Origin of the sequence: Bradyrhizobium sp. ORS 111 (assembly GCF_045571485.1) — a bacterium.
Taxonomy (GTDB): Bacteria; Pseudomonadota; Alphaproteobacteria; order Rhizobiales; family Xanthobacteraceae; genus Bradyrhizobium.
On the sequence record NZ_CP120701.1, the window covers coordinates 57491 to 170833 of the forward strand.

Genomic DNA, 113343 nt, shown 5'->3' on the forward strand with positions numbered 1-113343 from the left:
TCGCCCGCGTCGATATGGTCGTGCGGCTGCGCAAGAAGCGCTGATCTCAATCAACGCCAATCATGCGCGGGCTTGCCGCCTCCGCTAAAGCTTCGGCGAGCCAAGCAACTAAGCCTCGGCGAAGCCCGTTGGCGTAGCCGGGACCCGCGCATCCATCGTTCCGATCAATGCTCTCTTTTGATGGATCGCCGGGTCGAGCCCGGCGATGACGAGCGGATGTTCTCGTCAGTCCACCTTTTCGTCGGCATAGACGCCCCACAGGCGCTGCTGCTCGATCCAGCCGTCGAACCCGTTGCCGGTGATCCGGCACCAGTTGTTGGCGCACTTCTTGACCTGCGCGACGACGCCGACCTGCAGCCGCGCCGCGACCGCGCTCGTGGTATCGGGGCGATCGTAGAGCGAGGCGAGATCGTCCTTCTTCTTCATCGTGACGACAGCGGTGCGGCGCCCTGACAGCAGGGAGTGATAGACCCAGCCTTCGGCGCCTTCGGAATCGCGCACTCTGCGCCAATTCTCGAACTCGGCGGTGATTTCGACCGGCAGCCCGGCCCGCGTGTAGACCCAGGCGACGTCGTTGTCCTTGGTCGGCCCCGCACGGACGTTTACGTGGTCGGATTTCAGGCTGACATAGCGTGGGATCGGCAGTCCGCTGGTGGTAGGGCTCATGTCCTTGGCCGTATGTCCCGGCATGATCGACGCGCCAAGCATGCTCCCGACCAGCGCCGCCAACGAACCGAAACGCCAGAACATCAACTCGTCTCCTGTCGAGATGACCAACTCGCATTCGGCGAGCAGCAAACCAAACCCACGCCTGAAGCTCAGGCCCCGTGCCGGCGCTGCGCACACCTTGCGCCCCGCGCTTCCGAGGGGTTCTTGTCTTGTCCCGGCCTTCTGCTAGAGAGGACGGAACGGCCGAAGAACCAGAACGCCCGAATTTGCGCCGGCAACTGCCGGGTAAGTATCGGGGAACCCTTGGAAACGCGAAGGAAACGCCGGGACAGCGCGGCTATCAGCAGTGTCGAACAACCGGGTTAATGAGGTCTGAACGGCGCGAATTTTGGCGCGCCGCGGCCCCTCATGAGAGCAGGACATGTCGGTAAAGAAGAAGCCTCTCGTCGTCGTCACCCGCAAGCTCCCGGACTCGATCGAGACCCGGATGCGCGAATTGTTCGATGCCAGATTGAATCTGAACGACACGCCGATGACGGCGGAGCAGATCGCCGAGGCGATGCGCACCGCCGACGTGCTGGTGCCGACGGTGACGGACCTGATCCGCGAGGACGTGATCAATCAGCCCGACTGCAAGCTGAAGATGATCGCCAATTTCGGCAACGGCGTCGATAACATCGACGTTGCAGCGGCCCATGCGCGCGGCATCACCGTGACCAACACGCCGAAGGTGCTGACCGAGGATACCGCCGACATGACGATGGCGCTGATCCTCGCGGTGCCGCGGCGCATGATCGAGGGCGCCTCGATCCTGACCGAAGGCAGGCAGCACTGGGCGGGCTGGTCGCCGACCTGGATGCTCGGCAACCGCATCGGCGGCAAGCGGCTCGGCATCATCGGCATGGGCCGCATCGGCCAGGCGGTGGCGCGCCGCGCCCGCGCCTTCGGGCTGCAGATCCATTACCACAACCGCCGCCCGGTGGCCCCCGTCATCGCCGATGAGCTCGGCGCGACCTACTGGGAAAGCCTCGACCAGATGCTGGCGCGGATGGACATCATCTCGGTGAACTGCCCGCATACGCCGGCCACCTACCATCTGCTCTCGGCCCGACGGCTCAAGCTGATCCGCAAGGAGGCCTATATCGTCAATACCGCGCGCGGCGAGGTGATCGACGAGGACACGCTGATCAAGCTGATCGAAGCCGGTGAGGTCCGCGGCGCCGGCCTCGACGTCTATGAGCACGAGCCCGCGGTGAACCCGAAGCTGGTGCGGCTGGCCAAGGCCGGCAAGGTGACGCTGCTGCCGCATATGGGCTCGGCCACCATCGAAGGCCGCGTCGAGATGGGCGAGAAGGTCATCATCAATATCCGGACCTTCCTCGACAATCACAAGCCGCCGGATCGCGTGCTACCGAGCATGCTGTAGGAATTCGTAGCGGGATAGCGCTTCGCTCCATCCAGGCTACGCGGCTCAAACCTCCCCGTGAAAAAGGGAGGCCGCTTTGCTCGCCAGAGCAAAGCGGGTGGGGATCTGCTCTCTCCGCATACAGCATCGCCTGCGGCGGACCCCCATCCCGACCTTCCCCCTTTCAGGGGGAAGGGGAAGATAGATCCGTAGCTCCGATTGCGCTTCGCTTTATCGGGGCTACGGGGCGATGCCGTCGCAGAGGCTCGCTGCCAAATTATCGAAAACAACCCCATGCAAAGGAGCCGGGCGGCATGGAGCGCAGCGACGTCCGGGGTACGTGGCTCGACCTCCCCTTGAAAAGGGGAGGTCGCTTTGCTCGCCAGAGCAAAGCGGGCGGGGATCTGCTCTCTCCGCACGCAGCATCGCCCGCGGCTGACCCCCATCCCGACCTTCCCCCTTTCAGGGGGAAGGGGAAGATCAGAAGCCCGGATGGAGCGAAGTGAAATCCGAGCTACGGCACCGTAAGATCCATATTCGCTGTCGTCCCTGCGAAGGCCTGCGAAGGCAGGGACCCATAACCACCGAAGATAACGGTTGGAATGAGCTGGAGCTCCAGCCTTCGTCATTGCGAGGGCTGTGGTTATGGGTCCCGGCTCGAGGCCGGGACGACGATGTGAAGACAGCCTGCCCTATTTTTTCTGCCGAGCGTGCTTGCGCCAGTCGGCGACGAACGACACGAAGGCAGCGAGTGCCGGCGGCGGCTGGCGGCGGCTTGGATAGTACAGGAATGGCCCGGGGAACGGCGGGCACCAATCGTCGAGCACGCTGACCAGCGCACCGGATTTGACGCCGTAGTGGACATAGCCCTCGAACGTCGCCCAGTAGCCGACGCCATCATGGACTGCGCGCAACGCGAGGCCGAGATAGGTCGCGATCAGCTTGGCCGGCGGCGACACCTTGACCACGCGGCCGTTCTTCTCGAACTCCCAATCGAACATCGCGCCGCTGCCGAAGCGGGTGCGGATGCAGGCGTGCTTCAGCAGATCTTTCGGATGCATCGGCCGGCCGTGCTTTGCGACATAGCCGCTCGAAGCCACCACCGCGTAGCGCTGCGGCGCGCCCAGTGGAATCGCGACCATGTCCTGCGCAAGGTGCTCACCGTAGCGCACGCCAGCATCGAAGCCCTGCGCGACGATATCGACGAAGGCGCTGTCGGCGACGATGTCGAGATCGACCTGCGGATATTTGGCGAGAAACGGCGCGGCCATCGGCGCCAGCACCAGATCGACCGCCGGCGGTGGCGCGTTGATCCGCAAGCGGCCGGACGGCTCGGCCCGCAGCCCCCGCACCTGGTCGAGCGCATCGCCGACCACAGCCATCGCCGGCCCGACCCGCGCAAGCAACAGCTCGCCGGCTTCGGTGAGCGCGACGCTGCGGGTGGTGCGATTCATCAGGCGAACGCCGATCCGCTCCTCCATGTCGCGCAGCCGCTGGCTCAGGCTCGAGACCGAGACGCGTTGCTCAAGCGCGGCACGGCGGAAGTTGCGCGTGCGCGCCACCGCCACGAAGGCGTCGAGGTCGCGGAGGTCGAAATCGTCCATTGTTCGATATAGTGAACAAGCTATTCGGCATTGTCCAGCTTATCGGCGGAAGGTAGCGGGCGCATATCGGCCGCACCACTTCATGGCGGACCGTCGTCCGCGACCTTCGAGGAGCACCATCATGGATACGCGCCAACTCGGTTCCACCGGCCCTGCCGTCTCGCTGATCGGCCTCGGCTGCATGGGCACGTCTGATTTCTATGGCCCCGCCGACCGCAGCGAGAGCATCGCCACCATTCACGCCGCGCTCGATGCCGGCGTCACGCTGCTCGATACCGGCGACTTCTATGGCATGGGTCACAACGAGATGCTGATCGCCGAGGCGCTGAGGGGCAGGAACCGCGACAATGTGCAGATCAGCGTCAAGTTCGGCGCGCTGCGCGATCCGAATAACGGCTTCCTCGGCTATGACAGCCGGCCCGCCGCGGTGAAGACCTTCGTCGCCTATTCGCTGCGGCGGCTCGCCGTCGACCACATCGACATCTACCGTCCGGCACGGCTCGATCCCGCCGTGCCGATCGAGGAGACGATCGGCGCCATGGCCGACATGATCAAGGCCGGCTGGATCCGGCATATCGGCCTCTCCGAGGTCGGCGCGGAGACCATCCGCCGCGCCCACAAGGTGCATCCGATCGCCGACCTGCAGATCGAGTATTCGCTGATCTCGCGCGGCATCGAGAGCGACATCCTGAAGACCTGCCGCGAGCTCGACATCGGCATCACCGCCTATGGCGTGCTGGCGCGCGGATTGATCAGCGGGCACTGGTCGAAGGACCGGGCGGAGGCCAAGGATTTTCGTCTGCACAGCCCGCGCTTCCAGGCCGGCAATATCGATGCCAATCTGGCGCTCGCCGATCGCCTGCGCGCGATCGCCGCCGAGATCGGCGCATCACCGGCGCAGGTTGCGATCGCCTGGGTCGCAGCGCAAGGCAAGGACATTGTGCCACTGGTCGGTGCGCGGCGGCGCGACCGACTGACCGAAACGCTCGGCGCGCTCGACGTGAAATTGACGGAGGCGCATCTCGCTGCGCTGGCCAAGGCGTTTCCGCCCGGCGCGGCGGCCGGAGGGCGCTATCCGGAAGAGCACCTCCGCCACATGGACAGCGAACGCCCGGCGAAGGCGTCCTAGAGCAAGATGAGTTTGGATCGAATCGGTTCGACGATGCGCTTCCTTCACCTCTCCCCGTCGGGGAGAGGTCGATTTGCGAAGCAAATCGGGTGAGGGGCCGCAGGGCTACCGAGGGACTGTAACCCCTCACCCAGCGCTACGCGCCGACCTCTCCCAAGGGAGAGGTGAACCTCCGCTGCCGATCCAGTTCAGCCTGATCTCATCACGTCTGAATCTTACCGATGCCCGCTCAAATCGGTGATGCTGGGCGCATCACCATTGAGCGGGTTCTGCGGATCGCGGGTGTAGCGCAGGGTTTCGAACCGCATGGCGCGCGCATCCACCATCAAGAGACGTCCGACCAGGCTTTCGCCGAAGCCGACGATCTCGCGGATCGCCTCCAGCGCCATCATCGAACCGAGGATGCCGGCGAGTGCGCCCATCACGCCGGCTTCGGCGCAGGCCGGCACGGTGCCCGGCGGCGGCGGCTCCGGAAACAGGCAGCGATAGGTCGGATTGAATTCGCCGTCCGCATTCTTCTCGTGCGCGCGGATCGTGGTCAACGAGGCATCGAACTGCCCGAGCGCCGCGGTGATCAGCGGCTTGCGCGCGAGAAAGCAGGCATCGGAGACCAGATAGCGGGTCTCGAAATTGTCGGAGCCGTCGAGCACGAGATCGTAATCCGCAAGCAGCGTCATCGCATTCTTGGCGTCGAGGCGCGCGGCATGCGCCTCGAACCTGACGTGCGGATTGAGCGCGTGGATCTGGGCGGCCGCGCTGTCGACCTTGCGCTTGCCGACGTCAGGTGTCGCATGGATGATCTGGCGCTGCAGGTTGGAGAGCGACACGATGTCGTCATCGATCACGCCGAGCCTGCCGACGCCCGCCGCTGCCAGATACATCAACGCCGGTGCCCCGAGACCGCCCGCGCCGATCACCAGCACGGCGGCTTGCTTCAGCGCGTTCTGGCCGGGCCCACCGACCTCGCGCAACACGATATGGCGGGCATAGCGTTCGAGTTCTTCGGCGCTCAGCATCGTTCGAACAAATCCCTCGTCATCGCGACCCTCATGGTGAGGAGGCGCACAGCGCCGTCTCGACCCATGAGGCCCGGTCCGTAGCCTCATCCTTCGAGACGCGGCTAGCGCCGCTCCTCAGGATAAGGGGTTGACGCCCTGAACCGGGCGCGGCTGTTGCCGACCAAGCAGATGTGCTTAATTGCCTAGACGTCAATGGTATCAGTCATCCCTTGCGGATTTGTCATGAGATCGGTGCTTTCGGCAACATTGATGGCCGTGGCCATGAGCACAGCGCATGCCCAAATGACGCCGCCATCGACGCCCGGCACCAAGCCCAAATCCATGACGACCGTGCCGATCCGCCCCCCGCTGCAAAAGCCGGAGGATACCGCGAATGCGATGGCGCAGGCCGAGCGGCTGGCGCTGCAATCGGACCTCGCCTGGGTCGGCCAATATAACGGCGCCATCACCGGCGACGTCAGCGAGCGCATGGTCAACGCGATCAAGGAATTCCAGAAGGGCCGCGGCGGCAAGCCGACCGGCGTGCTGAATCCGCAGGAGCGTAGCGTGCTCGCCGACACCGCGCGGCGGCGCCGGGAGAATGTCGGCTGGAAGATCGTCACCGAGCCGGCCACCGGGGCACGGCTCGGCATTCCCACAAAGCTGGTGCCGCAACTCACGAACGATGCCTCGGGCGCCAAATGGTCGTCGCCGACCGGCACCATCCAGGTGCTGCTGACGCGGCGCAAGGAAGCGAGCCCGACCACGGCAAAGCTCGCCGAGCGGGAAAAGAAGGAGCCGGCCGGCCGCACCATCGACTACACGGTGGTGAAGCCGGACTTCTTCGTGCTGTCGGGCATGCAGGGGCTGAAGAAGTTCTATCTGCGCGGCACGTTTAGGAGCGACGAGGTTCGCATCCTCACCATCCTTTACGACCAGGCGACCGAAAATACCGTCGAGCCGGCAGTGATCGCGATGTCGAGCGCGTTCAACGCATTCCCCGCCGGCGTGCAGATCGGACCACCGCCGCGCAAGACCGTGGAATACAGCACCGGCATCGTGGTCAGCGACGACGGCGCGATCGTCGCCGACCGCGTGGCAACAGATGAGTGCATCGCGCTGACGATCCCGGGTCATGGCAGAGCCGATCGCATCGCCGAGGACAAGGAGCACGATCTGGCGCTGCTGCGCATCTATGGCGCGCGCGCCTTGAAGCCGCTCAATGTCGCTGGCAACGCGACCAAGACGGCGCTCGAGGTCACCGGCATCGCCGATCCGCAAAACCAGGGCGGCGGCACGGAGGTTACCAGCGTGAAGGCATCCATAGCGCAGCTCGGCGGCGGGGACGATGCGGCGCTGTCACCGGCGCCGGCTGCCGGCTTCTCCGGCGCCGCTGCGCTCGATGACGACGGCAGATTTGCCGGCATCGCGTTGCTGAAGCCAGTGCAGGTTGCCGGCGCCGCGAACGCGACACCTCCGACGCAGGCCGCATTGGTGCCGGCAGATACAGTGCGCGGCTTCCTGAAGGCGCATGACGTGGCGGCGTCAGGCGGTTCGACGGATGCCAGGGCCGCCGTCGTCCGCGTAATCTGCGTCAGGAAATGACTCAAGCTGTCATCGTCCGCCACCGGATAGCGCGAATGCGCGCCCGATGACAGGCTCCGGCGGACGATCCAGCATTCCAGAGACGGTTGCGATAGAGCCGAGAAACCGCGGCGTACTGGATCGCCCGGTCGAGCCGGGCGACGACAGTTGTGGAGGAGATGCAGCTTTGCGTTCGTCACGAGGCGGTCTCCGCTCACACCGCCGTCGTCCCTGCGAAAGCAGGGACCCATAACCACGAATATCGCTTGTGATGCGAGGTCGGAACGACGAGTCCCTGTCACAACACAAGCTGCGGAGTATGGGTCCTGGCTTTCGCCAGGACGACGGTGGGGACGGTTCTCGGTTGCCCGAGCCGCCGTCGTCCGCGTAATCTGCGTCAGGAAATGACTCAAGCCGTCATCGTCCGCCACCTGATAGCGCGAATGCGCACCTGATGACAGGCTCCGGCGGACGATCCAGCATTCCAGAGACAGTCGCGATAGAGCCGAGAAACCGCGGCGTACTGGATCGCCCGGTCGAGCCGGGCGACGACAGTTGTGGAGGAGGAGGCAGCTTTGCGTTCGTCACGAGGCGGTCTCCGCGCACACCGCCGTCGTCCCTGCGAAAGCACTAGGGCATCTACACATCTTTGGGGCGCGACAGATTGACTCGGGACGGCATGATGTGCGGTCGCCGCAGCGACTTGTATGATTCTCTGTCTGGCGTTTTGATTCGAAGGAGCGCCAGAGATGCAGCAGGAACCGGATTTGTCCCTTGGCAAGTTTGGAGACGTTCGCCTTGATAAAAGGGGGCGGCGCTTCTCCGGGCTGTGCTTTGCACGCGCAACGTCTGTTTGCGCCAGATGGCGCAGGGCGACTGGGCTGCGAACATGGCGTTCTGGCGGTTTGTGAACAATCCACGGGTCACGACCGACAAGCTGGTTGAAGGCTGGAGCCTGCAGACGTCAGCCGCGGTCAGCGGGCGACATGTGCTGGCAATCCAAGATACCAGCGAGATCAAGTTCCACACCCGTCCGGGACATCGGCGCGGCTTGGGCAAGGTCGGCAAAGGCAACGCGCGTGGCGTGCTGCTGCATGCCATGATGGCAGTCGATGCCGACAGCGGGGTCTGTCTCGGGCTCACTGGCGGCAAGGTGTGGACGCGCAAGCGCACGGCGAAGATCGCTCACGAGAAGCGAGCCTTGGCCGACAAGGAGTCGGCGCGCTGGGTGACGACCGCTGAGCAAGGCCGCGATGTTCTGGCCGCAGCTGGTATGATCACCGTCGTCAACGACCGCGAGGGAGATTTCTTCGCCCACTGGGCGCTGACGCCCGCTGACAATGTCCACCTTCTGTCGCGCGCCATGCACGACCATGCGCTGGTCGATGGCGGCACGCTTTATCAGGCAGTCGGGCGGGCCGGCTTCTGCGGCAAGGCGGTGATCGATCTGCCGCAGCGGATGGATCGCAGCGCTCGCCAGGCCCACCTCTCCATGTGCTTTGGAACCGTTGTGCTCAAACGGCCGCAGCGCCCCGGCGTGAAAGACTTGGCGGAGGGCGTCAAAGTCAGCTTCGTCGAAGTCGTCGAGTTGCACCCCCCGAAGGGCGCCCAGCCCATTCATTGGTTGCTCCTGACCACCCATCCGGTCGCCACCGCCGCCGATGCCTGGCGGATCGTCTCCTGGTACAAGCAGCGCTGGATCATCGAGCAGCTCTTCCGCTCGCTGAAGAGCCAGGGTCTGCGCATCGAGGATAGTCAGCTCGACAGCGCTGAAGGCCTGATCAAACTGGTGGCGATCGCCACCAGAGTGGCATGTCTCGTCATCCAGCTTGTCCAAGCCCGCAATGGCGGTGAAGAATTGCCGGCCGAATTTGTGTTCACGCCGGACGAGATCGACGCGCTCAAGGCCATCAATAAAACCCTGAAAGGCCGCACCGAGCTCCAGAAGAACCACCATCGCCCCAACACTGTCGCCTGGGCGGCGTGGATCATCGCAAAGCTCGGCGGATGGACCGGCTACGCCTCGCATCGCCCACCTGGACCAATCACCTTCCACATCGGGATGGCTCGCTTCCAAATCCTCGTATACGGCACCGCAAACGTGTAGATGCCATAGTGCGAAAGCAGGGACCCATAACCACGAATATCGCTTGTTATGCGATGGACGACGAGCCTCTGTCACAACACAAGCTGCGGAGTATGGGTCCTGGCTTTCGCCAGGACGACGGTGGGGACGGTTCACGGATGCCAGGGCCGCCGTCGTCCGCGTGATCTGCGTCAGGAAATGACTCAAGCCGTCATCGTCCGCCACCTGATAGCGCGAATGCACGCCCGATGACAGGCTCCGGCGGACGATCCAGCATTCCAGAGACAGTTGCGATAGAGCCGAGAAACCGCGGCGTCCTGGATCGCCCGGCCCGAGCCTGGCGACGACAGTTGTGGAGGAGGATGCAGCTTTGCGTTCGTCACGAGGCGGTCTCCGCACACACCGCCGTCGTCCCTGCGAAAGCAAGGACCCATAACCACGAATATCGCTTGTGATGCGATGTCGGAACGACGAGTCCCTGTCACAACACAAGCTGCGGAGTATGGGTCCTGGCTTTCGCCAGGACGACAGTGGGGTGGTTCTCGCTTCAACCTGTCAAACAGCGTAGTCGGTGTCACCGCAGCGCGAACCGCACGCCGGCGCGGGCGAGCCCGCCGGCAATGCCAATCGGCGTGCCGTCGGCGCGCCAGCAGGCAGCGCCCGACATCGTGCCGTCGCGGTGGAACTGGATCGCATTCATGCCGCCGGCGACCGTCGATACCACCTGCACCTTGCGACCTTTGGCTGCGAGAGCTGTGCGGACGGTCTCCGGCACTGCCTGCTCGACCTCGAGCGCGTTGCCTTCGGTCCAGACCCGCGGCGCTTCGACCGCCTCCTGCAGGCTCATGCCGTGATCGATCAGGTTGATCAGTGCCTGCATCGCGCTCGGGAAGATGCGTTTTCCCCCGGGCAGCCCGAGCGCGTAAGCGAGCTTGCCGTCGCGCAGCGCCATCATCGGCGACATCGAGGTGGTGACGCGCTTGCCCGCCGCCAGCGACAGCGCATGTCCCGGCCGCGGATCGAACAGGTTCATGTAGTTGTTCGGCACGGTGCCGAGGCCTGGAATCAGGATCTTGGCGCCGAACAGATTGTTGATGGTCTGCGTGGTCGCAACCACATTGCCCATCGCGTCCGCAGCGGTCATGTGCGTGGTATGCGCGCTTTCGAGCTGCGAAACGCCGGCGCCCCAGGCCTGCGCGGACGCGGAATTAATCGCGCGGCGGCGCTCCTCGGCATAGGCCTTCGAGGTCAGCCGCTCCACCGGCACGTTGACATAGGCGGGATCGCCGCTTGCTGCTTCGCGATCGGCAAAGGCGATCTTCAGCGCCTCGGCAAGATAGTGGATGGTCTCGGCCGTGCCGAAGCCGAGCCGGGCGATGTCGTAGCCTTCGAGGATGTTGAGCATCTGCGTGATGTGCACACCGGAGGCGGCGGGCGGCGGCGGACCCAGAATTTCCCAACCGCGGTAATCGCAGCGGATCGGCGCGCGCTCGACCGTCTTGTAGCTCGCAAGGTCCTCGCGCGCGATGAAGCCGCCGTTTTTCGTCATGTAGTCGACCAGGATGTCGCCGAGCGGCCCTTGATACAGCGCGTTGTCGCCATGGTCGGCGATGTATCTAAGCGTCTCGGCATATTCCGCCTGCACCACGCGCTCACCTGGCTTGAGCGGCTCGCCATTCGGCAGATAGATCGCCGAGATCGGCTTGTCCTTCAGCATCTCCTCGGCGCCGTCGCTGATGCATTCGTGCAAGTAAGGCGTCGCCGCATAGCCGCGCGCGGCATGCTTGATCGCTGGCTGCATCACGTCGGTGAGGCTCATGGTGCCGAAGCGGCGCAGCGTTTCGCACCAGGCCTTCAGCGAGCCCGGCACGGCGACCGCTTTCGGCCCGTTGAGATTCTCGTTGCCGACGGTGTCGAACACGTCATGCGCCGAACCGGGCTTCGAGGTGTAGGTGTCCGGCCGCACCGCCTTCGGCACCGTGCTCTGCCCGTCGATGAAGCGGTGGCTGCCATCGGCGAGGCGAATATGCGCCATACCACCGCCGATGATGCCGACCATCATCGGCTCGACCACGGTGAGTGTGAACAGGGTCGCGATCGCGGCATCGATGGCGTTGCCGCCGGCGGCGAGCATCTCGGCGCCCGCGGCCGACGCCAGCGGATGGTTGCTGACCACCATGCCGCGGCTGCTGGTCGCCGGCAGCTTCTGGCACTCGAAACTCGTTGCCGCGCGATCGCGCCAGTTGCCGCTCATGATCCTGTTCCCTTGTTGTGCTTCCGATGTGCCTCGGAATGATGATCTTGGACCCAAGTCTATTTCTGACACTTCGGGCACCAGAACGTCGAACGGCCGTTCTGGGTGAAGCGCCTGACGATGCCGTCGCAGCCCGATGTGCGGCATGTCTCGCCTTCGCGGTCGTAGACCTGGAACGAGTGCTGGAAGTAGCCGAGATCACCGTTGGTGAGCCGATGGTCGCTGATCGACGAGCCGCCGGCCTTGATCGCCTGGTTGAGCACCTGATGGATCGCATCGACCAGCCGCCTCGCATGGTCGGTGGGCTCGCCCCCGGCAACGCCCTTGCGTTGTCCGGCCTTGGTTGCGAGCGTCGCGGCCAGGCGCCGCGGCGACAGATGCGCACGAAACAGCGCCTCGCAGACATAGATGTTGCCGAGTCCCGCCACCACGCGCTGGTCGAGCAGCGCCGCCTTCAGGCTGGTCTTCTTGTTGTGACAGGATCGCGCCAGCATCGCCGCGTCGAATTCATTGCCGAGCGGCTCGGGTCCCAGCCCCTTCAGCAGCGGCTCGTCCTCGATCGCGTTGCGGGCGATGATCTTCATGTAGCCGAAGCGGCGCGGATCGTTGAAGACGACAGCCGCACCCGACGACATGTGGAACACGACGTGATCATGCGCACGATCCTCGCTGCGAGGATGGTGGAATTGTCCCGGCGTAGCCGCGCCCGTCCCCTTCAGCACCCGGAACGAGCCCGACATGCCCAAATGCATCAGCAGCACATCGCCGGAGGTCAGGTCCGCCATGAGGTATTTGGCGCGGCGGCCGAGCCCGGTCACGGTCTGGCCTTCGAGCCGGGCAATGAAGTCCTTTTGAAAGGGAAACCGCAGATCCTTGCGACGGGCTTCGGCCTTGAGGATTTTTGCCCCTTCCATGGCCGGTTGCAGGCCGCGGCGGACGGTCTCGACTTCGGGTAATTCCGGCATAGCAGGCATTCACCTTTTGGAAGTGACGTGATAGCGCCATTGCGGCCGCCGCGCTATGGTTTGGCTGGAGCGTTTTCGAGCGAAGCCTATCCCACACGTGATGCGGGATGGCACCGGTTCGCGTGAAGAAAACGCGACCAAAACGGGTAAGAGTTGTGAGTTGATGGATCGGCCGGATCAAACCACCCATTTCGGCTTCAGGGACGTCCCCCTGAGCGACAAGCAGACGCTGGTGAACGACGTGTTTCACAGCGTCGCGCAGCGCTACGACTTGATGAACGATCTGATGTCGGCAGGCCTGCACCGGGTCTGGAAGGACATCATGATCACGACGCTCAATCCGCCGAAGGGCGATGCGCCGTTTGCGCTGCTCGACGTCGCCGGCGGCACCGGCGATATCGCATTCCGCGCCGCCAAGGAGGGCGGAGCGGGCTTCCACGCGACCGTCTGCGACATCAATGGCGAGATGCTGGCGGTGGGCCGCGAGCGCGCCGCCAAGCAGCATCTCGACGATCGTGTGTCGTTCGTCGAGGGCAACGCCGAAACGCTGGCCTTCGCCGACCGATCGTTCGACGCCTACACGATCGCGTTCGGTATCCGCAACGTGCCGCGGATCGACCTCGCGCTGCGCGAAGCCTATCGCGTGCTGCGGCCCGGCAGCCGCTTCCTGTGCCTGGAATTCTCCACCGTCGACGTGCCGGGCCTCGACCGGCTTTACGACCTGTTCTCCTTCAAGGTGATCCCGCCGCTCGGCCGCGCCGTCACCGGCGATGCCGAATCCTATCAATATCTCGTCGAGTCGATCCGCAAATTCCCCCGGCCCGGTGCGTTCGCCGAGATGATCGGCGCCGCCGGCTTCTCGCGCGTGAAGTGGCAGAGCCTCTCCGGCGGCATCGTGGCGTTGCATTCGGGCTGGCGTTTGTGATCTCTGCACTGTCCCACATCGCGCGCCTCGCCCGCGCCGGTTTCGTGTTTGCGCGCGAGGGCGTGTTCGGCGTCGTCGATCCGTCGCTGGTGCCGCCGCCCGGACAACTCGCGCTGAAGCTGGCGCGGCTGATCGAACGCCGCTCCGCCAAGTCCGGTCCTCGGCTGTCGCGCGCGCTGACCCGGCTCGGGCCCGCCTATCTCAAGCTCGGACAATTCCTCGCCACCCGGCCCGACGTGGTCGGTGTCGTGATGGCGCGCGACCTCGAAAGCCTGCAAGACCGGCTGCCGCCGTTCTCGCAGGAAGCAGCCGAGGCCGTGATCACGCAATCGCTGGAGCGGCCGCTGTCGCAGGTCTTCGTCCGCCTGGGACCTGCGGTTGCCGCCGCCTCGATCGCCCAGGTGCATCGCGGCGAGGTCGAGCGAAACGGCGTCCGGCGCCAGGTCGCGGTCAAGGTGCTGCGGCCGAACGTCGCCGCACGCTTCCACCGTGACTTGAGCGATTTCTTCTTCGTCGCGCGCAATGCCGAGGCGCATTCCGCCGAAGCGCGGCGGCTGCGGCTGATCGAGGTCATCAACACGATGTCGCGCTCGGTCGCGATGGAGATGGACCTGCGGCTGGAAGCGGCCGCGCTGTCCGAGATGGCGGAGAACACCAACGACGATCCGGATTTCCGCGTGCCGGCAGTCGACTGGGACCGCACCACCCACAACGTTCTGACGATGGAGTGGATCGACGGCATCGCGCTGAACGATCACGCGCGGCTCGCGCAGGCCAACGTCGATCTGCCCGATCTCGGCCGCAAGGTGATCCAGAGCTTCCTGCGCCACGCGCTGCGCGACGGCTTCTTCCATGCCGACATGCATCCCGGCAATCTGTTCCTCGACGAGACCGGCCGCCTGGTTGCGGTGGATTTCGGCATCATGGGACGGCTCGGGCTGAAGGAGCGGCGCTTCCTTGCCGAGATCCTGCTCGGCTTCATCACCCGCGACTACCGCCGCGTCGCCGAGGTGCATTTCGAGGCGGGCTACGTGCCGGGACACCACTCGGTGGAGAATTTCGCGCAGGCGATTCGCGCGATCGGCGAGCCGATCCACAACCGGACCGCCGAGGAAATCTCGATGGCGAAGCTATTGACCCTGCTGCTCGAGGTCACCGGCCTGTTCGACATGCAGACGCGGCCCGAACTGATCCTGTTGCAGAAGACCATGGTGGTGGTCGAGGGCGTGGCGCGCGGCTTCGACCCCAAGCTCGACATCTGGAAGATCGCCGATCCCGTGGTGCGCGAATGGATCACGCAGAATCTCGGCCCGCTCGGCCGCATCCAGGGCGCGATGTCCGGCGCGGGCGAGCTCGGCCGCGTCATCGCCAATCTGCCTTCCATCGCCACCCGTGCCATGACGGTGCTCGAGCAGTTGGAGACCATGACACGCGAAGGCCACATGCTGTCGTCGGATACCATCGACGAAATGGCCCGCGCCGAGGCCCGCAAAGCGCGGCTGCAGACCGTCGGGCTTTGGGTCATTGCCCTCGCCCTGATCGGAATCCTTTTCAGCATCCGAGGGCTGTGATTGCAATGCATTCATCGTGTGATATCATTGATATCACATTTGGAGGCATGCCATGGCGAGCCTGACCATCCGCAAGCTCGACGACACGCTGAAGGCCTATCTGCGGCTACGGTCCGCCAAGAACGGACGGTCGGTCGAGGAGGAGGTCCGGGTGATTCTCCGGGAGCTCGCGGACGGCCGTGCGGAGGCCGCTGAAGCGGCTCTCGTTGGCCCCATCAAAGACCCTGCTCCTGCCCCACGCGCCACCGGCGCGGCTGGCGAGGCCCGCGTGACCCTGATCATCGGCGGCGGGATCGCGGCCTACAAGGCGCTAGACCTGATCCGGCGGCTCAAGGAGCGGCGCATCCAGGTCCGCTGCGTGCTGACCAAGGCGGCCCAGCAATTCGTCACCCAGCTCGCGGCCAGCGCGCTGTCGCACGAGCAGGTCTACACCGATCTGTTCGATGCCGAGAGCGAGTTCGACGCCGGCCACATCCGGCTGGCGCGGGAGTGCGATCTGATCGTGGTGGCGCCGGCAACCGCAGACCTGATGGCCAAGATGGCGCATGGCCATGCCGACGACCTCGCCAGCGCCATCCTGCTCGCGGCCAACCGGCCGATCCTGCTCGCGCCGGCGATGAACCCGCTGATGTGGAACAATCCGGCCACCCGCCGCAACGTGCTGCAGCTCCGCCGCGACGGCATTCACACCGTCGGCCCCAACGCCGGCGAGATGGCGGAAGCCGGCGAAGCCGGCGTCGGGCGGATGGCCGAGCCGACCGAGATCGCCGCCGCAGCCGACCACATGCTGCGGCCGCCGCAGCCGCGTCCACTGACCGGCAAGCGCGTGCTGATCACCGCGGGCCCGACCCATGAGGCGATCGATCCGGTCCGCTACATCGCCAACCGCTCCTCCGGCAAACAGGGCTTTGCCATCGCCGCCGCCGCACGGGCGGCCGGCGCCGAGGTGGTGCTGGTGTCCGGCCCGGTCGAGTTGCCCGATCCGGCGGGCGTATCCGTGATGCGCGTGGAATCCGCGCGCGACATGCTGCACCGGGTCGAGGCGGCGCTGCCGGTCGACGTTGCGATCTTTGCTGCGGCGGTCGCCGACTGGCGCGTCGCCAATGAGGGCGCGCAGAAACTGAAGAAGACCGCGGCCGGCATGCCGCCGCTGCAGCTTGTCGAGAACCCCGACATCCTCGCCACGATCTCGAAGCTGAAGGACAAGCGGCCGCCGCTGGTGATCGGCTTCGCCGCCGAAACCGAGCACCTGATCGAGAATGCCAAGGCGAAGTTCGCGCGCAAGGGCTGTGACTGGATCGTCGCCAACGACGTCTCGCCCGCGACCGGCGTGATGGGCGGCGACCGCAATACCGTTCATCTGCTGGCGCGCGAGGGCAAGGAGGTGACCGTCGACTCCTGGCCTGTCATGACCAAGGAAGAGGTCGCGGCCGCCCTGGTGTCGCGCATCGCAAGAACCGTAGGAGCAACGTCGTGAGCGCCGTCATCAAGGTTGAGGTCCACCAGCTTCCGCACGGCGCCGATATGTTGCTGCCGATCTATCAGACGGCTGACGCGGCCGGGCTCGATCTGCTGGCGGCGGTGCCGCGGTCGGCGCCCCTCATCCTGCTGCCCGGACGATACGAGATGATCCCGACCGGGCTGACCATTGCACTGCCCCCGGGTTTCGAGGCTCAGGTGCGGCCGCGCTCGGGGCTTGCCGCCAAGTACGGCATCACGGTGCTGAACTCGCCCGGCACGATCGACGCCGACTATCGCGGCGAGATCAACGTGCTGCTGATCAATCACGGCGAGAAGGCGTTTTCGATCCGGCGCGGCGAACGCATCGCGCAGATGGTGATCGCGCCCGTCACCCGGGCGGAACTGGTTCCAGTCGACGTGCTGCCTGCAACCGCGCGCGGCAGCGGCGGATTCGGCTCGACCGGGCGCTAACATCCGCGCGAATACCGAGCCATTTCGCCTAAAACTCGTCCTGCCGGCGCATTTTTTCACAGCGGATTTTGCGTTCACGGTCTGGACTCTTACTCGCCGAGTCCGGTTGGGACTATTCTGCCTTGATTCGAGCACGACGGGGGGTCTTCGTCGGGCTTTCTGGTCCTGCTTGGGCATGATCCTCGCGCGAACGCCACGCGTTCGTTGCGACGGAAGACCGGTCGGCTTTTCCGGCTCATGCCTGGGAGTTGTGCGTTCTGGGGCAACATATGTCGGGCGTAGTCGCGGCGATGCGTCGAACCCTGCTGTCATGCACCTCACTGGCGCGCGACGGCATGATTGGACTCGCCGCTACTGCATTGTTGCCGGCGCGCTCGGCCTTCGCCTCCGAATCATACCTGGTCCAGGCGATGTCGGATCATTTCGGCCTCAATCACCAGGAGGTCGCGGTTCTCGCGACGTCGTTTGCGCTGGTCGGCTTTTCCGTGGTTGCCGCGATCCTGCTGATGCGCACCCGGTTGCGCGCGACCAGGAGTGAAGAGCAACTGCGCTCGGAGATCGCGGACCTGCAGTCACAGTCGGACCGGCTGCGCGCGCTCCTGTTCACCGAGCCGCAGGTGCTGATTTCCTGGGCCGCCGGCGACAACCGCCCGCAGATCAGCGGCGACATCTCGCTGGTGATGTCGCAGGAGGGATCGCCGCAGCGCATCCTCGCCTTCGGGACCTGGCTGCCGCCCGAGCCCGCGCTGCAGATGGATCGCGCCGTCGACGCGCTGCGCGACAAGGGCGAGCCGTTCCTGCTCAACCTCTCGACATCGGCCGGGCGCGGCATCGAGGCGATGGGTCGCGCGATCGGCGGGCAGGCCATCGTGCGGATCCGCGAGCTCGGCGGCCTGCGCCGCGAGCTCGCCGAATCGAACCTGCGCTTCAAGGCGCTGCAGGAGGAGACCGAGCTGCTGCGCGAGTTCGCCGCGGCCGCGCCCTGGCCGATCTGGGCCAAGAGCCTCGAGGGCAATCTGCGCTACGCCAACGCGGCCTATGTCCGCGCCACCGAGGGCAACAGCGTCGCCGATGCGCTGCAACGCAATCTCGAGCTGCTCGAGAGCGAACAGCGCAGCGAACTGGCGCGCGCCCTGAACGACAATGCGAACTACGCCGCGCGGCTGCCGATCGTGGTCAGCGGCGAGCGGCGGATCTACGACGTGCAGGCGCTCAAGCTCGGCAGCGGCAGCGCGGGCATCGCAATCGACGCCAGCGAGGCCGCGGCGCTGCGCGCGGCGCTGACGCGGATGGTCGAAGCGCACCGGCGCACCCTCGACCAATTGTCCTCGGGTGTCGCCGTGTTCGACGCCAACCGGCGGCTCACCTTCTACAACGAATCCTACCGGCGGCTGTGGAGCCTCGATCAGGCCTTCCTCGACAGCAATCCCGACGACTCCAGCATCCTCGACCGGCTCCGCGCCGACCGCAAGCTGCCCGAGCAGCCCGACTTCCGCGCCTGGAAGGCCAAGCTGCACGAGGCCTATCGCGCGGTCGAATCCGAGACCTACACCTGGTTCCTGCCCGACGGGCGCGCGGTCAGCGTCGTCACCACGCCGAACCTCGAGGGCGGCGTCACCTATCTGTTCGACAATGTCACCGAGAGCCTCGACCTCGCACGCCGCTATGACGGCCTGACGCGGGTGCAGCGTGAAACGCTCGACAACCTCGCCGAGGCGGTGGCGGTGTTCGGCAGCAACGGCCGCGCGCAACTGTTCAATCCGGCGTTTGCCAGGATGTGGAAGCTGTCGGCCGATGCGCTGAACGGCGAGCCGCATATCGAGGCGGTCGAAGCGCTCTGCAAGCCGCTCTATGACGATCCGCGGACCTGGCGCACTTTGCGCGAATCGATCACCGCGATCGAGAACCGGGCACAGGTGGCGCTCAAGCTCGAGCGCAAGGACGGCAGCGTGCTGGACTGCATGACGATCCCGCTGCCCGACGGCGCGACGCTGCTCACCTTCCAGGACATCACCGACACCGAGAATGTCGAGCGCGCGCTGCGCGAGCGCAACGAGGCGTTGGAAGCGGCCGACCAGATGAAGGTGGATTTCGTCCACCACGTGTCCTACGAGCTGCGCGCGCCGCTCACCACCATCATCGGCTTCGCGCATTTCCTCAGCGATCCCTCGACCGGACCGCTGACGCCGAAGCAGGCCGAATATCTCGACTACGTCACCAAATCGACCAACGCGCTGCTGGCGCTAACCAACAACATCCTCGATCTCGCCACCATCGACGCCGGTGCGATGAAGCTCGAGCTCGGCCCCATCAATATCGCCCGGGCGATCGAGGCGGCCGCCGAGGGCATCCAGGACAGGCTTGCGACCGACCGGATCGCGCTCAGGGTCGATATCGCGCCCAATATCGGCGGCTTCATCGGCGACGAGCGGCGCGTGGTGCAGGTGCTCTATAACCTGCTCGCCAATGCCGTCGGCTTCTCGCCGCACGATGCCACCGTCACGATCAGCGCGCGGCGGAACGAGCACAGCGTGGTATTCGCGGTGACCGACGCCGGCCCGGGCATTCCGCCGGAGATGAAGGACAAGGTGTTCAACTGGTTCGAGAGCCATTCCCACGGCTCGCGGCATCGCGGCGCCGGGCTCGGCCTGTCGCTGGTGCGCTCCTTCGTCGAGCTGCATGGCGGCCGGGTGCGCGTCGATTCCACCGTCGGCAAGGGCACGACCGTGACCTGCGACTTCCCCGTCGACCAGACCGCACATCGCAACGCCGCTGAATGATCGCGATCTCCACATTCCCGGTCGCGCTCGCGAACGAAGCCGCGACGGCCGAGCTGATGGCCGATCTCGCGCTGCTGATCGGCGCCGGCGACGTGATCACGCTGTCGGGCGACCTCGGCGCCGGCAAGACTGCCGCCGCCCGCGCGCTGATCCGCTATCTCGCCGCCGACGACACGCTGGAAGTGCCGAGCCCGACGTTCACGCTGGCGCAGAGCTACGAGCTGCCCTCGTTCCCGCTGGTCCATGCCGATCTCTATCGCATCAACGATGCGAGCGAACTCGAGGAGATCGGGCTGTCGCCGCTGCCCGACGACATCATGGCGCTGATCGAGTGGCCGGAGCGCGCGCCGGATGCGCTGCCCGGCGACCGCATCGACATCGCGTTCAGCCATCGCCCGGCGCTGGGATCGACCGCCCGCGCGGCCGAGATCACCGGCCATGGCAAGGGCGCAGCCAAGGTCACACGGCTCAAGCTGCTGCGCCAGTTCCTCGACGGGGCAGGCTATCTCGGCGCCAAGCGCGAGCGCATGCCTGGCGACGCCTCGACCCGCTCCTACGCGCGGCTACGCACTGAGCAGGGCTGCGTCATCCTGATGAACTCGCCGCGGCGTCCCGATGGCCCGCCGATCTATAACGGCAAATCCTACAGCGCGGCCGTGCATCTCGCCGAAGATGTCAGGCCATTCGTCGCGATCGGAAACGGCCTGCGCAAACAGGGCTTTTCCGCGCCGGCGATCCGGCATAGCGATCTCGAGTCCGGATTTCTCATCACCGAGGATTTCGGCAACGCCGGCGTGGTCGAGGGCGATCCACCGCGGCCGATCGTCGAGCGATACGAAGCTGCAACCGACGTGCTGGCGGCGCTACATCGCGAGGTGCTGCCGACGAGGCTGCCGCTGACAGCCGACACGAGCTACGACATGCCGGTGTTCGATGTCGACGCCTGGCTGATCGAAATCGGGCTGATGCTCGAATGGTACATGCCCGCCCGCGGCGTCAAGCCAAGCGATGCGCTGCGCGCCGAATTCGTCGAGATGTGGCGCGCGCTGCTGGAGAAGCCTGCCGCGGCGCCGAAGACCTGGGTGATTCGCGACTTCCATTCGCCGAATATCATCTGGCTCGCTGAACGCACCGGAATCCTGCGGGTCGGCATTATCGACTTTCAGGATGCGCTGCTTGGCCCCGCCGCCTATGACGTGGTGTCGCTGCTGCAGGATGCACGGATCGAAGTGCCCGAGCAGCTCGAGCTTTCACTTCTCACCCGCTACATCAAGGCGCGACGGGTGACCGACGAGAGCTTCGATCCTGCCGATTTCGCCACGCTCTATGCGATCATGTCGGCGCAGCGGAACACACGCCTGCTCGGCACCTTCGCCCGGCTCAACGGGCGTGACGGCAAGCCGCATTATTTGAAGCACCAGCCGCGGATCTGGACCTACCTCAACCGGTCGCTGGCTCATCCGTCGCTCGCGCCGCTCCGCGACTGGTACGCGGCCAATGTCCCTCCTCCGGTACCGTAGGTTTACCCGTTGTTAGCCGTCGGCCGCCTAAGGTTGCCCTGGCTGTGCGTTGTGTTTGGAGCGGCCGCATCGGGAGCAGGACCACACGATGGCGACGGAACGACGCAGGGGCGATCGTGTCACATTCGAGCGCGGCATTGCGGCGTTCATGATGGGCATCGACGGCACCTGGCGGCGCGACTGCGTCATGGAGGACGTGTCCGAGACGGGAGCCAAGCTCACCGTCGAGGGCTCGATCGAGGGCCTGCACCTGAAGGAATTCTTTCTGCTGCTGTCGTCCACAGGATTGGCCTATCGCCGCTGCGAGCTGGCATGGGTCAACGGCGACCAGATCGGCGTCAATTTTCTGAAGCAAGGCGACAAAAAGAAAAAAATAACCAAGCGCGGCACGCAGGCTGCCGACGCTTAGAGCATGATCCGGAAAAGTGGAGAGCGGTTTTCCGACAAGATCATGCTCAAACAAGGGTTCCAGTCGCCATCGACGTCTTATGGCCGTCATGTCCGATGACTATGGCGTTTGATCGATGTGCCTGCCGAATCGCCATGATATGATCGGCGCAGAGAGATGATGACCGAGAACGTCCGGAAGATGTCCGTCACCCCCCATAGAGCCATGGTGCTCGCCGCCGGCCTCGGCGTGCGCATGCGCCCGCTCACCAACACGAAGCCGAAGCCGCTGGTGAGCGTGGCCGGCCAGCCGCTGCTCGACCATGTGCTCGACAAGCTTGCCGCCGCCGGCGTCGTTGAGGCCGTCGTCAACGTGCACTACCTGCCCGACCAGATCATCGATCACGTCAAGACGCGCAGCCGCCCGCGCGTGATCATCTCCGACGAGCGCGACCAGGTGCTCGGCACCGGCGGCGCGGTCGTCAAGGCGTTGCCGCAGCTCGGCGATGCGCCGTTCTTCCATGTCAACTCCGACACGATGTGGATCGATGGCGTGCGCTCCAACCTGGCGCGGCTGGCGGAAACCTTCGACCCGGCGCGGATGGATATCCTGCTCCTGATGGCGCCGACTGCCTCGAGCATCGGCTATGGCGGCCGCGGTGACTATGCGATGCTGCCTGACGGCGCGCTGCGCAAGCGGCGCGAGAACCAGGTGGTGCCGTTCGTCTATGCGGGCGCGGCAATCATGTCGCCGACGCTGTTTGCCGATGCGCCCGCCGGCGAGTTCTCGCTGACCAAGATGTTCGACCGCGCCAACGAACGGGAGCGGCTGTTCGGCCTGCGCCTCGACGGCGTCTGGATGCATGTCGGAACTCCCGATGCGATCCAGGCCGCGGAAGAGGCGTACCTGGAAAGCGTCGCGTAGAACACTAGCTTGATCCGAAACAGCGGCGGAGGCCACCTCTCCCTTGGGAGAGGTCGATTTGCGCAGCAAATCGGGTGAGGGGTTACGGTCTATCGAGAGCGCAAGGGCCCTCACCCGGATTGCATCTGACGATGCAATCCGACCTCTCCCCGACGGGGAGAGGTCAACCGAAGCCGCGGCCGTTATCATCGATGGCGAGAACGGCGAAGCTCGCCAGCCAGTGTTCGCCCATATAGTCGCCGGCGATATGCGGCAGCCCGACGTCGAGGTGGCGGCGTGCGGCATCCTGCAGGATCGGGCGGCGGGCATCCGCTTCGGGCAGTGCTTCGGCGAGCGCACGCCAGCACCATGCGCGGCTGAGATTGAGCCCGTCGAGATGGGCGATCTTGCCGTCGGTGCGGTCCGTGACGGTCGCTGGCCGGAACAATGTCGCAGGCTCGTGCTGCGCAAGGCGTGGCAGGAAGCGGTCGAACCAGGACAGGAATGCGTCCGGCGCCAACAGGCGGCGCATGCATTCCGCTTCGATCAGCGCGGAAGACTGGAAATCGTCGCCGCTCGGCTCGCCCCAGGCGGGACAGTCTTCATCGAGGCCGTACCAGCGCAGTGCAGTCTCACGCAGCAGGAAGCTCAACGCGTCGTCGTCTGTCGCGGTCGCGTAGTCCGCGGCCATGCGGAGGCCAAACGCGGTGTTGAAATGCGTGCCGACCCGCACCGGATAGGTGGCGAGCGGCAGGAAATCGCGAAAGCGTTGCGCAAAGATCTCGGCAAGAGGGGCAATTCGTTGGCGCCATCGGCGCTCGTCGAGCGCCGAGAGCTCAGCCGCGAGCTTCAACAGCCAGCCCCAGCCATAGGGCCGCTTGAAGCCGCGCGCCGTGGGAGCGGCGAGATAGGCGCATTCCGCCGCGACCTTCTCCGCAACGAACTGCTCATCGAACAGGGCGCGAATATCATCCGCGGCTTCTGACTTCGGATGCCGGCGTAGCAGCCGTGCCAGCATCCAGTAGCTGTGCACGCAGGAGTGCCAGTCGTAGCTGCCGTAGAACACCGGATGCAGCGCGCGCGGCGTGCGCGCGTCCTCCGGCCCCGCCAGCACATGATCCGGCTTGTTCGGATATTCACGCCTGACATGGCCGAGCGCGATACGGGCAAAGCGGACAGCGAGCTCTTCGGTGAGGATTGGGGCACCCATGAAGCATTCTCCTTTCGCCTGCGCCAACCAATGACCTCGATCAGGCACGGTGTCATGTAGATAGGACACTGCGTCGCTGCGAAGGTCGCGGAGCAACCGTGCGCCCCGTAGATCATTGTTGAAATAGATTATCTATGCATGCATTATTGTTTTCATGAATTTGCCGGCCGTCGATCTCAACCTGCTGATCGTCTTCGAAGCACTGATGGACGAGCGCCGCCTCACCCGTGCGGCGGAGGCGGTTGCGGCTCGCTATATTGGCGCCTGATTCCGAATCAGGCAGCCCATGCGCGTCTTCAGCGTTCCCATCTCCGCACCGTTCCTGCGCACCGTCATCTCGGCCCTGGTCGAGGGACGGCTGGTCGCGGGATTCGAGGCACGGAACGATCCGGCGAAGCTCGCCAACGCCACGCTGTACCTGCCGACGCGGCGCGCCGGACGGCTGGCGCGCGAGGTGTTTCTCGACGTGCTCGACGCCGACGCCGCGGTGCTGCCGCGCATCGTCGCGCTCGGCGACATCGATGAAGACGAGCTCGCGTTTGCGGACCAGTCGGACGACGTCGGCGGCGCCGCACCACTGGACATTCCACCAAAGCTCGGCGAGCTCGAACGCCGCCTGACGCTGGCCCATCTGGTCGCGGCCTGGGCGAAGACGCCGGTGTCCTCGCCGCTGGTGGTCGGCGGTCCGGCCTCGACCTTGCAGCTCGCCGGCGACCTCGCGCGATTGATGGACGACATGGTGACGCGCGGCGTCGACTGGCGCGAGCTCGACCGGCTGGTGCCGGACCAGCTCGACAAATACTGGCAGCACTCGCTCGAGTTCCTGCGCATCGCGCGCGACGCCTGGCCGAACTACCTGAAGGAGATTGGACGGATCGAGCCGGCGGCACGCCGCGACCTGTTGATCGAGGCGGAAGCGGCACGGCTCACCGCGCATCACGCAGGCCCGGTGATCGCGGCCGGTTCCACCGGCTCGATGCCGGCGACCGCAAAATTCCTGCACGCGGTGGCGAAGCTCCCGAACGGCGCCGTGGTGCTGCCCGGACTCGACACCGATCTCGACGAGGAGTCCTGGGACACGATCGGCGGCGAGCGCAACGACGAGGGCAGGTTCACCACGCCGCCGTCCTCGAACCATCCGCAATTCGCGATGCACGCGCTACTCGACCGCTTCGGCATCAAGCGCCGCGACGTGGAGAACCTTGCCGAAGCGGCGCCGCAGGGACGCGAGGTGCTGGTGTCGGAGACGATGCGCCCGTCGACCGCGACCGCGCAATGGCACGACCGGCTGGAACGGCCCGAGATCGCCGCGCGCGTCACCGCCGGGATGGCCAACCTCACCCTGGTCGAGGCGCCGAATCCGGAGATGGAGGCGCTGGCGATCGCGGTGGCGATGCGCGAGGCGCGGCATCTCGGCAAGTCGGCCGCGCTGGTGACGCCGGACCGGGCGCTGGCGCGCCGCGTGATGGCGTCGCTGACGCGCTGGAATCTGGAATTCGACGACTCCGGCGGCGATGCGCTGATGGAGACCTCGCCCGGCGTGTTCGCCCGCCTCAGTGCAGAAGCGGCGGCAAACGGGCTGGAGCCGCCGACGCTGCTCGCGCTGCTCAAGCATCCGCTGTTCCGGCTCGGCGGCGCACAGGGCGCGCTGAAGCGCGCGGTCGAAGTATTGGAACTCGCCGTATTGCGCGGCACGCGACCGCAAGCCGGCTCCGGAGGCTTGGCGCGCGATTTCGAGCGCTTCCGCACCGAGCTGACAAAACTCCGGAGCGGCGAGACCTCATCGCTGCACGTTGCGGAGCAGCGCGCACGGCTGCGCGATCACGATCTCAACCAGGCGCAGGGCCTGATTGCGAAACTCCAGGCCGCACTGGCGCCGCTCGAGGGCATGGCATCGTCGAGGCCCTACGATTTCGCCGAACTGGCGTCGCGGCATCGCGATGTGCTGATGGCGCTGTCTTGCGACCAGCACGGCGTCGCGGTCGTGTTCGAGGATCGCGCCGGGGGCGTGCTGGCATCGGCATTCGACGACCTGCTCGCCAAGCAGCAGCCGAGCGGCCTGGTGACGCCCCTTGCCGACTATCCGGAGGTGTTCCAGACCGCGTTCGCCGACCGCATGGTGCGGCGACCGGAATCCGCGCGTGCCCAGCTCAACATCTTTGGCCAGCTCGAGGCGCGCTTGACCGAATCCGATCGCGTCATCCTCGGCGGGCTGGTCGAGGGCGTCTGGCCGCCGGCGCCGCGGATCGATCCCTGGCTGAGCCGGCCGATGCGGCACCAGCTCGGGCTCGATTTGCCGGAACGACGCATCGGATTGTCGGCGCATGACTTTGCGCAACTGCTCGGCCACGACGAGGTGATCCTCACCCATGCCGCCAAGGTCGGCGGCGCGCCGGCGGTGGCCTCGCGCTTTTTGCATCGCCTGGAAGCGGTTGCCGGCGAAGCGCGCTGGAAAACAGCGAAAGCGGCCGGCGAAACTTACGTGCAATATGCCGCCGAGCTCGACCGTCCCGACAAGGTCGAGCCGATCGCCCAGCCGGAGCCGCGGCCGCCGCGCGAGGCCCGGCCGCTGAAAATGTCCGTCACCGCGATCGAGGACTGGCTGCGCGATCCCTACACCATCTATGCGCGCTACATTTTGAGGCTCGATCCGCTCGATCCGGTCGACATGCCATTGTCCGCGGCCGACCGCGGTTCGGCAATCCACGAGGCGCTCGGCGAATTCACGCAAACCTATGCCGACGCGCTGCCGGCCGACACGACGCGCACCCTGCGCGAGATCGGGGCTAAGTATTTCGCGCCACTGATGGAGCGGCCCGAGGCCCGCGCGCTATGGTGGCCGCGCTTCCAGCGCATCGCCGCATGGTTTGCCGAATGGGAGCAGGCCCGGCGTGCCCATATCGACGCGATCAAGGCCGAGATCCGCGGCGAGATCGGCATCCCCCTCGACGACGAGCGGACGTTCATTCTCTCCGCTCGGGCCGATCGCATCGAGCGGCGAAACGACGGCAGCTTTGCGATCCTCGACTACAAGACCGGCCAGCCGCCGACCGGGAAACAAGTACGCATGGGCCTGTCGCCGCAGCTCACTTTGGAAGCCGCGATCCTGCGCGAAGGCGGCTTTGCCGACATCCCCGCCGGCTGCTCGGTCGGCGAGCTCGCCTATATCAGGCTGAGCGGCAACAATCCGCCGGGCGAGCAGCGTTCGCTGGAATTGAAGATCAAGCCCAGCGACACGCCGCAGCCACCCGATGAGGCCGCCGACAGCGCGCGAAACACGCTGGAGGCGCTGATCCGCGCCTTCGACGACGAGCAGCAGGCCTACACTTCGCTGAATCTCTCGATGTGGGCGAACCGCTACGGCGCCTATGACGACCTCGCACGGATCAAGGAATGGTCCGCCGCCGGCGGCCTGGGGATCGAGGAATGGTGAAGGCACCCCGCCCCATCCCGTCAGCGGTGCGCGACGCGCAGGCGCGCGCGTCCGATCCGAAGGCGTCGACCTTCGTGTCGGCGAATGCCGGCTCGGGCAAGACCCACGTCCTGGTGCAGCGGGTGATCCGCCTGCTGCTGTCAGGCGTGCCGCCGGAAAAGATTCTCTGCATCACCTTCACCAAGGCCGCCGCCGCCAACATGGCCGAGCGGGTGTTCACGACGCTCGGCCACTGGGTCACGCTGGACGACACCGCGCTCGATGCCGCGATCCGCGAGGCCGGCATCGCCTATCCGAATGCCAAGCTCCGGCATGATGCACGGAAGCTGTTCGCCTGCGCGCTGGAGACGCCCGGCGGATTGAAGGTGCAGACCATCCACGCGCTGTGCACCCGGCTGCTGCAACAGTTTCCGTTCGAGGCCAACGTGCCGGCGCGCTTTGCCGTGCTCGACGACCGCGACCAGAACGAGATGATGGAACGCGCCAATCTCGCGGTGTTCCTGGACGCCTCACGCAATCCCGATAGCGCAATCGGCCGCGCGCTAATGACGGCGATGGCGAGCGCCGCCGACGTCACCTTCAAGGATGTGGTCCGCGAGGCCTGCCTCAGCCGCGACCATTTCATGGCCTGGATCGACACCGCCGGCAGCGCCGCGGCAGCCGCCGCGCAGATGGCAGCCGCGCTGGGCGTGTCGCCCGACGACCGCATCGAGGATATCGAGCGCGAGATTGTCGACGGCCCCTATCTCAGGCGCACCGGGTGGGAAGAGATCGCGGCCGCCCTCGACACCGGCAGCAAGTCCGACCAGGACCAGGCGGCACGGCTGCGCGACGCGCTGGTGTTCACCGGCGCGGCCCAGGTTGACGCCTATCTTGCCGTGTTCCTGACCGATGCCGATCGCACGCCGCGCAAATCGGTGGTGACGAAGAAGTTCTGCGACAACAATCCCGCGATCGGCCGGCTGTTCGAGGCCGAGGTCCGCCGCGTGCTGCCGCTGGTCGAACGGCGCCGCGCGGTAATCGCGCGCGACCGCACCGAGGCGCTGATCCATATCGCGACCGCGGCAGCGGCACACTACCGCCGCGAAAAGCTGGAACGCGGCCTGCTCGACTATGACGATCTGATCGACAAGACGCTGGAGATGCTCGAGCGCGTCTCCTCGGGCTGGGTGCACTACAAGCTCGACCGCGGCGTCGATCACGTGCTGATCGACGAGGCACAGGACACCAGCCCGCGGCAATGGGACATCGTCGCCCACATCATCTCGGAGTTCACCTCGGGCGCCGGCGCCCGCGACAGCCTGGTGCGCACCGTGTTCGCGGTCGGCGACGAGAAGCAGTCGATCTTCTCGTTCCAGGGCGCGGCACCGCGCGAGTTCGACCTGCGCCGGCGCGAGCTGAAGCGACGGTTCGAGGATGCCGGGCTGAAGTTCGATCCGGTGTCGTTCACCTATTCGTTCCGCTCGGGGCCGACGATCCTGCACTCCGTCGATCATGTGTTTCGCGAGCAGGAGATCTATCGCAGCATCCACGCCGTCGAGAACGGCTATCCGATCCACAACGCGATGGCCGACGCCGGCCCGAGCCTGATCGAGCTGTGGGATCTCGCGCAAGCCGACGAGCGGCAGGACATCGAAGGCTGGCGCGCGCCGTTCGACGGCGTATCGGTGACCAGCCCCGAGGTGAAGCTCGCGCGGCGAATCCAGGCCGAGATCAAACGCCTCGTCGCCGGCGGCACCATGACCGGCAGCGCCGGCGCGCGCCGTCCGTTGCGCTACGGCGATATACTGATCCTGGTGCGCCGCCGCGGCAACGCCTTCGATGCGGTGATTCAGGCGCTGAAGCACGCCGGCATCCCGGTTGCCGGCGCCGACCGGCTGAAGCTGACCGAGCACATCGCAATCATCGACCTGATGAACCTCGCCGACGCGCTGCTGCTGCCGCAGGACGATCTTGCGCTCGCGGTGGCGCTGAAGAGCCCGCTGTTCGGTCTTAGCGACGACGATCTGTTCAAGCTGGCGTGGCAGCGGCGCGGCTCGCTGCGTGAGGCGCTTGCCGCGCAAGCCCCGACTGAAGGGCGTTTCGCCGACGTGCTGAAGCGTCTCGAGCAATGCGAACACCGCTTCACCCAGGAAACGCCGTTCGCCTTTTACGCCTGGCTGCTCGGCGGCGACGGCGGCCGCGCGCGCATCCTGCGCCGGCTCGGGCACGAGGCCAATGATGCGCTCGACGAATTTCTCGAGCTTGCGCTGAGCTATGAGCGCAAGGCGCCGGCCTCGCTGCAGGGCTTCGTGGCGTGGCTGCGCGCGGCCGACACCGAGGTGAAGCGCGACATGGAGATTTCGCGCGACGAGGTGCGCGTCATGACCGTACACGGCGCCAAGGGCCTGGAATCCTCGGTCGTCTTCCTCGTGGACACCACGACGTCGCCGTCCGACACACAGCGCCTGCGGCTGATCCATTTGCCGCAGGGCAACGCCGCACCGCATGCGCCCGGCGTCGTGGTGTGGGCGGGCAAGAAGGCGGAAGATCCGCCCGGGGTCGCCGACGCGCGCAAGGCGATGCTCGGCGACACCGAGGACGAATATCGCCGCCTGCTCTATGTGGCGATGACGCGCGCCGCGGACCGTCTGGTCGTCGGCGGCTGCATGCCCGGCAACATGAACACGGTGCGGAAGTCCTCCTGGTACGACCTGATCACCAAGGGGCTGGCCAATTCCGGGCTCAAGCTCGAGGAGATCGAGACGCCGGCCGGCAAGATCAAGCGCTATTCGCGGCCGGAGGACGGCGCGGAGGCCACCGGGGCGGCGGCCTCGGTCGCGGCAGCGTCGATCGTGCTGCCGCCATGGCTGCGCGCCCCCGCCGCGCCTGAAGCGTCTGCCGCCGGCCTGCTGCGCCCCTCCGATCCCGCCGAGGGCGACGGCCACCATGTGCGGTCCGGCGAATCGGTCATCGCGCGGGCCCGTGCCCTGGTGCGCGGCACGCTGGTGCATCGCCTGCTGCAATCACTGCCGGATGTCGCCATTGAACGGCGCCGCGACGCCGCGCTGGCCTATCTCGCGCGCAATGCCGACGGCTGGAGCGAGGAGGAGCGCACCGCACTGGCCGGCCAGGTGCTTGCCCTGATCGCGGACCCGCTCTTCGCCGCGGTGTTCGGCCCCGGCAGCCGCGCCGAGGTCTCGATCGTCGGGCGGCTGGGCCGGCCGGGTCAACCGAAGGCACTGGTCTCGGGTCAGATCGACCGGCTGGTGGTGACCCCCAAGGAAGTTCTGATCGTCGATTTCAAGACCAACCATACCCCGCCCAAGACCGCCGCCGAGGCGCCAAGGGGCTATGTCAGGCAGCTCGCGCTGTACCGTGCGGTGCTCGCCAAGCTTTATCCCCAGCTCCCCGTCCGCGCCGCCCTGCTCTGGACCGAAGCGCCTGAAATCATGGAACTTTCTGCCTCCGCGCTTGACGCCGGGCTGGCATAAGGTCAGGTCGGCGTGACCAAGCTTGACCCGGCAAGGGGGCGTTCATAGGTTTCACTCATGCTCCCCGGGCGCGATTCTCGATCGCGCCTTTTGTCTCAACCGAACGAGGTACTCCCATGGCCGTTGGCAAGGTTTCTGACGCCGATTTCGACGCCGAAGTGCTCAAGGCGACCGGGCCGGTGGTCGTCGACTTCTGGGCCGAGTGGTGCGGCCCCTGCCGCATGATCGCGCCCGCCCTTGACGAGATTTCCGGCGCGATGGGCGACAAGGTCAAGATCGTGAAGCTCAACGTCGACGAGAGCCCGAAGACCGCGTCGAAGTATGGCGTGATGTCGATCCCGACCCTGATGATCTTCAAGGGCGGCGAGATGGCCTCGCGTCAGGTCGGCGCCGCGCCGAAGGCGAAATTGCAGCAGTGGATTTCCGCTGCGGTCTGATCCGCATCGAACGATAGATAATTTCGAGCACGGCCGGCGGATTCGCCGGCCGTTTGCGTTGTCAGGACGTGTGTCGCGCTTGAAGGTGCCAACGCTTGCCGTCAGCCCGTCCGAAGCTCGCTTCCAGGCCCACGCAGTCTGTCGCGATGGAAGCGCGGTCGGTCGACGCGATCCCGCGCGGCGAACAGTGGCAATACGAACCGAAATGGGATGGCTTCCGATGCCTGCTGAGGCGCGAGGGCAATCGGGTCGACCTGCGCTCGAAATCCGGCGAGAATCTCGGCCGCTATTTTCCGGAGCTGGCTGCCGCGGCGCTGCGCATCAAGGCAAGGTCGTTTCTGCTCGACGGCGAAATCGTGGTGCCGCATGGCCGGGCCTTTTCATTCGACGACCTTCTGCAACGCATCCACCCTGCCGCCAGCCGGGTGAAGCGGCTCGCGCAGGAAACGCCCGCTTTGTTTCTGGTGTTCGATCTGCTGGCCTCGCCGACTGACAAGGAGCTTTCCGCGCGGCCATTGAGCCAGCGGCGCGCCAGGCTCGAGGAATTCGCGCAAGCGCAGCTAACAGCCGATTCCAGCTTCAGGCTCTCGCCGGCGACGACGAGCTACGCCGCCGCACAGAAGTGGCTGGCGCGGTCGGGCGGCGGCTTCGACGGCGTGATCGCCAAGCGCCTGGACCTGCCCTATCAGGCCGGCAATCGCGAGGGCATGCAGAAGATCAAGAAATTCCGAAGCGCCGACTGTGTGGTCGGCGGCTTTCGCTACGCGACGAACAGGATCGGCGGGCGCAAGGTTGTCGGCTCGCTGCTTCTCGGCCTCTACGACGATGACGGCTTGTTGCACCATGTCGGCTTCACCTCCGCGATCAAGCAGCAGGAGAAGCCGGCCCTGACGGACAGGCTGGAGCGCCTGATCGCCGGGCCGGGCTTTACGGGCAATGCACCGGGCGGACCGAGCCGGTGGTCGACCGAGCGATCGACGCAATGGTGCCCGCTGAAGCCCAAGCTTGTGATCGAGGTCTGTTACGATCATTTCAGTGGCGATCGGTTTCGGCACGGCACTTCGATCCTGCGTTGGCGCCCGGACAAGGCGCCGAGGCAATGCACGTTCGAGCAACTGAAGCAGAAGACCGCCGATCCGATGAAACTGTTGCGGGCGTAAAGCGCGATCAGGTTTGCGTTGAATCGTCCCCGACTTCTGCATTGCAGCGATTCACCCTGCTCCGCGCCGTTGCATAGGAACTTGTGTCGGCAGCCCCGGTTGAGGTGTCAAACGGCCCTCAGGAGGGACCTATGTCGAACCCCAGATCAACCGCGCAGGTCGCGGGACATCCCATTCATCCGATGCTTATTCCGTTTCCAGTCGCCTGCTTCGTTTTGACCTTCGTTGCTGACCTCGCCTTTTGGAAGACCGGCACTGACTTCTGGGCCAGCGCCTCACTCTGGCTGCTTGGGATCGGCTTGATCATGGCGGTCCTCGCGGCCGTTGCCGGCCTGACTGATCTGCTGGGAGATGATCAGGTTCGCAACCTTTCCGACGCATGGCAGCATGCGGGCGGCAACGTCATCGCGGTGTTGATCGCGCTGTACAACTGGTACTCGCGCTTCGAGCACGGCTCATCCGCCATCCTACCGACGGGTCTCGTGCTCTCGCTCGTCGTGGTCCTGATCCTGCTGTTCACCGGCTGGAAGGGCTGGGAGATGGTCTATCGCGAGCATGTCGGCGTGTCGGACGAGGCGCACATCCACTAACGAAGCTTCGGCAGGCAGCACGGGTTACGACGAACGAATCCATCCCGTGGCCAGCGCCGATGCGAGCTCAGGCTGTCCGTTCTGCCGTGCCAGCGCCGCCATCGTCTCGTGGTCGTACGGCACGTGGCGGAAGGTCACCCGCCATGCGCCACCGGCCTGTTCGAGAATGGCATAGCGCGCGTCGGGAGAGCCGGCCTGCACGACATGTGGATGCGGCTTGCCGGCCCGATAGCCGGGCGAGCCGACACTGCCTGGATTGACGATCAGCCGTCCGTCGCGAAGTCGCACGGCGCGGGCAGTATGGGTGTGAGCGCAGAGGATCAGCGACTGCATCACGCCGGCCGCCATCGCCTCGATCGATTCCAGCGCGGACATGCAGACCTCGCCGCCGGGTAGCACCGTCTCGAGCCAATAGGTCTCGTCATCGGCTGGCGTCGCGTGACAGAGAAAGGCCTGCTCGCGATAGACACAATTCGCAGGCAGCGTGCGCAGCCAGTCGAGATGCCGCGGCTCGAGTTGGGTATAGGTCCGCCGCTCCCAGGAGCCCATCTTCTCGTGAGGGCGGTCGATCAGATAGCGGTCGTGATTGCCAAGCAAATGGATCGCATCGAGCTTCATCAGGATCTCGATGGTCGGCCGCGCATCGAGCGGACCGCTCACCATGTCGCCGAGATCGACGATATCGGAAACGCCCTGCGCGCGAATGTCCGACAGCACGGCTTCGAGTGCGAGGTGATTGCCATGGATGTCGGCGATAGCAGCGAAACGCATTGTCACTTGTCCTCAGGCGTAACCGTAGATGGGGTAACGGGCCGCGGTCCCGCTTCCCAGCCGCGCTAGCTACGGCGCTATTGGATGGCGCGCGTCGCGCGGCTGGCTTGGAAGGGGGCGGTCGTCCCTCACATTGATGGTGTAACGGAGTCGAGGCAAGGCCTCGCTCCAAGCATCGAGGAGAGACGACCATGGACCATTATGCCGGAATCGACGTGTCATTGGAATGCTCCAGCGTGTGCGTTGTCGACGCGAACGGCAAGATCACTCGGGAGGCGAAGGTGGCGAGCGAACCGGAAGCGCTGATCGGCTGGTTCCGTTCGCTCGGGTTCGAGCTGGCCAGGATCGGGCTGGAGGCCGGGCCGCTGTCACAGTGGCTTTACGCGGCGATGAAGAAGGCTGGACTTGCGGTCGAGCTATTGGAGACACGCCACGTGAGCGATGCCTTCAAAGCGATGCCGGTGAAGTCGGACCGCAACGATGCCCGCAACATCGCGCAATTGATGCGGCTCGGCTGGTTCCGGCCGGTGCATTGCAAGTCGATGAGTGCCCAGGAGACCCGCGCGATGCTGACGGCGCGCAAGCTGATCCAGGCCAAGCTTCAGGATCTCGAGAACAGCTTGCGCGGGATCTTGCGTGGCTTCGGCCTGAAGGTCGGCAAGACGACGAAGTGCAGCTTTGCGGCACGGATCGGCGAGCTGGTGGCCGGCCATCCAGCCCTCGAGGCGATCGCCGCGGCGACGCTGGCAGTTCATGCGGTGTTGCTGCGCGAGTTCAACGGTCTTGAGAAGCGGGTGCGGGCGATGTCTGTGCTGGACGCCAAGGCCAGGCTGTTGATGTCGACGCCGGCCGTGGGGCCGGTCATCTCGCTGACCTATGCCAGCGCCATCGATGACCCCTCGCGCTTCACCTCCTCGAAGCGGGCGGGACCGCTGTTCGGATTGACGCCGAAGAAGCACCAGTCAGGGGAGACCGACTACTCCGGCCGCATCAGCAAAAATGGCGACGCCGCCGTGCGCGAGGCCCTCTATGAGGCTGCCCACATCATCCTGACCAAGCCGATCAAGGGCTGTGCACAGCTCAAGAGCTGGGCGATGCGGATCGCCAGGCGCGCCGGCATGAACAAGGCCAAGGTGGCGCTGGCGCGCAAACTCGCCGTGATCATGCTGCGCATGCTTAAGGACAACGTCCCCTTCAATCCGGCTACCAAGGCAACCGCAATGGCGGCCTAACAGAGGAGCGCACAGGTTTTCGGGCGGGTCACGACACCAGCCTTCCCGAAGCGAAGTCCCTTCGCCGGGACGATGGATCAGGTCAGGCCGTCATCCGGGTTGTCGACGCATCCAACAATGCGATCACGCTTCCGTAGATTGGTCGACCTGCTCCTCCCTAGAACCCCATCAGGCGACGGCCACAGCGCCGATCCCGTACAGAAGCAGGTTCCCGGCGAGCGGATGACGCAAAAGGGATTGACTAACCAAGGCCCGTTACAGAAGCCCGGATGCAGCGTAGCGTAATCCGGGGTCCTGCTTCCGTGGGTCGAGCCGTCCCGGATTTCGCTTCGCTACATTCGGGCTACGACACCGACATCATGCAGGAGGCGTGCCGTTGGCGGCAAGCACGGGGCCGGCCAGATAGAGCGAGCCGGTGATCAGGATGCGCGGCGGCACCTCATAGGCCAGCATGGCGAGCCGCTGCAGCGCGGCGTCGACGCCGGGCGCGATCTCGACCCGCATGCCGAGCGCGCGCGCCGCGTCGGCCAATCGTTCGGGCGGCATGCCGTTGTCGCGCCCGGGCACCGGGACGGCGATGATGTGGCGCGTCAGTCCGGCAAAATTGGCAAGGAAGGCACCGGCGTCCTTGTTGCCCATCATGCCGGCGATGACGACGAGCGGACGCGATACGCGTTCCTCGAGATCGCCAAGCGCCGCGGCCGCGACGCGGCCGCCTTCGGCATTGTGCCCGCCGTCGAGCCAGACTTCACTGCCTTGCGGACCCTGGCTGACGAGCGCGCCGGAGACCAGCCGCTGCATTCGCGCCGGCCATTCGGCATTGACGATGCCGGCTTCATAGGCGGCCATGTTGAGCTTGAACGTGTCGATCGCGCGCAACGTCGCGATCGCAAGTCCGGCATTGTCGAACTGGTGACGGCCGAACAGTTTTGGTGCCGCGAGATCCAGCAATCCGCGCTCGTCCTGATAGACCAGCCGGCCGCGCTCGACGCCGACATGCCATTGCTGCCCCGCCGCGTGCAGCGGCGCGCGCATGCGGCTTGCCTGCGCCTCGATCACCGCCATCGCCTCCGGTGCCTGCTCGGCACAGATCACCGGCACCTTGCGCTTGATGATCGCAGCCTTCTCGCCGGCAATCGAGGTCAGCGTGTCGCCGAGGAATTCCATGTGATCCATGCTGACCGGCGCGATGACGGACGCGAGCGGCGTCTCGACCACATTGGTCGAATCGAGCCGGCCGCCGAGCCCGACCTCGAGCAGCGCGACGTCGGCCGGATGCTTTGCGAACAGGCAGAACGCGACCGCGGTCTCCATCTCGAAGACGGTGACGGGATTGCCGGCGTTGATCCGCTCGCAATGCTCGAACGTTGCATGCAGTTCGTCGTCATCGACGAGCCTGCCGCCGCCGACGGCGCCCAGCCGGTAGCATTCGTTGATCCGTACCAGATAGGGCGAGGTGAAGACGTGCACGCGCAGGCCTGCGGCCTCCAGGATCGCGCGCAAATAAGCGATCGTGGACCCCTTGCCGTTGGTGCCGGCGACATGGATCACCGGCGGCAGCTTGCGCTCGGGGTGATCGAGCCCCTTCATCAGACCGAGCATGCGATCGAGGCTGAGATCGATGCGCTTGGGGTGCAGTGCCGACACCCGCGCGATCAATGCCTCGAACGAGGACGGTGATGAGGCGGCTCTGTCGGTCACGCGTGCGGCGCGGCCGGCACCGTCTCCGGAGCCGTGACGATCTGGGCCGGCGTCGCGACGGCGGCCGTGGGTTTCGACGAGGTTTCGAGTGCCGGCGACTTCGTCAGCAGGCGGCACAGCCGCGCCAGCGTCGCCCTCATGTCGTGGCGATGCACGACCATGTCGACCATGCCGTGCTCGCGCAGATATTCGGCGCGCTGAAATCCTTCGGGGAGCTTCTCGCGGATGGTCTGCTCGATCACGCGGGCGCCGGCAAAGCCGATCAGCGCGCCGGGCTCGGCGATGTGAATGTCGCCGAGCATCGCGTAGGAGGCGGTGACGCCGCCGGTGGTCGGATTGGTCAGCACCACGATGTAAGGCTGGCGCGCCTCGCGCAGCATCTGCACCCCGACCGTGGTGCGCGGCATCTGCATCAGCGACAGGATGCCTTCCTGCATCCGCGCGCCGCCGCTCGCCGCGAACACGATGAAGGGCGACTTCTTCTCGACCGCAAGCTCGAGCCCGCGCACCATCGCTTCGCCGGCCGCCATGCCGAGCGAGCCACCCATGAAATCGAAATCCTGCACCGCGACCACGACGCCGGCGCCCTCGAGCTTGCCGTAGCCGACCTTGATCGCGTCGTTCAGGCCGGTCTTGGCGCGGGCGTCCTTGATGCGATCGGCGTATTTGCGCTCGTCGCGGAACTTGAGCGGATCGGCGGTGACCTCGGGCAGCGCGATGTCGTACCAGGTCTCGTTGTCGAAGATCGACTTCAGCCGCGCCACCGCGCCCATGCGCATGTGGTAGTTCGAGCCCGGGATCACGAACTGGTTGGCCTCGACATCCTTGTAGAACACGAGCTGCCCGGAATCCGGGCACTTGATCCAGAGATTCTCCGGCGTCTCGCGGCGCAGGATGTTGCGGATCTTCGGCCGGACGACGTTGGTGAGCCAATTCATGGTTCGCTCCGAAATGCGGATCGGTCCCGCATCACATGGTTATATGGCGGGGCCGGGCGACCCCGGCAAGCCGCGCTCGGCGGCCTTGTCGCCGCAAATTATGGCTTATTCAGCGGCCTGGCGGGCGCCGCGGACCCCCTGGGCCAGCGCCGACACGAGGTCGGCCACGGCGGTGACGGTCTTCGGCGTCGCGCGGCCTTCGGCATCGAGGCTGCCGCGCACCGCATCGACGATCGCGGTGCCGACCACGGCGCCATTGGCGCTTTCGGCAATCGCACGCGCCGTCTCCGGGGTGCGGATGCCGAAGCCGACGCAGACCGGCAGCTCGGTGTGCCGCTTGATGCGGGCGACGGCTTCGCCAACTGCCTTCGAATCGGCGGCCGCGCTGCCGGTGATGCCGGTGATCGAGACGTAATAGACAAAGCCCGAGGTGTTGGCGAGCACCGCCGGCAGGCGCTTGTCGTCGGTGGTCGGCGTCGCCAGACGGATGAAGTTCAGCCCGGCCTTCATGGCCGGGATGCAGAGCTCGGTGTCTTCCTCCGGCGGCAGATCGACGATGATCAGGCCATCGACGCCGGCGGCCTTGGCGTCGGCCAGGAAGGCGTCGACGCCGTAGATGTAGATCGGATTGTAGTAGCCCATCAGCACGATCGGCGTGCCGTTGTCGTCCGCGCGGAAGCCGCGGACCATTTCCAGCGTCTTGCGCAGCGTCATGCCGCCCTTCAGCGCGCGCAGGCCGGCCGCCTGGATCGACGGACCGTCAGCCATCGGATCGGTGAATGGCATGCCGATCTCGATGATGTCGGCACCCGCCTTCGGCAGCGCCTTGACGATGTCGAGCGAGGTCTTGGCGTCGGGATCGCCCGCCATCACGAAGGTGACGAAAGCGGAGCGGCCCTGCTTCCTGAGGTCGGCGAACTTGGCGTCGATGCGGGTAGTCATGATGTGGCAGTCGCTGTGCTATACCTCTCCCCTCCGGGGAGAGGTCGGCTGCGCAGCAGCCGGGTGAGGGGGATGGAGCGGTTCAAGGCAAGAGCGCGGAGCCTCCGCGCGTTACAGACCAACGCCGAGGCTATGCTCTGGCAAGCGTTGCGCAACCGAAGGCTGGCGCGATGGAAATTTCGCCGCCAGCACCCGATTGGCCGGTACATCGTCGATTTCGTGACCCTTGATGGCAAACTGATCGTCGAGGTCGATGGCGCGACGCATTCGACATCCACAGAGCTGAAGCGCGACGAAGTCAGAACGGAAATCCTTGAAGCTTGCGGCTTTCTCGTCGTTCGGGTTTCTAACGTCGACGTGTACGAGAATCTGGAAGGCGTGCTCGAAATGATCGAGACCTCGCTTCGATTCGAGTGAAAGGAAAGACCCCTCACCCGGCCGCTGCGCGGCCGACCTCTCCCCGACGGGGAGAGGTAAGGGAAGGGTGCGTGACTGGTCACTTCTTCCTGCCCTTCAAGATGTCGCCGACCTGCGGCACGTCCTTGTCGCCGCGGCCGGAGAGGTTGACCACCATCAGGTGGTCCTTCGGCCGCTGCGGTGCGAGTTCGGACAGCTTCGCGATGGCGTGCGCCGATTCCAGCGCGGGGATGATGCCTTCGAGCCGCGACAGCAACTGGAACGCGGCCAGCGCCTCTTCGTCGGTCGCCGACAGATATTTCACGCGGCCGGTCTCGTGCAGCCAGGAGTGCTCCGGCCCGATGCCGGGATAGTCGAGTCCGGCCGAGATCGAATGCGCTTCCTGGATCTGGCCATCCTCGTCCATCAGGAGATAGGTGCGATTGCCGTGCAGCACGCCGGGACGGCCGCCGGCCAGCGAGGCGGCATGCAATTGCGTCAGCCCGTGGCCGGCCGCCTCGACGCCGAAGATCTCGACCGAGGGATCGTCGAGGAACGGGTGGAAGAGGCCCATGGCATTGGAGCCGCCGCCGATGCAGGCGATCAGCGAATCCGGCAGGCGGCCTTCCGCCTCCTGCATCTGCGTGCGGGTCTCGTGGCCGATGACCGACTGGAAGTCGCGCACCATCATCGGATAGGGATGCGGGCCCGCCACCGTGCCGATGCAATAGAACGTGTTGTGCACGTTGGTCACCCAGTCGCGCAGCGCGTCGTTCATCGCGTCCTTCAGCGTGCGCGCGCCCGATTGCACCGGAACGACCTTGGCGCCCAGCATCTCCATGCGGATCACGTTCGGCTGCTGACGCTCGACGTCGACCGCGCCCATATAGACCACGCATTCGAGCCCGAAGCGCGCGCACAGCGTCGCCGTCGCCACGCCGTGCTGGCCGGCGCCGGTCTCGGCGATAATGCGCTTCTTGCCCATGCGCCGCGCGACCATGATCTGGCCGAGCACATTGTTCACCTTGTGCGAGCCGGTGTGATTGAGCTCCTCGCGCTTCAGATAGATCTTGGCGCCGCCGAAATGATCGGTGAGACGCTCGGCGAAATAGAGCGGCGAGGGCCGGCCGACATAGTCCTTCAGATAGGCGTTCATCTCGGCCTGGAACGACGGATCGGCCTTGGCCTCCGCATAGGCCTTCTCCAGGTCGAGGATCAGCGGCATCAGCGTTTCCGCCACAAAGCGTCCGCCGAAAATGCCGAAATGTCCGCGCTCGTCAGGGCCGGTGCGGAAGGAATTGGGCAGGGTTGGATTCATCGAACCATCAGTTCCTGGGTTGCGCGCGCGGCGCGGATGAAGGCGCGGATCAACTCGGGATCCTTGACGCCGGGCGTGCGCTCGACACCCGACGAGACGTCGACACCACCGGCACGGGTCACGGTGACGGCCTCGGCAACGTTGCCGGCGTGAAGCCCGCCCGAGACCATGTACGGCAGAGCGAGATCGAGATTTTCCAGCACGTGCCAATCGAACGGCGCGCCGAGACCGCCCGGTCGCGTGGCGTCCTTCGGCGCCCGGGCATCGAACAGGATACGCTCGGCGACCGCGGCATAGCCCGGCAGCGGCGCGAGATCAGCCGCGGTCTCGACCGGCAGCGCCTTCATCAGGGGCAGGCCGAACTTCTGCTTGATGTCGCGCAGCCGTGCCGTCGTCTCCTTGCCGTGCAGTTGCAGGATGTCAGGCCGCAGCGTCTCGACGATGTTTTCCAGGGTGGCGTCGTCGGCATCGACGGTCAGCGCGACCTTCACCGCGCGGCCCATGGCCCGGCTGCCGAGGTCGCGCGCGACCTCCAGGCTGATGTGGCGGGGCGACGGCGGAAAGAACACGAACCCGACCATGTCGGCGCCGGCGTCAAGCGCGACGTCGAGCGTCTCGCGCGTGGACAGGCCGCAGATTTTGACAAGCAGGGACATGGTCTCGAAACGGGTCGTCATTCGGAACGGGTTTTCGGGCAGCCGGAACCGGGACGTCCCGTATCCGACGGGGCGGGTTCTACAACGTCGCGCCCTGCTTGTCTCGCCCGGCCGACCCGTAAAAGCCGGTTTGGCCCGGTGCCGGCAGCCGCGGCGCATCGCCCCGGGCGGCGGCGGCCCTGAGATCGGCGAGCTCGGCGCGGGCCCGGCGGGCATCGGCCTCGTGCTGCCGGGCGGCGCGGCGCCAGCGCCCCTGCCGGAACCAGGTCGCGATGCCGCCCGCGAGCACACCCAGAATCGCCGACGCGATGATCACGACGAATAGCGGCAACGTGACTGCGATCGTCGGCGTGACGGAATTGAAGGGATCAAACGACACCGTCACCCAGTGACGGTTGGCGACCGCGAAGATGATGAAGATCAGCCCCAGCGGAATGACGACCAACGCCGTGAAGAACTTTCGCATGACCATCTCTCACAGCGATGGAGAAAGCGCAGGCGCACGGCCCGCGACCCGGCACGCCTGAGCTCGCGCGCTACGCGTCAGCCTTTGGTGCGTCGACCTTCGACGCTTCAGCTTCGACGCCCTCGCGATTGAGACGCTCGCGCATCTCCTTGCCGGTCTTGAAGAACGGCACGCTCTTCTGATCGACCGGCACATGCTCGCCGGTACGCGGATTGCGGCCGGCACGCGCCGGACGGTGCTTGACGGAGAATGCGCCAAAACCACGCAACTCGACACGATCGCCGCGCGCCAGCGCCGCGACGATCTCATCGAGAATCGCATTCACAATGTTCTCGACATCCCGCTGATAGAGGTGCGGGTTGTGCTCGGCGATACGCTGAACAAGTTCGGATTTGATCATCGAAAATGGGATCCGGGATCTCGCGGAAGTCCATTTCCGTGAAAATACCCTGCACTGTCAAGTCGCTAAATCAATTCCCGGCATCGCGAATTAGGGTGACAAATAGCCCAATTGGGCCATTCCGCGATTCCCGCAGAGCGGGAATCGCCTCGATGACACGCCCTGGCGCCGATCAGTTGGTTCCGGCTGGGGTCCACAAGGCCAGCATGCCATCGAGCCCCAAGCGATCGACCGCCTGCACCACGCCGCCCTGCTCGATCCGTCGCGCGATGGCGCCGAGGCCGAGCGCGTCGAGGGTCATGGACGCTGCGGTGCGCAGGAATGTCAGGTCGCCGAAGCGGGGATTGAGCTTGTAGTCGCGCACCGGAAGGCCGCTTTTCACCTTTTTTTCCGCGACGAGCCATGCGACCGCGGTTTTCTCGTCGCCGAGTTGATCGATCAGCTTGAGATCAAGCGCCTGCCTGCCGGTGAAGACGCGTCCATCCGCGACTTTCTGCAGCAGGGCGTCGTCCATGCCGCGCCGCTCCCTCACCAATCCACGGAACCATGCATAGGAATCCTTCACCAGCGAATCGATCGCGTCGCGCGCTTCGGGGCTGGTCGGCTCGAGGCCGTTCGGCGCCGCCTTCAGCGGCGAAGACTTGATCTCCTCGACCTTCACGCCGACGGTTTTGAGAAGTTCTGAAACGTTTGGAAACTGGAAGAGCACACCGATCGAGCCGACCAGCGAGGTCTGCTGGGCGACGATATGATCGGCCGCAAGCGCGGTGATATAGCCGCCCGATGCGGCCAGACCCTCGACGACGACGACGAGCGGCTTCTTCGCCTTTAGTTGCACAAGCGAATCGTAGAGCTGCTCGGAGCCTGCGGTGGTGCCGCCCGGTGAATTGATGTGCACGACGACGGCCGCGTAGCTCGATTTCTCGAGCCGCTCCAGTGCTTCGACGCGCTGCTGGTCGCTGCGGATCAGCCCCTCGATCGTGACGCGCGCGATCGTGCCCGTGCTCTCGAACACACTGCGTTCGCCGGTCGCGAACAGACCGATGCCCACAATGGCCGCGATCGCCACGATGGCGGCGGTGACGCGCCAGAAGGTCAACTTGCGTCTGATACGGCGACGATCGACGATCACGTCTGAATCCAGCGACATCGAAATGCTCCAAGAATGTCCGCGCGTTTCTGCAATCGCAGCGTCACCATAACCTTAGCCAAATACATCAATTGCGACGCAATATGAAGAAAACAAGGCTCGTCGTATTCGCGCTACGTCCTAACCTCCCCTTGAAAAGGGGAGGTCGCTTTGCTCGTGAGAGCAAAGCGGGTGGGGATCGGCTCTCTCGGCATGGAGCATCGCCTGCGGCTTGACCCCATCCCGACCTTCCCCCTCTTAGGGGGAAGGGGAAGACGGACTTGTGGCCACTCAATCAAAAAGGCCCCGGCTTGCGCCGGGGCCTGATTGGTTCGCGAAAAGCCAAGCGAACGCTTACTTGTCGGTGCCGCGGTTCTTGAGTGCGGTGCCGAGGATGTCGCCGAGCGTCGCACCCGAATCGGAGGAGCCGTACTGCGCGATGGCTTCCTTCTCCTCGGCGACTTCCAGCGCCTTGATCGAGACCTGCACCTTGCGGGCCTTCTTGTCGAACTGGATGACGCGGGCATCGACCTTCTCGCCGACGGCGAAGCGTTCGGCGCGCTGGTCGTTGCGGTCGCGGGCCAGCTCGGACCGCTTGATGAAGGTGGTGAACTCGGTGCCCGAGATCCGGACCTCGATGCCGCTCTCCTTCACCTCGAGCACTTCGCAGGTCACGACCGCGCCCTTCTTGACGTCGCCCGGCTCGGCGAAGGGGTCGCCTTCGAGCTGCTTGACGCCGAGCGAGATGCGCTCCTTCTCGACATCGACATCGAGCACCACGGCCTTGACCATGTCGCCCTTCTTGAAGTTGTCGATGACCTGCTCACCCGGAAGCTTCCAGTCGAGATCCGACAGGTGGACCATGCCGTCGACGTCGCCCTCGAGACCGAGGAACAGACCAAACTCGGTCTTGTTCTTGACCTCGCCCTCGACCACCGAACCGACCGGGAACTTCTCGACGAAGACCTCCCAGGGATTGCGCATGGTCTGCTTGAGACCGAGCGAGATGCGGCGCTTGACCGAATCCACTTCCAGGACCTGCACTTCGACTTCCTGCGAGGTCGAGACGATCTTGCCGGGGTGCATGTTCTTCTTGGTCCACGACATCTCCGAGACGTGGATCAGGCCTTCGATGCCCGGCTCGAGCTCGACGAACGCACCGTAGTCGGTGATGTTGGTGACGCGGCCGGTGAAGCGGGCGCCGAGCGGATACTTGGCTTCGATGCCCTGCCACGGATCGTCCAGCAGTTGCTTCATGCCGAGCGAGATGCGGTGCGTCTCGTGGTTGATCTTGATGATCTTGACCTTCACGGTCTGGCCGATCGACAGCACCTCGGTCGGGTGATTGACGCGACGCCAGGCGATATCGGTCACGTGCAGCAGGCCGTCGATGCCGCCGAGATCAACGAACGCACCGTAATCGGTGATGTTCTTGACCACGCCGTCGATCACCTGACCCTCTTCGAGGTTCTGCACCAGCTCCTGGCGCTGCTCGGCGCGGGTCTCTTCGAGAACCGTGCGGCGCGACACCACGATGTTGCCGCGGCGGCGATCCATCTTGAGGATCTGGAACGGCTGCGAGTTGTTCATCAGCGGCGCAACGTCGCGGATCGGACGGATATCGACCTGCGAGCGCGGCAGGAAGGCAACTGCGCCGTCGAGGTCGACGGTGAAGCCGCCCTTGACCTGATTGAAGATGACGCCGTTGACCTTTTCGTTGTTCTGGAACGCCTTCTCGAGCTTGCCCCAGCTCTCTTCGCGGCGCGCCTTGTCGCGCGACAGCACGGCTTCGCCGAGCGCATTCTCGATGCGGTCGAGGAACACCTCGACGGTGTCGCCGACCTTCAGATCGCTTTCACGGCCGGGTCCGGCGAATTCGCGCAGCGCCACGCGGCCTTCGGTCTTCAGGCCGACGTCGATGACGGCCATGTCCTTCTCAATTGCAACCACCTTGCCCTTGATGACCGAGCTTTCCTGCAAATTGCCGCCGGCAAAGGACTCATCAAGCATCGCCGCGAAGTCGTCGCGGGTCGGGTTATAGGAAGACACAGTATTGGAAGCCATTTGTTCTCCAGATGCGGGAAATTGCCGGCCGTTCGGGTTGATGGGCGCACCGTGCGTGGAGTGTCGGGGTTCCGCAAACCCTGACGACCGCTCGTTGCAGGAGGCGCAACAGCGGGCCGGCAGCGGACTGCACGTTCGGTACGTTTGATTGATCCGGGGTCAGAAACGAGAATATCGACTTCGAGACCTGGGAGCGGGCGTTCCTCCAGATGCGGCAAGGGCTCAAACCCAACACCGGCCCGCTTCAGACACAGCCTCGACACCGTCGACGGTGGCCCGGACGGCGCTGATATAGCCCTGCGAGCTGCTTTCGGCAAGCGCGAAATGCCCCGTTTTACGGGACTTTCGGGCCCGAAAGCACTCGCATTGAGCTCCGGTCTTAGCGCCTTGCGCGCGCCTGTTCGACGATGGCGATGGCGGCGCGCACACCCGCCTCGATGTCGAGGTTGGAATTGTCCAGGGTGTGGGCGTCCGGGGCTGCACGCAGCGGCGCAATAGCGCGATTTTTGTCGCGCTCGTCGCGCTTGAGGATGTCGGCCAGCACCGCTTCCTCGTCGGCATCCTCGCCGCGGGCTCGAGCCTCCAGCGTCCGCCGCCGCGCGCGCACCCTGGGGTCGGCGACCACGAAAATCTTCACGTCGGCGTCAGGACAGATCACAGTGCCGATGTCGCGCCCATCGAGCACCGCGCCAGGCGGATCGGCGGCGAACTGGCGCTGGAAGTTGACCAGCACCTCGCGCACCCTGGGAAAGGCGGAAACCACGGACGCGCCTTCCCCGACCTGCTGCGTCTTGAGGATCGGATTGCCGAACTTCTCCGGATCGAGCTCAAGCGCCGCGGCCACCGCGAGCGCCTCATTGTTGAGGTCGGCCCCTGCCGCCATCATCGCATAGGCCACCGCGCGGTAGATCACGCCGGTGTCGAGATGGCGATAGCCATAGTGGTGGGCGAGCCGCTTGCCGAGCGTACCCTTGCCCGAGGCGGCGGGACCGTCGATGGCGATGATCATGCGAAGTCAGCTCCGAGCGAGCGCATCATCGGAATGAAATCCGGAAAACTGGTGGCGATGAAGGTGGTGTCATCGATCTTGACCGGCTTGTCGGAGGCGCAGCCCATCACCAGCGCCGACATCGCGATGCGATGATCCATCTGGGTCGCGACCAGGCCACCGCCAGGAACATGACCGCGGCCCTCGACAATCAGATCGTCGCCGGAAACCTCGACCTTGACGCCGTTGACGCGCAGCATGTCGGCGGTGGCTTCGAGCCGGTCGGATTCCTTGACCCGCAGCTCCTGCAGGCCGCGCATGATGGTGGTGCCCTCGGCAAAGCTCGCCGCGACTGCCAGCACCAGATATTCGTCGATCATCGACGGCGCACGCTCCGGCGGCACCTCGACGCCGCGCAGCTTCGAGGCACGAACGCGCAACTGCGCCATTGGTTCACCGGCGTCGGCGCGGACCCCGCTCTCCTCGATGGAGGCGCCCATCTCGCGCAGCGTGGTGAGGAGGCCGGTGCGCAGCGGATTGGTCATCACGTCCGAGAATACGACGTCTGAACCTTCGACGATCAGCGCCGCCACGATCGGGAATGCTGCCGATGAGGGATCGGCCGGCACTACGACCTCGGCGCCATGCAGCTCGGGCTCGCCGTCGAGCGTGATCCTGCGGCCGTGGCTGCCTTCCTTCTCCGAGGAGATCTCGGCGCCGAAATGCCTGAGCATCAGCTCGGTATGGTCGCGGCTCGCTTCCTGCTCGATCACGGTGGTGACGCCGGGCGCGGACAGCCCTGCCAACAGCACCGCTGACTTGATCTGGGCCGAGGCGACCGGCGTCTTGTAGACGATCGGCACCGGATAGCGTGCCCCATGCAGCGTCAGCGGCAGCCGGCCGCCCTCGCGGACATCGCTGGTCCTGGCGCCCATCAGCTCGAGCGGATCGAGGATGCGGCGCATCGGGCGTGAACGCAGCGAGGCATCGCCATCGAACACCGCCGCGATCGGGCAGCCCGCGACCGCGCCCATCACCAGCCGGCAGCCCGTGCCGGAATTGCCGAAGTCGAGCGCAGCGGCGGGCTGGGCGAAGCCGCCAACCCCGACGCCGGAGACCGACCAGGCAAATGGCCCAGTCCGCTCCACCCTGGCGCCGAGCGCGCGCATGGATTTCGCGGTATTGAGCACGTCCTCGCCTTCCAGCAGACCGGAAATGCGGGTTTCGCCGACCGCGAGCGCCCCCAGGATCAGGGCGCGGTGAGAAATCGATTTGTCGCCGGGAACGCGGACTTTGCCCGCCAAGGGGCCGCTCGCACGGGATTCCAGCGGGGTCGGGGTGTCGGAATGGGCCAAGATGGTGTCCTCTCGCGCCGCGGCAGGTATCACATAGGCAACACCACGTCACGCGCCCGTCAAATGCGCGCAAACCGCTATTGACAGCGGCCCCTCAACTAGCCAAGTGAAGCTCCGTTTTTCAGAGACATTCCCAGGATCACCACGTGGCCAAGTCCGATCTCGGAACCAAGCGCATTTGCCCGACCACGGGCAAGAAGTTCTACGATCTCAACAAGAATCCGGTGATCTCGCCTTACACCGGCGAGGTCGTGCCGATCGCGCCGGTGGCCCCGCCGCGGGGCCGTGGCGCCAATGTAAGCTCGCCCTCGACCGCAGCCGAGATGCCGGAGACGGCCGAGACCGAAGAGTTGGTCTCGCTCGAGGAGGCCGATGCCGAGGAGAACACCGGCAAGGTCAAGGCTCAGGTTCCCGAATCCGAGGACGACATCGAGATCGATGAGAGCATCGAGGACGATGACGACGACGATTCGACCTTCATCGCCGACGAGGAAGAGGGCGATGAGGACGTCACTGACATCATTGGTGACGTCGGAGGTGACGAAGAGACTTGAGATCGTCGCCAATCTGTGGTGAAGGGTGCTGCCTCACGAGTCGCCTAGGACTCGGGGGCCGGGCAGACCGGAAGGTCGTGTCCAAGCTGGAAGACTTAAGGGGCCATAGCTCAGCTGGGAGAGCGCTTGCATGGCATGCAAGAGGTCGGCGGTTCGATCCCGCCTGGCTCCACCACGCTTCGCCCTTCGGGCTACGCGTGGCGCAGCCACGCAAGAGCCCAAAGGGCGAAGCGTGGTGTCCGGCGTAGCCCGCAGGGCGAAGACGGACGGCCTGGAATCCCTGCCCTTAGCGCCCGCCCGTGGATGCCAATGTGGTACGTCTACATCATCCGCAGCATCGATTTCCCTGACCAGGAATACGTTGGTGCCACCGAAGACCTGAAGCGACGACTTCCTGAGCACAACGCCGGCAAGTCGGCGCACACCTCAAAATTCCGGCCCTGGCAGCTCGTCTGGTACTGCGCATTCCCGGACAAGTACAAAGCCCTCGCGTTCGAGAAGTATCTTAAATCGCACTCCGGCCGTGCCTTCACCAAGAAGCGTCTCTAGCCCACCCCCTACTCCCCCAGCACGGCATTCAGCCGGTCGCGCAGCGCGACGATCTCGTCCTTCATCGCCAGCAATTCGCCGACCGAGCAGGCCGATGCCGCGAGGATCGACTGCGGCACGGACTTGGCCTTTTCGCGCAGCGCGTGGCCCTGGGGCGTCAGCGCGATCAGCACCTGACGCTCGTCCTCGGTGCTGCGGGTTCGCTTGATCAGCTCCGCCGCCTCCAGCCGTTTCAGCAGCGGCGTCAGCGTGCCCGAATCGAGAAACAGGCGTTGGCCGATATCCTTGAGCGGGACGCCGTCGCGCTCCCACAGCGTCAGCATGACGAGATATTGCGGATAGGTCAGGCCGAGCTTGTCGAGCAGCGGCTTGTAGACGCGGTTGAAGGCGTGCGCGGTCGAATAGACCGCAAAGCAGATCTGGTTATCGAGCCGCAGCGCCTGATCGGCCGCCGTCTGTTTCCTGACCATGGAAATCCGTCTTGTCACATTTTGGGGTCATTGTGGGCCCGCGGCGCCAGGGATTCAATTGCGAACAATTAAATGTGAGGCCGCATAATTTATATTGCGCGCAATCTAACTTTGCGCGATCTATCTGATCGTCGAATTTCAACAAGGGAGACCATGATGTCTGTGAACGTGCTCTACAAGACCAGCGCCAAGGCAACCGGCGGCCGCGATGGCCATGCGGCGACCCTCGACGGCGCGCTCGACGTCAAGCTCGCGACGCCCAAGGAGCTTGGTGGCGGTGGTGGCGCCGGCAACAACCCCGAGCAACTGTTCGCGGCGGGCTATGCCGCCTGCTTCATCGGCGCGATGAAGTTCGTGGCCTCTCAGGGCGGCCCGAAGGTTCCCGCCGACGCCTCGGTGACCTCGACGGTCGGCATCGGCCCGCGCTCGGAAGGCGGCTTCGGCCTCGCCGTGGAGCTCGCGGTCTCGCTGCCCGGCGTTGCACGCGCGGACGCCGAAGCGCTGGTCGAGAAGGCACATCACGTGTGCCCCTATTCCAACGCGACCCGCGGCAATGTCGACGTCAAGCTGACCGTCGTCTAGTTCGCCTCCGTCCATGGTCCGCCGCCACGCCGGCGGACCATGGATTTCCGGCCAGCCTCAAACAGGCACCGGTTCGCTTGGCGAACGTCGGAGCGCCCGACTGCATGGGCCTGCGCGCGCGAAGGCATTGCTGCCTCGCCCGAACGCCGTTAGCTCTGGGTCCTCACCCACGATCCCACCCGAGCGAAGGTTGCCTCTATGAATACCCCTGCGCCAACCGGCGCGATGACCGGACTGCGCGTGATCGATCTGACGCGCGTGCTCGGCGGCCCCTATTGCACGCAAATTCTTGCCGACCACGGCGCCGACGTGATCAAGGTCGAGCCGCCGGCGGGCGACGAAGTTCGCGACTGGGGCCCTCCCTTCCATGAGGAGGACGCGGCCTATTTCGTCGGCATCAACCGCAACAAGCGCTCGATCGGCCTCGATCTCGCCTCCGAGGGCGGACGCGCGGTGTTGATGAAGATGCTCGAGACCGCCGACGTGCTGATCGAGAACTTCAAGCCGGGCACGCTCAACAAATGGGGCATCGGCAACGACGTGCTGCGGGCGAAATTCCCGCGGCTCGTGCATTGCCGCATCTGCGGCTTCGGCGCCGACGGCCCGCGCGGCGGCAATCCCGGCTACGACGCGATCATCCAGGCGATGACCGGCATGATCGCGGCGACCGGCTCGCCCGAGAGCGGACCGATGCGGATCGGCGTGCCGCTGGTCGACATCACGACCGGGCTCTATGCCGCGATCGGCATCCTGATGGCGCTGTCGGAGCGGCAGCGCTCGGGCCTCGGTCAGTTTCTCGAGACCACGCTGTACGAGACCGGCCTTGCGATCATGCATCCGCACACCGCGAACTACTTCATGCATGGCAAGCCGCCGTCGCTCACCGGCAACGAGCATCCCAACCTCGTTCCTTACGCGATCTTCTCGACCAAGACCGACGACATCTTCATCGGCGTCGGCAATGACGGGACGTTCCGCAAGCTCGCCCGGGAGATCGGCAAGCCCGAGCTCGGCACCGATCCGCGCTTTGCCCGCAACAAGGACCGCATCGCCAATCGCGACGCGCTGCGCGCCGAACTGGCCGCGGTGTTCAGCCAGCACGAGGCCGAGCCGCTGTGCAACCGGCTGCTCGCCGCGGGCCTGCCGGCCGGGCCGGTCCAGAAGATCGACCAGGCGCTGACCAACCCGCACACGATCCACCGCGGCGACATCATCGAGAAGGATTGGTACAAGGGCGTCGCCTCGCCGATCCGGCTCGATCGCACCAAGCCGAACCTGCGGCGCACGCCGCCGAAGTTCAGCCAGCACGCCACAGAAGTGCTGGGCGAGTTCGGCTACTCCAAGGACGAGATCGGCGCCCTGGTCGACAAGGGCGTGGTCTGCGGCCCCGAACGCAAGCGCTGACCAGCGCCGATGATTTGATTTGAATCATCGGTCTGGCCGCGAGGCTTTCCACCTCTCCCCAGCGGGGAGAAGTCGATTTGCGCAGCAAATCGGGTGAGGGGTCCGCTCCCACGGGAGAGCTTAACCCCTCACCCGGCGCTACGCGCCGACCTCTCCCTATGGGAGAGGTTTCCACTGCCATTGCAGCAATCAAATCTCACGGTGCACGAGCAACGCCCCGGCTGCGGTGCAATGTCACGCCTGACGTTGCACCGCACGGGCGCGTCTGTGGTCTTCGTCTTTTTTACCGCTTCCCTTCGCGCTGGCTTCCCCCGTACGATGGCTTTCGTTTATACGGTCATTTGAACGTCATCCGGCGCTGTTAACGCGCGTAACGAAACCTGACGTTCCATCCGGGAGGGATTTTGATGCTTTTTCGACGACTTGGCGCTGCCGCAGCGGTCTCGGCGACGCTTGCGTTCGCGTCACCCGCATTTGCGGTGACCGAGATCCAGTGGTGGCATGCGATGACCGGCGCCAACAACGACGTCATCGTCAAGCTCGCCAACGACTTCAACGCCGCACAAAGCGACTACAAGGTCGTCCCGACCTATAAGGGCGGCTACGCCGACACGATGAACGCCGGCATCGCCGCGTTCCGCGCCGGCAATGCACCGGCCATCCTGCAAGTGTTCGAGGTCGGCACCGCGACGATGATGGCTGCCACCGGCGCCGTGAAGCCCGTCTACAAGCTGATGCAGGATGCCGGCGAGAAGTTCGATCCGAAAGCGTACCTGCCCGCGATCACCGGCTACTACTCGACCTCGAAGGGCGAGATGCTGTCGTTCCCCTTCAACTCGTCGTCGACGGTGATGTGGGTCAATCTCGACGCGCTGAAGAAGGCCAACATCTCCGAGATTCCGAAGACCTGGCCGCAAGTGTTCGAGGACGCCAAGAAGCTCAAGGCGGCCGGCTACTCCACCTGCGGCTTCTCCAACTCCTGGGTCACCTGGGTCAATCTCGAGCAGCTCTCGGCCTGGCACAACGTGCCGCTCGCGAGCAAGGCCAACGGCCTCGACGGCTTCGACACGGTGCTCGAGTTCAACGGCCCGCTGCAAGTCAAGCATCTCGAAAATCTGGTCGAGCTGCAGAAGGACAAGACCTACGACTATGCCGGCCGCACCAACACCGGTGAGGGCCGCTTCACCTCGGGCGAATGCCCGATCTATCTGACCTCGTCGGCATTCTTCGGCAACGTCAAGGCGCAGGCCAAGTTCAACTTCACCGCCGCGCCGATGCCCTATTATCCCGACGTCAAGGGCGCGCCGCAGAACTCGATCATCGGCGGCGCCTCGCTCTGGGTGATGGGCGGCAAGTCCGCCGACGAATACAAGGGCGTGGCCAAGTTCCTGACCTTCCTGTCGGACACCGACCGCCAGGTCTGGATCCACAAGGCTTCCGGCTATCTGCCGATCACCAAGGCAGCCTATGAGAAGGCGAAGGCCGAGGGCTTCTACAAGGACCAGCCCTATCTCGAGACGCCGCTGCTCGAGCTGACCAACAAGGAGCCGACCGAGAATTCGCGCGGCCTGCGCCTCGGCAACATGGTGCAGCTCCGCGACGTCTGGGCGGAAGAGATCGAACAGGCGCTGGCCGGCAAGAAGACCGCCAAGCAGGCGCTCGATGCCGCCGTCGAACGCGGCAACCAGATGCTGCGGCAGTTTGAAAAGACCGCCGTCCGCTGAGATGATGCGCTAGACTAACGCCCCGGCAGGCCGCATCCCGCGGCCTGCCATTTTTCCAGACCTCATGCAAAAGCAGTCGATTTTCCAATCAAAGCTGTTGCCTTACGCGCTGGTTGCCCCGCAGCTCGCGATCGTCCTGATCTTTTTCTACTGGCCGGCCGCGCAGGCGGTGATCCAGTCGTTCCTGCTGCAGGATGCGTTCGGCCTCTCCACCACCTTCGTCTGGTTCGAGAACTATCTCGATCTGCTCAAGGAGCCGGCCTATTTCGAGGCGATCGTGCGGACCTTCGCGTTCTCCTTCGCGATTGCGGTCTCCTCGCTGTCCTTCGCGCTCTTGCTGGCCGTGATGGCCGACAAACCGCTGCGCGGCTCCACGCTGTACCGCACGCTCTTGATCTGGCCCTATGCGGTGGCCCCGCCGGTCGTCGGCGTGCTCTGGATCTTCATGCTGCATCCGTCGCTCGGCGTGCTCTCGCGCCATCTGCGCGCGCTCGGCGTCGACTGGAATCCGCTGCTCAACGGCGACCAGGCCGCGCTCCTGATTATCCTTGCCGCCGCCTGGAAGCAGATCTCCTACAACTTCCTGTTCTTCCTCGCCGGCCTGCAGAGCATTCCGAAGAGCGTGCATGAGGCGGCCGCGATCGACGGTGCCCGGCCGATGCGGCGGTTCTGGACCGTGACCTTCCCGCTGCTGTCGCCGACCATCTTCTTCCTGCTGGTCGTCAACATCGTCTACGCCTTCTTCGACACCTTCGGCATCATCGACACGATGACCCGCGGCGGTCCCGGCAAGGCGACGGAAACACTGGTGTACAAGGTCTATACCGACGGTCTGCTCGGCGGCAATCTCGGCTCCTCGGCCGCGCAGTCGGTGATCCTGATGGCCATCGTCATCATGCTGACGGCGATCCAATTCCGCTTCGTCGAACGCAAGGTGACCTACTGATGGTCGAGCAAGAGGGCATCCGGCGCTACGTCGCCCACGTCATCCTGTGGATCGGGATCGCGATCGTCGCGTTCCCGGTCTATCTCGCCATCGTCGCCTCGACGCAGGACAACGCTGTCATCGCCAACGGGCAGATGTCGCTGTTGCCCGGCGGCCATTTCTTCGAGACCTACTATCAGACGATCTTCGTCGGCTCGAGCGGCTCGACCCGCGAGCCGGTCGGCAGCATGATGCTGAACTCGCTGATCATGGCGCTGATGATCGCGATCGGCAAAATCGCGATCTCGATCATCTCGGCCTACGCAATCGTCTATTTCCGCTTTCCATTCCGGATGGCGATCTTCTGGATCATCTTCATCACCCTGATGCTGCCGGTCGAGGTGCGCATCTATCCAACCTACAAGATCGTCGCCGACCTGCATCTGCTCGACAGCTATGCCGGCCTGTCGCTGCCGCTGATTGCCTCCGCCACCGCGACGCTGCTGTTCCGGCAATTCTTCATGACCGTGCCGGATGAATTGCTGGAGGCCTCGCGGATCGACGGCGCGGGGCCGTTCCGCTTCTTCTGGGATACGCTATTGCCGCTGTCGCGCACCAACATGGCGGCGCTGTTCGTGATCCTGTTCATCCTCGGCTGGAACCAGTATCTGTGGCCGCTGCTGATCACGACGCGCGACGACATGCAGACCATCCAGATCGGCATCCGCAAGATGATCACCACGACCGATGCGCTGACCGAATGGCCGGTGGTGATGGCGACCGCGGTGCTCGCGATGCTGCCGCCGGTGTTCGTCGTCGTTGTGATGCAGAAACTGTTCGTGCGCGGATTGGTGGAGACGGAAAAGTGAAGGGGCGAATGGCGAATAGCAAATGGCGAGTAGCGCGCGGACCCAACGGCTCGAGGATGTCCCACCATTCTCCAGTTCGCTATTCCCTATTCGGCACTTGCCCGAGCGGAGCTCGCAATGGCTAACGTCACGCTGCGCGGCGTCCGCAAGACCTATCCCGGCGGCTTCGAGGCCATCAAGGGCGTCGACGTCGATGTCGGCGACGGGCAGTTCTGCGTGCTGGTCGGCCCCTCCGGCTGCGGCAAGTCCACGCTTCTGCGCATGGTCGCGGGGCTCGAGACCGTCACCGGCGGTGAGATCGACATCGGCGGCCGCGTCGTCAACCAGGTCGAGCCCGCCGACCGCGACATCGCGATGGTGTTCCAGAACTACGCGCTCTATCCGCATATGAGCGTCTACAACAACATGGCTTACGGCCTGCGCAACCGCGGCATGGCGGAGGCCGAGATCAAGACCCGCGTCGAGGAGGCCGCGCGCATCCTCGAGCTTGCGCCGATGCTGCAGCGCAAGCCGCGACAGCTCTCCGGCGGCCAGCGTCAGCGCGTCGCGATGGGCCGCGCGATCGTCCGTCAGCCCAAGGTGTTCCTGTTTGACGAGCCGCTGTCGAACCTCGACGCCAAGCTGCGCATCGCGATGCGCGTCGAGATCCGCAAGCTGCAACGTCGCCTCAACACCACGTCGATCTACGTCACCCACGACCAGCTCGAGGCGATGACGCTCGCCGACATTCTTGTGGTCATGAACGCAGGCCAGGTCGAGCAGATCGGCAATCCGTTGGAGATCTACCAAAAGCCTGCCACCACCTTCGTCGCCTCCTTCATCGGCGCGCCGCCGATGAATTTGATGCCGCTGCGGTCGGACGAGCTGAAATCGCAGATTGCTGGTGTCGATGGTGCCGGCATCGTCGGAATCCGGCCCGAGGATTTCGTGATCTCCAGCGAGACCGCCCCCGGCGGCGTCGCGCTCGGGCTGACGGTCGAGGCGATCGAGCACGTCGGCGCCGAGACCTTTGTCTATGGCAGGCGCCGGCACGAGGAACAGGGCATCGCCGCCAACCCGGGCGACCTGCCGCCCGGCGAGGTCATCGTCCGGGTTCCCGGCGCCACCGGGCCGGCGATCGGTGAGCGGATCCGCGCAGTCGCGGCCCGCGATAAGCTGCATCTTTTTACCGCCGATGGCCGCAAGCGCGTCGGCCAGTGACCGCCAGTAAGGGAACAACGACCAGCCTGCAAGCCATTTACGCTGGTTTCAGAGGCGCTTGAACGCTATCCAAATCACCCCCATATTGCTTGCTGATCGGCGGGCAAGAGGCCCGTCGATTGCATGGGGTGCCGCAAGGGCCCCTCAAAGTCGCTTCGAGAGGACTTTGTAATGTCTCGTGTTCCATCGTTGTCCAGTCCGTTCCTTCTGGGATTCGACGAAATCGAGCGTGCGCTCGATCGCGTCGTGAAGGGTGCCGACGGCTATCCTCCCTACAATATCGAGCGGTTCGACCGTACCAACGGCCAACCGGAGCGCCTGCGCATCACGCTGGCGGTGGCGGGTTTCACCCGCGACCAACTCGATGTGACCATTGAGGAAAACCAGCTCGTCATCCGCGGCCGCCAGCAGGACGACAAGGCTCGGCAATACATCCATCGCGGCATTGCCGCGCGCCACTTCCAGCGCACCTTCGTGCTGGCAGAGGGGATGCAGGTGTTGGGCGCGGATCTGAAGAACGGGCTGTTGTCGATTGATCTGGCCAGGCCGGAACCTGAACGGGTCATTAAGACAATCGCTATCAATGAACACGAATAATAGAAACCTGGAGCGGACTCGACCGCTTGTACCACTGAGGAGTCGAGACCATGAGTGAACTGAGTACCACATTCGAAACCGAGAGCGTCACGCCGGAAGCGCTGGCCCATCTGGGCGAGGGTCACATCGCCTATGTGAAGCAGGTCCGTTCCGAGGATGTGCCGGATCTCTTTCCGCAAGCGCCGAGCCTTGCGCCGGGTCTGAAACTGTTTGCACTCCACGCCGCCGACGGCACGCCGATCATGCTGACCGACAGCCGCGAAGCCGCGATCGCCAACGCCTGGAGCAATGAATTGCAGGCCGTGAGCGTCCACTAAGCAAGGCTGACTTCAGCATCCGCGAGTTCAAATGCGCGGGCATGCCTCGACAGAGATCGAGGCAGCCCGCGCATTTTCTTTCAGGACGATGATGTCGCAAGCAGCGGTGCCATGCACTGCTGCACCTCGCCGGGAACGTTATAGTCGCGCATCAGCATGCGGCTGTTGCGCAGACCGCACGCTTCACGCTGGACCACCAACATCCAGAGCGCGTGGCCGGCTTCCCGCACCAGGATGCGCCGGGCCTGCCGCGTTACTTCGGAGCGCGGATGAGCGGCATCGAACGCCCGCAGCTTGGCGAGAGCGTCTTCCAGCGCACGTCCCATTCGCCCAAGCGCAGTCGCCTTCTCTTCGGCGAGCTCGTAGGCGAGAACGTCGACGGGAACACGATCAAGGCGAAAATCACGGGACATCCGATATCCCCTGGGTCGCTGCGCAACGATACAGGGGCCGTCTTCCGGCGTCACCGGCCGGTTGTCAATACACGTTCAGGCCAGCCGCGCGCGGATCTCCGGCTTCAGCACCTTGCCGACCTTGGAACGCGGAAGATCGTCCCAGACCTCGATCTGCTTCGGCGTCTTGACGCTGCCGATCTGCTGCTTGACGAAGATAGCCAGCTCGGCCGCATCGATGGCGTGACCGGCGCGCGGCTGCACCACGGCGACGATGCGTTCGCCCCATTTGTCATCGGGCAGACCGATCACCGCGCAATCCTGCACCGCCTCGTGCGCGCGCAACGCGTTCTCGACCTCGATCGAGTAGACGTTGAAGCCGCCGGTGATGATCATGTCCTTGGCGCGGTCGACGATATAGAGATAGCCGTCGTCGTCGAGGTAGCCGATGTCGCCGGTATGGTGCCAGCCATGCGCCGAGACCTCGGCTGTGGCTTCGGGATTCCTGTAATAGCCCTCCATGACCAGCGAGCCGCGCACCACGATTTCGCCGCGCGATCCCGCCGGCAACAGATTGCCATCACCGTCCATGATGCCGGCCTGGACCAGCGGACTGATCCGCCCGGCCGACGACAGGCGCTGCATCGCGATCGTGCCGTCGGCATTGTAGTGCTCGTCGGGCGCCATCATCGAGATCATCATCGGCGCTTCGGTCTGGCCGAACAGTTGCGCCATCGGCCCGATCCGCTGCAAGGCTTCCGCGAGCCGCGCAGCCGAGATCGGTGCCGCGCCATACCAGAAGCATTGCAGCGAGCCGAGCTTGGCACGATCGAGAGCAGGATGGTCGAGCAGCATGTAGATCACGGTCGGCGGCAGGAAGGTGTGCGTGATACGATAGCGCTCGATCAGCGCCAGGAACTCGCCGATATCGGGGTGGTGCATGATCACGATACGGCCGCCGAGCGTCATGATCGGAAAGCAGAGCACACCGGCGGCATGGGTCAGCGGTGCCAACGCGAGATAGATCGGGCGTCCCTTGAACGGATAGCCCATCAGCGTCAGCGCGGTCATCGCCTCGATGTTGCGTCCCGAGAGCATCACGCCCTTGGGCTTGCCGGTGGTGCCGCCGGTGCCCGGAATCATCGCGAGATCATCGACCGTCTCGCGTTGATAGAAATCGTCGGTCAGCCCGGCGAGCCAGCGCGCGAACGACGGCGCGAAGGGCAATTCGGTGTCAAGACAGATCAGCACGCGCAGCTTCGGCAGATCGTGGCGCACAGCTTCGACCATCGAGGCGAAGCTCGAATGAAACAGCAGCAGGCTGCAATCGAACTGGTCCAGGATGAACTTGTTCTCGGCAGCCTCATTGCGCGGATTGATCGGGCACCACACGCCAGCAGCGCGCGAGATGCCGAACACGCAGGCGAAGGCGATCGGGTCATTGCCGGAGAGGATCGCGACCTTCTCGCCGGGCGCAACGCCCGACCGGTCAAGTCCGCGCGCGATGCGGTAGCTGAGCCGCTGCACCTCGCGGTAGCTGAGGTCGCGTCCATCCATGGTGAGGCACGGCGCGTCGGCGCCAAGTGAAGCGCCCTTGTCGAGATAGTCGATGAAGCGCATGGCACCTCCTGGGCATCTTGAGGTTGGTTGGACACGAGCCGCAGTGGCGGATCACCTCTCCCTTCGGAGAGGTGATCCGAGCAAACCACGCTGAAGCGATACGCGCGACCCGCGGCTCCTTTGCCGGGTCAGTCCTGCACGGTCAGGACCGGCTTGCTGACGAGCCCGAAGCTGCGCAACTGCCCGAGCAGCTCGCGATGGCCGAAGGCCTGGCATCCGGAGGCGAAGCCGGTGCGTTTCGGCGGCTGTTGCAGCAGCGCGAACGCCGCATAGGCCTGCAGCATGCCGGTTTGCTTGTAGTTGCAGTTGCCGTGGATCACGCAATGCGCGCGGCCGAGCGGCCCGGAGGCATGGACCGAGTCGATGGAGGTGTTGACGCGCGGATTTTCCCGCGGCGGCATCGAGGCCTGCAAGGTGGCGGCGATGTCGGCCAGCGCCTTCTCCTGCTCCGCCGGCGGCAGCGGCTTGATCTTTTCCTTCACCATCTGCGTGGTCTGCACCACGCCTTCCATCACGGGGCGGGCGAGCACCCCGCCGAGCACGCGGCAATTGCTGACGCGCGGATCGTTCTTGAACCAGACCGGATGCGCGGTGCCGCCCCAAGGCACCGCGATTGCGGTCTCATGTTGACCCGGCACGACGACGTCGGCACGCGCGGTGACGTCCCATTCGACGAACTTGTTCTGCTCGAGGTAGTACCAGTTCGCCTTGAGGATGGTGAAGATCGTCTGCGTCGAGGCGTAGGTCGGAAAGCCCTTCCAGAACACCAGGATGTCGAGTGTATCGAGGCCGGGCGTCTCCAGGCAGAGGTTGGCGGCGATTTCACCGGTCGTGTACATCTGTGCCAGATTCGGCGACAGCAGCAGGCCCTTCTCGGCGAACGCCTTGCCCCATTTCTCCTGCGCGAGCAGCACCCAATCCTGTTCGCCGGTCGTGTCGGTGTAGTGGCATCCGGCTTGCAGCGCGGCCTCGACGACCTCCGATCCGTGCTTGATGAAGGGGCCGACCATGTTGCTGACCACCCGCGAGCCGCGGAACAGTTTCGTCAGCGCCTCGACATTGTGCTCGACGCCGACCACCTCGTAGTCGGCGGTCTCGATGCCTGGAATCTTCTCCACCACCGCCTTCACCTTTGCGGCGTCGCGGCCGGCGGCGATGAAGGGGACGTTGTACTCGCGCAGATATTCGCAGACCAGACGGCCGGTGTAGCCGGACACACCGTAGACGACGACAGGCTTCTTTTCGCTCATGGCGATCCTCCGAAATGATTGCTGTTGCGCGCGCTGCTACATGCCCATGCCGCCGTCGACCGGCAGACCGATGCCGGTGATGAAGCGCGCATCGCTCGAGCACAGGAAAACGGCGGCGTCCGCGATGTCGCTGACTTCGGCCAGGCGGCCGAGCGGCGTTTGCTCCACCACCGATCCGACCGCGGCATTGATGTCCGGCGCGAGTCCGATTTTCACGATGTCGTTGGCGAGCTGCATCCCCATGTCGGTCGGGATCAGGCCGGGATAGATGCAGTTGACGCGCACGCCGTAGCCGAGCTTGCCGGCTTCCATCGCCGCGACCCGCGTCATGCGATCGACCGCGGATTTGGTGCCGGAATAGACCGCAATGCTCGGGAAGGCGATCGTCGCCGCGACGGACGCGATGTTGACGATCGCACCGCCCTTGCCGGCCAGCCCACCCGGCCGCATCGCGCGGAAGGCGTGCTTCATGCCGAGCACGGTGCCGACGATGTTGACGTCGCACATCCGCCGCGCGTCCTCGGCCTTGATCTCGCTGACCAGCGAGGTGATCTCGATGCCGGCGTTGTTGATCAGGATGTCGTAGCCGCCGAGCGTCGCGATGGTGGCCGCAACAGCCCTCTCCCATTGCGCGTCGTCGGTGACGTCGAGCTGGGCGAAGCCGGTCTTCGCGCCGGCCTTGGCGATCTCGTTGGCGGTCGACCTGCCGGCCTCCTCGAGGATATCAGCGATCATGATCGCCGCCCCGGACTGCGCCAGGGCCTGCGCGATCGCAGCTCCAATTCCCCGGGCGCCGCCGGTGACCAGGGCTGTCCTGCCTTCAAGGCTCTTCCCACTCATGACGTGCTTCTCCCTTGCTGTTGATTGTTGAGTGCTTGCTGCGATCGGCAGCGCATGCCGGCGGACTGGTCACCTTCGCGCGGTGGCAGTCAGATCCGGTGATCGGCGGAGCACAGCTTTGGCTGCTCCGGCGGCGTAAACCCTCCCTGTTCGGCGTCTTGACGACTGTCCAAATTATTTCACCAAACCTCCGCCAGAAACTTGACACTTGTCAAGATGGAATTTGACAAGTGTCCAAGAGCATGGTTGTGAGGGGATGGAGCGACGCTGTCGGCGCGCTATAAGGCGTTGAAGGGACGGAAGAGGAAAGGCAGGAGATGGCGCGGCAGGCAACGGCCCAACGGGTCGCGGTAGCGGCCGAAACGCTGCGTGACGAGAAGTTCAACGCGCGGCGGATCGAGCTTGCGGAAGCCGCGCTGGAAACGCTCGGCGAACTCGGCTTCGCGCGCACCAGCCTGCGCGAGATCGCGCAGAACTCCGCGTTCACGCATGGCGTGTTTCACTACTACTTCAGCGACAAGCTCGACCTGATCTGCTGCTGCGTGCGGCACTACAAGGCAAGGTGCGTGACCCGCTATGACGAGGTCGTCGCGACGGCGAAGACCCGCAAGGAGCTGACGGACGGCTTTCTCGCCAAGCTTGCAGCGACGCTGCGCGAGGACGCCCGCATGCACCGGCTGTGGTACGATCTGCGCTCGCAGGCGATGTTCGAGGCCGCGTTTCGCAAGGACGTGCTCGAGATCGACAAGAGCCTGGAAGCCATGATCTGGCGCGTCGCCTCGCGCTATGCCGAGCTGGACGGCAAGCGGCTGGCGACATCGCCGGCCGCGCTGTATGCGCTGTTCGACGGCCTGTTCCAGAGCGCGCTGCTCAGGCATCTCGCCGACGACGAGACCGCGATCCCCGAATTCCTCGACGAGGTCAGGCGTATCCTGCCGACGATTTGCTGAGACGATTGGAGCGCGCCGGCTCGCAGAAGCGCCGAGGCGATTGCGCCTTGAGAATCGTTACGCCGCGCTCGCGGGCGGCAACGCGAGCACCGAATAGATCGCTTGCGCGTCGCGCGAGGCGCGCAGCTTCTTGGCGACGTCCTGATCGCGCAGCAGGCGGGCGATGCGCGCCAGCGCCTTGAGGTGATCGGCACCGGCGCCTTCGGGCGCCAGCAGAAGAAAGATCAGATCGACCGGCTGACCGTCCATCGCCTCGAAATCGATCGGACGTTCGAGACGGGCGAACAAGCCGAACAGCTTCTCCAGCTTCGGCAGCTTGCCGTGCGGAATGGCGACGCCGTAGCCCACGGCGGTGGTGCCAAGCTTCTCGCGCTGCAGCAGCACCTCGAAGATCGCGCGTTCATTCTGCCCGGTCAGCGCCGAGGCACGCGCCGCGAGTTCCTGCAGCGCCTGCTTCTTGCTGATGACTTTCAAAGCCGGGAGAATCGCCTCGGGTGCGACCAAATCGGTAATCGGCATTGGGACGTTCCGAGGTGAATGAGACCGTCAGGTTGCGAAATAGGCGTTACAGCGGCGGCGTCAAGAAGGTGAGGTGGGATACGGGCTTAGCCCCGGTCCTGGTTGGCAGGGCTTCTACTCCAACGCATCGGCGGTGCCAACACCTGCGGACCCTGTTCCGCCCCCTTATCCCTTGGGGCGGCGGACCATAAGCAGGGCTGGCTTCCGAGGTCAATGCCATCCACCATAATATCTCAGGGTGTAACCGCCGGGGGATCGACCCACCCGACATTGCCGTCCGTGCGGCGGTAAATGACGTTCACCCGCCCGCTGCCACCATGCTGGAATACCAGGCAGGAGGCGCCCGACAGGTCGAGCTCCATGACAGCTTCGCTGACCGACAGCCGCTTCAAGGCAGTGGTTGCTTCCGCAATGATCACGGGGCTGTACTCGGCGACTTCGTCGTCGCTCTCGGGCGCCTCGATGACATAGCTCGGCGCGTCGAGCCCTGCGCCATTCAGTTCGGCAAGCGCGGCGGTGGCGGCATAGGCCTTGCGGGCGGAGCGGTCCTTCAATCGGCTCTTGTAGCGGCGCAGCCGCTTCTCGATCATCAGAAGCGCGGCATCGGCGCTGGCATAAGCGTCGGCGGCGTTGGAGTCGGCTTCAAGCGTAATCCCGGAATCCAGATGCAGCGCGCAATCGGTCCGGAAGCCGAAGCCATCCTTGCTTAGCGTGATGTGACCGGAATAGTTGCCATCAAAGTACTTTCGCAGGACCTCGTCGGTGCGCTCGCTGACGCGCGCGCGAAGCGCTTCGCCGATGCTGATGCTCTTTCCCGAGATTCGAAGGGTCATTTGATGCCTCGATTGCTGGATGCCTCGATCACTCTCTGCCGGAGCATGATGGCTTTCTGGATTTTCCGGTACCTTCCTTTCCGGGTTACGCCTGAAGGGGGAAGATGAGACTAGCGCGATTCGGCGCGAACGCAATTATACTGCAGCCGTAGTATCGCGCGATCGATCGGAGGAGACGGGAGCCGAAAGGGCATTGCCGAGCATGCTCTGTTTGTCGCGGCGGCGCTGGACCGAGGACGGGATCCGCATCGCCTCGCGGTACTTTGCGACGGTGCGGCGGGCAATATCAATGCCGGACGCACGCAAACGTTCCACGATGGTGTCGTCGGACAGGATCGCCGACGGCGCCTCGCCGTCGATCAATTGCTTGATGTGGTGACGCACCGCTTCCGCCGAATGCGCCTCGCCGCCGTCGGCGGACGCGATCGACGCGGTGAAGAAATACTTCAGTTCAAAACTGCCGCGATTGGTCGCCATGTACTTGTTGGCGGTGACGCGCGACACGGTGGATTCATGCATCTGGATCGCGTCGGCGACCGCCTTCAGGTTCAGCGGCCGCAAGTGCGCGACGCCGTATGTGAAGAAGCCGTCCTGCTGGCGGACGATTTCGGTCGCGACCTTCAAGATGGTGCGGGCGCGTTGATCAAGCGCGCGCACCAGCCAGGTGGCGTTTTGCAGGCAATCGGAGAAGTACGACTTGTCGCCGTCCTTGCGGATCGTCTTCGACAGCTCAGCGTAGTAGGTCTGGTTGACCAGCACACGCGGCAGAGTGTCGCTGTTGAGCTCGACATGCCAGCCGCCGTCGGGACCCGGCCGCACATAGACATCGGGCACCATGGTCTGCGCCCGCGACGTGCCGAACTTCAACCCCGGCTTCGGATCGAGCCTGCGGATCTCCGCGATCATGTCGGTGATGTCTTCGTCGTCGACGCCGCAGAGTTTCCGCAAGGCGGCGATGTCGCGTTTGGCGAGCAGGTCGAGATGCTCGACCAGCGCCTGCATCGCGGGATCGTAGCGGTTCAGCTCGCGCAACTGGATCGCCAGGCACTCGCTCAAGTTCCGCGCGCACACGCCCGGCGGATCGAACGTCTGCAGCGTTGCGACGATCTCGTCGACCGCGGCTTGCGAGGTGCCCAGTCGCTCGGCGGCCTGGCCGAGATCGGCCGGCAGGTAACCGGCCTCGTCGACCAAGTCGATCAGGTACTGTCCGATCATGCGCTGCGCCGGCGCGGCGAAAGCCACCGCGAGCTGCTCGGCGAGGTGATCGGCCAGCGTCACCTCGGCGGCCACGAAGGCTTCAAGATTATATTCGTCGTCGCTGGAGGCGCCGCCGCCCCACTCGGTATAGACCGACGGCGGCGCGTCCTGCGCGGCACGCGCGGCCGCTTCCGCCGGCTCCTCGGAGAATACGTTGTCGAGACCGGTGTCCAGCGTCTGCTCGATCTCGGCGCGGGTGCCAAGATCGCGGTTCAGCCATTCCTCCTGGCCGGGCTCGAAAGCGCCAGTGGAGCCCACGGCCATGTCGGCTGGGTCACTGCCATCATCGCCATCACTGCCGGAACCGTCGACGTCGCCATAGTCCGGCCGCTCGATCGCCGCCTCGCCCGCCACCGGCGGCTCGGGACCATCGCTCGCCCGCTCGAGCAACGGATTGCGTTCCAGCTCCTCCTCGACGAAGGCCGACAGATCCAGGTTCGACAATTGCAGCAGCTTGATCGCCTGCATCAACTGCGGCGTCATGACCAGCGACTGCGACTGGCGGAACTCTAGTCTTTGGGTCAGTGCCATGGAGGCAAGAACAATCCAGAAAAGTTGGCTCGATTCTTGCTTATCTTAGACCGCTCAGGATGTACACGGCTTGACGCATTGGAATTTTGGAGTAAGCGCCGCCGGCGGGTGGGGACGCCGCGATCTTGCGTCCGGCCGGCATCAAATTCCCTAAGCAGCGCATGACCTTAACACCAAATCGCTGCGCCGTCTGGCGGATCACAAGCTAAAGGCGGAATTCCTCGCCAAGGTAAAGCCGCCGTACATCGGGATCATTAACGATGTCTTCCGGGCTGCCTTCGGTCAGGATTTCGCCGGCATAGACGATGTAGGCGCGGTCGGTGAGGCCGAGCGTCTCGCGGACGTTGTGGTCGGTGATGAGAACACCGATGCCGCGATTGGTGAGATGGCGCACGAGATCCTGGATGTCGCCGACCGCGATCGGGTCGATGCCGGCGAACGGCTCGTCGAGCAGCATGTAATTGGGGCGCGTCGCCAGCGCCCGGGCGATTTCGACGCGGCGGCGCTCGCCGCCGGACAGCGCGATCGACGGGCTTTTCCGCAGGCGGGTGATGTTGAACTCGTCGAGCAGCGAATCCAGCTCGTGCTCGCGTTTCTTGCGCGACGGCTCGACCACCTCGAGCACCGCGCGGATGTTCTGCTCGACGGAGAGGCCGCGGAAGATCGAGGCTTCCTGCGGCAGATAGCCGATGCCGAGACGGGCACGCTGATACATCGGCAGCCGGGTGACGTCGTGGCCATCGAGCTCGATTGCGCCGCGATCGGCCTTGATCAGGCCGGTGATCATGTAGAACACCGTGGTCTTGCCGGCGCCGTTCGGCCCCAGCAACCCGACCGCCTCGCCGCGACGGACATAGATGCTGACGCCGCGCACGACCTGCCGGCTGCCGAAGCTCTTTTCCACGCTGTGCACAGCCAGATAGCCCGGCCGCTTGATCAGTTGCGGCGCACCGGCGGCGCCATTGCCCCGCGCAGGTCTGGCGCGCGGGGCCGCGGGTGCCGGCTGCGGTTGGGGCCGCGGCAGCTCCACGCCAGGCACCTGGGCGGCCCGCGCCATCGGCGGCGCGTCACGCACCGGGCTTGCCAGCATGTCGCCGAATGAATCGCCGAGCGCCGTGATGTCGTCGTGCGAACGCGCGAATCCGCTGCTGCGCTTCGCAGGGCGCCGTCGGAACATGCCGAGAAAATCCACCATCCCCGCTTCGCTTCGGCCTCTTAGGGTGATCGCACGACTTCGCCGCAGATCAGTCGATTTGCACGCGAACCCAAGCATGGTCCGGACAACTGGGCACCGGCTTCCGGACGGTCCATGCTCAAACAACACGGCAAAGCGCGACGATCGCGCCTTGAATGATTGGATGCCCCGCGCCGAGCCAACATCACCATCCCCCTCAAGCGCATGTCCAGGCCGGGCCGCTCCAGTAGATACAATCTCGCCCCGCGGGCTTCAACCTCAGGGGTCGAGAATATTATTTAACTTATTGATTTTACTTGGGCTTGCCTGGAAGGAGCTGGAGCGGCGACGGCGGCGCCGCGCCGGGTGCGACCGGCGTCCCGCACTTGCCGTTCTGCCCGCCCTGCGACTGGATGAACAGGCCCTGCACCTTGCCGTTGTCGGATTCCACCCGCGAGACGCCCGTGGTCATGTCGACCAGCAGGCGATCGCCGCGCAGCACGTTCTGGCACTGGGTCAGCACCACCTGGCCGCCACCGCCGAGCATGGTGATCAGATTGGTCTTGGTGTCGAAGATCGCGGTCTCGCCGGTGACCACCTGATCTTTCTGGGTCACGACGACGTTGCCCCGCGCCTCCAGCCGCTTGATCGACGAGGCGCCGCCGGGACCGGGGGTCGCCGACTGCATCGGTGCGGCAGAGCCTTTCGCGCCCTTGGCGCTGCCACTGGCCGGCGGCTGCGATTGACCCGAGCTCGATTCGTAGAACACGACCAGCGTCTTCGAGGTCATGGTGGTGTCGCCCTGGACCACCTTCACGTTGCCGGCGAAGGTCGCTTCCTTCTTCTTGTCGCGCATTTCGAGCGAGGCGGCTTCGATCTGGATCGGCTGATCGCGGTTCTGCGAGAAGCCCTGCATGGCGTTTGGAACGCCGCTCATCGAGCCTTGCGCGCTCACAGGGCCCGCTGTGAAGAGCGAGAGCGCAAACGCCGCGATTGCTGTGCCGCGCGGAAAAAATCTCATCATCAATGTCATTTCGGGTTGGCGGATCTGCGTGCCTTTGACGGCGGCGGCGGAGGTGGAGCGGGTTCAGCGGGCTGACTCGCGGCATTGTTGTCGCGGAGCTTGTCGAGGTGCATCACAACGTTGCCCTCGAACCGCACGACTTCGCCGTTGTTGTAGATCCGCAGCTTGTCGGAGGTCAGCGTTCCGTCGAGCAGCTTGACGTCGACATGCTCGTCCGACGTCACGGTGCCCTTGTTCATGTCGACGAACGCCTGCGTCAGCCTCGCTTCATAGCCCGTCGACGATTGCAGGAAGATATCCTTGCGCAGGTCGAGGAGCTGCTGCTTGTTGTCGAAGAAACCGGTGCGCGCATCCATGGTCACCGTCGATTGGTCCTGCATCGCCACCTTGGCGCGGATCGTCTTCAGTTCGACGTGATCGGGATCGGTGACGTCCTGGATCGCGGCCTTGGCCCACATTTCGTAGGGCCGCCCATCGGTCGAGAAGCCCGACAGATGCGGCGATTCCATCGTGATCTTGGTCCCGGACACGACGAGATTATCCATCTCGAGGGGAACATTGGGCATCAGGGCCCGGAACGGATTGACGATCGAGACGAATATGATCGCGGCCATCGCGACCACCACCGCCGCGGGCACGGCGATGCGCAGGATCCGCACCATGCGGCTGTGCCGCGCGGCCGCGGCGAAGCGCGCCTCGAGGCTGGCACCATAGGCTGGATTCTGAACCGAACTCACCACTGCTCCAGAGGCGCGAAATTGCCGTCCATTCTACCCGCGGCCGCGCAAATATGCAGCCCGGACCTCGCATCGCGCCCCCCGAAAGAGACCTCGCGCGAACAGTTTGGCCGAAACGGGGCGGAACTGCCCGTCCTCGGGCGAAATCGTCGCCGTTCACGAATGAGCGAAGATGTCCTCGGCCTCCCAGCCGTCAAGGTCGAGCCTGGCGCGGGAGGGGAGGAATTCGAAGCAGGCCTTGGCGAGATCGGCCCGGCCTTCGCGCGCCAGCATGGCATCGAGCTTGTCGCGCAGCGCATGCAGGTGCAGCACGTCGGAAGCCGCGTAGGCGAGCTGCGCCTCGCTCAGGGTCGGCGCGCCCCAGTCGCTCGACTGCTGCTGCTTCGACAGATCGACGTTCAGCACTTCGCGCACGAGATCCTTTAGGCCATGACGATCGGTGTAGGTGCGGGTCAGGCGCGAAGCGATCTTGGTGCAGTAAACCGGCTTCGGCATCACGCCAAAGGTGTTGTAGAGCACCGCGACGTCGAACCGGGCAAAATGGAAAATCTTGGTGATGGCGGGATTGGCGAGCAGCGCCTTCAGGTTCGGCGAATCTGTATGCCCCTTCGGAATCTGGATCACGTCGGCGGTGCCGTCGCCGTTCGACATCTGCACCACGCAGAGCCGGTCGCGATGCGGATGCAGCCCCATGGTCTCGGTATCGATCGCCACCGAATCGGTGTAGCGGGACAGATCAGGCAGATCGCCGCGATGCAGGCGGATGGTCATGCTGTCAAAAACCTCGTCGAATCGCTCTCGGACCAAGCTACCGCTCAATGCTCCGACAGGCGAGCATCCGTCGGACTGTGGGCGATATCCCGAGAGACGCCTAAAGAAACGGCGGAATCCCGGCTCGATCCGGGCGCCAGCACCGAGAAACCTTGATTTTGCTGGTACAATTGGGCGAACGATGTACCGCCATTGCGTGGCGGAGACAATGGGCCAGCCGACTAAGCGGGCCGTGGCGGATTATTGCCAGCTCACGCGAAGTCCGAGCCGGCCGGTGATGTCCTCGCGATGGGTGCTGTCCACCGACGAGGTGTAGCCGGCGCTCGCATAGGCGCTGACCGCCTGACTGATCTGCGCCGCGATGCCCCCGCCGACCTCGACCGCGGTGCCGCGGCTTTGCACGCCGATCAGGTCGGTGGCGGCGAACGCAATGGACCGGTCGTTCGACGCGGTGTGCCAGAGATTGACCTCGAGATAGGGGCGCACCACGGCCGCGCCGACCGTGTAGGCCGCTGGAATGCGCAGGCCGACGCGTCCGGTTATCGTATCGGCGGCGCCGAGCGCCACGCTGGAGAACGCATCGTTGAATGTATCAAACGACTGGCGTTGCCAGATCAGTTGCGCTTGCGGTTCGACCGCGACGAAGCGGTTCAGCGGAATCGGCACGCCGGTCTCCAGCGATGCGACGACGCCGGTCCCCGACACCCGCGCGCCGACCTGACGATCCGATTGCGGACTTGCGCCGTAGAAGCTGCCCATTGACACTGCGTCGATGTACCAGCCGGCGGGACCGATATGGGTCCAGTAGCCGCCGATGTTATGGCTATCGAGCGACAGATTGCCGGTGCGGATGTCATTCAAGCCGAGCGCGAAGCCGTTGACGGTGCCGTTGGCCCAGCCATAGGCATAGAAGAAGCCGGCGCGGTCGCGATGCTCGGGCGCGGACTGGAAGCGCAGGATGTCGATGCCGACCTGCACACCCGCCATGGTGCCGTCGAAGGAGGGGCTGACGGTGCCCCCCAGCTCTGGGAGCTGTGTCCGCCGTAAGCGCGCGCCCAGGCGGCCGGCTGCTCGCCATTGGCCGTCAGCAGCGCCTGGTCGCCCTGGCGTTCGTGGAATGTGCCGAGCGTGGCGAGCCCGAGCTTTTGCGCCACCTGCGGCACCGCCGAGTAGACCGACGCTTCCGGCCGGAAGAGCTGGACCGGCTCGGCGCCGGCCGGTGGCGGCGTCAGCATCGACAGATCGGTGGCGGGCAGGGCCGCAGGCGGCGGCGCCACGGCGGACGACGGCGGTGGTGTGGGAGCCGGTGCGGCAGGCGGAGCCGGCGAAGCGCTGCCCGGTAGCAGCTCCGAGCGCAGATACCAATTGTCGGCGGTGCCGGCCGAGACACCACCGCGGAACAGGAGATACTCGTGCGCGCCCGCAACCACCGCATTGGAGAGCCCGAACGCGCCCGCCGACGTGGTGCCGCCGTTGACGGCCTGCACGAGCAGGATGCCGTCGGCGCTGGTCTGCGCGCCGCCGCCGCCGGCATTGATCACGGTCACCGCGGTGGAGCCCGAGGCGTTGCCGCCGGAAATCACCAGCCGATCCGACGGCGAGCCGTCGCTGCCGAGCACGCTGTGCAAAATGAGGCCACCGCCATTGCCGACATAGTTGCCGGCGATGGTCAGGCTGTTCGTCGCCACCGCGCCGCCATTGGTGAGATTGATGACGCCGGCATTGGTGACGGTGATCGGCGGGCCGCCCGGGAACGGCGTGATCGACGGGTTCGCGCCGTTGCCGGCCAGCAGGCTGGTGCCGGCCGCGATCGCGACGTTGCCGGTCAGCGAGGTCTGCAGCGTCAGCGTGCCGCTGTTGATGAAGGTGTTGGCGAAGGTGCCGGTGCCGGCCCAGGTCCAGTCGCTGCCTTCCATCGTCAGCGTCTGAAAGCGCGTGAACGCATTGTTGACCGTGCCGCTGCCCTGCAGGCGCACCTGGTTGTTGCCGCCGCCGCCATCGGCGAGGCCGACGATCTGCGAGCCGGTTTGCAGAATGAACGTCACGTTGCCGGTGCCGCCCGCGAGCGCCCGGCCGCTGTTGCCGGCGATCAGGCCGGCATTGACGATAGTGGTGGCGCCATTCAGCGTGCGGATCGCGGGACCCGCCTGGCTGATGATCTGGCCGCCCGGCAGGTTCTGGATGGTCGCGGTGAACGATGATCCCGCGGTGTTGGAGAACACGCCGTCGGCATTGACGCCGCGCGCCTCGATGGTGCCGCTGTTGCGCAGCACGCCCGCGTTGCCTTGCATGAAGACGGTGTTGTTGGCGGTGCCGCCGGCATCACCGCCGGTCGTAAGCAGCGTTCCCGTATTGGTGATGGTCGCAAATTGTCCGGCGGAGAAGATCGCACGCGCGCCCGCACCCGCGGTGGTGATGGTGCCGCTATTGGTGAAGGTGTTGCTATCGCCGGTCTGGACAAAGAGGCCGTGCGACTGCGGGCCCTGGGTGGTGATCGTCCCGGTGTTGATCAGCGTGTTGTTGTTGTGTTGCGTCAAGCCGATGATGGCAAGCCCGCGCGAGGTGCCGTTCAGCGTCGTGATCGTGCCGTTGTTGACGAGCGTGTTGCCGTTGCTGCTGGCGGCAATCGCATTGCTGCCGGCACCCGTGGTCGTGATCACGCCCGACGTGCCGTTGGTGAAGATATTGCCGTCGCCACTGCCGAAGATTCCGGTGCCGCCGCCGCTGATGGTCAGGGTGCCGTTGTTGGTGGCGGTGCTGCCCGCGACAAGACCGATGGCAGTCGCACCGCTGCCCGGCGTGATGCCCGCACCCTGCAACACATTCACGGTGACATTTGAGCTGCCGGCGACCGCCTGCACGCCGGCCGGCGCGGGATTTGGCGCCGACGTGCCGCAGGTGACGGTCTGACCGCTGGTCGGGGCGAGATTATCGCACGCAGCGAATGTCGGCGAAGCGAACAGGAGACAGCCACTGCTCAGAGCAGTGCACGACAGGGCTGCCGCCAGGCGCGATGGAACCATGCCCCCCTCCAACATCACTTGGCGCGACACCGCAGTGAAGACTGTCTTGGCGCCGCTTGCTATCCGCCCGCTCTTCGTCGCCGGCAGGCTCGTCCCGTTCAACTTTGAGGCAATTCGCAGCGATTTGTTGCGCGATCGCCACAGATGGAACCATTAGATGTACGATTGTGATTCACATCCTTTGCGTGCATACGCCTATGGAACCGCGAAGTACACCGCCTCGACGTTGCATATGCGATTGATTGCAATCTGACGTACCGCAACGATTCGCCGCGTGCCATATTTTCCCGATCACTTGGGACTGATTCGCCGCGGCCGGCAGGCCTCAACAATTTTGCAACGGGTTCCCGATTTCAGCGAAACGTGCGCCGTCCGACCGGTGAAATTGTGCCGGCCCCATCCTATCTGTTGCCGGCTTCCTGCCCGCTCTCCTTCGAATGAAATGAGTGCCATGACCGAACAGACCCTGGCAGCGCCGATCGACGACCCGAAGGAGCGCGGCTTCTCGCGCTACCAGTCGCTCCTGATCGCGCTGCTCGCGTTCACGCAATTCACCATCATCCTCGATTTCATCATCATGTCGCCGCTCGGCGCCATCCTGATGCCTTCGCTCAACATCACCGCCGGGCAATTCGGCGTGGCGGTTTCGGCCTATGCATTCAGCGCCGGCATCTCCGGCATCCTCGCCGCCGGCTTTGCCGATCGCTTCGACCGCAAGCGCCTGCTGTTGTTCTTCTATGTCGGCTTCACGCTCGGCACCGCGCTCTGCGCCTTGGCGCAGGATTTCCACGTGCTACTGCTCGGCCGGATCGTGACCGGATTGTTCGGCGGCGTGATCGGCTCCGTGGTGCTCGCCATCATCACCGACCTGTTTCCGCTGCAGCAGCGCGGCCGCGTGATGGGGTTCGTGCAGACCGCGTTCGCCGCAAGCCAGGTGCTCGGCATTCCCGCCGGCCTGTTCCTCGCCAACCACTGGAATTGGCACGTCGCCTTCTTGGCGATTGTCGGCTTGTCGATCGCGGCGATCGCCGTCATCGCGCTCGCGATGCAGCCGGTCGATCAACATCTGCAGCTCAAGCATGACACCAACCCGTTCAAACACCTGATCGCGACTGTCGGCGAGCCGCGCTACACGCTCGCCTTCGCGGTGACGACGCTGCTGGCGACCGGCGGCTTCATGCTGATGCCGTTCGGCAGCGCCTACACCGTGCACAATCTCGGCATCGACATCGTCCACCTTCCGACGATCTATCTCGTCTCCGGTCTGTTCAGCATCATCATGGGGCCGCTGGTCGGCCGTGCCAGCGACACCTTCGGCAAATATCCGACCTTCGTGTTCGGCAGCGTGGTGTCGGTCATCATGGTGCTGATCTACACCCATCTCGGCCAGGTCTCGCTGCTGACTGCGATCATCGTCAACGTGCTGATGTTCGTCGGCATCTTCTCGCGCATGATCCCCTCGCAGGCGCTGATGTCGGCGATCCCCGATGCGAACCAGCGCGGCTCGTTCAGCGCGATCAGCGCCTCCGTGCAGCAGCTCTCGGGCGGGCTCGGCTCGGTCCTGGCGGCGGCGATCATCGCCGAGAATCCGGACGGCTCGCTGCTGCACTTCGAGCGGATCGGATACGTCGTCGTGACGACCTCGTTCCTCTCGCTGATCGCAATGTATTTCGTGCAGAAGGCGGTCGCGAAGCGGAGCGGCAGGCACATGGTCTGAGGGCGGGCCACTTTCGCACGAGACCCAGTCAAAGGAGGCTTATCCATGCCGCTCGTCACCATCTCCCTCTTGAAGGGCAAGTCGAAGGACCACATCCGCGCCATCGCCGATGGCGTCCACCAGGCGCTGACCGACACCTACAACGTGCCGCCGGGCGATCGCTTCCAGTTCATCCGCCAGTATGAACCGGAGGAGTTCATCTACGATCCCGACTATCTCGGCGTCCACCGCACCGACGACGTGGTGTTCATCCACATCGTCGCCGGCAACTGGCGCGACACCGCGACCAAGAAGGCGCTCTACAAGGCAATCGCCGACCGCCTCGTCGAGAAGCCGGGCCTGCGGCGCGAGGACGTGCAGGTGGTCCTGTCGCCCAATGCCCGCGACGAGTGGTCGTTCGGCAACGGGCTCGCCTCCTACCTGCAGGACACCGATCCGGCGTGAGGCGCGCACTGGCCGATAATCGTGGCAATGTGGGGGCATGAGAGTATACGGTGGCAGTCTGCGGTGCGTCGACCCCGCCGACTGATCGACCGGCTTTGTCGCGGATGTCCGGTCTGAGTGGGAGACTGCAGCCCGGTGCTGAAGCTCATTTCGTTACTAGATGACGGGTCGGCGCTACTGAGCTTTGCGGCGCCGCATCAGAAATGGAAAACGTCAGCGAGTGATCGTGCGTCGCGTCTGCACGAGTGCGACTAGGCTTGTGTCGGAAAATCCTTCGCGAAGGCGGCTTCGGTGTTCGGCCTGCGTTTCACGGGCAGAAGGATCGTTGCTGGGCTGCTAACGCAGCCCCGCACCATCACCGAGATTCGATCGGCTTGCGATACACGTCCTTGGTAGCGATCTTACCGTCCTCAAACGTGTAACGCTCGATTCCGCTCTGCTCTCGGTGCTCACCGGTCAGGCGCACTGTCTCGCTGACGCGAAAGGTCATGAAGGAAACGTCATGGAGATGATGATAGACGATGTCATGGAAGCGACTTATCGAATAAGAGACTTTGTTCTCTTCGAGATGCTTGAGGATGGCTTCGCGCCCAGTAAGCACGACTTCCGGCGAAATGCCGTCATGATATCGCCAGACGAATTCGGGAGAGACGACTTCATAAAGAGCGTCCATGTCACGCTTGAACAGTGCGCGGGCAAAACCTTTAAACAACGTATCGCGCTCAGCGGGTGTAGGATGCATCGACAGCAGCTCATTTTGGTTTGAATGCGCGCAAACAATAATCCGCAAGGTCGCCCGTGGCGAAACAAGTTTTTGAATGAGGCCGGTCGCTAACGGGTGAAGCGGAAGTGGAGGGGTGGATAGGACCGGCGGGACAGGTCGCGCTCGACCTCAATCAGATCTGGCCGATGTCTTCAAAAGTTCCCAGGCTGCGATTGCGCCGCTGCGTGTCGCAACTTAAGATGTAAGCGTTTGGCGGCCGCTGGGCTGCGTTCTTCCATGGTTGGGAGCACTCAATGCGAATACCTTCCTGCGCACCTGTCGAAAGAACAAGACGCGCTAGTATTGCGTGCGCAACGATCGCAATCGGACTGCTCGCTACAGTTGCTGCTTCAGAGGCGCAACAGGCTGCTACGCCCAGCACTGCCAAGCGACCCAACATCGTGTTCATGCTGGCCGATAACCTTGGCTATGGGGACATCGGAGTGTACGGGGGTGGGGCAATCCGCGGTGCGCCGACCCCACGCATCGACACGTTGGCAAGTGAAGGCTTGCAGCTCACAAATTTCAACGTCGAACCGGAATGTACGCCGTCGCGCTCGGCATTTTTCACGGGACGTCTGCCGATACGTAGTGGCACCTCGAAAGTTGCCATCGGTGGGCGGCCGGAAGGATTGGCACCGTGGGAGTATACGCTCGCCGAACTCCTCAGAGACGCAGGCTACCAATCCGCCCACTACGGCAAGTGGCATTTGGGTGATCGGCAGGGCCGCTTCCCCACTGACCAAGGTTTCGACGAGTGGTGGGGATTCGCTCACAGCAGCGACGCTTCACTCAAGGACGTCCAGCCCGGCTGGTCGGCAGACGTGGTCCCGCTCGATCCGATCTATGAAGGCCACCAAGGCGGCCCGTCCACAAAGGTCGGGGACTACACGTATGCCATGCGACCGATCATGGACGAGATCATCACGAACAAGGCCGCCGGGTACATCAGGGCGCATGCGAAGGATCAGAAACCGTTCTTCCTTTATGTGCCGTTTTCTAACTCCCATTCCCCTCCGATTCCCAATCCAAAGTTTGCGGACGGCCGCCACACCAACTATCAGAACGTTTTACGGGAGATGGACGCAAATACTGGACAAATTCTCGATGCGATCAAGAACGCCGGCATTGAGAACGACACCATAGTCGTTTGGACCAGCGATAATGGACCCGAGTCCTTACAGGGGCCGGGCATCATCTATGGTGCACAAGGTGACAGCGGGCCATTTCGCTCTGAGTTCCCAAGCGCATGGGAGGGTGGGATACGCACGCCGTGTATCATCCGTTGGCCCGGTCATATCCAAGCGGGCCGCAAGAGCAACGAGATCGTCGCTATGTTGGACTTCTACCGCACCTTCGCGGGTATCGTCGGTGCAAGTCAGCTCGTGCCGACTGATCGTGCCATCGACAGCATTGACCAATCCAACTTCCTGCTGGGAAAGCAGGAAAAATCAAATCGGGATTCCATCCTGTATTTTCATGGTGATGATCTTTTGGCCGTCAAGTGGCGTAACTTCAAGGTGCACTTAACGGTTCGAGTGCCAGCGGAAGGAGCCGTCCGCCAGGCGGGTCAGGGCGTTACCACCGCTTATAGCCTGAAGGTCAACTACCCATGGATCTTCAACATCGAAGACGACCCTAAGGAACTCTGGAACATCAACACAAGCAGTGCGTGGGTCGCCGCTGCGGCGGCTAGGCCACTGCTTGAATACAAAGCCAGCATTAAGCAATACCCGAACATCATGCCGGGGGGCGATGGACCGGACGAGCCCGATCTCACGCCTGACAACACACCTAGTGCGATCACAACGCCGCGAGGATGAAGTGGTTATCCGCACATGGCCCTTCTGAGCCATGCCGCCTGCCTCTGACCATGTCCGTTCATCGGGCTAGACTGGAAGCTACCGACCGATGGCTGCCGCTGGACCACGCAGCACGATGCCTGTCGAAACCGCGCCCGCACGGCCTTTCAGCGCCTCACAAACAGGCCGAGCCCGTTGCCGTTGAGATAGTCGATGGTCAATTCGCGCGCCGGCTCATCGCCGGCCCGTTTGAATGCGATCGACGACAGCGAACCATCGGGCTGGTTCTCGCTGGAAGGGTTGACCGAAAACCGGTCACCGTCCCAGTGCGTCGGCGCGTACGGCCTGCCCAACAGGCCGATCTTCAGCTCCAGATGGCCACTCACCTCGACGATCTCGGCGTCGCCGAAGTAAGGATTGGCATAGGTCCCGACATAGGATGAAAGCTTTGCCGCCGGCGCTGGCGTGGCGGGCGGCGACTTGCCGACGAGATCGCCCGTCGGCGCCGTGAGCCCCGCCATCGCCGCGCTGTAGGCGGCAAACCAGTCCCGCGTGACGCTCCCGAACTGGACAATATCCATGAAAGAGGCGCCGAGCGCCTCCGCTGCACCGCCGGGCGTTGCGTTGGTGAGCACGACAATCCCGACACCGGCCGAGGGGATCATCGCGTAATGGGTCCCCGCACCCAACGCGAAGGCCCCGGAATGACTGATCATCGTCCGGCCCGCCGGCGTGATTCCAACGCCGAATCCGTATCCGTACAAGCTGGGCCTTGCGTCGGCCGAGGACGAGTGGATCGAAATGACCTCGGCCGTCACGGCCGGAAGCAGCGCATCGGCTGGAATGATCTGCCGACCTTCGAATTTGCCGCTTTGCAGAACCAACACCAACCATCGCGCGACATCGTTTGCCGACGAACTGACGCCGCCTGCCGGCGACTGCGGGTCGGGCATACGTTGATATTTCGGCTGGAAGTCGTCGCCGACCCTCACATGTCCAACAGCACGATTGGACCGCTTTTCGAAATCGGCAAAACGCGAGCTGGTCGCAGTCATGCCGAGCGGCTTGTAAAGGACGTCCTCGGAAAGGGTCTCCCAGTCCTTGCCTGACGCGACGGCGACCGCCTCCGCCGCCGCCGTCAGGCCGAAATTTGTGTAGGCATAGGTATCTCGGAAGCCGTGGAGCGGCAGTAGCCGCAGGCGCTCCAGCACGGTTCGCCTGTCATAGCCGAGGTCTTCCAGGTCGTCGCCGGCGTGCTCCGGCAAGCCCGAGCGATGGCTGAACATATCGGCGATGGTGACATGCTGCGTAACCCAGGGGTCCATCACCTTGAACCAGGGCAAGTGCGTTACGATGGGCGTATCCCACGCGACCACGCCCGCGCCGACCTGATGAGCCACGACACTGGCCGCGAGGGATTTCGAAAGCGACGCGAGCTGAAACACGGTGTCTGCGTCAACAGGCTGGCTCTCGCCGATTTTCCGGACGCCAAAGCCCTTCGCATAGACCGTCTTGCCGTCCCGCACCACCGCGACCGCCATGCCCGGGATGCGGCTCCGCTTCATGATGTCGTTGGAGAGCGCGTCGAGGCTGGCGATAGCCTTGCCGATCTGGCCGTCGGATATCGGTACGCCGGCGGTCTGCGGCGGTGACGTGTCGGCAAGGACCGGCATCGGCGCGCTGGCCCAGACCAGACACAAGGCAACCAGCTTGGCGGGCATGATCCTCGTGATCGGGCGAAATGCTGCAACCGATTCCAGCAGGGACATGATGCGGCGGCACTCCGCTGTTGTAACGCCCAATTCAATGATCGGCGGTGACGACCGTCACCCAATCGCTCCAGTGTAGTCGATCTCGCTAACAAACCTATAATTGCTGACCGGACAGGCGCGACCCTACCGGATGCGGGCGGGTGTCCTCGCGCGGACGCTGAAACTTAAGGAAACGGGAAGTCGGTTTTCCCTCGGAGGTGGGCCATCCGATAGGTCATCGCGCGCCCAATCCCGGTTCTGAGACGGGCCGGCGGCCCGATCACGTAAGACCGAGCGATTTCAATCGCTTGAAAAGGGAGTGGTGCCCAGGAAAGGATGGTCGGTGCGCGGGCCTTGTCATTGAAGCAATGACGGTTTTTTCCGCCCGCTTCAAGGAAGTTACACAGCAGTGTGAACTACCAATCGCCCGAAGGCCCCCGCTAAGTCGGACGGGTAGTGCCCTCGGGCGTGGTGTGATAGGGTAGGCCCATAGACCCGGAAACTCTCCGCTGCACCCCCTCGGCAAAGGAACTGCTTGCGGCTGTTGCCTAGTACGGGTCTCGACGGTGGGGAGAACCACACGCCGGGGCCTTTGGCACGGGGTGACCCCCGGCCAATCTGAAAATCATGTGCCCTCAGTATCTCCTTCGCGCATCACGGGGGGCGCCCCTGGGATCGATTGTGCGGCTTGAAATGGGATGGGAGCCTGAGGGAAGCCAACCCCTTGGAATGGGACAAGTTGCGGAGGAACAACCGCAGCCGGAGCGAAGGTTTTGTCGCCTAGCTCCAAGGCTCGCGCAACGAGCGCGTTAAATTTGTCCTCGCGCAGTCCAGGTGTCCTGTCTTCGTGATGCTGCGCGATGACCCTGTAGGGATTCCATAGCAGGGCGTAGCTGGCCGGCCCCGAAGGCCCGCTCTTAAGATCGATGAACTTCAACGCGGCAAGCGTATCGAGCTTTTGGCGCCAAGTCCGCTCGGCGCGTTGCGTTGAGAAACCCGCGTGGAACGCCATTTCTCGTGGCTTAGCAAGAGTTACGAAGCCCTCGTCGTAGACCCTAGTCCAGAGGTCCAGGTAGGTTGAAGACACCGGGCTGCCTTTGGACATGTCGTCCATGATCGACATGATGAGAGGCATAGTGCTCGGGATGGTGCTGAAGCCGTCGTTCGAGTGGCGCGACCAGAGAAGGTTAGTGTCCAGGTCTGGCCACAAGCGCCCCCGGAGCTGCAGTTGCCGCTCTTGAATTTTCTTCAGCGGCCTGAAGTTGGGCAAGCGCGCCATTCGTGGTACCTTCTCTGGTCTGAACCGGCGCAGTTGCGCGACTGGCTCGATTCGGTTGGAACCTCGCAATAATGACATGAAACCGGGAATTGTCGAGGGATAGTACGAGGTATTTCGACCTAGCGGCAGGTCGGCTCATCAGTTTATCGCGCGATAATGGAAGGAATCGTTGCGCGGGCTGATGGAGCAATTTCGGCGGATTGCTACTTTGATATTTGCGGTATTCCAAATAGTTAGCTTGCTGTTGCTATACTGCGATACTGCTATGCTGCAATGCTCGGATGCTACGCCGCCGGACTCGGACAAAAACTGGGTGCGCGACTCCGGACTGACGGCAGATTTTGGGCACAAATCTGAGGCGTGACCTCACGGATGGCAGTACGCGGCTTCCCCCGTACCCCGGGATCGGAGCCGGGGAAAAACCCCGAGCGGCAGTGGAAACCGTTAAGAAATAGCTCTATATCTTGACTCCGAGAGAATCAGTTTCGGCGCTGGCCGCGAATCGTTGGGGGCCCTGTACGTCTCGAAGCCTTAAGTTCCACTTGGGGTATTTACGTAGGGGCTACGGGGTCCCCTTCTTCTTCCTCTTACTATTCGGAATCAGAATTCGTTCTTTTGGAACGAAGAGCCAGTGGCGGTAAGGGTGATCCCACGCCGCAGTGGCTGTCGGTCGCGCGGTCGAAACGCCAATGTTGAAGTTAGGGTAGATGGCTCGGACGCGTGCATTGATATGGTTGTAAACGTGCTCTTTTGCCCTGGTCCTTTTGCCGCGCTTGCGGGGCCCGATTTTTTCTTTGTGCATGTCGTTCAGGCGAAACCACATCGCACCCGTGACAATGTCGAGACACTGAAGAATGACGTGCTCATGCGACCGCACGTCAGTCACATTCTCAGGCCGTATCGATATTCTGCGGTGCTTGAAATTGGGGTTCTTTTCGAGAGCAACGAGGTAAGACCTAAACTGCGCAGCCTTTTCGGCCGTGTCCGGCAATTGATCGGGATAAATTCTTAGATCAACACCGGTCGTCACGGGCGAGCAGTGCAAACCGAAGGCGTGCTTCAGAAACTGATAGTACAGGATGAAATACTTTTCATCGACGTGCCGGCGCGACAGGTTTTTCGGCACATTGACGTTCTGAGTAAACATCACGCGGACCTTGATCCTACCCGCCGCCACCAGATCAAAGAACGTGTCGAGAAGATCGATGTATTTTTGCGCGTAGTTCTGAGTAATCTTTGTCCACTTGACCTCGCCATGGAGGTTGAGCGCGAGCTTCCTCGCTTCGAGAGCTTCGCGAACAGGCTGAAGGTCCTGAGATGTGACCAACGCTCCGCCGTAGAAGTTTGAGAAGTAACGGCCCCCTTCCTCGGACTCGTCGCAATAGATGATGTATTCAAGCGCCATGGTTTCAGGTTGGGACCGCAAGTGCAGCGTCCGGCTGCGCGGACGCTTTTACCGAGTAAGAACGGCCTGAGCCCGCTCGCTGGGCGTTACAAAGACGAAGCTATCTCCGAGTCGGATCGCAAGCGTCCTGCCAACAATCTGCGGCCTGACATCGAGCGGAATCCGCTGAACGAATAGCGGAAAGCGAGACCCGTCCCAGCGCATAGGACGAACAACCCTGAACAGCAATGTTACGCCCCATTTTGTTACCCAGTCGGGGCCAACGCAACACTCTGGCTAGGCTTATCTATCTGGAAATACTTAATATCCAGAGATGGGGTGGTGCCCAGGAAAGGACTCGAACCTTCACGGCCGTGAAGCCACTGGCACCTGAAGCCAGCGCGTCTACCAATTCCGCCACCTGGGCACGTGGAGCGGCTTAGTAAGGATCGGTTGCGCGCTTGTCAAATTGCCAAATGCAAAATCAAATACTCTGTACAGGGTGGGCTCGATAGCGTATCGCCAAACGGCTAAATACCCCTAATAACTCTCGAATCCGGCAGGAACTGACCTCATGGCATCGAACCTCGACACGCTCGTCACTGTCTTCGGCGGATCGGGTTTTCTGGGGCGGAACGTGGTCCGGGCACTGTGCAAGCGCGACTATCGCGTCCGAGTCGCTGTGCGCCGGCCCGAGCTTGCCGGCCATTTGCAGCCGCTCGGCCGGGTCGGCCAGATTCACGCGGTTCAGACCAATGTGCGCTACCCCGCCTCGGTCGAGACGGCGATGCGTGATTCGCATGTCGCCATCAATCTTGTGGGCATCCTGGCCCAGGGCGGCGGGCAGAGCTTCGACGCCGTGCAGACCAAGGGAGCCGAGACGATTGCCAAGGCGGCGGCCGCCAGTGGCGCCCGGATGGTCCATGTCTCGGCGATCGGCGCCGACGAGAATTCGGTCTCCGGCTATTATCGTTCCAAGGCCGCCGGCGAGCAGGCGGTGCTGGCGGCGGCTCCCGCCGCCACCATCATCCGGCCGTCGCTGATGTTCGGCCCCGAGGATCAGTTCACCAACCGCTTCGCGGCGCTGGCACGGCTGTCGCCGGCGCTGCCGCTGGTCGGCGGCGGCGTCAACAAGCTGCAGCCGGCCTATGTCGCCGATGTCGCGCGTGCCGTGGCCGACGCCGTGGACGGCAAGACCAAGGCTGGTGCGACCTACGAGCTCGGCGGGCCGGAAGTGCTGACCATGCGCGAGGTGATGGAGATCATCCTTAAAATCACCGAGCGTGACCGCATGCTGGCGCCACTGCCCTTCGGCCTCGCCAGGCTGATGTCGGTATTCCTGCAGTTCGCCCCCGGCGCGCTCAAGCTGACGCCGGACCAGGTCGCGATGCTGCGCTCCGACAACGTGGTGTCGGACGCCGCGACCACAGCCGGCCTGACCTTCGCCGGCCTCGGCATCAGACCGGACTCGATCGAAGGCGTCGCCCCGCAATATCTCTGGCGCTTCCGCGCCACCGGGCAATTCCAGAAGAAGAACGCTTAAGCGGCGCATCCACGAAAGCACTCCGCCCCCTCTCCCGCTTGCGGGGGAGGGCTGGGGTGGGGGTGTTGCCACGAGCGATGACCATCGTGTGGAGAGAGCCCCCACCCGTATTGCATCTTCGATGCAATACGACCTCCCCCGCAAGCGGGAGAGGTGAAGACTCGGCGTATCGTCGAAAGACTTGACTTACCGACCCATCGCCAGCGCGATCAGGCCGAGCGTGCCGACGATCACGCGCCACCATGCGAAGAACGTGAAGCCGTGACGGGTGACGTAGTTGAGGAACGTCTTCACCACGATCATCGCGGTGATGAAGGACACCACGAAACCGATTGCGATGATGCCGAGACCGTCCGTCGTGAAGTCGGCGCGGTTCTTGTAGAAATCATAGGCGAACGCGCCGACCATGGTCGGGATCGCGAGGAAGAACGAGAACTCCGCCGACGACCTCTTGTCGGCGCCGAGCAACATCGCCGCCACGATGCTGGCACCCGAGCGCGACACGCCCGGGATCATCGCCATGCACTGCGCAACGCCGATCCAGAAATACATCAGCAGCGGGAATTTGGTCGCGTCGTCTTCATAGACCTTGAGATCGAGCTGATCGACCCACAGCAGGATGGCGCCACCGACGATCAGCGAGAAGCAGACCACCCACGGATTGAACAGGAATTCCTTGATATATTTGCCTGCAATCAAGCCGATCACGACCGCCGGCAAGAACGCCACCAGCACGCCGATGACGAAGCGCCGGTCCTCGGAATTGGTGAACATGCCGAGCGCGATGCGCCACAATTTGACGAAATAAAGGGCGACAATCGCCAGAATCGCACCGAGCTGAATCAGGATCGCGAAGCTCTTCCAGAAGTCGCCTTCGCCGAGATTGAAGAAGCGCTCAGCAAGCAGCAGGTGACCCGTCGAAGAAACCGGCAGGAACTCCGTGACGCCCTCGACAATGCCGAGAATCACCGCCCGCAGCGTATCCGTCATCATGATGTGGCCTGCCCTTGTCTGGAAGAACCGCGTTCTTCTCGCCTATTCACCCCTATGCTGCAATCGCAAAAAAACGGCAAAGAGTTGTTGCCTGACGGATTTGCTGAGCTATAGCGTTTTTGTGACCCGCCCCCTCCGCGGGGATGGCTACCGGCTCGCGTGATGACACGACATAGAGATGATCGAGACTGGTTCGGCCAAGCCCCTTAAGTCCAGGTCACACAGGTTGATGGTTTCTTAAGCGCCGCGACACTACCAGGGACTGCATGTACACGCTGTATCACCATCCGTTCTGTCCGCACTCGCGCTTCATCCGCCTCGTGCTCGGCGAGTACGGCCTCGACCTGCGCCTCGTGGAGGAGCGGGTGTGGGAGCGGCGCGAAGCATTCCTTGCGCTCAATCCGGCGGCGACCACGCCGGTGCTGATCGCCGAGGGCTTTCCGCCGGTTCCGGGCGCTGCGATCATCGCCGAATATGTCGACGAGGCGCACGGCCTCAAGGCGGGCGAACGGCGGCTGTTGCCGACATCGACGGCCGAGCGTGTCGAGGTGCGCCGGCTGATGGCGTGGTTCAACGAGAAGTTCTTCGAGGAGGCTTCCAACCCGCTGGTGACCGAGCGCATCTACAAGCGGTTCATGAGCGAGGACAATGGCGGCGGTCCGCCGGCCCCCGACATCATGCGCGCGGCCAAGGTCAATGTACGTTATCATCTGAGCTATATCGGCTGGCTCGCCAAGACGCGGAACTATCTCGCCGGCGACCGGCTGACTTACGCGGATCTCGCCGCCGCGGCGCATCTTTCGGCGATCGACTATCTGGGCGACGTGCCATGGAGCGAGGACGACGCGGCAAAGTCGTGGTACGCGCGGGTGAAATCCCGCCCGTCGTTCCGCCCGCTGCTCAGCGAATGGCTGGCGGGGGTGCCGGCGTCGCGCACCTATGTGGACCTCGACTTCTGAACCCGGCGATCAGGCTTTCTCCTGATGATCTGAAGGCGGCGCTGACGCGCGAGGCGCGTGCGCTCGGCTTCGATGGCATCGGCATCACCGGTCCCGACGCGATCGCAGCGGCCGGCAAGCATTTCCTCGCATTCCTCGAAGATGGCGGCCATGGCGACATGGACTGGCTTGCCGCCAACCCTGCGCGCCGCACCGATCCGCGCGGGCTGTGGCCCGGCGTGCGCTCGATCATCATGCTCGGCGTCAACTATGGACCCGACGAGGACCCGCTGAGGATTCTCGAGCGCCCCAACCGCGGCGCGATCTCGGTCTATGCGCAGGGCGACGACTATCACGACGTGATCAAGAAGCGCCTGAAGACGCTGGCGCGATGGCTCGCCGCCGAGACCGGCGACGAGGTGAAAGTATTTATCGATACTGCTGCCGTGATGGAGAAGCCGCTGGCGCAGGCCGCCGGGATCGGCTGGCAGGGCAAGCACACCAATCTCGTCTCGCGCGAATTCGGCTCGTGGCTGTTTCTGGGCGCGATCTATTCCGCCACCGAGCTGCCGCGCGATGAGCCCGACACCGATCATTGCGGCAGTTGCCGAGCCTGCCAGGACATCTGTCCGACCGCGGCTTTTCCCGCGCCCTACAAGCTCGATGCGCGGCGCTGCATCTCGTATCTGACCATCGAGAACAAGGGGCCGATCCCGCACGAATTCCGCAAGAGCATCGGCAACCGCATCTATGGCTGCGACGATTGCCTTGCCGCGTGTCCGTGGAACAAATTCGCGCAAGCAGGCCGCGAACAGAAGCTCGCCGCGCGCGACGCGCTCCGTGCGGCAAGGCTTGCCGATCTCGCCCGGCTCGACGACGCCGCCTTCCGCGCGCTGTTTGCGAAATCGCCGGTCAAGCGCATCGGCCGTAACAGCTTCATTCGCAATGTGCTGATCGCGATCGGCAATTCCGGCGAGGCTGCGCTGGCCGAGGAGGCGAGACGACTGCTCGACGATGCAAGCCCGCTGGTACGCGGCGCGGCAGTGTGGGCGTTGTCGCAACTGATCGCGCGGGACGAGTTCGCGGCGCTGGCATCGCGTGCCGGCGGCGAGCCCGACGTCGCCGTGCAGCAGGAGTGGCGTGCGGCTCGCGCTGCCTCTTGATTTCATCGCGCCGTTCCCGTCATGGTCGCGCGCCATGACAAACCAGCCCTTCTTCACCAGGCACGGTGCCGGCTTCATGCCGACATCAGTTGCGAACGGACCGTGGAGTCCGGAATCCCTGCACGGCCGCGTCGTGATCGGCCTGCTCGCTTTCGTCATCGAAGAGCGCCACAGCTCCGATGATTTCGTGCCAGCGCGGTTGACCGTCGACATGTTCCGGCTGCCCAACATCACGACGCCGATCGAGGTGACGACAAGGCTGGTGCGCGACGGCCTGCGCATCAAGGTGATCGAGGCCGAATTTGTCTCCGGCGGCACCAGCATGGCGCGTGCTTCCTGCCAGTTGTTGCGCCGAACCGAAAATGCGCCCGGCAATGTCTGGTCGCCGCCGAACTGGGAGGTGCCGGCACCGTCGGACATTCCGAAGCCGACCGATCCGAGGCTCGGCATGAACGGCAAATGGGAAACCCGCCCGATCGCAGGCCATATGGGTTCGCTCGGTGCGCGCCGGCTGTGGATGAGCGAGGTGCGCGAACTGGTCGAGGGCGTGCCGATGACGCCGTTCGTCCATGTCGCGACGGGTGCGGATTTCGCCAGCCCGTTCGCCAATGCCGGCGACCAGGGGCTCGGCTACATCAACAGCGACGTCACGATCTATCTGCACCGCCTGCCAGCGACGCGATGGATCGGATTCGAGGTGGTGAACCATCACGCCACCGACGGCGTCGCGATCGGCGAATGCTGGCTCTACGATGAGAAAGGACCGATCGGCACCTCCACGGTCGCGGCACTGGCGCAGCGCCGGCCGATGACCAATCCGCCGCCGCCGTAAGGCCCTCTGCCGTCATTGCGAGCCAACTGGTCGCGCGAACGCGCGCCCGATGACAGGCTCCGCGAAGCAATCCATCTCTCCACGTGCCGAAGCATGGATTGCTTCGTCGCTTCGCTCCTCGCAATGACGGTGCCGAGGAGGCTAGGGCTCCAAATGCCGCTTCATCTCCGGCCGCGCTTTCAGCGCGGCGCCCTGCTTGGCCACGATCTTGGCGATCCGCTCCGGCGCGAATTTCAGGTCGACGAAGGCGGGCGCGGTGTTGGCGACCTCATGATAGCTCGCGATCTTGCCGTCGCGCAGCGTCATGATCGAGACGCCCTCGAACATCGCGCGGGCGCCGTTGGCTTCAGGCAAGCTCGATCGGTAGCTGAACGTGTAGCGCGCATAGAGCGTTGCGCCGTCGGAGACGGGATCGTGCATGTCCCAGCGGAAGTCGGTCGCGGTCCGGTAGAACCAGTCGTCGATCATCTCGGCGATCGCCGCGTGGCCCTTGAAGGCGCCGTAGAACACGTCGTGATAGACGCCATCCTCGGTAAAGAGGCTTGCAAACGCCTTGCCGTTACGCTGCTCGACCGCGTCGCAGAACGCGCGCAGCATTGTCGTCGTATCCATTGGCATCTCTCCCGGCCTTTTCGTCATGCCCGCGCAGGCGGGCATCCAGTATTCCATTCCAGAGCATTCGAAATGAATCGATAGGCCGCGGCGTACTGGATCATCCGCTTTCGCGGATGATGACAGCGGGATACGCCGGTGCGCTAGCCGATCTCCGCCACCGCGGCGATGATCCGCGCGATGTCCTGCGGCCGCGACAGACGATGGTCGCCGTCCTGGATCATGGTCAGCACCACGTCCTCCGCCGGCAGCCGGTGCACCAGCGCGAAGGCGTGCTTCCACGGCACGTCGGGATCCTGCGCGCCTTGCAGGATACGCACCGGGCAGCCGACGTCGATCTTGCTTCCCAGCAGCAGGTGGTTGCGGCCGTCCTCGATCAGATTGCGGGTGATCGGATAGGGCGTGCCATCGCCATATTCCGACGGCCGGAGCCAGACGCCCTTGGTTTCGATCTCGGCGCGGATCTCGGGTGAAAACCCCTTCCACATCAGCTCCTCGGTGAAGTCCGGCGCCGGCGCGATCAGCACGAGACCCGCGAGCTGTGCCTTTTCGTTGCCGCGCCGGGCGATCTCGCGCGCCAGCAGAAGCGCCATCCAGCCGCCCATCGAGGAACCGATCACCACCTGCGGCCCTTGGCAGAACTCAGTGAACACTGCGACGCTCTCCTCGAGCCAGCGGCCGATCGTGCCATCGACGAATTGCCCGCCGGATTCGCCGTGGCCGGAATAATCGAACCTGATGCAACCGCGGCCGTGCTCGGCGGCCCAGGCATCGAGCGCGATCGCCTTGGTGCCCTTCATGTCGGAATTGAAACCGCCGAGCCAGAACAGCCCGGGACTGCCCCCGCTGCGGGCGCGCACCGCGATCCGGCGCCGGCCACCGCCCTCGCCGACCTCGATAAAAGCTGGTTCCTGTTCAGGGGTGGCGGTTTGGCTCATGGTTCGGTTACTCGCGTGTCAGATAGTTGGTTTTCAATGAGCCGACGGCATCGGTCAACGGCTGCGGTCCACGCCTTGCGGAGCAGATGCAGCGGCCTTATGTGCCGGGCGTGGCTAAAATGCCTCGCAATTGGCAGTTTTGCCGGGTAGATGGCGAGTTCGCTTGCCCGTTGCAGCGTCTTGCTTCAAAATATCGGCCTTCCCTTTCACAACTTTGGAGAGTTACCCATTCGCCGTCCCAATAGAGCCCCGCCGACAGTCGCCAAAGACGGGCCGCGCACCAATGACGAGATTCGCAACGCGCAGATCCAGCTAATCGATCAGGATGGTGTCAACAAAGGCACCGTTGAAACCGTGGTGGCCGTGCGCATGGCCATGGATGCCGGGATGGATCTGGTCGAGATTTCGCCGAATACCAATCCTCCCGTCTGCAAGATCATGGACTACGGGAAGTACAAGTATTCTGCGCAGAAGAAGGCCGCCGAAGCCCGCAAGAAGCAGAAGGTCGTCGAGATCAAGGAGATCAAGCTCCGCCCGATGATCGACGATCACGATTACGACGTGAAGATGCGCGCGATGCAGCGCTTCTTCGAAGAGGGCGACAAGGTCAAGATCACCTTGCGCTACCGCGGTCGTGAAATGGCGCACCAGGAGATCGGCACCAAGCTTCTCGACAAGGTGAAGGCCGACGTCGCCGAGTTCGCCAAGGTCGAGCAGGACGCGAAGTTCGAGGGCCGCCAGGTCGTGATGGTGCTGGCGCCGCGCTAATTCAAGTTAGTCGATTTCGGCGTTTGGAACGGCCCGTCAGGCGATCTGACGGGCTGTTTCATTTTCGTGGTCCAGATGGAGCGAAACGCAATCCGGGGCCGCTCCTTTGCGCAATCCCGCCAAGCTTCCTTGAAAAGGGAGGTCGCTTTGCTCGCCAGAGCAAAGCGGGTGGGGATCTTCTCTCCGCATCCGCCGGCGCCCGTGGCTGACCCCCATCCCGTCCTTCCCCCTTTCAGGGGGAAGGGGAAGATAGATCTATCGCCGGTTCCGCCGCTTCAAACGTTGCAAAATGGCCGATCCTCTGCCATAAGCCGGACCTTCGCCGCCCGGCTGATCAAGGGCTGCCGTGGCGACGTGTCGTGCAGGGGCTTTCAATTCGGAAAGTATCCTAGCACTTTCAACGCTCTAACGAGCATTTTAGCCGGCAGAACGCCTCCTCGGGGCGGATTTCGTGCTTGGCCTGAAGGAGAGCCAAATGCCCAAGTTGAAGACCAAATCGGGCGCCAAAAAGCGCTTCAAGGTGACTGCCACCGGCAAAGTCATGCACGCCCAGCGCGGCAAGCGCCACGGCATGATCAAGCGGACGAAGAAGCAGATCCGTCAGCTCCGCGGCACCCGCGTGCTGTTCAAGACCGACGGCGACAACGTCAAGAAGTACTTCTTGCCGAACGCCTGATCGCGCATCCGCTTGAACCCCGCCGCGCCCGGCGCGGCGAACAGTCACCTCTTCTAGATCTCAAGGATTTCCGTCATGTCTCGCGTCAAACGCGGTGTGACCGCTCACGCCAAGCACAAGAAAGTCTACAAGGCCGCCAAGGGCTATTACGGCCGCCGCAAGAACACGATCCGCATCGCCAAGCAGGCCGTCGAAAAGGCCGGCCAGTACGCGTTCCGCGACCGCAAGCGCAAGAAGCGCACCTTCCGCGCGCTCTGGATCCAGCGCATCAATGCCGCCGTCCGTCCGTTTGGCATGACCTACAGCGTCTTTATCAACGGTCTCTCCAAGTCGGGCATCACGGTCGACCGCAAGGTGCTGTCGGATCTCGCGATCCGGGAGCCCGCGGCGTTCCAGGCGATCGCCGAGAAGGCCAAGGCGGCGCTGGCTGCCTGATCTCCTAGCGGGCCTTCGGGCCGGCGGTCTTCAGCGCTTTCTGCGAGTAACGCTGGGCGACCTCCGCCCGGCAGAGCGCTGTGAACGACATGTACATGGTACCGGATTCGTTCAGGTACTTGCGATCACAGACCCGCAGCTCGCGCTGGTAGGCCTTTTTCCGCGGCGTCCCGAGGCCGGGCAGGAAGTCCGCCTCGCACTTCTGCTCGACCACGGCGCCGAACTGGACGTCTCCGCTGGCGCCGTATTCGCACGCCTCGAAGATCGTCATTGCGCGATTGCAGCTCGGCGCCGCCTTCAGCGCCGCGATGATGTCATCCATCTGGGTCGATTTGGCCGGACAGTCCGCCGTGGCGGCCCCTGAGGCGCCAAGAGCGAACAGCACCGTCAGGACGGCCAGACCGGATCGCAAGAACATCGCGTGGTCTCCTCGTTACCCCCTTGGTGCCGCGCTCGCGCGAAGGGGTTCAATGCAGCCCGTCATCCGCCCGAAATGACCGGCTTTTTGCTTGACGTTACGGCCTTCGGGCGGCGACAACCCAGCCGAATTTTGCGGCGTGATCCGGAAAAGTGGGTACCGGTTTTCCGACCAGATCATGCTCCGGCCAAACTGCAGGGAATTGACCGTGTCCGACCTCGCAACGCTCGAAAAATCCATTCTCGACCAGATCGCCGCGGCGAACGACGAAGCTGCCCTTGAGGCGGTGCGCGTCTCAGCCCTCGGCAAGAAGGGCTCGATCTCCGCGCTGCTCGCCACCCTCGGCAAGATGTCGCCGGAGGAGCGCAAGACGCAAGGCGCAGCGATCAACCTCGCCAAGGATGCGGTGACCCAGGCGCTCGCGACAAAGCGCGACGTACTGAAAGAGGCCGCGCTCGATGCGCGCCTCGCCTCGGAGACCATCGATGTCACGCTGCCGCTGCGCGAGGCGCCGGCCGAGGCCGGTCGCATCCATCCGCTGAGCCAGGTTTGGGACGAGCTCACCACCATTTTCGCCGACATGGGCTTCTCGGTCGCCGAAGGACCGGACATCGAGACCGATGATTACAACTTCACCAAGCTGAACTTCCCCGAAGGCCATCCGGCGCGGGAGATGCACGACACCTTCTTCTTCAATCCGAAGGACGATGGCTCGCGCATGCTGCTGCGGACCCACACCTCGCCGGTGCAGGTGCGTACCATGCTGACGCAGAAGCCGCCGATCCGCGTGATCTGCCCCGGCCGCACCTACCGCATCGACTCGGACGCGACACATACGCCGCAATTCCACCAGGTCGAGGGCCTCGTCATCGACAAGGGCTCGCATCTCGGCCACCTCAAATGGATCCTGCACGAGTTCTGCAAGGCGTTCTTCGAGGTCGACCACATCAACATGCGGTTCCGCCCGTCGTTCTTTCCGTTCACCGAGCCGTCGCTCGAGGTCGACATCCAGTGCCGTCGCGACAAGGGCGAGATCCGCTTCGGCGAGGGCGAGGACTGGCTCGAGATTCTCGGCTGCGGCATGGTGCATCCGAACGTGCTGCGCGCCTGCGGCCTCGATCCCGACGTCTACCAGGGCTTCGCCTGGGGCATGGGCATCGACCGCATCGCGATGCTGAAATACGGCATCGCCGATCTGCGCCAACTGTTCGACAGCGACGTCCGCTGGCTCAACCACTACGGCTTCAAGCCGCTCGACATCCCGGCGATTGCGGGAGGGTTGAGTTCGTGAGGCTGGCACGGGAGCACCGATACGCGGGGGCTCTCTCCATTCCCTCCCCCCTTGCGGGGGAGGGAACGGATAGGGCTTGTTCAAATGGATCCGAAGACTGCACCGCCACGAAAGATCAGACTCCCTCTCCCGCTTGCGGGGGAGGGCTGGGGTGGGGGTCTCTCCACAAAGGGGCTAGCGATGGTCGATCCTGAACACCCGGACTGGAAGATCCCCCAGAAACTGCGTTCGAACGCGCGCACGCTTCGCAGAAACTCGACCGATGTCGAGCGAATCCTCTGGTCCGAGCTACGCGGCAATCGACTCAACGGCGCAATCTTCCGTCGCCAGGTCCCGATCGACAACTACGTCGTCGACTTCGTCTGCCATGCAGCGAAGCTTGTCATCGAACTCGACGGCGGTCAGCATTTCTCAGATCAAGGCGAACGCGCCGATGCCGTGCGCTCCGCCGTCATTGAAGCGAAGGGATTCAAGGTACTGCGCTTCAGCAATCTCGACGTCCTGACAAATCGCACAGGCGTCCTTGAAACAATCGCCGCTGCCATCGCGGAGAGAGCCCCCACCCTAACCCTCCCCCGCAAGCGGGAGAGGGGACTGGAGAAGTCGTCGTCATGAAGTTCACCCTCTCCTGGCTGAAGGATCATCTCGAGACCGACGAGCCGCTGGACAAGCTTGCCGACAGGCTCACCATGATCGGGCTCGAGGTCGAGAGCATCGAGGACAAGGCGAAGCAACTGGCGCCCTTTACGATCGCGCGGGTGATCTCGGCCGAGCAGCATCCCAATGCTGATCGCCTGCGGGTGTGCATGGTCGACACCGGTGACGGGGGTGCGCCGGTACAGGTGGTGTGCGGCGCGCCGAATGCGCGTGCCGGGCTGATCAGCGTGTTTTCGCCGCCCGGCACCTACATCCCCGGCAAGAACATCACGCTCGGCGTCGGCACGATCCGCGGCGTCGAGAGCCGCGGCATGCTGTGCTCCGCGGCCGAGTTGCAGATCTCCGAGGATCACGACGGCATCATGGAGCTGCCGGCCGACGCTCCCATCGGCAAGGGCTTTGCCGAATGGGCCGCGCTCGGCGACCCCGTCATCGAGATCAATTTGACGCCGAACCGGCAGGATTGCGCCGGCGTGCACGGCATCGCACGCGATCTCTCTGCCGCCGACATGGGCAAGCTCAAGGAGCCCGCGATCAAGCCGATCAAGGGTGAATTCCCCTGTCCGGTGCAGGTGACGGTGGAAGATCCCGATCTCTGCCCCGGCTTCGCGCTGCGCCTGGTGCGCGGGGTGAAGAACCGCCCGTCGCCGGAATGGTTGCAGAAGCGGCTGACCGCGATCGGGCTGCGCCCGATCAATGCGCTGGTCGACATCACCAACTTCATGACCTACGACCGCGCCCGTCCGCTGCATGTGTTCGATGCCAAGAAGGTGAAGGGCAATCTCACCGTCCGCCGCGCCAGGGACGGCGAGACCCTGCTCGCGCTCGACGGCCGCACCTATACGCTCGACAGCAATGTATGCGTGATCGCCGACGAGCACGGCGTCGAATCGCTCGCCGGCATCATGGGCGGCGAAGCCTCGGGCTGTGATGAGAACACGACCGACGTGCTGATCGAATCGGCGCTGTGGAACGAGATCAACATCGCCCAGAGCGGGCGCAAGCTCGGCATCAATTCGGACGCGCGCTATCGCTTCGAGCGTGGCGTCGATCCGGCCTTCATGGTGCCGGGGCTCGAGCTCGCGACCAGGATGGTGATGGATCTCTGCGGCGGCGCGCCGTCCGAGAACGTCGTGGTCGGCAATCGCTTCGGCGAAGATCGCGTGATCGATTTCCCGCTTAGCGAAGTGAAACGCCTCGCGGGCATCGAGGTGCCGCTGGTCGAGGTGAAGCTGATCCTGAGCCGGCTCGGCTTCATGCTGGCCGGCAACGGCCCGGTCGTGAAGATCGCGGTCCCGTCCTGGCGCACCGATATTCACGGCAAGGCCGACATCGTCGAGGAGATCGTGCGCATCGTCGGCGTCGACAAGGTGCCGATGACGCCGTTCGATCGCGGCGAGGAGCCGCGCAAGCCGGTGCTGACGCCGATTCAGCTCCGCACCCGCCGCGCCAAGCGTGCGCTGGCCGCGCGCGGCATGGTGGAAGCGGTGACCTGGTCGTTCATCACCAACGATGCGGCCAGGATGTTCGGCGGCGGGCAGCCCGAGCTCGTGCTCGCCAATCCGATCGCGGCCGACCTCTCCGACATGCGGCCGAGCCTGCTGCCCGGCCTCGTCGCCGCGGCGCAATCCAACATCAATCGCGGCTATCCCGATGTCGCGTTGTTCGAGGTCGGCCAGGTGTTCCGCGGCGACAGGCCGGAGGACCAGTTCGTCGCCGCCTCCGGGGTGCGCCACGGAATGTCATCTTCTCTTGGTCTTGGCCGGAGCTGGTCTGATCCAAATGATCCGACGGTGCTACGCACAACCGAAAAGCGCGTCCTTGAAAGCAAGGCGGATGCACTTGCAGTGTTGGCTGCGGCGGGTGCTCCGATGCAGGCGCTACAGATTGTTCGCGGGAGAGCCAGTTGGCTGCATCCGGGACGTTCCGGCACGATTCAGATCGGTCCACAAAACGTTCTGGGCCATTTCGGTGAGCTGCATCCGCGGACACTAGAGAAGCTCGGTGCCGATGGACCGATGATTGCCTTCGAGGTGATCCTCGAACGCATACCGGAAGGCAAACGGAAGGCGACCCGCGCCAAGCCATTGATCGAACTTTCCGCATTCCAGCCAGTCTCGCGCGACTTTGCCTTCTTCGTGGACCGCGACACGAACGCGATCGACGTAGTCCGCGCCGCACAAAACGCTGACAAGAAGTTAATCACAAGCGTGACGGTGTTCGACGTCTATCAGGCATCCGGCAACTACGAAGCCAAGGGTGTCCCTGAAGGAAGGAAGTCCATCGCGATTGCGGTGACGATCCAACCGGTCGAAAAAACCATGACCGATCAGGAGATCGACGCCGTCGCGACGAAGATCGTCGCCGAGGTGGAGAAGAAGACCGGCGGCACGCAGCGTGGCTGATGCGGCCGCGGATAATCCCTCTCCCGCTTGCGGGGAGGGCCGGGGTTGGGGTCTCTCCGCGTAGGGAATTTCAGCAAGAAAGTCGATCGCCTCAACGATCGTGCGCGCGAAGAGGCTGACGGTGCATCACATTGAAAACACCAACGCGGCGCAAGCCCCCACCCTAACCCTCCCCCGCAAGCGGAGGAGGGAATGGATGGATCGGAGCGCTCGCGTCGTTCACGCCGACCGACCTTCCCCGTCCCTTCCATGACTCCCCTCTCCCTCATCCCGTCCGACGTCAGCACCGCGGTCGCGCTCGCAATCTGCGGGATCGCGTTTGTCTCCGGCACGGCGCGCGGCTTTTCCGGCTTCGGCTCGGCGCTCATCTTCATGCCGCTGGCGAGCAGCATCGCGGCGCCGCGGCTGGTCGCGGCGCTGCTGCTTGTGATCGATTTCGTCGCGGCCACGCCGCTATTGCCGAACGCCTGGAAACATGCCGACCGAAGAGCGACCGCGGTGATGGTCGCGGGCGCGCTGGTCGGCGTTCCCATCGGCACCTATTTCCTCACCGTGCTCGATCCCGTCACCACGCGCTGGATCATCTCCTGCTTCGTCGCCGCCCTGCTGGTGCTGCTGCTGTCCGGCTGGCGCTATCGTGGCAAGGATCACGTCACGCTGTCGGTCGGCATTGGCGGCCTGTCCGGCTTCTGCAGCGGGCTTGCGCAGACCGGCGGTCCGCCGATCGTCGGCTACTGGCTCGGACGTCCGATCCCATCGGCGATCTCGCGCGCCAACATCCTGCTGTTCTTCGGCGCCTCCGATTTCTTCTCGCTGGCCAGCTATTGGCTCTCCGGTCTCATCACTTTCGATTCGGTCAAGTTCTCGCTGATCGTCGGTCCGGTCTACGGTGTCGGCGTCTGGTTCGGCGCGTCGCTGTTCGGCAAGGCGAGCGAGGTCATGTTTCGTGCGATCTGCTACGCGCTGATCGCCGCCGCGGTCATCGCCGGCCTGCCGGCGCTTGATGGCATTTTGCGCGGCGGCTAGGCTCGCCTCAATCGAAGATGAGATTCAGGGAGGGACCCGTGATCGACCGTCGCAACGCATTGAAGCTGGCGCTCGGCAGCGCCGCCATGCTCGCCGCGCCCGCCGTCCGCGCGCAAGGGGCGAAGCCGCGGACGCGCATCGTGTTCCTCGGCACCAAAGGCGGGCCCCGCGTCGGCATCGGCGCCTCCAATCCCGCCAACCTTGTCGTCGTCGGCGACACGCCGTTCGTGATCGATTGCGGCATGGGCGTCAGCCGTCAGCTCGTCAACGCCGGCGTGCCGATCCCCTCGGTGAAGTACATCCTCATCAGCCACCACCATTCCGATCACAACCTCGAATACGGCAATCTGTTCTACAACGCCTGGGCCGCCGGCCTCACGACGCCGATCCATTCGTTCGGCCCCAAGGGCATCGAGGCGATGACGAAGGAATATTGGGAGCTCAACAAGTTCGACGTCGAGACACGGATCGTGGATGAGGGCCGTCCCGACCCGCGTAAGCTTCTGATCGCAAAAGACATCACCGAAGATGGCGTGGTGCTGAAGACGCCAGAGGTGACCGTCACCGCGTTCCGCACGCCGCATCCGCCGATCACCGACAATTTCGCCTACAAATTTGAGACACCCGACGGCGTGATCGTGTTCTCCAGCGACACCAACTACAATCCGAAGCTCGCCGAGTTCGCCAAGGGCGCCGACGTGCTGGTGCATGAGTGCCTCTACCTCCCCGCGGTCGATCGCCTGGTGGCGAAGACCAAGAACGGCGCAACGCTGAAGAAGCATCTGCTCGACAGCCACACCTCGACCGAGGACGTCGGCCGCATCGCCGCCGCCGCCAATGTGAAGGTGCTCGCACTCAGCCACTTCGTGCCCGGCGACGATCCGCTCGTCACCGATGACGACTGGGCCAGGGACGTGAAGAAGCACTACTCGGGCCGCATCGTGGTCGCGAAGGATTTGATGGAGCTGAAGCTGCCGGTGTGAGCGTCGTCTCTCGTTCAGAGCGGAGACAGACAAACCTCGGACACGTCGTGTCGCGAGAACGCAGACGCGTGATCTGCGACGTATGATCGCAATGCCAGAACAAATTCGATGTCGTCCCTGCGAAAGCAGGGACCCATAACCACGAATGGTTGTTGTTGAACGATGCTGGAACGACGAGTCCGGCCTACAACTCCCGCCGCGGGGTATGGGTCCCTGCTTTCGCAGGGACGACGGCCGTGTGCGGTGGACCGCACGAGGCCGGGACGACATTGGATATGCGGCGCTTGCTGTAGCAAATCTACCTGTCACGTTCAAACGCGCTGGATTGATGGCTGCGGCTCAGCGCATCGGCGCGCGGCGCGAGCGGCGCTTTGGTGCAGGTGCCGGCTCTTCCGGCGGTGTCTCCCTCGCCCCGCCGATCCGGCGCAAGGCGGCATCAGCGGCCCGCTCGCCACTCTCCCAAGCGCCATCGACGGTGCCCCACAGCGTCTCATGCGTGGCCTCGCCGGCAAGATAGAGGCAGCCGATCGGGTCGCTCAGGACCCTACGCGCGAACTGCGCGCCGGGCGCGGCAGCCGACATCGCGCCGAGCACGAAGGGCTGTGCGTTCCAGCGCGTGACGGCCGTCTTCTTCACGGCTGCCCCTACTTCGCTGCCGTAGAGCTTGGTCAGCCATTCCACCGCGAAGGCCGACATCGCCTTCTCGCCCTGCGCGGACAGATCGCGTCCGAAGGAGCCCGCGACATCGACGGTGCACAAGGACGAGCCGCCAATGCTGCCGTAGAGCAACGCCGTCCTGGTCGAATTGCTCTGCTCGATGATCGCGTCGTCGCGCGACAGCCCAAGCGGATTGCCGGGCATCTGCAGCGCGATACGATCGTAGCTGCCGAGACTGAGCTTTGCCGCGGCATCGAGCGCGCGTTTCGGGATGTCCGGGGCGAACCTGATGATGCCGCTCGTGAGCACGTTGCTCGACACGGTGATGATGGCGGCACGCGCGGTGATCTTGCCGGCGGGCGTCTCGATCATCACGTCGCGATTGCTCCACAGGATGCGCTGTGCCGGCGTCGACAGCGCCAGCGGAAGCTGCTCGCCAAGCTTTGCGACCAGCGCACCCAGCCCCTGCCGGCAAGCGATCGCGGCATTGCGATCCTGCGCCCGGGCCTTGTCGAGAACGGACACCTCCTTGAGGTCCTTGCCGCTGAAGCTTGGGCCAAGCAGGAACTCCACCGCGCCGGCCCAATCGCCGAGATCCTTCGGCAGCACCGCAGCGCAGGCGACATCGGCCTTGCGCGCGGCATCGTCGATGGCGCGATTGGTGCGCACCTGCGCCGCAAGAAACTCCTCGGTCTCGCCGGGTCGGGCATAGCGCCGGCCGATGCGGATCTTCGGGCCCACGGGTGCGGTGACCATGTCGAGTCCGCCGGCGCGAGCCAAGCGGACCAACGGATTGGTCTCGGGATTGTGCATCCAGCGCGCGCCGCGATCAAACGGCGCGTCGAAGGTCGATGCATCGGTCTGGCAGCGTCCGCCGATCCGGCCGGCGGCCTCGAGCACGATCACTTTGCGATTTGCGGCGACGATCCGCCGCGCCGCGGCAATGCCCGCCGCGCCCGCGCCGACCACGACGATGTCGGCGTCGCGCGGCAGCGGCGCCGCAAGCACCCGGCCGCCCAGCGCAGGCGCCGCTGCGAGCCCTGCGGACGCCGACAGGAAATCGCGGCGGGTCATTGTCATGGCATGGTTTCCGGGGACTTGCAGCAAAGGGGAACGCTTCGCGAACTGTGCCGCATCTCACTGACTGCAGCAACCGTCATGGTGAATCAATCATGATTGATCCGCGCCATGCATGAACTAAATTGAAACGGCTGGCGACCATGATTATGTCGCAGCAAGCGGTCGCAGAACCGCTCGGGGGAGTTGATGGGCGTAATGCTCGATACCGTCGGCAAATGGATCGCGGGGTACCTGCAAAAGGAAATCCCGGGTTACGAGCCGTTCACGCCGAGCGAGCCGGATCAGTTGCGCGGCATCATCCAGCCCGGCGATGTGCTGCTGGTCGAAGGCAACAACCGGATTTCCGGCATCATCAAATACCTCACGCAGTCGACCTGGTCGCATGCCGCGCTCTATGTCGGCCCTGTCGATGGCGCGACCGAGCCCAATGGCGAGCAGCATGTGCTGATCGAGGCCAATGTCGGCGAAGGCGTGACGTCCGCACCGCTGTCGAAATATTTCACCTATCACACCCGCATCTGCCGGCCGGTCGGCTTGTCCTACGAGGACCGCACCACGGTGTGCCGTTACGCGATCAACCGCATCGGGTTCGGCTACGACACCAAGAACATCGTCGATCTCGCGCGCTACCTGTTTCCGCTGCCGGTCCCGCAGCGCTGGCGGCGGCGCATGATCGCGTTCGGCTCCGGCGATCCGACCAAGATCATCTGCTCGGCGCTGATCGCGCAGGCCTTCGACGCCGTGCGCTACCCGATCCTGCCCAAGATCACGCGCGCCGCCAGCCGCAAGGCGCGCCGCGAGATCCTGCACATCCGCGATTCCTCGCTCTACATGCCGCGCGACTTCGACATCTCGCCCTATTTCGAAATCGTCAAACCCACCGTCGTGCACGGATTCGACTACACGGCCCTGCACTGGGCCGACAAGCAGAAGCCGCTCCAGGAGGTGGCGGGCGAATTCGGTGTGTTTCCAGAAAGCAAGTCGCCGCCGCTTGATCCTGAAGAGATTGACGAAAAGGCACCGGTTGCAATTGCGACTGCGCAAGTGACGATCGCGGCCGCGGAGCCGGCGTCGGTCTGAAAGGGTGTGAGCCTCTACGGGTCCGTTATTGCGAGTTCGGACCGACGTGTCATGGCCCGCGCAGGCGGGCCATCCAGTACGCCGCGGCCTCTCGGTTCAAGCACCGGCCTCTCTGGAATACTGGATCACCCGCATGCGCGGGTGATGACACCGCGCTGTTTGACACGTGAGCTTGGCACTGCCCCTGTCATTGAAAGGGCTACGCCGCCTTCGCCTTGGTGCCGCAGGGCAGGCCGGCGCGGGCGAGACCGCCATAGAGCGGCTCGTTCGGCATCTCGGATGTGAGGATCGAACGCACCGCGATGAGCCGGTCGAGATCGATGCCGGTCGCAAACCCCTTGCTCTCGCAGAGAAAGACGAGATCCTCGAACACGACGTTGCCGGTCGCGCCCGGCGCGAACGGGCAGCCGCCGAGCCCGCCGAGCGAGCCGTCGAGCACGCGAGCGCCTTCATCGAGCGCGGCGGAAGCGTTGGCGATACCCATGCCGCGTGTATCGTGGAGGTGGACGCAGACCGGCTTTCCACCCGCGATCCTCACCGCACCCTTGGTCAATTCGCCGACCTGTTTGGGGCCGGCATAACCGACGGTGTCGGCGATCGCGACCATGTCGACGCCGATCTCGTAGAGCCTCTCGGTGAGACGCAGCACCTCCTTTGGATCGACGGCGCCGACGATCGAGCAGCCCAGCGCCATCGAGATCGCGGCATTCACCACCGGCTTGTGCGCGCTGGCATCGCGCAATTCGCAGAGGCGCTTGATGTTCTCGATTGCGGATTCACGCGAGCGGTTGGCGTTGGCCTGGCTGTGCTCCTCGGTCGCCGACACCACCGAGGCGATCTCGGCCACACCCGAAGCCAGCGCTTCGTTGACGCCGCGCTCGTTCAGCGCCAGCGCGACCCCGTGCGCGCCGGGCAGCGCGGCGACGGTCGCGACCACGTCGCGGACATCGACGAATTGCGGGAAGGTCTTGGCGGGCAGGAACGAGCCGACCTCGAAATGCCTGACGCCGGCGGCATATTCATCACGCACCCAGCGCTGCTTCGCCGCCGTCGACGGGAACGTCTTCACCAGTTGCAGGCCGTCGCGCAGGCCGACTTCGCGCAGGCTCACTCTGTCATTGGGATAGATATCGTGGATGCGGGTCATGACAGCCTCACGCAGCGTTTCCGGTTGATGGAAGCTTCCGTTGTTCGAGCTCGGCGCACACGTCATCGGTATCGGCGCCGAGTACCGGCACTTTCAGGCCTTCGCCGATATTGCCGCCGTTCCACTCCACGGGGAGCGCGGGCACGCGGAACGGCTTGCCGTCGGCATTGACGTTGCTGACGAGGCCACCGGGGCGCAGCACGTGCGGGTCCTGCAACAGGTCCTCGGGCCGATTGATCGGCGAGAAGCAGATGTTGAGCGCATCGAGCCTCGCCGACAGGTCCGCAACCTTCCAGCGTTTGATCTCCTCGGCAACGCGCGGAATGATCCGGTCGCGGGCCATGATGCGGTCGGTAGTCGTGCGCAGCGTCGGATCCTCGGCAAATTCCTTGAGGCCGAACTCGCGGCAAAAGCTCTGCCAATGACCTTCGGTGACGACGCCGATGAAGATGCGATCGCCCCCCGCGGCATCGAAGATGTCGTAGATCGGCCAGGCATGCTCGCGCTCGGGCATCGAGCGCGGCTTGCGCCCGGTCATCTCATACTCGACCATGTGCTGGGCGACCAGGAACAGGCAGTTCTCGAACAGGCCGATGCGGATGTCCGCGCCGCCTCCGTTGCCGCCGCGCTTCTGGTAGAGCGCGGCGAGGATCGCGATCACGCCGAACATGCCGCCCATGATGTCGTTGGCGGAAGAGCCGACCCGCTGCGGCTTGTCGCGCGTGCCGGTCATCGCCGCGAGCCCCGACATCATCTGCACGACTTCATCCAGCGCTGGGCGATGGTCGTAGGGACCGGACAGAAAGCCCTTGTGGCCTGCAAGGATCAGATGCGGATGCTTCTTGCGCAGCTCGTCGGCGCCGAGCCCCTGCTTCTCGAGCTGGCCGTCACGAAAATTCTCCAGGAACACGTCGGCGCTGGCGAGCAGCCGATCCATGGTCTCGCGGTCTTCAGGCTTCTCGAAGTCGAGAACCACGCTGCGCTTGCCGCGGTTGAACAGCGGGAAGAACGAGACGCCCATGCCGCCAAGGCTGCGGGTCTTGTCGCCGGCCGGCGGCTCGACCTTGATCACCTCGGCGCCGAGCTGGGCCAGGATCATGCCGCAGGTCGGGCCCATCACCATGTGGGTCATCTCGACGACCCTCACGCCGTCCAGCGGCAGCCCGCTTCCTGTCATCGGTTGCTCCGTGCTCGTTTTGGTTACTAAGGGCAAACTAGGCTTCCGCACGCTATCTGAAAAATATAATCTGTCGAATAGTGTATTCGTCCTTCTAGAACGCTCTGGCCCATGGACTCGCGCCAGCTCCGCTATTTCATCGCAGTTTACGAGCAGCGCAACCTGTCGCGGGCGGCGGATCAGGCCAATGTCGCGCAGTCCGCGCTGAGTCATCATATCGCGAACCTTGAGTCCGAATTCGCCACGCCGCTGTTCGAGCGCAAGCCGCGCGGCATGGAACCGACCGCAGCCGGCGAGCGGCTCTACGAGCACGCCCGCATCATCCTCCGCGCGATGGCGGCGGCCGAGCGCGAGATCAAGGAAGGCGGCAGCGAAATCGCCGGCGACATCTCGATCGGCATGGCCAATTCGGGAATGAAGGCGATCGGCGTGCCTCTGATGCGCACCGTGCTGACGAAATATCCGAACCTGAAGCTGTCGCTGACCGAAAGCCTCTCCGGCGCAACGCTGCTGCATCTGATGAGCTCCGAAGTCGATCTCGCGCTGGTCTATAATCCGCCGTCGGACAAGGACCTGATCGCCGAGCCGGTGCTGGAAGAGCAGATGTTCTGCGTCGGCACCGAGAAGCTGGTCGGCAAGAAGGCACCGATCACCTTCGAAGCGGTGGCGCAGTTGCCATTGATCCTGCTCCGGCACGGGCTGTCGGCCCGCGCGCTGCTGGACGATCCCGTGCCGCTGAAGCGGCTGGAGGCCGGTGCAATCCTCCATCTCAACTCGACCAGCGGCATGATCGGCGCCCTGACCGCCGGCTTGGGCTGCACGATCGCGACGACCCACTTCGTGAGCGAGCCGCTGAAGGCAAAGGCGCTGATTGCGCGCGAGGTGATCGAACCGAAGCTGACGCGCACACTCTATCTCTGCCGCCTGCGCAACCGACCGATGACCTATGTCATGGAGGAAATGTGCCGGCTGATCCGCTCCCTGGTCGCCGAGCAGGTGGGGCGCGGTGCCTGGGAGGCGACCCTCCTGATCTGACGCCCATTCGTGTGCCCAGCGCCATCGAAAATCTCGAACGATTACTTCGATATGTTCGTCTGGATTTCTGGCTTCCGGCTGCCAAACATGGCGTCGACGGGCACGCCTTCGCAAGAGAGGCGGCCATTGGATCATTCCGGGAGGACCAGCATGAGCGCCGTCGACGTCGGCTCAGTGACCGATCGTGCCAGCACGACAAGCGAGCCTGACGAGATCTCGCGGCGGCTCGAGGCGCTGCCCGCCTCCGCCTATGTCTGGCGGCTGGTGATCCTGCTGTCGCTCGGCGGCTGCTTCGAAATCTACGATCTATTCTTTACCGGCTACATCGCGCCCGGCCTCAGCCGCAGCGGCTTGATGACCACGACGACCCAGGCCTTCTTCGGCTTCTCCGGCATCGGCGCCTTCGTCGCCGCGACCTTTGCCGGCCTGTTCGTCGGCACCTTCTTCCTCGGCTTCCTCGCCGACCGGTTCGGACGCAAGGCGGTCTTCACCTATTCGCTGCTGTTCTACAGCTTAGCTTCGGTGATCATGGCGTGCCAGACCACGCCCGGCGGCCTGCTGCTGTGGCGCTTCATCGCCGGAATCGGGATCGGCATCGAGGTTATCACCATCGATGCCTACATCACCGAGCTGGTGCCGAGCTGGATGCGCGGCCGCGCTTTTGCGATCAACCAGGCCGTGATGCTGTCGGCGGTGCCGATCGTCGCGGCGCTGTCGTGGTGGCTGGTGCCGCTTACGCCTTACGGCATCGACGGCTGGCGCTGGGTCGTGCTGATCGGCGCCGCCGCAAGCATGGTGATCTGGGTGCTGCGGCTCTATGTGCCGGAAAGCCCGCTCTGGCTGGCCCGCCACGGCCGCGCCGCTGACGCCGACAAGATCATGCAGACGCTCGAGGCCGCCGCAGGCGCAACCGCCGCACCGCTGGCCGCAAGGACTGCGATCGTGCCGGCGCGCGCGCCGATCAAGCCGGCCGGCTTTGCCGAGCTGTTCCGGCCGCCCTATGGCGCGCTGGTCGTGCTGTTCATGATCTTCAATCTATGCCAGGCGTTCGGCGTCTACGGCTTCGCCAACTGGGTGCCTGCGCTGCTGGTCCAGAAGGGCATCACCGTCACCAAGAGCCTGCAGTACTCCTTCATCATCGCCGTCGCCTATCCGCTCGCGCCGCTGCTCGCGGCGACCTTCGCCGATCGCTTCGAGCGCAAGTGGATCATTTGCGGCGCCGCCGCGGCGATCTCGGTGTTCGGGCTCGCGTTTTCGCAACTCACCGAGCCGGCGCTGTTGATCGCTAGCGGCGTGCTGGTGACCGGCGCCAACATGACGCTGTCTTACGCCTATCACGCCTATCAGACCGAGGTGTTCCCGACCGCGATCCGGGCCCGCGCAGCCGGCCTCGTCTATTCGATGAGCCGGCTCAGCGCGACCTTCTCCGGCTTCATCGTGGCTTTCATGCTGCGCGAAGCCGGCGTCGGCGGGGTGTTCGGGCTGATCACCGCGGCAATGGTCATCGTGATCGTCGCGATCGGTGTCTGGGGACCCACGGTGCGCGGCAAGCCGCTCGATGCCTGAAGCTTCGCTCGAAAGTGCCCTAACCGCGACACAGCCGGCACTTGCCGAAGCCTGATTGGGTGTCTACCTCTCGCGAGAACTTCCGGAGAGGTAACCCAGTCATGTTGGACGCCGCCGTCAAGGCGCTTTCGCAGATCCTGTCACCGCCGATGCGCTCGATCTTGTGGCGCTCGATCGGGCTTGCGCTCGTGCTCATCACGGTGCTGGCAATCGGCTTGCAGCGTCTGCTGAGCTGGTTTGCCGACTATGGCGAGGTCTGGGCCGAGGGCATGCTCGGCCCGAACTTCCATTCCACGCTGCACGTGCTGTCCTGGATCATCTCGATCACGGCGGGCCTTGGCGTCGTGCTTGGCGGCATCTTCCTGATGCCCGCGATCACCTCGCTGGTGGCGAGCCTGTTCGTCGACGACGTCGCCGACATCGTCGAGCGCGAACATTATCCGGCCGAGCGTCCGGGTGCGGCATTGCCGTTCGCGCTGGCGATGACCGAAGGCACCAAGACCGCGCTGCTGACGATCCTGGTCTACCTGGTCGCGCTGCCCTTCGTGCTGTTCGCGGGTGCCGGCTTCATCGTGTTCTTCATCGCAACCGCCTGGCTGCTGGGGCGGGAATATTTCGAGCTCGCCGCGATGCGCTTCCGCTCGCCGGCGGAAGCCAAGGCGATGCGTCGCGACCATGCATCGACCATATTTGCCGCGGGCCTGTTCATCGCGGCCTTCGTCTCGATCCCGATCGTCAATCTGGCGACGCCGCTGTTCGGCATGGCTTTCATGGTCCACATGCACAAGCGGCTGTCCGGTTCACGGCCCGAATTGATCGAGCCGGCGCGGCAACGCAACGTGCCCACGGCTTAGGTCACATTGGCTTAGGCCACATTGGCTTAGGTCACATCCGACGGCGCCGCCACCAGCACGGGTGCCGGTTCGCGCGCGAACGGCACCAGCAGAAGTCCCACGATCGCCACGCAGGCAAGCATCGCCCAGGCCTCGTTGACGCTGAGCGCGAGCGATGCCCGCTCGACCAATGGCCGGACGAACGCCACAGCGGCCTCGTCGGGCGGCCCCGGTGGCCGGTCGATCAGCAGATTCGGATCGAGCCCGATCGCCTGCGCCGCCGTGACGTCGCCAGCCAGCAGACGGGCACGAAGCACCTCGCCATGGATCAAGCTTCGGCCGTAAAGAATCGTATCGATCAGGGCGATCCCGATCGCGCCGCCGAGATTACGCATCAGGTTGAACAGCGCGCTGGCATCAGCCACCTCCGCTTCCGGCAGGGCGCCCAGCGCAATGCGCGTCGGCGGCAGCAGACAGAACATGATCCCGACCCCGCGCACGATCTGCGGCCAGAACATCTCGTCGAAATCGGCGGTGCGCGGCTGATGGGCGCTCAAGCCCAAGCCGACCGCGAACAGCGCAAAGCCGGCGGCGGTCAGCATGCGGGCGCCAAGGCGGCCCTCGAGGATCACCGCAAGCGGCGCGGCCACGAGCTGCGCGCTTCCCGTGACCAGCATAATGCTGCCGATCTCGAAGGCATCGTGACGCCGCACGAAGCCGAGAAACACCGGCATCAGATAGGTCGATCCATACAGGCCGATGCCGAGGCAGAAGCTGAGCGCGCAGCCGACCGCGAACGAACGCCGCCCGAACGTCGAGAGCCGCGCGATCGGGTGCGCCGCGCGCAGCGTGCGCCGGATGACGATCGCCATTCCGCTGGCACTTCCGATCAGCAGGCTCACGCAAAGCGACGATATCCAGCCGCGCTGCGGCGCCTCCTTCAGCCCGATCTCGAAGCTTGCGAGCGCGGCTGCGAGCAAGACAAGCGAGCATCTGTCGAGCTTTGCGAGGGCACGCAAATGAGTAACCTCGCGCGGCAGCAGGAACGGCGTAACGGAAGCCGCGATGAGTCCCGGAACGACATTGATCAGGAACAGCCACGGCCACGACCAGGTCTGCGTGATCCAGCCGCCGACGACGGGTCCCAGCGTGGGCGCCAACACCGCGACGGCGCCGCCGATCGTGGTTGCCACCGCATGACACCGCGGCGGGAACAGCATGAACACAGCGGAGAACACCGCCGGGATCAGGACGCCGCCGGAAAATCCCTGCAACACGCGGAAGATCAGCAGCACGGAAAAGCCGCCGCTGAAGGCGCAACCGATCGACGCGATGCAGAACAAACTCACGGCGGTCACGAACAGCCATCGCAGCGACAGCGCTTGCGTCAGTAGCCCCGTCAGCGGGATCGCGATCACCTCCGCGATCAGATAGGCGGTCTGGATCCAGCTCATCGCGGCCGGTGAGATCGCCAGCGCACGCTGCATCGTCGGCAGCGAGGTCGCGACGATCTGGATGTCGAGGATTGCCATGAACATGCCGAGGCACATCAGGAGAAATCCGGCCCAGGTCGCAATCGATGGGCCGTCGGTCCGCTGCGCTGCCCGGCCGCTCACGGGGTGCCCGTGCGCGGCCGGCCGAGAGCGGCAAGCGCGCGCCTCTCGACGCGAATGCGCAGTGCAAGCACTGCGAGGTTGAGGACCGTGAAGATCAGCGCCGTCAGCGGCAGGTGTAACGCGAGCGGAAGCAGCGCGATCTCCCCGATCACGACCGCGTAGTTCGGATGCGAGCAGAACCGGTAGGGCCCCGACGTGACCAGCGGTCTGCCCGGCAGCACAATGATCCGCGTGGTCCAGCGTGATCCGAGTGCGATGAGGATCCACAGCCGCAGACCCTGCAGCACCAGATAGGCCGCAAGCGCCGCCGGATTGACGTCTTGATCGCGGCCCCACACCCACAGCGCGATCAGCCAGGCGGTGTGGAGCGATACGATCAGTGGATAGTGACTTGCGCCGGCTTCGACAGCGCCGCACGCCAGAAGCCGCCGCGTGTTGTAACGCGACAGCATCAGCTCGCCCAGACGCTGCAGCGTGACCAGCGCAAGGATGATCGACGCGACGTTCACGCCGCGTGCCGTAGCGCGACGCAGCTCACGGTGAAACCGGGCCCCAGCGCCGTTAGCAGCGAACGCGGCGGCAAGCCCTTGGCCCAGGCGCGTTCGAGAACGAACAGAACGGTCGGAGCCGACATGTTCCCGCAATCGGCGATGACGTCGCGTTCGTGATCGAGCGTCCCCTGCTCGAGCGCCAGCGCCCGCTCCAGCGCCGCGATGACCTTGGCGCCGCCGGGATGACAAAGGAAGCGATCGATGTCATCGACCGTGAGCTGCATCCGCGCGAGGATTTCGGCAACGGCCGGCCCAAGATGATCGCGGACAAAATCGGGAATGGTACGTTGAAAGACCACGCCGAAGCCTTCCGGATCGACGGTCCACCCCATGATGTCGAGCGTATCCGGCCAGAGCTTTTCGCCGCTCGCCTCGACCCGCGTCGCACCGCCGTCACCAGCGCGCAGCACGATTGCCGCAGCACCGTCGCCGAACAGGCTGGCGGCAACGATGTTCGCCTTGGTGAGCTCGTCGTGCCGGACTGCGAGCGTGCACAGCTCGAGTGAGACCAGCAGAACATTGGCGCCGGGCCGCGCTTCCGCGAGCCGTGCAGCGATCGACAGGCCCGAGACGCCGCCGGCGCAGCCGAGGCCGAACACCGGCACACGCGATACGTCCGCCCGGAGACCGAGCTGACCGGCCACCCGCGCTTCCAGCGTCGGCGTCGCAATCCCGGTCGAGCACACCGTGACGACGACATCGATGTCGCTCCCGGAAAGGTCCGCGCGCGCAATCGCCTTGCGCGCGACATCGACATACAGCGACTCGGCGCCTTCAAGGAAAGCCTGCGTTCGCTCGGGCCAGCCGCGCCGCTCGAGGTACCATTCGATCGGTTTGACCCCGTAGCGACGATGGATGCCGGTATTGGCGAACAGGCTCGAAAGCGTTTCGAATTGCGGATAGCGGTCGGCGAAGAGCTTACGCGCGGCCTGCAAAACCTGCTCCTGATGGAACAGATGCGGCGGAACCGAGGTCGCCACCGACACGAGCGCGGCCGTCTTCGTCATCCCAACTCACCCTGGTTCCGGCCCCCTGCTATGGAACCGCGCGATGAGCGAAATATTTCCAGGCACGCCGGTGACCGGCACACCGGAACCTTCACTATAAGTTGAAGGCTCTGACTAGCCGCGAGCCGAGGCGACCGTGACGCCGCATTTAAGTGCCCCCGCGCCAGGCCTGGCTAAATTGCGGGCCCGAGAGGTCGAACGAGTTACAACCTGGTGATGTCGATCATGCCTCAGACGGTCTTCTCCGGCCACCGGCACAGGTCATTGATCAGGCATACGTCGCAACGCGGCGAGCGCGCGAGGCAGGTGTAGCGGCCATGCAGGATCAGCCAATGATGCGCGTGCAGCATGAACTCCGGCGGGATCACTCGCTCCAGCGCCAGCTCAACCTCGAGCGGGGTTTTGCCGGGCGCCAGCCCCGTGCGATTTCCGACGCGAAACACATGGGTATCGACCGCCATCGTGTGCTCGCCGAATGCCATGTTGAGCACGACGTTCGCGGTCTTGCGGCCGGCGCCGGGTAGCGACTCGATCTCGGCGCGGGTGCGCGGCACCTCGCCACCGAATTCGGCGATCAGCTTCGCGGACAGCGCAATGATGTTCTTCGCCTTGTTGCGATACAGCCCGACGGTCTTGATGTAGTCGCGCACCTTGTCCTCGCCGAGCGCCAGCATCTTCTCGGGCGTATCGGCGACCGCGAACAGCGCTCGTGTCGCCTTGTTGACGCCGGCATCGGTCGCCTGCGCCGACAGCACCACTGCGACCAGGAGCGTGTAGGGATTGAGGTGTTCGAGCTCACCCTTGGGCTCGGGATTGGCTTTACGGAACCGGCTGAAGGCCTCGTAGACTTCCGCTTCGGTCCAGGGCTTCGATTTCGCCGCCGTCTTGGCCGCGCGTTTAGGCAGCGGCTTTGCCGTTTTTGCGGGCTTCTTCCTCGGCTTCTTGGGCGCCGATCGAACGCTCGATGTCTTGGCGCGTTGAGAGCGGATGATTTTGGCCATGACCGCGATATACTGATACGTCATGACTGCAGGCAATGATTTTGATCCCAGGAATGATCTTGAGGCGACCGGCCGAGATGTCGAGCCGACGCTGTTCTCGGCGTTGCTGACACCGCACCGTTCACTCAACCGGACCGGCTTCGCGGTGCTGATGACATCGGTCACCGCGATCAGCTTCGTCGCCGGCGCGGTGTTCTGGTGGATGGGTGCCTGGCCGATCTTCGGCTTCTTCGGCCTCGACGTGCTGGTGATCTATTGGGCGTTCAAGGTCAATTTCCGCACCGCCAAGGCGAGCGAGGAGATCACCGTGACATCATCGGAATTGCGGGTGCGCCGGATCAGCCATCGTGGCCACGTGGTGGAATGGGTGCTCAATCCGCTCTGGGTCCAGTTCGAGCAGAAGTCGCATGAGGAGTTCGGCATCGAACGGCTTTACCTGATCTCCAGAGGCCGCCGGGTGAGCGTTGGGAGCTTTCTGAGTCCGGACGAAAAGGCCAGCTTTTCCAAAGCCTTGATAGCCGCGCTGAACGCCGCGAAGCGAGGCCCGACCTATAATCCCATTCATTAATTGGCTTGTCAGAAATCGGGTGGTTTGGATGCGCCATGGCTCCTAAATTAGAGACCATGATGACACTCGCTATACATGACCAACGCCTGGCCAAGCCGGGCCTCCAGAACGCAGCGCTGCGCGACTATGATTCCGTACGGCGCGCGATCGCGTTCATCTCGGAGCACTGGCGCACGCAGCCGACCATTGAGGCGGTCGCCGATGCCGCCGGTGCCACGCCGGATGAGCTGCATCATTTGTTCCGCCGCTGGGCGGGGCTGACGCCGAAAGCGTTCATGCAGGCGCTGACCCTGGACCACGCCAAGGGCCTGCTGCGCGACTCCGCCAGCGTGCTCGATGCGGCGCTGGACTCCGGCCTTTCGGGGCCGGGCCGGCTGCACGACCTGTTCGTGACTCACGAGGCAATGTCACCCGGTGAATGGAAGAACGGCGGCGCCGGCATGACGCTGCGCTACGGCTTCCACCCCTCGCCGTTCGGCACCGCGATCGTGATCGCAACGGGCCGGGGGCTGGCGGGCCTCGCCTTCGCCGACCCCGGCGACGAGCCGATCGCCTTCGCCGATATGAAGCGGCGCTGGCCGAATGCGACCTATGTCGAGGACACCGACGGCACCACCATGCTGGCGCAGCGCATCTTCGACACGCGGTTGTGGCGGCCGGACCAGCCGCTGCGCGTGGTCCTGATCGGCACCGATTTCGAGGTGCGGGTCTGGGAGACGCTGTTGAAGATCCCGATGGGCCGCGCGGTCAGCTATTCGGACATCGCCAACAAGATCAGCAATCCGAGGGCGTCGCGCGCCGTCGGCGCCGCGGTCGGCCGCAATCCGGTGTCGTTCGTCGTGCCGTGCCATCGCGCACTCGGCAAGAGCGGCGCGCTCACCGGCTATCACTGGGGCGTCACCCGCAAGCAGGCGATGCTGGGTTGGGAGGCCGGGCAGGTCGGATTGCATTGATCCATTGATCTCTGCCGTTCGCCCAGGAAGTAAGGTGGGCAAAGGCGCCGCGCGCCGTGCCCACCATCGCAAGCCGCGCATGAAGTGGTGGGCACGCTGCGCTTTGCCACTCCATGCTGTCGCCACCAACTTCCGGTGACCGCGTCGCTCAGTCGGCCAAATCAACCTTTGACGCCACGGTCGAATCGGCATTGAGCCGGTAGACCACCGGCGCGCCGGTCGCGAGTTCGCGCTTGAGGATCTGCTCGGGCGTCAACTTTTCCAGCACCATGATCAACGCGCGCAGCGAATTGCCGTGGGCAGCAACCAGCGTGCGCTGGCCGCGCAGCACGCCGGGCAGAATCTCCTGCACATAGTAGGGCAAGGCGCGCGCCAATGTATCCTTCAGGCTTTCACCGCCGGGCGGCGGCACGTCGTAGGAGCGGCGCCAGATCAGCACCTGATCCTCGCCCCATTTCTTGCGCGCATCGTCCTTGTTGAGTCCGGAAAGATCGCCGTAGTCGCGTTCGTTGAGCGCGAGATTCCTGGTCGTCGGCAGGCCGGTCTGGCCGATCTCGGCGAGCATCAGCTTCAGCGTGTGCTGGGCACGCGTCAGATCGGAGGTGAAGGCGACGTCGAACGACAGGTCCCGCGCCTTCAGCTTGCGGCCGGCTTCCTTGGCTTCGTTGATGCCCTGCTCGGTGAGGTCAGGATCCTTCCACCCGGTGAAGAGATTCTTCAGGTTCCAATCGCTCTGGCCGTGCCGCACGAGCACAAGAAGACGTTCGCTCATTCCAAGTTTCCGTTGTTGTTGCAGCTTGACTATTCACTCAGGCCGAGCACGTCAGCCATCGAGTACATGCCGGGCTTCTTGCCGTGCGCCCACAGCGCCGCCTTCAACGCGCCCTGTGCGAACAGCGCGCGATCCTCGGCATGATGCGAGAGCGTGATGCGTTCCGACGGGCCGGCAAAGATCACGCTATGATCGCCGGCGACCGTGCCACCGCGCAGCGAGGCAAAGCCGATATCGCCGGCACGCCGAGCGCCGGTCAGGCCATCGCGGCCTCGCGCTGAATGCTGCTCCAACGCGATCTTGCGGCCGGCGGCCGCGGCTTCGCCGAGCATCAAGGCCGTACCCGATGGTGCATCGATCTTGGACTTGTGGTGCATCTCCAGAATTTCGATGTCGTAGGTCTGGTCGAGCGATTGCGCGACGCGCTTGACCAGCGCGGCGAGCAAATTGACGCCCAGGCTCATATTGCCCGACTTCACCACGACGGCGCGATTGGTGACGCTCCTGATCACGGCATCGTCGGATTGCGACAGGCCGGTGGTGCCGATGACGTGAACGAGGCCGCGCTCGGCCGCGATCGCGACATTGGCGATGGTCGCAGCCGGCACTGTGAAATCCAGGATGCCGTCGGCGTTGGCCGACATCGACCACAGATCGGCCGACAGCGCGACGCCGTTGGCCGGCAGGCCGGCCAGCACGCCGGCGTCCTTGCCCAGCAGATCCGAGCCCGGCGCTTCGAGCGCGCCCACCAGAACCGCCCCCGGGGTTTCGGAAATTACCCGCGTCAGCGTGCGGCCCATCCGGCCGCCGGCTCCCGCAACGATCAGACGCATATCAGCCATGGCTCACCTCTGAGGGCCGTATAAAGCATGATCCGGCAAAGTGGAAACCGGTTTTCCCGGCGCGACAAGCGCGGACGCGTTGGCGCCGGGATCATGCTCAACGGAGGCTATCGGAGGCTGTTCCGACCGCTGAATGGGGCGTCCGACACGCGGGAACTACGGCCCGGCGAAACCTTCAATAATGATCAGGTCGGCGATCGAATGCGGTTGCCGTACCTTGATGTTGGCCTGGTATTCCGGCGAATTGTAACAGGCGAGCGCGGTTTCATAGTCGGGGAATTCGATCACGACATTGCGTGAGCGGCTCTGGCCCTCGACGCTGGTGAACTTGCCGCCGCGCACGATGAACTTGCCGCCGAATTTCTGGAAGATGGCCGGGTTGGCGGCCATGTAGGGCTTGTAGCCTTCCTCATTGTGAACGTCGACGCGTCCGATCCAGTAGCCCTTCGCCATTGCTTTCTCCCTTGTGCTGTTCAGGCAAGCGCCTGCGCGATCTCAGCTTGAATGGCCTCTGCGGCGGCCTTGGGGTCGGCAGCTTCCATCACCGGCCGCCCCACCACCAGATAATCGGCGCCGGCGGCAATCGCACGGGCCGGGGTCATGATGCGCTTCTGGTCGCCGGTGGCCGATCCCGCCGGGCGAATTCCCGGCGTCACCAGGTGCATCTGAGAGCCGACGATCTTACGCAAGGCGGCCGCTTCTTCAGGTGAGCTCACCAGACCATCGACGCCAAGCGCCTGCGCCTGCCTGGCGCGCGCTTCGACGAGATCGGAGACGTTGAGGCGATAGCCCGCGGCATGAAGATCATTGTCGTCGTAGGAGGTCAGCACGGTGACGGCGAGGATCTTCAGGCCGGAGCCGGCGCGCGCCTCGACAGCAGCTTTCATGGTCTGCGGATAGGCATGCACGGTGAGGAAGGTTGCGCCGAGGCTCGCGATGCTCTCGACGCCGCGCGCCACGGTGTTGCCGATGTCATGCAGCTTGAGATCGATGAAGACCTTCTTGCCGCGGCTCGATAGCTGCTTGGCCAGCGACAGGCCGCCCGCATAGCCGAGTTGATAGCCGATCTTGTAGAACGTCACGCTGTCGCCGAGCCTGTCGATCATCGCCTCCGCCGCAGCGACGGACGGCAGATCGAGCGCTACAATCAACCGAT

103 protein-coding genes and 2 tRNA genes (2 of these 105 only partly in view) are annotated in these 113343 nt (G+C 64.4%); 53 read left to right on the top strand and 52 right to left on the bottom strand.

What is annotated here, in order from left to right:
* Positions 1-44, top strand: partial view of an iron response transcriptional regulator IrrA gene (gene irrA / locus P6U30_RS00255; RefSeq protein WP_407149455.1) — the final stretch only. It extends 448 nt beyond the left edge of the window; 44 of the gene's 492 nt are visible here — the last part of the coding sequence; its start codon lies off the left edge, out of view; its stop codon occupies positions 42-44.
* Between the two features lie 181 nt (positions 45-225).
* Here irrA and P6U30_RS00260 read toward each other — a convergent pair whose 3' ends face one another.
* Entirely contained in the window at positions 226-750 is a 525-nt protein-coding gene (locus tag P6U30_RS00260) for an SH3 domain-containing protein (RefSeq protein WP_407167606.1), read from the bottom strand.
* A gap of 340 nt (positions 751-1090) precedes the next feature.
* On the opposite strand from P6U30_RS00260, the gene P6U30_RS00265 reads away from it, so the two are divergent.
* On the top strand, positions 1091-2095 hold the full coding sequence (locus P6U30_RS00265; RefSeq protein WP_407167607.1) for a 2-hydroxyacid dehydrogenase: 1005 nt from the start codon (positions 1091-1093) through the stop codon (positions 2093-2095).
* A 671-nt stretch (positions 2096-2766) separates the two neighbouring features.
* On the opposite strand, the gene P6U30_RS00270 is transcribed toward P6U30_RS00265, so the two are convergent.
* Positions 2767-3678, bottom strand: a complete 912-nt coding sequence (locus P6U30_RS00270) for a LysR family transcriptional regulator (RefSeq protein WP_407167608.1) — start codon at positions 3676-3678, stop codon at positions 2767-2769.
* A 121-nt stretch (positions 3679-3799) separates the two neighbouring features.
* Between P6U30_RS00270 and P6U30_RS00275 the strand changes: the two genes are divergently transcribed.
* Positions 3800-4807 (top strand): aldo/keto reductase, encoded by a 1008-nt coding sequence (locus tag P6U30_RS00275; RefSeq protein ID WP_407167609.1) that lies wholly within the window; start codon positions 3800-3802, stop codon positions 4805-4807.
* 215 nt (positions 4808-5022) lie between these two features.
* On the opposite strand, the gene P6U30_RS00280 is transcribed toward P6U30_RS00275, so the two are convergent.
* On the bottom strand, positions 5023-5823 hold the full coding sequence (locus P6U30_RS00280; protein ID WP_407167610.1) for a HesA/MoeB/ThiF family protein: 801 nt from the start codon (positions 5821-5823) through the stop codon (positions 5023-5025).
* A gap of 225 nt (positions 5824-6048) precedes the next feature.
* Between P6U30_RS00280 and P6U30_RS00285 the strand changes: the two genes are divergently transcribed.
* Together P6U30_RS00285 and P6U30_RS00290 are read left to right on the top strand one after the other, a co-directional pair.
* Positions 6049-7410: a serine protease gene (locus P6U30_RS00285; RefSeq protein WP_407167611.1), complete on the top strand. Its 1362-nt coding sequence runs from the start codon at positions 6049-6051 to the stop codon at positions 7408-7410.
* Positions 7411-8278: 868 nt separating this feature from the next.
* Entirely contained in the window at positions 8279-9496 is a 1218-nt protein-coding gene (locus P6U30_RS00290; RefSeq protein ID WP_407165572.1) for an IS4 family transposase, read from the top strand.
* Between the two features lie 553 nt (positions 9497-10049).
* Here the strand turns inward: P6U30_RS00290 and ggt are convergent.
* A complete protein-coding gene (ggt, locus tag P6U30_RS00295) occupies positions 10050-11729 on the bottom strand; it encodes a gamma-glutamyltransferase (RefSeq protein ID WP_407167612.1) in 1680 nt (559 codons plus the stop codon).
* A 59-nt stretch (positions 11730-11788) separates the two neighbouring features.
* A complete protein-coding gene (gene mutM / locus P6U30_RS00300; RefSeq protein WP_407167613.1) occupies positions 11789-12694 on the bottom strand; it encodes a bifunctional DNA-formamidopyrimidine glycosylase/DNA-(apurinic or apyrimidinic site) lyase in 906 nt (301 codons plus the stop codon).
* A 163-nt stretch (positions 12695-12857) separates the two neighbouring features.
* On the opposite strand from mutM, the gene ubiE reads away from it, so the two are divergent.
* The 8 genes from ubiE (at position 12858) to P6U30_RS00340 (ending at position 22734) form a co-directional block, all read left to right on the top strand.
* Positions 12858-13619: a bifunctional demethylmenaquinone methyltransferase/2-methoxy-6-polyprenyl-1,4-benzoquinol methylase UbiE gene (gene ubiE / locus P6U30_RS00305; protein WP_407167614.1), complete on the top strand. Its 762-nt coding sequence runs from the start codon at positions 12858-12860 to the stop codon at positions 13617-13619.
* Positions 13616-15190, top strand: coding sequence for a 2-polyprenylphenol 6-hydroxylase (gene ubiB, locus P6U30_RS00310; protein ID WP_407167615.1), 1575 nt, complete (start codon positions 13616-13618; stop codon positions 15188-15190). Before ubiE ends, ubiB begins: the two co-directional genes overlap by 4 nt.
* 52 nt (positions 15191-15242) lie before the next feature.
* Positions 15243-16667 (top strand): bifunctional phosphopantothenoylcysteine decarboxylase/phosphopantothenate--cysteine ligase CoaBC, encoded by a 1425-nt coding sequence (gene coaBC / locus P6U30_RS00315; RefSeq protein WP_407167616.1) that lies wholly within the window; start codon positions 15243-15245, stop codon positions 16665-16667.
* Positions 16664-17122 carry a dUTP diphosphatase gene (gene dut / locus P6U30_RS00320; RefSeq protein ID WP_407167617.1) on the top strand — a complete coding sequence of 153 codons (459 nt, stop codon included), beginning with the start codon at positions 16664-16666 and terminating at the stop codon, positions 17120-17122. The genes coaBC and dut overlap by 4 nt, the downstream gene beginning before the upstream one ends.
* A 269-nt stretch (positions 17123-17391) precedes the next feature.
* Complete coding sequence (locus tag P6U30_RS00325; protein ID WP_407167618.1) at positions 17392-19902, top strand: ATP-binding protein; 2511 nt, start codon at positions 17392-17394, stop codon at positions 19900-19902.
* A complete protein-coding gene (gene tsaE, locus P6U30_RS00330) occupies positions 19899-21422 on the top strand; it encodes a tRNA (adenosine(37)-N6)-threonylcarbamoyltransferase complex ATPase subunit type 1 TsaE (RefSeq protein WP_407167619.1) in 1524 nt (507 codons plus the stop codon). Before P6U30_RS00325 ends, tsaE begins: the two co-directional genes overlap by 4 nt.
* Before the next feature lie 88 nt (positions 21423-21510).
* Positions 21511-21831, top strand: a complete 321-nt coding sequence (locus tag P6U30_RS00335; RefSeq protein ID WP_407167620.1) for a PilZ domain-containing protein — start codon at positions 21511-21513, stop codon at positions 21829-21831.
* A 180-nt stretch (positions 21832-22011) separates the two neighbouring features.
* Positions 22012-22734 (top strand): nucleotidyltransferase family protein, encoded by a 723-nt coding sequence (locus P6U30_RS00340; protein ID WP_407170642.1) that lies wholly within the window; start codon positions 22012-22014, stop codon positions 22732-22734.
* Between the two features lie 163 nt (positions 22735-22897).
* Here P6U30_RS00340 and P6U30_RS00345 read toward each other — a convergent pair whose 3' ends face one another.
* Positions 22898-23923 (bottom strand): DUF2891 domain-containing protein, encoded by a 1026-nt coding sequence (locus P6U30_RS00345; RefSeq protein WP_407167621.1) that lies wholly within the window; start codon positions 23921-23923, stop codon positions 22898-22900.
* A gap of 286 nt (positions 23924-24209) precedes the next feature.
* Between P6U30_RS00345 and addB the strand changes: the two genes are divergently transcribed.
* From addB to P6U30_RS00370, 5 genes are all read left to right on the top strand, one after another.
* Positions 24210-27356, top strand: a complete 3147-nt coding sequence (addB, locus tag P6U30_RS00350) for a double-strand break repair protein AddB (RefSeq protein WP_407167622.1) — start codon at positions 24210-24212, stop codon at positions 27354-27356.
* Positions 27350-30829: a double-strand break repair helicase AddA gene (gene addA / locus P6U30_RS00355; protein ID WP_407167623.1), complete on the top strand. Its 3480-nt coding sequence runs from the start codon at positions 27350-27352 to the stop codon at positions 30827-30829. Before addB ends, addA begins: the two co-directional genes overlap by 7 nt.
* 116 nt (positions 30830-30945) lie before the next feature.
* Positions 30946-31266: a thioredoxin gene (trxA, locus tag P6U30_RS00360; RefSeq protein WP_407149472.1), complete on the top strand. Its 321-nt coding sequence runs from the start codon at positions 30946-30948 to the stop codon at positions 31264-31266.
* Between the two features lie 146 nt (positions 31267-31412).
* On the top strand, positions 31413-32426 hold the full coding sequence (locus P6U30_RS00365) for an ATP-dependent DNA ligase (protein ID WP_407170643.1): 1014 nt from the start codon (positions 31413-31415) through the stop codon (positions 32424-32426).
* A gap of 131 nt (positions 32427-32557) precedes the next feature.
* Positions 32558-33016: a DUF2231 domain-containing protein gene (locus P6U30_RS00370; RefSeq protein WP_407167624.1), complete on the top strand. Its 459-nt coding sequence runs from the start codon at positions 32558-32560 to the stop codon at positions 33014-33016.
* A gap of 24 nt (positions 33017-33040) precedes the next feature.
* Here the strand turns inward: P6U30_RS00370 and P6U30_RS00375 are convergent, their stop codons facing one another.
* Complete coding sequence (locus tag P6U30_RS00375) at positions 33041-33787, bottom strand: metallophosphoesterase family protein (RefSeq protein ID WP_407167625.1); 747 nt, start codon at positions 33785-33787, stop codon at positions 33041-33043.
* Positions 33788-33978: 191 nt separating this feature from the next.
* Between P6U30_RS00375 and P6U30_RS00380 the strand changes: the two genes are divergently transcribed.
* Positions 33979-35019: an IS110 family transposase gene (locus P6U30_RS00380; protein WP_407164670.1), complete on the top strand. Its 1041-nt coding sequence runs from the start codon at positions 33979-33981 to the stop codon at positions 35017-35019.
* Positions 35020-35376: 357 nt separating this feature from the next.
* Here the strand turns inward: P6U30_RS00380 and P6U30_RS00385 are convergent, their stop codons facing one another.
* The 3 genes from P6U30_RS00385 to trpA all read right to left on the bottom strand — a co-directional run bounded on the left by P6U30_RS00385 (position 35377) and on the right by trpA (position 38600).
* Positions 35377-36621: a bifunctional folylpolyglutamate synthase/dihydrofolate synthase gene (locus P6U30_RS00385; RefSeq protein ID WP_407170644.1), complete on the bottom strand. Its 1245-nt coding sequence runs from the start codon at positions 36619-36621 to the stop codon at positions 35377-35379.
* Positions 36622-36716: 95 nt separating this feature from the next.
* Positions 36717-37658 carry an acetyl-CoA carboxylase, carboxyltransferase subunit beta gene (gene accD / locus P6U30_RS00390; protein WP_407167626.1) on the bottom strand — a complete coding sequence of 314 codons (942 nt, stop codon included), beginning with the start codon at positions 37656-37658 and terminating at the stop codon, positions 36717-36719.
* A gap of 105 nt (positions 37659-37763) precedes the next feature.
* The gene (trpA, locus tag P6U30_RS00395; protein WP_407167627.1) at positions 37764-38600 is read right to left on the bottom strand and encodes a tryptophan synthase subunit alpha; all 837 of its coding nucleotides are present in this window, start codon (positions 38598-38600) and stop codon (positions 37764-37766) included.
* A 72-nt stretch (positions 38601-38672) separates the two neighbouring features.
* On the opposite strand from trpA, the gene P6U30_RS00400 reads away from it, so the two are divergent.
* Positions 38673-39017, top strand: a complete 345-nt coding sequence (locus P6U30_RS00400; protein ID WP_407167628.1) for an endonuclease domain-containing protein — start codon at positions 38673-38675, stop codon at positions 39015-39017.
* A 79-nt stretch (positions 39018-39096) separates the two neighbouring features.
* Here P6U30_RS00400 and trpB read toward each other — a convergent pair whose 3' ends face one another.
* The 8 genes from trpB to aroA all read right to left on the bottom strand — a co-directional run bounded on the left by trpB (position 39097) and on the right by aroA (position 47372).
* Positions 39097-40314, bottom strand: a complete 1218-nt coding sequence (gene trpB, locus P6U30_RS00405; protein WP_407149479.1) for a tryptophan synthase subunit beta — start codon at positions 40312-40314, stop codon at positions 39097-39099.
* Positions 40311-40970: a phosphoribosylanthranilate isomerase gene (locus P6U30_RS00410; RefSeq protein ID WP_407167629.1), complete on the bottom strand. Its 660-nt coding sequence runs from the start codon at positions 40968-40970 to the stop codon at positions 40311-40313. Before P6U30_RS00410 ends, trpB begins: the two co-directional genes overlap by 4 nt.
* Before the next feature lie 79 nt (positions 40971-41049).
* Positions 41050-41436, bottom strand: coding sequence for a lipopolysaccharide assembly protein LapA domain-containing protein (locus P6U30_RS00415; protein WP_407167630.1), 387 nt, complete (start codon positions 41434-41436; stop codon positions 41050-41052).
* A gap of 70 nt (positions 41437-41506) precedes the next feature.
* Positions 41507-41836 (bottom strand): integration host factor subunit beta, encoded by a 330-nt coding sequence (locus P6U30_RS00420; RefSeq protein ID WP_407149482.1) that lies wholly within the window; start codon positions 41834-41836, stop codon positions 41507-41509.
* A 172-nt stretch (positions 41837-42008) separates the two neighbouring features.
* Positions 42009-42986, bottom strand: a complete 978-nt coding sequence (gene sppA, locus P6U30_RS00425; protein ID WP_407167631.1) for a signal peptide peptidase SppA — start codon at positions 42984-42986, stop codon at positions 42009-42011.
* Between the two features lie 333 nt (positions 42987-43319).
* Positions 43320-45029: a 30S ribosomal protein S1 gene (gene rpsA / locus P6U30_RS00430; RefSeq protein WP_407149484.1), complete on the bottom strand. Its 1710-nt coding sequence runs from the start codon at positions 45027-45029 to the stop codon at positions 43320-43322.
* 379 nt (positions 45030-45408) lie between these two features.
* A complete protein-coding gene (cmk, locus tag P6U30_RS00435) occupies positions 45409-46038 on the bottom strand; it encodes a (d)CMP kinase (protein WP_407167632.1) in 630 nt (209 codons plus the stop codon).
* Positions 46035-47372, bottom strand: a complete 1338-nt coding sequence (gene aroA, locus P6U30_RS00440; RefSeq protein WP_407167633.1) for a 3-phosphoshikimate 1-carboxyvinyltransferase — start codon at positions 47370-47372, stop codon at positions 46035-46037. The genes cmk and aroA overlap by 4 nt, the downstream gene beginning before the upstream one ends.
* A 146-nt stretch (positions 47373-47518) precedes the next feature.
* On the opposite strand from aroA, the gene P6U30_RS00445 reads away from it, so the two are divergent.
* From P6U30_RS00445 to P6U30_RS00455, 3 genes are all read left to right on the top strand, one after another.
* On the top strand, positions 47519-47926 hold the full coding sequence (locus P6U30_RS00445) for a TIGR02300 family protein (RefSeq protein WP_407167634.1): 408 nt from the start codon (positions 47519-47521) through the stop codon (positions 47924-47926).
* A 99-nt stretch (positions 47927-48025) separates the two neighbouring features.
* Positions 48026-48101, top strand: a tRNA-Ala gene (locus P6U30_RS00450).
* A 134-nt stretch (positions 48102-48235) separates the two neighbouring features.
* Positions 48236-48475, top strand: coding sequence for a GIY-YIG nuclease family protein (locus tag P6U30_RS00455; RefSeq protein WP_407167635.1), 240 nt, complete (start codon positions 48236-48238; stop codon positions 48473-48475).
* 8 nt (positions 48476-48483) lie between these two features.
* Here P6U30_RS00455 and P6U30_RS00460 read toward each other — a convergent pair whose 3' ends face one another.
* Positions 48484-48945: a MarR family winged helix-turn-helix transcriptional regulator gene (locus P6U30_RS00460; protein ID WP_407167636.1), complete on the bottom strand. Its 462-nt coding sequence runs from the start codon at positions 48943-48945 to the stop codon at positions 48484-48486.
* Between the two features lie 156 nt (positions 48946-49101).
* Here P6U30_RS00460 and P6U30_RS00465 point away from each other — a divergent pair, with 156 nt between their 5' ends.
* The 8 genes from P6U30_RS00465 to P6U30_RS00500 all read left to right on the top strand — a co-directional run bounded on the left by P6U30_RS00465 (position 49102) and on the right by P6U30_RS00500 (position 56563).
* A complete protein-coding gene (locus P6U30_RS00465; protein ID WP_407167637.1) occupies positions 49102-49527 on the top strand; it encodes an organic hydroperoxide resistance protein in 426 nt (141 codons plus the stop codon).
* Positions 49528-49725: 198 nt separating this feature from the next.
* A complete protein-coding gene (locus P6U30_RS00470) occupies positions 49726-50931 on the top strand; it encodes a CaiB/BaiF CoA transferase family protein (RefSeq protein ID WP_407167638.1) in 1206 nt (401 codons plus the stop codon).
* 407 nt (positions 50932-51338) lie between these two features.
* Positions 51339-52655: a sn-glycerol-3-phosphate ABC transporter substrate-binding protein UgpB gene (ugpB, locus tag P6U30_RS00475; protein ID WP_407167639.1), complete on the top strand. Its 1317-nt coding sequence runs from the start codon at positions 51339-51341 to the stop codon at positions 52653-52655.
* 64 nt (positions 52656-52719) lie between these two features.
* Positions 52720-53601 (top strand): sn-glycerol-3-phosphate ABC transporter permease UgpA, encoded by an 882-nt coding sequence (gene ugpA, locus P6U30_RS00480; protein ID WP_407167640.1) that lies wholly within the window; start codon positions 52720-52722, stop codon positions 53599-53601.
* A complete protein-coding gene (ugpE, locus tag P6U30_RS00485; RefSeq protein ID WP_407149494.1) occupies positions 53601-54449 on the top strand; it encodes a sn-glycerol-3-phosphate ABC transporter permease UgpE in 849 nt (282 codons plus the stop codon). The genes ugpA and ugpE overlap by 1 nt, the downstream gene beginning before the upstream one ends.
* A gap of 117 nt (positions 54450-54566) precedes the next feature.
* Entirely contained in the window at positions 54567-55649 is a 1083-nt protein-coding gene (locus tag P6U30_RS00490; protein ID WP_407167641.1) for a sn-glycerol-3-phosphate import ATP-binding protein UgpC, read from the top strand.
* Between the two features lie 171 nt (positions 55650-55820).
* Complete coding sequence (locus tag P6U30_RS00495; RefSeq protein WP_280978327.1) at positions 55821-56246, top strand: Hsp20 family protein; 426 nt, start codon at positions 55821-55823, stop codon at positions 56244-56246.
* A gap of 50 nt (positions 56247-56296) precedes the next feature.
* Entirely contained in the window at positions 56297-56563 is a 267-nt protein-coding gene (locus tag P6U30_RS00500) for a DUF1150 domain-containing protein (protein WP_280974701.1), read from the top strand.
* An 80-nt stretch (positions 56564-56643) separates the two neighbouring features.
* On the opposite strand, the gene P6U30_RS00505 is transcribed toward P6U30_RS00500, so the two are convergent.
* The 4 genes from P6U30_RS00505 to P6U30_RS00520 all read right to left on the bottom strand — a co-directional run bounded on the left by P6U30_RS00505 (position 56644) and on the right by P6U30_RS00520 (position 60665).
* A complete protein-coding gene (locus P6U30_RS00505; RefSeq protein WP_407167642.1) occupies positions 56644-56976 on the bottom strand; it encodes a hypothetical protein in 333 nt (110 codons plus the stop codon).
* 75 nt (positions 56977-57051) lie between these two features.
* A complete protein-coding gene (locus P6U30_RS00510; protein WP_407167643.1) occupies positions 57052-58575 on the bottom strand; it encodes an AMP-binding protein in 1524 nt (507 codons plus the stop codon).
* 128 nt (positions 58576-58703) lie between these two features.
* Positions 58704-59825: a DUF5938 domain-containing protein gene (locus P6U30_RS00515; protein ID WP_407167644.1), complete on the bottom strand. Its 1122-nt coding sequence runs from the start codon at positions 59823-59825 to the stop codon at positions 58704-58706.
* A gap of 36 nt (positions 59826-59861) precedes the next feature.
* Positions 59862-60665 carry an SDR family NAD(P)-dependent oxidoreductase gene (locus tag P6U30_RS00520; RefSeq protein WP_407167645.1) on the bottom strand — a complete coding sequence of 268 codons (804 nt, stop codon included), beginning with the start codon at positions 60663-60665 and terminating at the stop codon, positions 59862-59864.
* A gap of 317 nt (positions 60666-60982) precedes the next feature.
* Between P6U30_RS00520 and P6U30_RS00525 the strand changes: the two genes are divergently transcribed.
* Positions 60983-61615 carry a TetR/AcrR family transcriptional regulator gene (locus tag P6U30_RS00525; protein ID WP_407167646.1) on the top strand — a complete coding sequence of 211 codons (633 nt, stop codon included), beginning with the start codon at positions 60983-60985 and terminating at the stop codon, positions 61613-61615.
* 57 nt (positions 61616-61672) lie between these two features.
* On the opposite strand, the gene ptsN is transcribed toward P6U30_RS00525, so the two are convergent.
* The 9 genes from ptsN to P6U30_RS00570 form a co-directional block, all read right to left on the bottom strand.
* A complete protein-coding gene (ptsN, locus tag P6U30_RS00530) occupies positions 61673-62134 on the bottom strand; it encodes a PTS IIA-like nitrogen regulatory protein PtsN (protein ID WP_066514759.1) in 462 nt (153 codons plus the stop codon).
* A 233-nt stretch (positions 62135-62367) separates the two neighbouring features.
* Positions 62368-62967, bottom strand: a complete 600-nt coding sequence (hpf, locus tag P6U30_RS00535; protein WP_407167647.1) for a ribosome hibernation-promoting factor, HPF/YfiA family — start codon at positions 62965-62967, stop codon at positions 62368-62370.
* Between the two features lie 135 nt (positions 62968-63102).
* Positions 63103-64755 (bottom strand): RNA polymerase factor sigma-54, encoded by a 1653-nt coding sequence (gene rpoN, locus P6U30_RS00540; protein ID WP_407167648.1) that lies wholly within the window; start codon positions 64753-64755, stop codon positions 63103-63105.
* 205 nt (positions 64756-64960) lie between these two features.
* Entirely contained in the window at positions 64961-65950 is a 990-nt protein-coding gene (gene lptB, locus P6U30_RS00545; protein WP_407167649.1) for an LPS export ABC transporter ATP-binding protein, read from the bottom strand.
* A 292-nt stretch (positions 65951-66242) separates the two neighbouring features.
* Positions 66243-66962 carry an LptA/OstA family protein gene (locus tag P6U30_RS00550; RefSeq protein ID WP_407167650.1) on the bottom strand — a complete coding sequence of 240 codons (720 nt, stop codon included), beginning with the start codon at positions 66960-66962 and terminating at the stop codon, positions 66243-66245.
* Positions 66959-67690, bottom strand: a complete 732-nt coding sequence (lptC, locus tag P6U30_RS00555; RefSeq protein WP_407167651.1) for an LPS export ABC transporter periplasmic protein LptC — start codon at positions 67688-67690, stop codon at positions 66959-66961. Before lptC ends, P6U30_RS00550 begins: the two co-directional genes overlap by 4 nt.
* Before the next feature lie 156 nt (positions 67691-67846).
* Positions 67847-68461 carry a ribonuclease H-like domain-containing protein gene (locus P6U30_RS00560; RefSeq protein WP_407167652.1) on the bottom strand — a complete coding sequence of 205 codons (615 nt, stop codon included), beginning with the start codon at positions 68459-68461 and terminating at the stop codon, positions 67847-67849.
* Between the two features lie 240 nt (positions 68462-68701).
* A complete protein-coding gene (locus P6U30_RS00565; RefSeq protein ID WP_407170645.1) occupies positions 68702-69427 on the bottom strand; it encodes an autotransporter domain-containing protein in 726 nt (241 codons plus the stop codon).
* Positions 69319-71484: a hypothetical protein gene (locus P6U30_RS00570; RefSeq protein WP_407167653.1), complete on the bottom strand. Its 2166-nt coding sequence runs from the start codon at positions 71482-71484 to the stop codon at positions 69319-69321. Before P6U30_RS00570 ends, P6U30_RS00565 begins: the two co-directional genes overlap by 109 nt.
* A 451-nt stretch (positions 71485-71935) precedes the next feature.
* Between P6U30_RS00570 and P6U30_RS00575 the strand changes: the two genes are divergently transcribed.
* Positions 71936-73201 (top strand): MFS transporter, encoded by a 1266-nt coding sequence (locus P6U30_RS00575; RefSeq protein ID WP_407167654.1) that lies wholly within the window; start codon positions 71936-71938, stop codon positions 73199-73201.
* Positions 73202-73246: 45 nt separating this feature from the next.
* Positions 73247-73645, top strand: a complete 399-nt coding sequence (locus tag P6U30_RS00580) for a tautomerase family protein (RefSeq protein WP_407167655.1) — start codon at positions 73247-73249, stop codon at positions 73643-73645.
* 355 nt (positions 73646-74000) lie between these two features.
* On the opposite strand, the gene P6U30_RS00585 is transcribed toward P6U30_RS00580, so the two are convergent.
* Positions 74001-74435, bottom strand: a complete 435-nt coding sequence (locus P6U30_RS00585; protein WP_407167656.1) for a nuclear transport factor 2 family protein — start codon at positions 74433-74435, stop codon at positions 74001-74003.
* Positions 74436-74815: 380 nt separating this feature from the next.
* Here P6U30_RS00585 and P6U30_RS00590 point away from each other — a divergent pair, with 380 nt between their 5' ends.
* Positions 74816-76231, top strand: coding sequence for an arylsulfatase (locus tag P6U30_RS00590; protein WP_407170646.1), 1416 nt, complete (start codon positions 74816-74818; stop codon positions 76229-76231).
* 146 nt (positions 76232-76377) lie between these two features.
* Here the strand turns inward: P6U30_RS00590 and P6U30_RS00595 are convergent, their stop codons facing one another.
* The 4 genes from P6U30_RS00595 to P6U30_RS00610 all read right to left on the bottom strand — a co-directional run bounded on the left by P6U30_RS00595 (position 76378) and on the right by P6U30_RS00610 (position 81051).
* Positions 76378-77751 carry a serine hydrolase gene (locus P6U30_RS00595; RefSeq protein ID WP_407167657.1) on the bottom strand — a complete coding sequence of 458 codons (1374 nt, stop codon included), beginning with the start codon at positions 77749-77751 and terminating at the stop codon, positions 76378-76380.
* Positions 77752-78586: 835 nt separating this feature from the next.
* On the bottom strand, positions 78587-79240 hold the full coding sequence (locus tag P6U30_RS00600) for a hypothetical protein (RefSeq protein WP_407167658.1): 654 nt from the start codon (positions 79238-79240) through the stop codon (positions 78587-78589).
* 562 nt (positions 79241-79802) lie between these two features.
* The gene (locus P6U30_RS00605; RefSeq protein ID WP_407167659.1) at positions 79803-80645 is read right to left on the bottom strand and encodes a DUF3800 domain-containing protein; all 843 of its coding nucleotides are present in this window, start codon (positions 80643-80645) and stop codon (positions 79803-79805) included.
* Positions 80646-80964: 319 nt separating this feature from the next.
* Positions 80965-81051: transfer RNA gene (locus P6U30_RS00610), tRNA-Leu, on the bottom strand.
* A 147-nt stretch (positions 81052-81198) separates the two neighbouring features.
* Between P6U30_RS00610 and P6U30_RS00615 the strand changes: the two genes are divergently transcribed.
* Positions 81199-82167 (top strand): complex I NDUFA9 subunit family protein, encoded by a 969-nt coding sequence (locus P6U30_RS00615; protein ID WP_407167660.1) that lies wholly within the window; start codon positions 81199-81201, stop codon positions 82165-82167.
* Positions 82168-82353: 186 nt separating this feature from the next.
* Here the strand turns inward: P6U30_RS00615 and P6U30_RS00620 are convergent, their stop codons facing one another.
* Complete coding sequence (locus tag P6U30_RS00620) at positions 82354-83160, bottom strand: undecaprenyl-diphosphate phosphatase (protein ID WP_407167661.1); 807 nt, start codon at positions 83158-83160, stop codon at positions 82354-82356.
* Between the two features lie 266 nt (positions 83161-83426).
* Here P6U30_RS00620 and P6U30_RS00625 point away from each other — a divergent pair, with 266 nt between their 5' ends.
* Genes P6U30_RS00625 through P6U30_RS00635 form a run of 3 tightly spaced genes read left to right on the top strand, consistent with a single transcriptional unit; the run spans position 83427 to position 86093 of the window.
* Positions 83427-84119, top strand: a complete 693-nt coding sequence (locus P6U30_RS00625) for a glutathione S-transferase family protein (RefSeq protein WP_407149513.1) — start codon at positions 83427-83429, stop codon at positions 84117-84119.
* Positions 84068-85261, top strand: coding sequence for a tRNA epoxyqueuosine(34) reductase QueG (gene queG / locus P6U30_RS00630; protein WP_407167662.1), 1194 nt, complete (start codon positions 84068-84070; stop codon positions 85259-85261). The genes P6U30_RS00625 and queG overlap by 52 nt, the downstream gene beginning before the upstream one ends.
* A 34-nt stretch (positions 85262-85295) precedes the next feature.
* Positions 85296-86093 carry an acyl-CoA thioesterase domain-containing protein gene (locus P6U30_RS00635; protein WP_407167663.1) on the top strand — a complete coding sequence of 266 codons (798 nt, stop codon included), beginning with the start codon at positions 85296-85298 and terminating at the stop codon, positions 86091-86093.
* A 141-nt stretch (positions 86094-86234) separates the two neighbouring features.
* Here the strand turns inward: P6U30_RS00635 and P6U30_RS00640 are convergent, their stop codons facing one another.
* Together P6U30_RS00640 and P6U30_RS00645 are read right to left on the bottom strand one after the other, a co-directional pair.
* Complete coding sequence (locus tag P6U30_RS00640) at positions 86235-86705, bottom strand: nuclear transport factor 2 family protein (RefSeq protein WP_407167664.1); 471 nt, start codon at positions 86703-86705, stop codon at positions 86235-86237.
* A gap of 143 nt (positions 86706-86848) precedes the next feature.
* On the bottom strand, positions 86849-87643 hold the full coding sequence (locus tag P6U30_RS00645) for an alpha/beta hydrolase (protein ID WP_407167665.1): 795 nt from the start codon (positions 87641-87643) through the stop codon (positions 86849-86851).
* 228 nt (positions 87644-87871) lie between these two features.
* On the opposite strand from P6U30_RS00645, the gene infC reads away from it, so the two are divergent.
* The 3 genes from infC to rplT all read left to right on the top strand — a co-directional run bounded on the left by infC (position 87872) and on the right by rplT (position 89522).
* Positions 87872-88411 (top strand): translation initiation factor IF-3, encoded by a 540-nt coding sequence (infC, locus tag P6U30_RS00650; RefSeq protein WP_407152714.1) that lies wholly within the window; start codon positions 87872-87874, stop codon positions 88409-88411.
* 475 nt (positions 88412-88886) lie between these two features.
* Positions 88887-89087, top strand: coding sequence for a 50S ribosomal protein L35 (gene rpmI, locus P6U30_RS00655; protein WP_008539890.1), 201 nt, complete (start codon positions 88887-88889; stop codon positions 89085-89087).
* A gap of 75 nt (positions 89088-89162) precedes the next feature.
* The gene (gene rplT / locus P6U30_RS00660; protein ID WP_407167666.1) at positions 89163-89522 is read left to right on the top strand and encodes a 50S ribosomal protein L20; all 360 of its coding nucleotides are present in this window, start codon (positions 89163-89165) and stop codon (positions 89520-89522) included.
* Between the two features lie 4 nt (positions 89523-89526).
* On the opposite strand, the gene P6U30_RS00665 is transcribed toward rplT, so the two are convergent.
* Positions 89527-89940: a hypothetical protein gene (locus P6U30_RS00665; protein WP_407167667.1), complete on the bottom strand. Its 414-nt coding sequence runs from the start codon at positions 89938-89940 to the stop codon at positions 89527-89529.
* A gap of 208 nt (positions 89941-90148) precedes the next feature.
* Here P6U30_RS00665 and pheS point away from each other — a divergent pair, with 208 nt between their 5' ends.
* The 5 genes from pheS (at position 90149) to P6U30_RS00690 (ending at position 96302) form a co-directional block, all read left to right on the top strand.
* Positions 90149-91231, top strand: coding sequence for a phenylalanine--tRNA ligase subunit alpha (gene pheS / locus P6U30_RS00670; RefSeq protein ID WP_407167668.1), 1083 nt, complete (start codon positions 90149-90151; stop codon positions 91229-91231).
* 180 nt (positions 91232-91411) lie between these two features.
* Positions 91412-91846, top strand: a complete 435-nt coding sequence (locus tag P6U30_RS00675) for an endonuclease domain-containing protein (RefSeq protein ID WP_407167669.1) — start codon at positions 91412-91414, stop codon at positions 91844-91846.
* Positions 91843-94293, top strand: coding sequence for a phenylalanine--tRNA ligase subunit beta (pheT, locus tag P6U30_RS00680; RefSeq protein WP_407167670.1), 2451 nt, complete (start codon positions 91843-91845; stop codon positions 94291-94293). The genes P6U30_RS00675 and pheT overlap by 4 nt, the downstream gene beginning before the upstream one ends.
* A 249-nt stretch (positions 94294-94542) precedes the next feature.
* Entirely contained in the window at positions 94543-95319 is a 777-nt protein-coding gene (locus tag P6U30_RS00685) for a sulfite exporter TauE/SafE family protein (protein ID WP_407167671.1), read from the top strand.
* A 38-nt stretch (positions 95320-95357) separates the two neighbouring features.
* Positions 95358-96302: an MBL fold metallo-hydrolase gene (locus tag P6U30_RS00690; RefSeq protein WP_407167672.1), complete on the top strand. Its 945-nt coding sequence runs from the start codon at positions 95358-95360 to the stop codon at positions 96300-96302.
* Positions 96303-96641: 339 nt separating this feature from the next.
* Here the strand turns inward: P6U30_RS00690 and P6U30_RS00695 are convergent, their stop codons facing one another.
* The gene (locus P6U30_RS00695; RefSeq protein ID WP_407167673.1) at positions 96642-98039 is read right to left on the bottom strand and encodes a flavin monoamine oxidase family protein; all 1398 of its coding nucleotides are present in this window, start codon (positions 98037-98039) and stop codon (positions 96642-96644) included.
* A 186-nt stretch (positions 98040-98225) separates the two neighbouring features.
* Between P6U30_RS00695 and P6U30_RS00700 the strand changes: the two genes are divergently transcribed.
* A complete protein-coding gene (locus tag P6U30_RS00700; RefSeq protein WP_407167674.1) occupies positions 98226-99119 on the top strand; it encodes a YiiX/YebB-like N1pC/P60 family cysteine hydrolase in 894 nt (297 codons plus the stop codon).
* Positions 99120-99318: 199 nt separating this feature from the next.
* Here the strand turns inward: P6U30_RS00700 and P6U30_RS00705 are convergent, their stop codons facing one another.
* Both P6U30_RS00705 and P6U30_RS00710 read right to left on the bottom strand, forming a co-directional pair.
* Positions 99319-100266 (bottom strand): hydroxymethylglutaryl-CoA lyase, encoded by a 948-nt coding sequence (locus tag P6U30_RS00705; RefSeq protein WP_407167675.1) that lies wholly within the window; start codon positions 100264-100266, stop codon positions 99319-99321.
* A 7-nt stretch (positions 100267-100273) separates the two neighbouring features.
* Positions 100274-101443: a CaiB/BaiF CoA transferase family protein gene (locus tag P6U30_RS00710; RefSeq protein ID WP_407170647.1), complete on the bottom strand. Its 1170-nt coding sequence runs from the start codon at positions 101441-101443 to the stop codon at positions 100274-100276.
* A gap of 111 nt (positions 101444-101554) precedes the next feature.
* Between P6U30_RS00710 and P6U30_RS00715 the strand changes: the two genes are divergently transcribed.
* The 3 genes from P6U30_RS00715 to P6U30_RS00725 all read left to right on the top strand — a co-directional run bounded on the left by P6U30_RS00715 (position 101555) and on the right by P6U30_RS00725 (position 104898).
* Entirely contained in the window at positions 101555-102478 is a 924-nt protein-coding gene (locus P6U30_RS00715; protein WP_407167676.1) for a LysR family transcriptional regulator, read from the top strand.
* A gap of 150 nt (positions 102479-102628) precedes the next feature.
* On the top strand, positions 102629-104044 hold the full coding sequence (locus P6U30_RS00720; protein ID WP_407167677.1) for an MFS transporter: 1416 nt from the start codon (positions 102629-102631) through the stop codon (positions 104042-104044).
* Positions 104045-104145: 101 nt separating this feature from the next.
* The gene (locus tag P6U30_RS00725) at positions 104146-104898 is read left to right on the top strand and encodes a sulfate transporter family protein (protein ID WP_407167678.1); all 753 of its coding nucleotides are present in this window, start codon (positions 104146-104148) and stop codon (positions 104896-104898) included.
* 26 nt (positions 104899-104924) lie between these two features.
* Here P6U30_RS00725 and P6U30_RS00730 read toward each other — a convergent pair whose 3' ends face one another.
* From P6U30_RS00730 to nth, 4 genes are all read right to left on the bottom strand, one after another.
* Positions 104925-106427 carry a DHA2 family efflux MFS transporter permease subunit gene (locus tag P6U30_RS00730; protein ID WP_407170648.1) on the bottom strand — a complete coding sequence of 501 codons (1503 nt, stop codon included), beginning with the start codon at positions 106425-106427 and terminating at the stop codon, positions 104925-104927.
* Between the two features lie 62 nt (positions 106428-106489).
* Entirely contained in the window at positions 106490-107002 is a 513-nt protein-coding gene (locus tag P6U30_RS00735; protein WP_407167679.1) for an isoprenylcysteine carboxyl methyltransferase family protein, read from the bottom strand.
* Positions 106999-108051, bottom strand: coding sequence for a type III polyketide synthase (locus P6U30_RS00740; protein ID WP_407167680.1), 1053 nt, complete (start codon positions 108049-108051; stop codon positions 106999-107001). The genes P6U30_RS00735 and P6U30_RS00740 overlap by 4 nt, the downstream gene beginning before the upstream one ends.
* 230 nt (positions 108052-108281) lie before the next feature.
* A complete protein-coding gene (gene nth / locus P6U30_RS00745) occupies positions 108282-109052 on the bottom strand; it encodes an endonuclease III (protein WP_407167681.1) in 771 nt (256 codons plus the stop codon).
* A 22-nt stretch (positions 109053-109074) separates the two neighbouring features.
* Between nth and P6U30_RS00750 the strand changes: the two genes are divergently transcribed.
* Both P6U30_RS00750 and P6U30_RS00755 read left to right on the top strand, forming a co-directional pair.
* The gene (locus P6U30_RS00750) at positions 109075-109620 is read left to right on the top strand and encodes a DUF2244 domain-containing protein (RefSeq protein WP_407167682.1); all 546 of its coding nucleotides are present in this window, start codon (positions 109075-109077) and stop codon (positions 109618-109620) included.
* A gap of 56 nt (positions 109621-109676) precedes the next feature.
* Positions 109677-110573, top strand: coding sequence for a methylated-DNA--[protein]-cysteine S-methyltransferase (locus P6U30_RS00755; RefSeq protein WP_407170649.1), 897 nt, complete (start codon positions 109677-109679; stop codon positions 110571-110573).
* A gap of 148 nt (positions 110574-110721) precedes the next feature.
* On the opposite strand, the gene P6U30_RS00760 is transcribed toward P6U30_RS00755, so the two are convergent.
* The 4 genes from P6U30_RS00760 to pyrF form a co-directional block, all read right to left on the bottom strand.
* Positions 110722-111345: a 2,3-bisphosphoglycerate-dependent phosphoglycerate mutase gene (locus tag P6U30_RS00760; RefSeq protein WP_407149537.1), complete on the bottom strand. Its 624-nt coding sequence runs from the start codon at positions 111343-111345 to the stop codon at positions 110722-110724.
* Between the two features lie 29 nt (positions 111346-111374).
* On the bottom strand, positions 111375-112187 hold the full coding sequence (gene dapB, locus P6U30_RS00765; protein ID WP_407167683.1) for a 4-hydroxy-tetrahydrodipicolinate reductase: 813 nt from the start codon (positions 112185-112187) through the stop codon (positions 111375-111377).
* A gap of 156 nt (positions 112188-112343) precedes the next feature.
* Positions 112344-112640 carry a DUF1330 domain-containing protein gene (locus P6U30_RS00770; protein WP_407167684.1) on the bottom strand — a complete coding sequence of 99 codons (297 nt, stop codon included), beginning with the start codon at positions 112638-112640 and terminating at the stop codon, positions 112344-112346.
* Positions 112641-112660: 20 nt separating this feature from the next.
* Positions 112661-113343, bottom strand: partial view of an orotidine-5'-phosphate decarboxylase gene (gene pyrF / locus P6U30_RS00775; protein WP_407167685.1) — the 3' portion only. Its footprint extends 28 nt past the window's final position; 683 of the gene's 711 nt are visible here — the last part of the coding sequence; its start codon lies off the right edge, out of view; the stop codon is at positions 112661-112663.

Coding starts and splice junctions, on each gene's coding strand:
- mutM (WP_407167613.1), bottom strand. CDS start 12,694: ATGCCGGAATTACCCGAAGTCGAGACCGTCCGCCGCGGCCTGCAACCG.
- ggt (WP_407167612.1), bottom strand. CDS start 11,729: ATGAGCGGCAACTGGCGCGATCGCGCGGCAACGAGTTTCGAGTGCCAG.
- pheT (WP_407167670.1), top strand. CDS start 91,843: ATGAAGTTCACCCTCTCCTGGCTGAAGGATCATCTCGAGACCGACGAG.
- P6U30_RS00605 (WP_407167659.1), bottom strand. CDS start 80,645: ATGGCGCTTGAATACATCATCTATTGCGACGAGTCCGAGGAAGGGGGC.
- P6U30_RS00550 (WP_407167650.1), bottom strand. CDS start 66,962: ATGACATTGATGATGAGATTTTTTCCGCGCGGCACAGCAATCGCGGCG.
- P6U30_RS00740 (WP_407167680.1), bottom strand. CDS start 108,051: ATGACGAAGACGGCCGCGCTCGTGTCGGTGGCGACCTCGGTTCCGCCG.
- cmk (WP_407167632.1), bottom strand. CDS start 46,038: ATGATCATCGCCATCGACGGTCCCGCCGCCTCGGGCAAGGGTACGCTC.
- P6U30_RS00570 (WP_407167653.1), bottom strand. CDS start 71,484: ATGGTTCCATCGCGCCTGGCGGCAGCCCTGTCGTGCACTGCTCTGAGC.
- lptB (WP_407167649.1), bottom strand. CDS start 65,950: ATGGTGGATTTTCTCGGCATGTTCCGACGGCGCCCTGCGAAGCGCAGC.
- ugpE (WP_407149494.1), top strand. CDS start 53,601: ATGGTCGAGCAAGAGGGCATCCGGCGCTACGTCGCCCACGTCATCCTG.
- P6U30_RS00730 (WP_407170648.1), bottom strand. CDS start 106,427: ATGTGCCTCGGCATGTTCATGGCAATCCTCGACATCCAGATCGTCGCG.
- P6U30_RS00580 (WP_407167655.1), top strand. CDS start 73,247: ATGCCGCTCGTCACCATCTCCCTCTTGAAGGGCAAGTCGAAGGACCAC.
- addA (WP_407167623.1), top strand. CDS start 27,350: ATGGTGAAGGCACCCCGCCCCATCCCGTCAGCGGTGCGCGACGCGCAG.
- ubiE (WP_407167614.1), top strand. CDS start 12,858: ATGGATCGGCCGGATCAAACCACCCATTTCGGCTTCAGGGACGTCCCC.
- trpA (WP_407167627.1), bottom strand. CDS start 38,600: ATGACTACCCGCATCGACGCCAAGTTCGCCGACCTCAGGAAGCAGGGC.
- P6U30_RS00620 (WP_407167661.1), bottom strand. CDS start 83,160: ATGATGACGGATACGCTGCGGGCGGTGATTCTCGGCATTGTCGAGGGC.
- coaBC (WP_407167616.1), top strand. CDS start 15,243: ATGGCGAGCCTGACCATCCGCAAGCTCGACGACACGCTGAAGGCCTAT.
- P6U30_RS00685 (WP_407167671.1), top strand. CDS start 94,543: ATGACTCCCCTCTCCCTCATCCCGTCCGACGTCAGCACCGCGGTCGCG.
- P6U30_RS00345 (WP_407167621.1), bottom strand. CDS start 23,923: ATGGGTGCCCCAATCCTCACCGAAGAGCTCGCTGTCCGCTTTGCCCGT.
- P6U30_RS00285 (WP_407167611.1), top strand. CDS start 6,049: ATGAGATCGGTGCTTTCGGCAACATTGATGGCCGTGGCCATGAGCACA.
- ptsN (WP_066514759.1), bottom strand. CDS start 62,134: ATGCCGATTACCGATTTGGTCGCACCCGAGGCGATTCTCCCGGCTTTG.
- P6U30_RS00415 (WP_407167630.1), bottom strand. CDS start 41,436: ATGCGAAAGTTCTTCACGGCGTTGGTCGTCATTCCGCTGGGGCTGATC.
- P6U30_RS00635 (WP_407167663.1), top strand. CDS start 85,296: ATGACAAACCAGCCCTTCTTCACCAGGCACGGTGCCGGCTTCATGCCG.
- P6U30_RS00525 (WP_407167646.1), top strand. CDS start 60,983: ATGGCGCGGCAGGCAACGGCCCAACGGGTCGCGGTAGCGGCCGAAACG.
- P6U30_RS00645 (WP_407167665.1), bottom strand. CDS start 87,643: ATGAGCCAAACCGCCACCCCTGAACAGGAACCAGCTTTTATCGAGGTC.
- P6U30_RS00380 (WP_407164670.1), top strand. CDS start 33,979: ATGGACCATTATGCCGGAATCGACGTGTCATTGGAATGCTCCAGCGTG.
- P6U30_RS00365 (WP_407170643.1), top strand. CDS start 31,413: ATGGAAGCGCGGTCGGTCGACGCGATCCCGCGCGGCGAACAGTGGCAA.
- queG (WP_407167662.1), top strand. CDS start 84,068: ATGGCTGGCGGGGGTGCCGGCGTCGCGCACCTATGTGGACCTCGACTT.
- P6U30_RS00675 (WP_407167669.1), top strand. CDS start 91,412: ATGGTCGATCCTGAACACCCGGACTGGAAGATCCCCCAGAAACTGCGT.
- P6U30_RS00615 (WP_407167660.1), top strand. CDS start 81,199: ATGGCATCGAACCTCGACACGCTCGTCACTGTCTTCGGCGGATCGGGT.
- P6U30_RS00500 (WP_280974701.1), top strand. CDS start 56,297: ATGAGTGAACTGAGTACCACATTCGAAACCGAGAGCGTCACGCCGGAA.
- P6U30_RS00270 (WP_407167608.1), bottom strand. CDS start 3,678: ATGGACGATTTCGACCTCCGCGACCTCGACGCCTTCGTGGCGGTGGCG.
- rplT (WP_407167666.1), top strand. CDS start 89,163: ATGTCTCGCGTCAAACGCGGTGTGACCGCTCACGCCAAGCACAAGAAA.
- P6U30_RS00260 (WP_407167606.1), bottom strand. CDS start 750: ATGTTCTGGCGTTTCGGTTCGTTGGCGGCGCTGGTCGGGAGCATGCTT.
- P6U30_RS00470 (WP_407167638.1), top strand. CDS start 49,726: ATGAATACCCCTGCGCCAACCGGCGCGATGACCGGACTGCGCGTGATC.
- P6U30_RS00725 (WP_407167678.1), top strand. CDS start 104,146: ATGTTGGACGCCGCCGTCAAGGCGCTTTCGCAGATCCTGTCACCGCCG.
- P6U30_RS00385 (WP_407170644.1), bottom strand. CDS start 36,621: ATGCTCGGTCTGATGAAGGGGCTCGATCACCCCGAGCGCAAGCTGCCG.
- P6U30_RS00625 (WP_407149513.1), top strand. CDS start 83,427: ATGTACACGCTGTATCACCATCCGTTCTGTCCGCACTCGCGCTTCATC.
- P6U30_RS00290 (WP_407165572.1), top strand. CDS start 8,279: ATGGCGTTCTGGCGGTTTGTGAACAATCCACGGGTCACGACCGACAAG.
- P6U30_RS00490 (WP_407167641.1), top strand. CDS start 54,567: ATGGCTAACGTCACGCTGCGCGGCGTCCGCAAGACCTATCCCGGCGGC.
- P6U30_RS00280 (WP_407167610.1), bottom strand. CDS start 5,823: ATGCTGAGCGCCGAAGAACTCGAACGCTATGCCCGCCATATCGTGTTG.
- P6U30_RS00275 (WP_407167609.1), top strand. CDS start 3,800: ATGGATACGCGCCAACTCGGTTCCACCGGCCCTGCCGTCTCGCTGATC.
- P6U30_RS00750 (WP_407167682.1), top strand. CDS start 109,075: ATGACTGCAGGCAATGATTTTGATCCCAGGAATGATCTTGAGGCGACC.
- P6U30_RS00515 (WP_407167644.1), bottom strand. CDS start 59,825: ATGAGCGAAAAGAAGCCTGTCGTCGTCTACGGTGTGTCCGGCTACACC.
- P6U30_RS00720 (WP_407167677.1), top strand. CDS start 102,629: ATGAGCGCCGTCGACGTCGGCTCAGTGACCGATCGTGCCAGCACGACA.
- rpoN (WP_407167648.1), bottom strand. CDS start 64,755: ATGGCACTGACCCAAAGACTAGAGTTCCGCCAGTCGCAGTCGCTGGTC.
- ugpB (WP_407167639.1), top strand. CDS start 51,339: ATGCTTTTTCGACGACTTGGCGCTGCCGCAGCGGTCTCGGCGACGCTT.
- P6U30_RS00495 (WP_280978327.1), top strand. CDS start 55,821: ATGTCTCGTGTTCCATCGTTGTCCAGTCCGTTCCTTCTGGGATTCGAC.
- P6U30_RS00705 (WP_407167675.1), bottom strand. CDS start 100,266: ATGACCCGCATCCACGATATCTATCCCAATGACAGAGTGAGCCTGCGC.
- nth (WP_407167681.1), bottom strand. CDS start 109,052: ATGGCCAAAATCATCCGCTCTCAACGCGCCAAGACATCGAGCGTTCGA.
- P6U30_RS00600 (WP_407167658.1), bottom strand. CDS start 79,240: ATGGCGCGCTTGCCCAACTTCAGGCCGCTGAAGAAAATTCAAGAGCGG.
- P6U30_RS00460 (WP_407167636.1), bottom strand. CDS start 48,945: ATGGTCAGGAAACAGACGGCGGCCGATCAGGCGCTGCGGCTCGATAAC.
- P6U30_RS00340 (WP_407170642.1), top strand. CDS start 22,012: ATGTCCGTCACCCCCCATAGAGCCATGGTGCTCGCCGCCGGCCTCGGC.
- P6U30_RS00595 (WP_407167657.1), bottom strand. CDS start 77,751: ATGGCGGTCGCGGTGGTGCGGGACGGCAAGACGGTCTATGCGAAGGGC.
- rpmI (WP_008539890.1), top strand. CDS start 88,887: ATGCCCAAGTTGAAGACCAAATCGGGCGCCAAAAAGCGCTTCAAGGTG.
- P6U30_RS00325 (WP_407167618.1), top strand. CDS start 17,392: ATGTCGGGCGTAGTCGCGGCGATGCGTCGAACCCTGCTGTCATGCACC.
- dapB (WP_407167683.1), bottom strand. CDS start 112,187: ATGGCTGATATGCGTCTGATCGTTGCGGGAGCCGGCGGCCGGATGGGC.
- P6U30_RS00755 (WP_407170649.1), top strand. CDS start 109,677: ATGATGACACTCGCTATACATGACCAACGCCTGGCCAAGCCGGGCCTC.
- ugpA (WP_407167640.1), top strand. CDS start 52,720: ATGCAAAAGCAGTCGATTTTCCAATCAAAGCTGTTGCCTTACGCGCTG.
- P6U30_RS00335 (WP_407167620.1), top strand. CDS start 21,511: ATGGCGACGGAACGACGCAGGGGCGATCGTGTCACATTCGAGCGCGGC.
- P6U30_RS00370 (WP_407167624.1), top strand. CDS start 32,558: ATGTCGAACCCCAGATCAACCGCGCAGGTCGCGGGACATCCCATTCAT.
- sppA (WP_407167631.1), bottom strand. CDS start 42,986: ATGTCGCTGGATTCAGACGTGATCGTCGATCGTCGCCGTATCAGACGC.
- P6U30_RS00520 (WP_407167645.1), bottom strand. CDS start 60,665: ATGAGTGGGAAGAGCCTTGAAGGCAGGACAGCCCTGGTCACCGGCGGC.
- P6U30_RS00760 (WP_407149537.1), bottom strand. CDS start 111,345: ATGAGCGAACGTCTTCTTGTGCTCGTGCGGCACGGCCAGAGCGATTGG.
- P6U30_RS00710 (WP_407170647.1), bottom strand. CDS start 101,443: ATGACAGGAAGCGGGCTGCCGCTGGACGGCGTGAGGGTCGTCGAGATG.
- P6U30_RS00455 (WP_407167635.1), top strand. CDS start 48,236: ATGTGGTACGTCTACATCATCCGCAGCATCGATTTCCCTGACCAGGAA.
- P6U30_RS00665 (WP_407167667.1), bottom strand. CDS start 89,940: ATGTTCTTGCGATCCGGTCTGGCCGTCCTGACGGTGCTGTTCGCTCTT.
- tsaE (WP_407167619.1), top strand. CDS start 19,899: ATGATCGCGATCTCCACATTCCCGGTCGCGCTCGCGAACGAAGCCGCG.
- accD (WP_407167626.1), bottom strand. CDS start 37,658: ATGAATTGGCTCACCAACGTCGTCCGGCCGAAGATCCGCAACATCCTG.
- rpsA (WP_407149484.1), bottom strand. CDS start 45,029: ATGGCTTCCAATACTGTGTCTTCCTATAACCCGACCCGCGACGACTTC.
- P6U30_RS00465 (WP_407167637.1), top strand. CDS start 49,102: ATGTCTGTGAACGTGCTCTACAAGACCAGCGCCAAGGCAACCGGCGGC.
- P6U30_RS00505 (WP_407167642.1), bottom strand. CDS start 56,976: ATGTCCCGTGATTTTCGCCTTGATCGTGTTCCCGTCGACGTTCTCGCC.
- P6U30_RS00715 (WP_407167676.1), top strand. CDS start 101,555: ATGGACTCGCGCCAGCTCCGCTATTTCATCGCAGTTTACGAGCAGCGC.
- P6U30_RS00575 (WP_407167654.1), top strand. CDS start 71,936: ATGACCGAACAGACCCTGGCAGCGCCGATCGACGACCCGAAGGAGCGC.
- P6U30_RS00265 (WP_407167607.1), top strand. CDS start 1,091: ATGTCGGTAAAGAAGAAGCCTCTCGTCGTCGTCACCCGCAAGCTCCCG.
- hpf (WP_407167647.1), bottom strand. CDS start 62,967: ATGACCCTTCGAATCTCGGGAAAGAGCATCAGCATCGGCGAAGCGCTT.
- P6U30_RS00510 (WP_407167643.1), bottom strand. CDS start 58,575: ATGCGCTTCATCGACTATCTCGACAAGGGCGCTTCACTTGGCGCCGAC.
- P6U30_RS00560 (WP_407167652.1), bottom strand. CDS start 68,461: ATGACCATCCGCCTGCATCGCGGCGATCTGCCTGATCTGTCCCGCTAC.
- P6U30_RS00375 (WP_407167625.1), bottom strand. CDS start 33,787: ATGCGTTTCGCTGCTATCGCCGACATCCATGGCAATCACCTCGCACTC.
- P6U30_RS00420 (WP_407149482.1), bottom strand. CDS start 41,836: ATGATCAAATCCGAACTTGTTCAGCGTATCGCCGAGCACAACCCGCAC.
- P6U30_RS00410 (WP_407167629.1), bottom strand. CDS start 40,970: ATGTCCCTGCTTGTCAAAATCTGCGGCCTGTCCACGCGCGAGACGCTC.
- P6U30_RS00590 (WP_407170646.1), top strand. CDS start 74,816: ATGCTGGCCGATAACCTTGGCTATGGGGACATCGGAGTGTACGGGGGT.
- P6U30_RS00700 (WP_407167674.1), top strand. CDS start 98,226: ATGGGCGTAATGCTCGATACCGTCGGCAAATGGATCGCGGGGTACCTG.
- P6U30_RS00400 (WP_407167628.1), top strand. CDS start 38,673: ATGGAGCGGTTCAAGGCAAGAGCGCGGAGCCTCCGCGCGTTACAGACC.
- P6U30_RS00640 (WP_407167664.1), bottom strand. CDS start 86,705: ATGGATACGACGACAATGCTGCGCGCGTTCTGCGACGCGGTCGAGCAG.
- addB (WP_407167622.1), top strand. CDS start 24,210: ATGCGCGTCTTCAGCGTTCCCATCTCCGCACCGTTCCTGCGCACCGTC.
- P6U30_RS00695 (WP_407167673.1), bottom strand. CDS start 98,039: ATGACAATGACCCGCCGCGATTTCCTGTCGGCGTCCGCAGGGCTCGCA.
- P6U30_RS00770 (WP_407167684.1), bottom strand. CDS start 112,640: ATGGCGAAGGGCTACTGGATCGGACGCGTCGACGTTCACAATGAGGAA.
- trpB (WP_407149479.1), bottom strand. CDS start 40,314: ATGAATCCAACCCTGCCCAATTCCTTCCGCACCGGCCCTGACGAGCGC.
- trxA (WP_407149472.1), top strand. CDS start 30,946: ATGGCCGTTGGCAAGGTTTCTGACGCCGATTTCGACGCCGAAGTGCTC.